The organism is Pseudomonas sp. HN11 (genome assembly GCF_021390155.1).
In the GTDB taxonomy this organism is placed as follows: Bacteria; Pseudomonadota; Gammaproteobacteria; order Pseudomonadales; family Pseudomonadaceae; genus Aquipseudomonas.
Genome location: NZ_CP089985.1, coordinates 2885224 through 2999757, shown reverse-complemented (window position 1 = coordinate 2999757; position 114534 = coordinate 2885224). Strand labels below are relative to the sequence as shown.

Genomic DNA, 114534 nt, shown 5'->3' with positions numbered 1-114534 from the left:
AACAAAAATGGCCGCCATTATGAGGTTTTTCGGCAGGAAGTTTCAGGCTTTTGACCAGTGGCTGGCGAATTGACCAATGTGGATTAACCTTTTCGCAGATGGCGCCGATGGACTGAGGGCAACCAGGGAGTAGTCGGAATGCGCAATAACCAGCCCGTAACACAGCGTGAGATTTCCCTCGCGCCTTCGCAAAAACTCATCTCCGCCACGGATGTCCGAGGTGTCATCACTTACTGCAACGACGCGTTTGTCGACATCAGCGGCTTTGAACGCGCTGACTTGATTGGCGCGCCGCAGAACATCGTCCGTCACCCCGATGTGCCCCCCGCCGTGTTTGCGCACATGTGGAGTGCACTCAAGCAAGGCCTGCCCTGGATGGGCATCGTCAAGAACCGCTCGAAAAACGGTGACCATTATTGGGTCAACGCCTATGTAACGCCCATATTCGATGGCAGCAAGGTGGTGGGGTTCGAGTCGGTCCGGGTCAAGCCCACCGCCGATGAAATCCGCCGTGCCCAGGCCCTGTACCGCCGCATCAGCCAGGGTAAATCGGGTGTTCCTCGCCAAGACGCCTGGCTTCCGGCCGCCCTGACTTGCGTGCCGTACGTGGCAACCGGGCTTGTCGGTAGTCTTGCCGGCATGTTCCTCAGTACGCCCGTCGCCATTGCCGTGGCCGTCGCGGTCGCGGTGCCGGTGGGCATACTCTGCTCACGCTGGCGCCAAGGCAGCACGTTGCGCCTGTTGCAAGGTGTGGAGCCTTCAACCTCGGATGCGTTGATCGCGCAGATGTACAGCGACGCACGAGGGCCACAGGCACGCCTCGAAACAGCGTTCCTCAGCCAGAACGCGCGCCTCAAGACCTGCCTCACGCGCTTGCAGGACAGTGCCGAGCAATTGAGCGCGCTGGCTGGACAATCCGATCAGTTGGCGACTGCCAGTTCCAAAGGTCTGGACCGTCAGCGCGTCGAAACCGAACAGGTCTCGGCCGCGGTCAACCAGATGGCCGCCACCACCCAGGAGGTCGCCAGCCACGTACAACGCACCGCCGACGCCACCCAGCAAGCCAATGTGCTGACCGGACGCGGCCGTGAAGTGGCACGGGACACCCGTGAGGCGATCGAGCGTTTGTCCGCCGTGGTCAGCGAAACCGGCGCCACCGTGGCGCAACTGGCCAAGGACAGCGACGAAATCGGCAGCGTGGTGGACGTGATCAAAGGCATTGCCGACCAGACCAACCTGCTGGCCCTCAACGCGGCCATCGAAGCGGCTCGTGCGGGCGAGCAAGGTCGTGGTTTTGCCGTGGTGGCCGACGAAGTGCGCCAATTGGCACAGCGCACGTCGCAGTCCACCACCCAGATCCACGGCTTGATCACCCAACTGCAAGCGTCCTCGAACAACGCGGTGCAAAGCATGGAGCACGGCCAGCGCCAGGCCCAGGAAGGCGTAGCCTGGGTACTCGAAGCCGACCAGGCGCTGGTGGGCATCAGCGAAGCGGTGTCCCATATCACCGACATGACCACCCAGATCGCCGCCGCCACCGAGGAACAGAGCGCGGTGGCCGAAGAGATCAGCCGCAACATCACCACCATTGCCGAACTGGCCGACCAGACGTCGATACAAGCCCATCAATCCACGGACCTGAGCAAGGAGCTGACGAACACCGCGTCCACCCAATATGCGTTGGTTGAGCGGTTCAATCGCTGAGCCTACGTTTACAGTGGCAAGCCCGCTTTCTGTAGGGAGCGGGCTTGTTGTGGTGAGCGCTGAATACTCGCTTAGCCCAGGCGCATTGAAAGTTCGATGTCATCGGTAAACGGCACCGACAAGTAACCGTTCTCCGGGGCGCGCACATAGGCCAGGTATTCAGGGCAATAATCGGTGTTGTCCGCGACTACCAGTGCGCCAGGACGCAGGTTGTTTTCCACCAGGTTCAGCACGTCGCCATACAGCGTCTTGGCGCCGTCCAGCAGCAACAGATCGACAACATCCGGCAAGTCGCTGGCCAGGGTCACCAGCGCGTCACCTTCGCGAATGTGGATCAGGTCGCTCACGCCGCCTTCGATGAAATGCTCGCGCGCCAGGGCGATCTTCGAGGCTTCAAATTCGCTGCCGATCAGCACACCGCCGCCGTTGTCACGTAGCGCGGCAGCCAGGAACAAGGTCGACAGCCCAAATGAAGTGCCAAACTCCACAATCGCCCGCGCCTTGTTGCTGCGCGCCAGCATGTAGAGCAGCTTGCCGGTGTCCTGCGACACGGGCAGCCACAGGTCCTTGAGCATCGAATACAGCGCCATGTATTCGGTTTTGCTGTGCATCAGCCGTTCGCGTTCTTCCTTGGATACCGAGTTCACCAACGGGCTGGTGGCCGCATTGGCCTGGGCATAAAGACGTTCGATAAGGGGCGCCAGAGGCGCGGTGGTCAGGCTCGACATAATTGATTTCCAGTGAGGTGGGACTAAGATGCGACTAATTCGTCGTATTAAAAGTATGCGAGTCATTCGCATCCTTCGCTATTCGCATTAGCCCTGCTTCAGGAGCCCCGTATGACCAGCCGCCAGACCCCACGTATTTCCACGCGCAAACAGCCGCAACAGGCCCGTTCCACCGAGTTGGTGGCGGCGATTCTGCAAGCGGCTATTCAGGTTTTGGCCAAGGAAGGCGCCACCCGTTTCACCACCGCACGGGTCGCGGAAAAGGCCGGCGTAAGCGTGGGGTCGGTGTACCAGTACTTCCCCAACAAAGCGGCAATTCTGTTCCGGTTGCAGAGTGATGAGTGGCAGCAGACCACCCAGATGCTGCGCGACATCCTGGAGAAACGCGACGAAACGCCACTGGATCGCCTGCGCACGTTGGTGCACGCCTTTATCCAATCGGAATGCGAAGAAGCGCAGATGCGCGGTGCGCTGAGTGACGCGGCGCCGCTCTATCGTGATGCGCCGGAGGCCCTGGAGGTGCGCGCGGCGGGACGGCAGGCGTTCAAGGGGTTCATGCTGGAGTTGTTGCCTGAGGTGTCGGTTGACACGCGTACGTTGGCCAGTGATTTGATCCTGACCACGCTCAGTTCAGTGGGGAAGGAGTTCTCCAACAGTCCGCGAACGGCTGAAGAGATCGCGGTTTATGCCGAGGGGATGGCTGAAATGTTTCGTGCGTATGTGAATGTGCTCAACCTCCAAAGGGCAACCGATACCTCATTTCTACCAGAGTGACACCTCCCCTCTGAAGATTACGTTCACTCCCCGCGTCCTCGACACAGCCCATCCTGCGATAAAACCGGATAGCCCTTTCATTTCGGCTCAAGACCCAAAGCGTCAAACCCTGAAACCCCTCCTCCCTCAGGAACTGCAGGCCCGCATTCCACAACGCCAGCCCAACGCCGGCTTGCCAATACCTGCCTAAAACATAAATGGCCATGACCTCACCGGTGTTTGCTCCGGCAGCTTCTTCGTCACGACTGGCACCGACCGATATCCAGCCAACAACGTGCCCGTCCAGCTCCGCGACCCACACGTCGGACTCGCCCGACTCAATCGAACGAACCCAAAAGGATTCGCGCCGAGCCAGCGTTGCATCCAGCCCATTCAAGAACTCGGCAGGCATCATGTCACGATAGGCTTCCTGCCAACTGCGGATATGCACCTGGGCGATGGCGTTGGCGTCGCCAGGTAACGCTTTGCGGATCATTGATCTATTCCTTATTCAGTCAATGTCCTTCAAGTAAACCCAACCTTCATGACCGTTTACCCTCGTGGTATGTTTCGAGCCCTGCCCGCAAAAGGAGGTGCCATGCAATCGTTAGCCATCAACGCCGCACTGCTGATCATCGACATGCAGCAAGGCATGAACCAGCCAAAGCTGGGGCGACGCAACAACGCCGACGCCGAAGTGCAGATACAGCGTCTGCTGACTGCCTGGCGTCAATCCGACCGCCCTGTCGTGCATATCCGGCACATCTCCCGCTCGCCCGACTCGGTGTTCTGGCCGGGCCAGCCGGGCTGCGAATTCCAGCCGGCGCTGCAACCGTTGGCGCATGAGCATGTGGTCGAAAAGAACGTTCCAGACGCCTTCACGGCCACGGGGCTGGAGCGCTGGCTGCATGCACGCGGGATCCGGCAACTGGTGATCGTCGGCGTGATCACCAACAACTCGGTCGAGGCCACGGCACGCTCAGGCGGTAATCTGGGTTTTGCGGTGACGGTGGTTTCGGATGCCTGCTACACCTTCGACCAAACCGATTTGTCCGGGCGCCTGTGGCCCGCTGAAGACGTGCATGCGCTGTCGCTGAGCAACCTGGCGATGGACTATGCCGCCGTGATGGAGACCTACGAAATCCTGGTTCATTGTTGACCACGACGTTCAGGTAGCGGGTTGAAACACGCCCTCTTTCACAAGCATATCGATCAGTGATTGCGGCCAGACCGTCTCTTCGGTAGAGCGCAGCGCATTGACAGACCACCAACGATGATCCGCCATGACCTGAGTCTCATGGGCGGTCCATTCCGCTTTTGACAGTGCCTCATCGGGTACGTGAACCACGTAATACTGCTCAATCGCTAACACCGTTTCCCCGCAAGGCAGCATCAAGGGGACCTTGCGGTCCGCGATGGGCGCCGCAACAGTGTCGACCTTGATTCCCGTTTCCTCCCGCAGTTCGCGTATTGCAGCCACCTCGAAGGTTTCACCGGCCTCTACACCACCGCCAGGCGTAGCCCAATAATTTTGCCCGGCCAATGGCCCGTCTTTATGGACGAACCTGAACAGAAGCACCTCCTGGGAGGGGTTGATCACCAGCAGGCGTGACGCCTTTCGTTCGCGCATTGAATCCATCCCATCCTTATGCCGATGTCGTCGCTTCCAATAATCGCGCAATCGTCTTGCGCATCTCCCCGTGGTCGACCTCCGCATACGGCTGTGCGTTTTTCCAGTCATAAAACCACGCCGGCATCGTGCGTTTGTCGTCCGGTTCCGAGGCATAGCGCGGGAAGAGATGGCAATGCAGCTCTGGCTCGGAATTGCCCAAAATTTCGTAGTTCATGCGCAACGCACCGGTAGCCTGCAACACCGCATCGCCAAGGCGGGCCATGTCCAGCAGGTAGGCAGTGCGGGCTTCGGTGTCCAGGTCGTTCAGGCTGGCAACGACCGGGTCAGGTAGCAGCAGGCAGTAACCAGGGAGAAACTGTACATCACCCATGACCGCCCAGCCTGAAGCCATGCGGCAAATGACTTTTTCGTTGGCGCCATTGCGGGCGAGCGCGACGCGCTCCTTGATAAGCGGCATACAGTGTCCTTGATCTGAGTGAGGTCCAGGCGGCATCTTAACGCGACTTCAGCAACTGGCGGGCTTGTTGTAGTGAGCGGGCTTGCCTCGCTCACCGCAGTAAGTCGGCTCGACGCAAGACCCTGCACACAGCATCAATCCAATGCCAATTCCACCACCCCAGCGTTCAACCGCACCGGCCAAACCCGCAGCCTCTGATCAGGCGCTTCCAGGCACTGCCCGTCCTCGAGCCGGTAATGCTGCTTGTAGATCGGCGCCGCCACCACCAGGTCACCCTTGATGCTGCCGATCAAGCCGCGTCCGATCACATTCGCGCCCGATTCCGGGTCATGGTTGTCGATGGCGAACAACGTCTGGTCCTGCGCACCCGGCAGGTAGAACAGCGCCACTTGCGCGCCGTCCAGCCACACCACCACGCCGGAATTGCTCACCAGGTCGGTCTCGCTGCACACACCTTTCCAGGTGGCCAGGTTGCGTTGCGGGTTGGCTTGGCTCATCAGGCAATCTCCTCGGTGATGGGAATCAGGTTGAGTTCAGCAGCCATGATTGGCCGGCGTTGGCCGCGTTCCTGGACGAAGTGGATGTCCGGGTCGGGGCGCTTGTCGTTGACGAAGGTGCGGAAGCGTTTGAGCTTTTCCGGGTCCGCGAGAGCGTTGGCCCATTCGCATTCGTAGCGGTCGACCACCAGTTGCATTTGCGCTTCAAGTTCGGCCCCCAGACCCAGGCTGTCGTGGAGGATCACGTCCTTGAGGAAATCCAGGCCGCCTTCAAGGCTTTCGCGCCACACCGAGGTGCGTTGCAGCTTGTCGGCGGTGCGGATGTAGAACATCAGGAAACGGTCGATGTAGCGGATCAGTGTCGCGTCATCGAGGTCAGTGGCAAACAGCTCCGCGTGGCGAGGACGCATGCCACCATTGCCAGCGATGTAGAGGTTCCAACCCTTCTCCGTGGCGATCACACCCACGTCTTTGCTTTGAGCTTCAGCGCACTCGCGGGTACATCCTGACACCGCGAACTTGAGCTTGTGCGGCGAGCGCAGGCCCTTGTAGCGGTCTTCGATCAGCAGCGCCATTTTTACGCTGTCCTGCACGCCGTAACGGCACCAGGTGCTGCCCACGCAAGACTTCACCGTGCGCGTGGATTTGCCATAGGCATGCCCGGTTTCAAACCCGGCGGCGATCAGTTCGCTCCAGATATCCGGCAGCTCGTGCAATTGCGCGCCGAACAGATCGATACGCTGGCCGCCGGTGATCTTGGTGTAGAGGTCGTATTTCTTCGCGACTTCGCCGATCACGATGAGTTTATCCGCCGTGATTTCGCCCCCTGGAATGCGCGGCACCACCGAGTAGGTGCCGTTTTTCTGCATGTTGGCCATGAAGGTGTCATTGGTGTCCTGCAGCGGCACCAGGGACGCGTCCATGATCGGCTGGTTCCAGCACGACGCCAGGATCGAACCCACCGCCGGCTTGCACACGTCGCAGCCGGTGTGACCACGGCCGTGTTTGGCCAGCAGCTCGTCAAAGCTGAGGATGCCTTCCACGCGCACCAGGGCGTACAGTTCCTGCCGGGTGAAGGCGAAGTGTTCGCACAGGCTTTTGTCGACGCTGACGCCACGGGCGATCAGCTCATGCTCGAACACCTGCTTGAGCAACCCGGCGCAGCCACCGCACCCGGTGCAGGCCTTGGTCTGGGATTTGAGCAGGCCAAGGTCGCTGCAGCCACCGTCGATGGCGGAGCAGATCGCGCCTTTGGTCACGTTGTGGCAAGAGCACACGGTGGCAGATTGCGGCAAGGCGCCGGGGCCGAGGGTCGGTGCGCCGCTTGAGGATGGCAGGATCAGGCTGGCCGGCTCGGACGGCAACGCGATGCTGTTCTGCATGTATTGCAGCAGGGTGTCGTAGTAGCTGTTGTCACCCACCAATACGGCGCCGATCACCTGCTTGCCCGAGGCATCCACCACCAGGCGGCGGTAGCTGGCGCTGGCTTCATCGATGAACTGGTAGCTGCGCGCGCCGGGTGTGTGGGCATGGGCGTCGCCGATGGAGCCCACGTCCACGCCGAGCAACTTGAGCTTGGTGGACATGTCGGCGCCCACAAACGGCTCGGCGGTTTGCGCGCACAGCAGCGCGGCAACGCCTCGGGCCATCTGGTAGCCCGGCGCGACCAGGCCGAACAGGCTGCCGTTCCAGGAGGCGCACTCGCCGATGGCGTAGATGTTCGGGTCGCAACTCAGGCATTCGTCATTGATCACCACGCCGCCGCGCGGGCCGATGTCCAAGCCGGCCTGGCGGGCCAGTGCATCCTGGGCGCGGATGCCGGCGGAGAATACGATCAGGTCGGTTTCGAGGAACTCGTCATTGGCAAAGTTCATGCGATAGCGGTACTCCGCGCCCGCGCTGATCGACTGGGTGGCACGTGATAAATGCACGCCCACGCCCAACCGCTCGATCTGCGCCTTGAGCGCAAGACCACCAAAATCGTCCAGTTGCACCGGCATCAAGCGCGGCGCGAACTCCACCACATGGGCTTCAAGGCCCAGGCTTTTCAGCGCGTTGGCGGCTTCCAGGCCCAGCAGGCCACCGCCTACCACCACGCCGCGTCGCGCATTGGCAGCCGCTTTGCGAATGGCATCGAGGTCTTCAAGGGTGCGATACACCAGCCGTGAATCGCCCTCGGCGCCTTCAATGGGCGGTACAAATGGATAGGAACCGGTCGCCAATACGAGCTTGTCATAGGCGACGCAGCCGTCGGCGGTGATCACCTCGCAGCGGGCACGGTCGATCTCCAATACCGGCACACCCAAGTGCAGCGTCACGCCCGGCGTCTGATACAGCGACGCTTCGGACAATGCCAGCGATTCCGCATCGCGGCCGGTGAAATACTCGGACAGATGCACCCGGTCATAGGCGCGCATCGGCTCCTCGCTGAACACATGCAAGCGGTAGTGATCCAGCGCGCCGCGCTCGATCAGTTGGGCCACGCAGTGGTGGCCGACCATGCCATTGCCGACGACGATCAAGGTTTTGAGATTGTTCATATAAAGCACCCGACAAAGCTCATCACGGTTTTAAAAAAGCAAAAAAAAACGCCTGAAACCTTGCGGCTCCAGGCGTCTTTGCCTGTTCTTATGCGGGTTCGGATCGGGCGACTGCGCCGGATTCTCCGCTATTGCCCCTGGTGTCGATCGTCGTTGACCGAAGTGGGTTGAAGGGGAGCTTGCAGGGTCTGTGCCAAGCGGATGCAAGGCCTGTGTTCACGGCTCAACAGGGGAGTCGGCGATGCCAAGCACCACCTCCAGCGCCTCCAACTGGTGCATCTCGCGTCATAAAAGTGCATGACTCGCCGTGAATGAATAGTTTTCTGTGGTGAGCGGGCTTGCCCCGCGCCGTCGGCGCCTCGGTATCAAGGGGCAGTTCAAAAACCTGGCGCGTGACTTGCTAGGAACACTGCAACCAAGCAGTCAACGCTGACTGCCCTCTCACGACAAAGGCGCCGTGTAATCCCCGTTCTCAACGGAGGGTTGCAAGGCGCCTTTTTTGTTTACGCAGGTTATAGATGGCCAACCAGAGCATACGCAGTGTGTGTCCTTATTGTGGCGTGGGCTGCGGCATCGTCATGCAGGTGCAAAACAATCAAGTGATCAAGGTGATCGGCGACAAGGCCCACCCCACCAACTTCGGTCGTCTGTGTACCAAGGGCACCACCTGCGGACAGGCCATTGCCGAGTCCGGCCGCATGGAAAACGCCTATGTACGTCAAGCCCGGGAGAATGATCCGGTGCGCATTGCCATGGATAAGGCCATCAGCGAAACCGCGCGCCGCCTGCGTCACACCCTCGACACGCACGGGCCGGACGCGTTGGCCTTCTACGTGTCGGGCCAGATGTCGCTGGAATCCCAGTACCTGATCAACAAATTGGCCAAGGGCTTTGTCGGCACCGCCAACATCGAGTCCAACTCGCGGCTGTGCATGGCCAGCGCCGGCAGTGGCTACAAACTGTCGCTTGGCTCTGACGGTCCGCCAGGGTCTTATGAGGATTTCGACCGCGCCGACCTGTTCTTCGTGATCGGCGCGAACATGGCTGACTGTCACCCGATCCTGTTCCTGCGCATGATGGACCGGGTCAAGGCCGGGGCGAAGCTGATCGTGGTCGACCCTCGGCGCAGCGCCACGGCGGACAAGGCCAACCTGTTCCTGCCCATCAAACCCGGCACCGACCTGGCCCTGCTCAATGGCCTGCTGTACCTGTTGGTGAAGAACGGCCACACCGACCCTGCGTTTATCGCCGCCTTCACTGAAGGCTGGGACGTGATGCCCCAATTCCTGGAAGATTATTCGCCAGAGCAAGTCGCCGCTATCACCGGCCTTGCCGAAGCCGATATCCGCCAAGCCGCCGACTGGATCGGCCAGGCCGCCGAATGGATGAGCTGCTGGACCATGGGCCTCAACCAAAGCACCCACGGCACCTGGAACACCAACGCCCTGTGCAACTTGCACCTGGCCACTGGCGCCATCTGCCGTCCGGGCAGCGGGCCGTTTTCCCTCACGGGGCAACCCAACGCCATGGGCGGGCGCGAAATGGGCTACATGGGCCCAGGCTTGCCAGGCCAGCGTTCGGTGCTGGTGGAGGCCGACCGCGCCTTTATCGAGGACCTGTGGCAAATCCCTCACGACAGCCTGCCGCGTCAGGCCGGCAGCGGCACCGTGGCGATGTTCGAACAGATGGCCGCCGGGCAGATCAAGGCCTGCTGGATCATCTGCACCAACCCGGTCGCCAGCGTGCCCAACCGTCAAACCGTGATCAACGGCCTGCAGACCGCCGAACTGGTAATCACCCAGGACGCCTTCCTCGACACCGAGACCAACCGCTACGCCGACATACTCTTGCCGGGCGCGTTGTGGGCCGAAGCCGAAGGGGTGATGATCAACTCCGAACGCAACCTGACCCTGATGCAAAAAGCCGTCGATGCCCCCGGTGAAACCCTGCCCGACTGGCAGATCATCGCGAGGGTCGCCTGTGAGATGGGTTTTGCCGAATCGTTCACCTACGCAACCGCCGCCGATGTGTTTGAAGAAATCAAACGCGCCTGGAACCCCAAGACCGGCTACGACCTTCGCGGTGCAAGTTACTCGCGCTTGCGTGAACAGCCGTTGCAATGGCCCTGCGCATCCCAGGCGTCAGCAGATCGCAACCCGATCCGTTACCGCAACAACGGCACCCTCACCTTCGCCACTGAAACCGGCAAGGCCCAGTTCTTCGCCCGCCCCCATATGCCGCCTGCCGAGATGCCCGATGACGCGTTTCCCTTCATGCTCAATACCGGCCGCGTGCAGCACCAATGGCACACCCTGACCAAGACCGGCAAGGTCGCCACCCTGAACAAACTCAACCCTGGCCCCTTCGTCCAAGTGCACCCCGACGATGCGGCCCGCCTGGGCATCAGGGACAAGGATCAGGTCGAAGTACGCTCCCAGCGCGGGCGCGCGGTACTGCCCGCCGTCATCACCGACCGAGTGCAGCGGGGCAACTGTTTTGCGCCGTTCCATTGGAACGATGTGTTCGGCGAAAACCTGGCGATCAACGCGGTGACCAATGACGCCGTGGACCCGATTTCCCTGCAGCCGGAATTCAAATGCTGCGCCGTCGCCCTGGCCCGTGTCGAGTTGATCGACCACCAATTCCTCGACCTCCCTTCTCCCGTAGCAGAGGACACCGCCATGTCGCGCCTCGACGCCTTCGCCGAAATAGCCGGCATCCGCCACCTGCCAGCGCCGCCACTGAGCGACAGTGAGCGCACCTACCTCGCCGGTTTCCTGAGTGGCCTGCAATCGAGCGCCGCGCGCCACGCTATCGGCGTACCGACGATGCCTGCGAGCGCGCCGCTGGCCGATGCGTCCAGGCTGTGGCTGGACGGTTTGCTCGGTGGTTTGTTCAGTCGTACCGAACCCCTCGCCGCGCCCTCCCCGGCAGTCACTCTGCTGTGGGCCTCGCAAACCGGCAACGCCCAAGCCCTGGCCGAGCGCTTTGCCAAGCGCCTGCGCGACGCGGGCATCACCGTGGAACTGAGCGCGATGTCGGACTTTCCGGCGAGCAAACTGGCAAGCACCCACACCCTGGCGCTGATCAGCAGCACCTTTGGCGACGGCGACCCACCGGACAATGGTGAAGGTTTCTGGCACAGCCTCAGTACCGCCGAAACGCGCCTGGACTCCTTGCGCTTTGCGGTGCTGGCCCTGGGCGATCCGAATTACGACCAGTTCTGCAACCACGGCAAAAAACTCGACCAGCGCCTGCTGGAACTGGGCGCCACCCGCCTGCTGGAACGCGTCGACTGTGACACCGAATTCGAAGAACGTGCCGATGCCTGGCTGGTGCGTTTGCAGCAAACCCTCAACCCGGCAAAGCCTGCAGTCACCGCCACACCTGCCGGCAAAACCAAGCTGTACGGATCACGACTCTTGCTCAACCGACACCTGAACCCGCAAAGCGCCCACAAGGAGACCCGCCAGTTCGCCCTGGACCTTGCCGACTCCGGGCTCACTTATGAGGCCGGTGATGCCCTGGGAGTGCGGCCACGCAACTGCCCTGAACTGGTCAACGAACTGCTCAACCTCACTCGCCTGAACGGCCATACCAGCGTGAACATCGACACCTTCGGCGATGTCCCCTTGCAACAGGCACTTACCCAGCATTTTGAAATCGCCCGGCCCAGCAGCGACACCTTGACCTTCATCGCGGAACGCAGTGCCAACCCAGGTCTCAAGCGCTTGCTCAACCCCGAGCACAAAACCGAACTGAATAACTGGCTGTGGGGCCGGCAACTGGCGGATGTACTGCATGCCTACCCCATCGACTGTTCGGCGGACGAACTGCTTGGCACTCTTAAACGCCTGCAACCGCGCCTGTATTCAATCGCTTCAAGTTCCAAGGCTTACCCGCAGCAAGTGCACCTCACCGTCGCCGCCGTGCGGTATGGCAAGCGCAAGGGCGTGTCCTCGACCTTCCTGGCCGACCGTGTCGGCGACGGCGAAGTGCCGCTGTTCGTGCAGCCCTCCAAACACTTTCGCACACCCACTGACGGCGACGTGCCGATGATCATGATCGGCCCCGGCACCGGTATCGCACCATTTCGCGCGTTCTTGCAGGAGCGTCGCGCGCTGGGTCATCAGGGGCGCAACTGGTTGTTCTTCGGTGAACAGCACGCGGCCAGCGATTTCTATTACCAGGACGAATTGCAAGGCATGCAGCGCGACGGCCTGCTCAGCCACTTGAGCCTGGCGTTCTCCCGCGACCAGGCGCAAAAGATCTACGTGCAGGACCGCATTCGCGAACAGGGCGCCGAATTGTGGAGCTGGTTGCAGGATGGCGCCAAGCTGTACATCTGCGGCGATGCCAGCCACATGGCCAAAGATGTCGACCAAGCGCTGCGCCAGGTCGCGCAAACCCATGGCGGGCTTGGCGTTGAGGGTGCCGTGGATTACTGGCGCCAGCTCAGTGAGCAGAAGCGCTACCTGCGTGATGTGTATTGATTGGATACAGAACAATAAGCAATTTGTATTGTGTACAAAAAACCCTAAAGATTTACCGGCGCCAGGCCGAAACAGCAGTGATAGCAAATCGCCGCAATCCTGACAGAGGTGCGCCGATTTGCGCCGCCCTTCACGCTGATGGTCGTCTCGATGAAAATAAAAAATAAGCTGGTACTTGCATTTGTTTCCGTTGCATTCATTCCGGTAAGCCTGGTGGCCGTGATTTCGGTCATGAATACGCGGACCCAGGCGGTGGACCAGTTCATCGACGGCAGCACTCGGGAAATCCGTCAGATCGATGGCAACATCCGCCAGTTCTTCGACGGCACGCTGCAAAACGTCGATCAAATGGCGACTGACCCTGTATACACCTCCGTGAACACACTGAAAAACTATCAACCCGCCGACGCGGCCAGCCAGCCGATGCCGACCGAGGCCCAAGCCGTGATCGATCGCTTCGCGCGTTTTGGCGCAACGCACCCGGCGGCGGCCATCCTGTCCATTGGCCTGGAGGACGGCACCTACGCCAAATGGCCGGATGACCCGCAACTGGCCAAATACGACCCGCGCACCCGGCCCTGGTACAAGGCGGCTATGGCCAGCCCCGGCAAGACCGTGCGTACGCCCGCGTATTACTACGACAAAGACGATGTCGCCCTGGTGGGCACTGCGCGTGCAATGCTGGAAAACGGCAAGGCCAAAGGCGTGTTCGTGGTCAGCGTCTCGCTGAAAAACCTCACGGAACTGGTCAAGAGCATCAAGCTGGGAGAAAGCGGCTACGTGATGCTGATCGAAGACGGCGTGGTGCTGGTGGACCCGCGCGACACCGCCCACAGTTTCAAGCCGCTCAAAGACCTGGGCGCTGCTTATGCGCACTTGGCCGAAACACCTCAGGGCTCCACCGAAGTGATGATCGACGGCGTGCGCTACATGGCCAACGTGTGGACGTCCCCCGGCCTCGGCTGGCGCTATATCGGGCTGATCGAACACCGCGAAGTGATGGCCGAAGCCACCCGCATGACCTACCTCACCGCCATCATCGTCGCCGTACTGGTATTGATCTTCGGACTGATAGCGGCAGCGTTCTCCAAGGTCATCGTCAAGCCTATCGGCCAGGTCAGTACCGGCTTGCAGTCCATCGCCCAGGGCGAAGGCGACTTGCGCCACGAACTGCACGTACAGGGTAAGGATGAAACCGCCGAACTGGCCGGTTGGTTCAACAAGTTTCTCGCCGCTATCCGTCAACTGATCCAGCACATCGGCGCGGCCTCGGCCAACTTGCAGAACGCGTCCAAGGTCAACAGCCAAGTGGCGCACAACATGAACGAGGCGGCCGGACGCCAGCGCGAGGCGGTCGAGCTTGTCTCTACTGCGTTCAACGAAATGGTCGCCACCGCCAACGAAGTCGCACGCTCCTGCAGCGGCGCGGCGCAATCCGCCGAGAACGGCCACCATCGCGTGGCCGAGGGTAAGCAGCAGATCGAAGTCACCACTGATAACGTCAACCGCCTGGGGCGCCGCCTGACGGAATCATCCCAGGCCATGGTCGAACTGGAAGCCGGCAGCCGCAGCATCAACCAGATCATTGGCACTATCCGTGCGATTGCCGAACAGACCAACCTGCTGGCGCTCAACGCGGCCATTGAGGCTGCCCGTGCCGGTGACCAGGGCCGCGGCTTTGCCGTGGTGGCTGACGAAGTGCGCGCACTGGCCAAGCGCACGTCCGACTCCACCGGCGAAATCGAGCAGTTGCTCGGCACCCTTGGCAGTAAAACCGAGGAAGTCACGCAGAAGATGGGCAGTTGCCTGGACCTGTCGCGGGCCAGTGTCGCTTCGATCGAAAGCGCGCGGGACAGCTTTGAAGGCATCCAGACGTCGGTCAATGAAATCCGCGACCAGAACCTGCAGATCTCCGCCGCCGCCGAGGAACAACACAGCGTGGCAGAAGAGATCAACCGGCATATCCAGCAGATCTACGACGAAGCACGGCTGGTGGAAAGCCTGGCCAACTCGGCGCAGGACGATTCGGGACGCTTGTCGAACCTGTCGGATGAGTTGAATGGACTGGTGGGACGGTTCAAGTCCTGAGGAAGCCGGCGATTAAAGTCACCGTTCACGGCCAAGGCAATGTCCAGGGACGGCCGAAACCGCTTATGGACGGTGCCTCTCAATCACCAGGCCTTCCGACTCGCTGGGCGCACAGAAGTGACGGGTGATCAGGTCAAACTCGGCATCGGTGGCGGCGAAGTCATGCTCGCCCTGTGCATTGCGCGCATGCAGTCGGGCCCGGCAGGTGGCGTCGTCCAGTTCAAGGTAATGCAGGCAGTGCCGGACTTTGGCGACCTGTGCCAACCCCAGCAGCCATTCGCGATTGGCCAAGGTGTTGGCAGGAAAATCCAGCACCACATTGACACCCGACTGCAGCAGATGGGTGACCAGCGGCCCTAACACACCGCGCATGCGCTGGGAGCGAGCAAGGTAATCAGAAATAGAGCTTATTTCACCGGGATAAAGCGTGGCGAGCCAATGGTCTTCACTGAACATGACGGCGCCGTGCCTGGCGGCCAGGGTCTTGGCGAGTGTGGACTTGCCAGAGGCGATCTTGCCGCAGAGCAGGTGCAGGGTCGGCATGGGTGAAGGCTCCTTCTTCTAGATTGAATGTCGCTTGAAGTGTTCATAAAAGGCCAACGCCGCCACGTTTTTGTCCTTGGCTTCCAGCATGATGTCGAAGCGGTCGAGAAACTGCAGCGCGTAGTCGTTGGTCCAGCGGTTCCACATCTGGGCGCTATGGGCGTACAGGTCGCGCTTGGAAACCACCTGTAACAGCGCATCCATTTCCAGTTTGTGCTCGGCGCCGAATCCCAGTTCCTGCAAGACTTCCTGCGGCTGGGAGTAATGCATGGTGGGGCGCACGCCACGCCAGCTTTCAATCACGCGGGCAACCCTCTCCGAGTCGGGGTCGATGTAGTCGTTTTCGTGGATCCAGCAGTGGTGAATGTCCAGCACCACCGGCGCCAGGTCGGCGACTTGCAGACAGTGGTCGAGCCCGTAGGTTTTTTCGTCGTTCTCGAAGGTGATGCAGTTGCGCGCTACTTCCGACAGGCGCGACCACACCGCACGGGTGCCTTCCACACCAAGACGCCCGGCAATGTGCACGTTGCACTTGAGGTCCTGGAAGTGCCGGCCATAGCCCATCATGCGGATCATGTCGGCGTGGTATTCGAATTCCGCCAGGCTGTTTTCCACCACGCCGGGGTTCTCAGAACCGAGTACGCAGTACTGGCCGGGGTGGAAGGACAGGCGGATATCCGAGGCGCGGGCCAACTCACCGATGGCGGCGAACCCCTCCACCAATTGGCGCTCGATCGCCGGGTCTTTGTACGCAGCGGCGACTTTCGGGTGGCTGTAGAACGGCAGCAGATCGCTGCTCAGGCGCAACATGCGCAAGGTCGGCGGCAGTTCGGCCACATAAGCCAACAAGCGCATCTGGGCAGCCAGGTTATGAGTGACCACTTCCACCAGTTTGTCGCATGCCACTTGCGGGGTGACGCTGTCCATCCAGCGCAACGTGGTGGTGCGAGGGTTGAAAGGGCCTTCGATCAACTTCAAGGCGCTGGCCGACAGCAGGCGTTCGGGATGCTTGTATTGGCATGCGAAGCCGATGCGAGGATGGGTCATGGAAAGGCCTGGTGGTGAGCGGTCATGGGGATTATAGGACCTTAGGCGAGCAACCCTGCCAGGGGTTCACTCGGAAAATTAAGTTGAATCCTGGTTTGGACCGGGGGTCACCTAAGAGGACGACAGCGCAACGGAGGTGGTTATGAACCTTGCAATGACACTCTTCAGCCTATTCGCCGGATGGATGGCGATTGTGATTTCGATGATGTGGGGCGTGCTGCGGGTACTGCGTTGGCACCATGATTAACACGCCGGATGGGCGCTACTTTGTGGTCAAGGGCCAACTCTGGCGCTGCACCAACCCTGCATTGGACGAAGATACTCGGCAGCGTTGGGTCCATGAATTGATGGAGGCCCGCCGTGCGGTCAAAGCAGCCAAGGCGTCCAACGACTCGCAAGCTTTGAAGCTCGCGCGGCGACAGGTACAGCGCGCCAAGGTGGCACTCGGTGAACGCGGCCCGGTGTGGTGGAGTGACGCAAGTCCGGACTTCAATCGGTGTCAAGTTGCCAATACGCCGTATGCCGAGTGGTACGAAAACATCTCGACATGAAACATCTGTGAACTTTCTGACAAACGTCGTGCTCCTTTCCTATGCAAAGCCTGCGTGCCCTGAATCCAGGAGCGCTGAACAATAAGGAGCCGCCACCCCTATGACTACCCTTCCCACCTACTACGCAACCAGACCAGGACCGCTGCATGCGATCTTGCTGGCCGGCAGCGTGCCGTTGTTTCTGGGCGCGTTGCTCAGCGACATTGCCTACGGCCAGACTTTCCAGATTCAGTGGGCTAACTTTGCGTCCTGGCTGATCGCCGGTGCATTGGCGTTCAGTGGATTGGCGCTGTTGTTCGCACTGGTCAATCTGCTTCGCGCCGAACGCAAGTCCGGACGGCCCGCCGCGTATTTTCTATCGTTGTTCGCCGCCTGGGTACTCGGCCTGATCAATGCCTTTCAACATGCCAAAGATGCCTACGCCATGATGCCTGCAGGCCTGTTCCTGTCGGTGATCGTTACACTACTGGCATTGGTGGCGGCGTGGATCGGCCTGACCAATCTGCGCTCGGGAGTTGCCCCATGAAAACGTCCAGCACACTGACCCTATTGAGCGCTGCCTTCTTGCTGACTGCCTGCGGGGGTGACGGCGACAAAACCCAGGCCCGCGGCCCTGACCCCAAGTTGCCGGAACAGCAGAGCAGCCTGCTACCGAGCATGAAGATTGCCGAGCCTGCGCCCTGGGGTGAGCACAAACCCAAGGTGCCAGAAGGTTACAGCGTCACCGCGATCGCCACCGACCTCGCCATCCCGCGCCAGACCCTGGTGCTGCCCAACGGCGACATCCTCGTCGCCGAAGGCCGTGGCGGCAGCGCAGCCAAGCTCAAGCCCAAGGATGTGATCGCCAGCCTGATCAAGGCCGAAGGCAACACCAAGGTCAAGAGTGGCAACCGCCTGACGTTGCTGCGTGACGCCGATGGTGACGGCACCTATGAACTCAAGACCGTGTTCGCGGAAAACCTCAACGCGCCTTACGGCCTGGCGTTTGCCAATGGCAAACTCTACGTGGCCAATCAGGATGCGCTGGTGAGTTTCGACTACGCCGACGGCCAGACCAAGGCCGCCGGCCCGCCCACCAAGGTCACCGACCTGCCGGCGCAGATCAACCACCACTGGACCAAGTCCCTGGCGGTGAGCGCCGACGGCAGCCAGCTTTACGTGGGTATCGGTTCCAACAGCAATGTCACCGAGCGCGGCATGGAGGTGGAGATCGACCGTGCGATGGTCTGGCAGATCGACGCCGCAACCGGCGCGCACAAGCCTTATGCAACAGGCCTGCGCAACCCGACGGCGCTGACCATCCAGCCGGAGACCGGGCAACTGTGGACCGTGGTCAACGAGCGCGATGAACTGGGTCCCGACCTGGTGCCGGACTACCTGACCTCGGTGCGTGAAGGCGCCTTCTATGGCTGGCCCTACAGCTACTGGGGCCAAAATGTCGACCCGCGTGCCCAGCCGCAGAACCCGGCCAAAGTCGCCGCCGCGATCAAACCGGACTACAGCTTGGGCTCCCATGTAGCGGCATTGGGCGTGGACTTCTCTATTCTGCAGATGGGTGAGAAATTCGCCGACGGTGTATTCGTAGGTGAGCACGGCAGCTGGAACCGTGACAATCCGGTGGGCTACAAGGTGATCTTTGTGCCGTTCAGCAATGGCAAACCGTCCGGTGAGCCCATCGATTTTGCCACCGGTTTTCGTGGTGATGACGGCAAAACTCGAGGTCGCCCTGTAGGTGTGACAGTGGACCCGAAAGGCGCGCTGATCATCGCCGACGACCTGGCCAATACCGTTTGGCGGGTGACGCTTAATAAATAGCCGTGCACGGCAGGGGCGACAGCGCCCCTGTCATCCCTCCTCCTGCAATTGCGCCGCAAGCCAGGCGAGCAGCGCCGCCACTTCATCCCGTTTGCCAGCCGTTTGATGCCGATAAACCGAAATCGCCTCGGGCAAGTGCACGCTCTCGGCGCACGGCCTCACCAGCGCGCCGCTTTCAATCAACCGGCCCGCGGTGCGACGCCAGCCCATGGCAATACCATGCCCCTCCACAGCCGCCTGCAACATCAGCGGGTAGCTATCGAACGTCGCACCGCGCGCGTCCACGGCCAACGTCTGACCAAACGCCTGCAGCCACTCATCCCACTCCATCAAATGAGGCGGCGGCGCGTTGTGGTGCAAGAACCTATGACGCTGCAATTCATTCAATGACAGCGGTTGCTCTACGGCCAGGTAGAGCGGACTGCATACCGGAAAGATTTCGTCCGAGGCCGTGAATATCAGCGAATGAGCCCCGCTCGCGCGCCGCGTGCTTTGCAGGGCGACGTCAAAGGGGTCGTTGAACTCAGTCAATGGTCGTGTGGTGGTCACCACCTGGATTTCGATATGCGGATATTGCTGGTGAAACGTCGATAAACGCGGCATCAGCCAATAAAAAGCTTCACACAGCTGGCAGAGCAGCACCACTCGGTTGCTGTGATGCACCGTGCGCAGGCGGGTGGCGCCGTCACCGATGCTGTGCAGCGCCTCGCTGACCACCCGCCCCAACTCACGCCCTGCCGGCGTGAGGAACACGGCACGATTGCGCCGCTGAAACAGCTTGATACCCAGGTTGTCCTCGAGCCCGCGGATCTGCCGGCTGATCGCGGCCTGAGTGATGTGCAACTCATCGGCTGCCTTGGAAAAACTCTCCAGGCGTGCCGCCGCTTCGAAGGGCAGTAAGCTGGCAAGGGGCGGTAAGGCTTTACCCAGTTCATTCATAATCTATGGTTATGTATTGAGGACCGAAAACTCGTTTGTAGCACGGCTGTGCGGCTAGGCACCATGCGTATCCATTACTTGATGGATAACCGGATGAATTCTGCACGTGCTTCAATACTTATCGGGCTGTTCCTTGCAGTGATTGCAACCCTCGGCTGGGCGCTGAACTTCGTCGCCCCCTACGTTACCGGCGACTACAGCCTTTACGATCTGATGCTCATGCGATTCCTGTTCGTCGGCGTGCTGGGCGCCGGCGGGATACTCCTGTGTCGCGCCCATTTGCACCTGATCACGCCCAGCCAACAGTTACTTGCAGGTGCGCTGGGCGCGTTGGGTTGCCTCGGTTATGGCGTATGCATTGCCGCCGGCGTGCACTTTACGGGGCCGGTGCTCACACCGGCGATGGTCGGGATGGTGCCGGTGTTGCTCGCGTTGCTGGGCAATGCCCGGCACAAGACGGTCGAATGGCGCAGGCTGATCCTTCCCTTGTCGTGTCTGATGGCAGGGCTGGCGTTGTCGAACCTGGGCAACCTTCATCAACCGTCATTGAGTGCCGATTCGTGGCTGGCGGGGCTGCTTTGTTCGCTGGGTGCCGTGGTTTTATGGCTGCTGTTCAGCGTGCTCAATCAACAACAGCTGGTGAAGTTGCCGGCTCAGACGACCGGGCTATGGACAGCGTTGATGCTGGCAGGCGCCGGCATCGCTGCGCTTTGCCTGTGGCCCTTTATGCAGGCCCTGGGGCTGCTGAGGCTGCCAGTCCTCGGCGCTGGGCTTGAACAGGCAGCGCCATTGTATGCCTGGGCGCTAGTCATCGCCGTGATGTCCAGCGTGGTCGGCGCCTGGGCCTGGAACGTCGCGACGCGTCGCTTGCCCATGGTATTAAGTGGCCAGTTGATTGCCCTTGAATCACTGTTCGCCACCTTGCTCGGCCTGGGTTTCGCACGCCGTGGCCCGACACTCATGGAAGCAGCAGGCCTGGCGGCAGTGCTGATCGGCGTGCTCATGGCGGTGCGCATCATCCTGACAGCCAGGCTGGACACCGCCTTGCCCGTGACAATTACAGGTCGGTGATTTCCTTGTGACGCGGCACCAGTGTCTTCATCACGCTCCAGGCCACCAAGTAGGCCAGCGCGCAGATGGCGAACATGATCATATAGCCGGTGTGGATATCGCCAACTGACTTGTAATAGTCGAACACCCATCCGCCGATCTTGGTCATCACCACACCGCCCAGACCGCCGGCCATGCCGCCGATGCCGACCACCGAAGCCACGGTTTTCTGCGGGAACATGTCCGACACGGTGGTGAAGATATTGCACGACCACGCCTGGTGCGCCGAGGCGCCCACACCGATCAGCAATACCGGCACCCAGAAGCTGATGTAGCCCAACGGCTGTGCCAGCAACACCACCAGTGGGAACAGCGCGATCACCAACATGGCTTTCATGCGGCCATCGTAGGGTGCATCGCCACGCGCCATGAAATAGCTGGGGAACCAGCCGCCGCCGATGCTGCCGACCATGGTCATGCTGTACAGCACCGCCAGCGGCATCACGATATCGGCGCCCTTCATGCCATATTGCGCCGACAGGTAGGTGGGCAGCCAGAACAGGAAGAACCACCACACGCCGTCAGTCATGAACTTGCCGAAGGCAAAGGCCCAGGTCTGGCGATAGGTGAGCAGCTTGAACCAGGAAACTTTCTTTTCCACGGCGCCGGCCGGTGCCGGAGTAAAGGGCTGAACCGTCTGGTCGCTGCGGATGTACGCCAGTTCTTCGGGCGACAAGCGCTTTTGCTCCTCCGGCTTTTGGTACAGCGCGATCCACACAGCAACCCACACGAAACCCAAGCCGCCAATCACGATAAACGCGGCTTCCCAGCCCCAGAGGCCTGCAATCAATGGCACGCAGATCGGCGCCAGGATTGCGCCCACGTTGGCACCGGAGTTGAAGATGCCGGTGGCCAGCGAGCGTTCTTTCTTGGGGAAGTACTCGGCAGTGGCCTTGATCGCAATCGGGAAGTTACCCGCTTCGCCAATTGCCAGCACCGCACGCGATAACATGAAGCCGGCAATCGATACCGGAATCACCGCCAGGCCAATCGCAGCGCTGATGGCCGCGATGCCTTCGCCCATCGGCACCGAGAACGCATGCATGATGGCGCCCGTGGACCAAATGCCTATCGCCACCACATAAGCCGCCTTGGTGCCGATCTTGTCGACAAAGCGCCCGGCGAACAGCATGGAAATCGCGTAGACGAATTGGAACACCGCAGCAATGTTGGCGTAGTCGGTGTTGCTCCAGCCAAATTGCGTGGACAGTTGCGGCGCCAGCAAGCTGAGCACCTGACGGTCGAGGTAGTTGACGGTGGTCGCGAAAAACAGCATCGCGCAGATGGTCCAGCGATAATTGCCTACAGCTTGGCCAACGCGGTGAGCGTTGATGGGCTCGTTCAAGTTCATGGCATCACTTTTTATTTTTGTTAGGTAGGACATATGTAACGTCATATGTCGTCGTACAACTTCGACTTTTATATCGGGACGACTGAACGCTGTCAATCTGAAAGATTGCCGTTTATCCAGGCATTTCGCGGGTGTATGAAATATCAGTTAAATGCAGTTGTAGGATGACAAATCCGAAATACCAGGCTTGGCGCCTTGCCCGCCACATCATCAAGCACATCGAAAGGTTGCATGCCGATCTTTTCCAGTACGCGGATGGAGGCCGTATGCTCTGGTCGCACCAATCCGAACACTTCGCGCAGCCCGAGCGTTTCGAATGCCAACGCCAACGCTTCACGCCCTAATTCGGTGGCATAGCCCTGGCCCCAGGCTTGCACCGCAAACCGGTAACCCAGGTTGATGCGTCTTGTGGTCAGGTAGTCCATCGGCGCGATTCCACCAAAACCGATGATGTCATCCGGCGCTTCGACGCGTGCAATCGCCCACCAACCGTAGCCTTGGGTAGCCCACTGTTCGAGCCAATGATCCAGCAGGCGTTGAGCTACCTCCAGGCTGGCCATGGGGCCGGAGGGGTTGAACAGATTGGTCTGCGGATCGCCGTAGATCGCGAACAATCGCTGCACGTCACTGGGTTGTGGTCGGCGGTAGGTCAGGCGTGGGGCGATGTCGGACATGCGGATTACTCACCTGCGAATCTGTAAAGTTCAAGCCATCTGCAAAAAAACGCAGATAGCGGTGAATTATTTCATGTCCGCTTGTATCTGAACTGACAGAGCGGTGCCATTGCAACGATGGCACCTCCCCTGTTCTGCTTTAGAGTGCCCCGCATGAAATTACGTAAGAAAAGCGTCAAGCCCATCGGATTGAAAGACATCACCATCGTCGACGACACCAAGGTGCGCAAGGCAATCACCGCTGCCGCCTTGGGTAACGCCATGGAATGGTTCGACTTTGGTGTCTACGGCTTTGTCGCCTACGTGCTCGGCAAGGTGTTTTTCCCCGACGCCTCGCCCAGCGTACAAATGATCGCTGCATTGGGCACCTTTTCCGTGCCTTTCCTGATCCGTCCGTTGGGCGGCCTGTTCTTCGGCGCACTGGGCGATAAATACGGACGGCAAAAGGTTCTCGCCGCGACCATCGTGATCATGTCCCTGAGCACCTTCGCCATCGGCCTGATCCCCTCCTATGCCTCTATCGGCATCTGGGCGCCGATTTTGCTGTTGCTGTGCAAAATGGCCCAGGGTTTCTCGGTAGGAGGTGAATACACCGGCGCGTCAATCTTCGTCGCCGAGTATGCCCCGGACCGCAAGCGCGGCTTTCTCGGCAGTTGGCTCGACTTCGGCTCCATCGCCGGTTTCGTGCTGGGCGCGGGCGTGGTGGTGCTGATATCCAGCATCTTGGGCGAAGCCGACTTCGAGTCGTGGGGCTGGCGCCTGCCGTTCTTCCTTGCCCTGCCCCTGGGCATCATCGGCCTGTACCTGCGTCATGCGCTGGAAGAAACCCCAGCGTTCCAGCAACACATGGACAAACTCGAACAAGGCGACCGCGAAGGCCTGACCCACGGCCCCAAAGTCTCGTTCAAGGAGGTCGCCACCAAGCATTGGCGCAGCCTGTTGACCTGCATCGGCATCGTGGCGGCGACCAATGTGACGTACTACATGTTGCTCACCTACATGCCGAGCTACCTGTCGCATAACCTGCACTACAAAGAAAACAGCGGCGTGTTGATCATCATCGCGATCATGGTTGGCATGCTGTTCGTGCAGCCGTTCATTGGTTTTGTCAGCGACAAGATCGGCCGCAAACCCTTCATCATCGGCGGCAGTATCGGCCTGTTGTTCCTGTCGATCCCGGCGTTTATGCTGATCATCAGCGGCAAGATCGGCCTGATCTTCGCGGGTTTGCTGATCCTTGCCGTGATCCTGAACTTCTTCATCGGCGTGATGGCTTCGACGTTGCCCGCGATGTTCCCCACCCATTTGCGCTACAGTGCATTGGCCAGTGCGTTCAATGTGTCGGTACTGATCGCCGGTCTCACACCGACCGCCGTGGCCTGGCTGGTGGAAAGCACCAACGACCTGTACATGCCCGCCTACTACTTGATGGTATTTGCCGTGGTCGGCCTGATCACCGGCCTGACCATGAAGGAAACCGCCAACAAGCCGCTGCGCGGTGCAGCACCGGCGGCGTCGGACATGGAAGAAGCCAAGGAGTTGCTGCAGGAACACCACGATAACATCGAGCAGAAGATAGAAGAGATCGATGCCGAGATAGCCGAACTCGAAGCCAAGCGCAAGAATTTGGTCGAGCAGCATCCCCGTATCAATTAAGCCCTGACCCAGCGCGGTGGCGTGATCCACCGCGCTTCTGGAGTGTTCACTAATGGTTCCAAGCGTTACCGCAGCATCGTTACTCAGCGCAGATGAACGCGCCGCCATCGCCGAAATCGAAGCGACCACCAGTATCCTGAACCTCGTCACCCGCCTCACCGGGATGCGCTTCGCCGGTATCGCCAAGTTCACCGACCTGGAATGGGTGGTGTGCTCGGTTCACGATACCGCCGACATGGGGATTCATGTTGACGACGTGCTCGATCTGGAAACGACCCTGTGCAGTGAGTTCTGCATCAATCCACATACTTTGTTCATTCCCCAAATCAGCGCAAATGGCCGCTTTGCCGCGCGTCCAGTGGTCAAGCAGTTTGCCATCGAGAGCTACGCCGGTGCGCCAATCTTCCTACCCGACGGCCGTCTGTTCGGTGCCCTGTGTGCCCTGGATTCACAGGCAATGCTGTTCGACGATCCCAACCTGCCGGAAACCCTGAGCCTGTTTGCACGGCTGATCGGTTGTATCTTCTATGCGAACTTGACGGCCGGTGACGCCTGAACGCTCAGTTTTTTCCCGCCGCAGCCGATAGCAACGAATATCCCTGACTTGCAGCGACGCCCTGCGGGAAACAATGCCGAACACTCTCGCTCCTATCGTCCGCTCGCTCTCTCACCGCACCAGCCTGTCGCTGGCACGCACGTCACTGCACAGGTTCATGGGCCTGCTGGCCGTGGTCTTCGCTGCCGCGGCCTGTTCGCTGATTTACCTGGCCCAGGAATTGGACCGCTCCGAGCAGGTTGAAAGTGCGTTCTATACCCGTAAAGCCGTGCAATCGCTGGAAAAGTCCCTGCGAGTGACGGTCAAGGACTACGCCTTCTGGAGCGACGCCTACACACATTTGCATATGACGGTAGACACCGATTGGGCCTTTGTCCGTGGCAACATCGGCGCGACGCTGTTCGATGATTTCGGCTTTCAAGGCCTGTTCGTGGTCGACGACGCCAACCGCACGGTGTATGCCGTCGTTGACGGCCAGTTGCAGGCAGTCGAACTCACCCAGTGGCTCGGCGGCCCCATCACCGAGATTCTCGAGCAGGCTCGCGCGGGCGCCGCCAATGAGACACCCGCCACGGCCTTTATCAACGTGCGCGGCAGCCCTGCCGTGGTGGCCGCCGCCGCCATCACCCCCGGCACCGACCCCACGGTGCTACCCGACGGTCGCACCGCGTCCGTGCTGATCTTTGTCGACATCCTCGACAGCGCCAAACTGACGGTGCTCGGCGATGAGTTCGGCGTGGACAAATTGCACATCGCCACCCCCGATGAGATCGGCAAGACCTTACTCTTTCCCCTCGGCAACAACGGTGCGGCCGGTAGCCTGCACTGGGAACCCGCCCGCCCGGGTTTGCGCCTGATGGGCGTAGGCCTGCCGCTGCTGAGCCTGGCAGCGTTGCTGGTGTGCGTGATGACCTGGGTCATTTCGCGCCGCGCCACCGCCGCCGCACTCGCCCTGGACGCCAGCCATTCATCGCTGCAAAACAGCCAGAATGCCCTGGCCACCAGCGAAGCCCGCTTTCGCGATGTGGTGGAAGCCAGTTCCGATTGGGTCTGGGAAATCGACGCCCGCTGGCGCTTTACCTACCTGTCGGAACGCTTTGAGGGCGTGACCGGGCTGGTGCGCAATGCCTGGATCGGCGCCACGATGAACGAGTTGCTGGAGACCGAAAGCGGCCTGCTGTCCCAGTGGCTCAGCGCACCTGGGCGGCGCCCGGATATCAGCGTGCAGTGTCGTTACGTCGATGCACTGGGGCTGGAACGTTGCACTCGGCTGTCCGCACGGCAGATGCCGTGTGGCGGGTTTCGTGGCACCGCCACCGATGTGACGGAGGAAGTCGAGGCCCGTCGACGAATCGAGTTCCTGTCCCAGCATGACGCCCTCACCGGACTGCCCAATCGCACGCGCCTGCAGGCGTTTTTGGAGGGCAAGTTCAAGGCCTTGTCCTCCTTGGAGCAGCCGTTGGTCATGCTCAGCCTGGACCTCGACCGGTTCAAGCCGGTCAACGACTTGCTTGGACACGCTGCCGGTGATCGGGTGCTCAACGAAGTGGCTTCCCGACTGGCCGACTGCGTGCGTCATGGCGACCTGGTCGCGCGCATCGGCGGTGATGAGTTTGTACTGATCCTGACCGATGCAGGCACGCAAGACGAAGTCGAAACCCTGTGCAAGCGCTTGATCGAATCCATCGAGCGCACGATCAGAATCGACGAGCAAGAGGTGTTTGTCAGTGCCAGCATTGGTATCGCCATCGCCCCCAACGATGCCCGCGAAGCCACGGAAATGTTGCGCTACGCCGACATTGCCTTGTACGAGGCAAAGGCTGCGGGGCGTAATACCTGGCGTTTCTACTCCGGCGACATGAACACGCGGATTATCGAACGTCGACGCCTGGAAAGCGACCTGCGCTATGGGATCAAACACGGCGAGCTGCGCCTGTATTTCCAACCCCGTTATCGCATCGCCGATGGGCAGATGGTCGGCGCCGAAGCGCTGGTTCGCTGGCAACATCCCGTGCGTGGGCTGATCGCGCCTGACACCTTCATCCCGATCGCCGAAGAATCCGGGCTGATTCTGGCGTTGAGCGACTGGGTCCTCGACACCGCATGCGCATGCGCAGCGCAGTGGCCGGAGCATCTTTTTGTCTCGGTGAACTTGTCGCCCACGGAATTCAAGCGCGGCAACCTGGTGGAGCGCGCACGACAGGCGCTGAACGCTTCTGGTATCGACCCGGCACGCGTGGAACTTGAAATCACCGAAAGCGTCATGCTCGAAGACGCCACCGGGGCGCTTGAGGTCATGCACACGCTCAAGCAGTTGGGCCTGCGCATCGCCATGGATGACTTCGGCACGGGCTACTCATCCCTGAGCTACCTGCGGGCGTTCCCGTTTGATGGTTTAAAGATCGACCGCAGCTTCCTGAGTCGGCTTGAGGAAAGCGAGGACGACAAGGCGATCATTCAGGCGATTGTCGGCCTGGGCCGGGCCCTGTCGCTGACCGTGACCGCCGAGGGCATCGAAACCGCCGAGCACCTGGCCATGCTCCAGGCGGTGGCCTGTGATGAAGGCCAGGGCTACTACTTGAGCCGACCGCTGGACATCGACACCTTCAACCGTCTGCTGGGGTGACCGCCCGGCGCGGTTCAGCCCTTGCTGTGTTCCGGTGAAGAGGGCCCCTTGGTCACGCCGCGTGGCCCGGCAATGGCCCAAATCACCAGCCCGACAAGGGGCAGCACGACGACCAATGCGGTCCACAGAGCCTTTACGCCGGAGGGGTGATCGCTGCGCCACACGCTGTTGAGCACCCACAAGTCCAGGAGCAGGAGAAGCGTGGTCACGCCGATCCAAAAGTAAGTCACTTCCATGATGCACCTCCCAAATGGCCGGAAATGTTCCGGCCCTGTTAATCTGTTCAAAAACCAAAGGCAGATGTTCAACTCATTAATAGACGAGCTGACCAGCGGCGGCTTTTAATTTAATGCAACCACGACTTATATAACTTGAACTTTCCCGCAACGACCACTGATCGACCCGACTCATAATAAAAACAATTAAAGCACTGTCGCGCTTCTCCCATATTAAGCACGCACTGATCGCCTTAGTTAATAAGTAGGTGCGCTCTTACCTGTGATGAGGAATAACCCATGTTTTTACATAATAAGCGTCTGCAATACACCGTGCACGTTGCCCAGCCCAATCCAGGGTTGGCCAACTTGCTGCTGGAACAATTCGGTGGCGCCAACGGCGAGCTGGCCGCTGCCGCGCGCTATTTCACTCAGGCGTTGGCGGAGGAAGATCCGGGCCGCAAGGACTTGCTCATGGACATCGCGACTGAAGAACTGAGCCACCTGGAAATTGTCGGCTCCATCATCGTCATGCTCAACCGAGGCGCCAAAGGCCAACTCGCCGAGGGCGTACAGGAAGAAGGCGAGCTGTACCGTGCCATCAACGGTGCGGGCAACGACTCACACATCACCAGCCTGTTATACGGCGCCGGTGCCCCCCTGGTAAACTCCGCCGGCGTGCCGTGGACCTCTGCCTATGTGGATTCGATCACCGAACCTACTGCGGACTTTCGCTCCAACATCGCCGCCGAAGCGCGCGCCAAGATCCTCTATGAGCGTCTGATCAACGTGACCGATGACCCCGGCGTCAAGGAGGCCCTCGGCTTTTTGATGACACGCGAAATCGCCCACCAGAAGTCGTTTGAAAAAGCTCTGCACTCCATACAACCCAATTTCCCTCAAGGCAAATTGCCCGGTATGCCTGAATTCGCACGCACGTATTTCAGCATGTCCAATGGCGAACCCAACTTGCGAGGTGCCTGGAACAATGACGAAGACTTTGACTATGTAGAAAATCCACACCCTGCCGTGGACGGTGGCGATGGCACGGCCAGCGTGACGCTGGACGCTGCCGACGAAACGGTACTGGAAGCCATGAAACTCAGGACCGCCTCGGATCCTGCTGCCGACCCTATCACCGGAGCCGACCTGGGATCGGGTTTAGAACAATTCAAAAAAACCCTGTAAGTAAGATGGAAGCGTGCAAACGCTTCCGTTTCAAGGAGGAGCAGTGTTATGTCTATCGATAAAACACATCTGTTTCATTCACGCATTAAACTTCGTACTTTAATAGGCGTGGCGATTTTCGTGGCGGGCTGCTGTGTTATCGCCATAAACTCGCTTAATCCACTTATCCCGCGCTAAATGCGGCTGCGCTACCTGAAAAAGTGACTCGGCGTCTTACCGAACTGTTTCTTGAACATGCTGGTAAAGGCACTCGGGCTTTCATAGCCCAGTTCCAGGGCGATATCGATTACCTTCTCACCCACCGCAATACGCTCCAGCGCCAACAGCAAGCGTGCCTGCTGGCGCCATTGGCCAAAGGTCATACCGGTTTCCTTGCGGAACAGGCGCTGGATGGTCTTCTGGTCCAGGCTCAGGCGCTCGCTCCAGTGCGCCACAGTGGAGGCGTCGCCCGGTTCGTCCTGCAACGCGAGGCAAATGCGTTGCAGGCGCGGGTCGGCGGGCTGCGGCAAGGACAACGGTAATGCCGGCAGGATGGCCAGTTCGTCGAGGATCAGGTGCATGATCCGCGCGTCCCGCGAGTCCTCGGCATACGGCGGCTTCAAGCTCACCGACGCTTTGATCAACTCGCTCAGCAGCGGCGAAATGCTCACGGTCTTCGGCTCCTCCGGCATGTTCGGGAAGCGATCCGGGCGCACAAACACGCTGCGCATTTTCAGGGTGCCTACGCACCGCAGCGAATGCACTTGCCCGGCGGGCATCCAGATGCCGCGATTGGGCGGCACCGTCCACTGGTTCAACGCCGAGTACACCACCATCACGCCTTCGATGGCGTAGAGCAGTTGATGCTTCTCATGGCTGTGGTCGGGGATCACCCAGTTTTCCGGGTAATCCGTGGCGGAACTGATGACCGCCCAGGCGCCTTCGTTGATTTCCTGGAGAAATTCATTCAGTGGCTTGATCATTTCGCCCTTTTTGCGATAGTTGTCGCCCGAATTACGCGAGACAGGCATTGCCGCCGAATCTAGCATGAACACCGAATCATTTTGTAATGGATGGCGACCTTAAGAAGTTGCCGCCTCTGATTAGCTGCCTTGTATGGAATGCCTGCATGTCGACCCTTACCGCGTCACCCGCCGCTGCAACCACGACACCCCAAGCCAGCCCGTTGGTCATGCGCATCCTGGGCGCCTGCGCCTTGGCGCATTTGATCAACGACCTGATCCAGGCCGTGCTGCCGTCGATCTACCCGATGCTCAAGGCCAACTACGGTCTGTCTTTCACCCAGGTGGGTCTGATCACGCTGACCTTCCAGCTGACCGCGTCCCTGCTGCAGCCATGGATCGGCTACCACACCGACCGCCACCCCAAGCCGTGGCTGCTTCCGGCGGGCATGGTCTGCACTCTGATCGGCATCCTGATGCTGGCGTTTGTCGGCAGCTTCCCGGCGATCCTGCTCGCGGCGGGCCTGGTGGGCGTCGGCTCGTCGACCTTCCACCCAGAAACTTCCCGCGTCGCGCGCCTGGCTTCCGGCGGTCGCTACGGTCTGGCGCAGTCGACGTTCCAGGTCGGCGGCAACACCGGCAGCGCCTTGGGCCCGTTGCTCGCGGCGGCGATCATCATTCCTTACGGCCAGGGCCATATCGCCTGGTTCGGGCTGTTTGCGGTATTCGCCATCCTGGTGCTCTACGGTTTGAGCCGTTGGTATCGCCATCACCTCAACCTGTTCAAGCTCAAGCAAGGCGGCCAAGCCACCCATGGCCTGTCCAAAGGCCGCGTGACCTTTGCCCTGGTGGTGCTGGCGGTGCTGGTGTTCTCCAAGTACTGGTACATGACCAGCCTGACCAGCTACTTCACCTTCTACCTGATCGAAAAATTCCAACTGTCGGTCGCAAGCTCCCAGATGTACTTGTTCCTGTTCCTCGGCGCCGTGGCCGTCGGTACCTTCGCGGGCGGCCCGATCGGCGACAAGATCGGACGCAAGAAGGTCATCTGGTTCTCCATCCTGGGGGCCGCGCCATTCACCCTGGCCCTGCCCTACGTCGACCTGTTCTGGACGGCGCTGTTGAGCGTGGTGATCGGGTTCATCATCGCCTCGGCCTTCTCGGCCATTGTGGTGTATGCCCAGGAACTGTTGCCCGGTAACGTCGGCATGATCGCCGGGATCTTCTTTGGCCTGATGTTCGGGTTCAGTGGGATAGGCGCGGCGTTGCTCGGTTTGCTCGCCGATACCCACGGTATCGAGTACGTCTACAAACTGTGCTCGTTCCTGCCGCTGGTGGGCATCCTGACGATATTGCTGCCCTCGACCAAGGGCGCCTGACTCCCCCTGTCAGCCGGACTGACGCAGGCAAGGAGGCCTGCGCGGTGCCAATCCGTGCTTAAATCCTTGTTTGGCAGCTTTGCGAACGTTCTGCTCGCCGCCACCCAAGGACCTCCCACATGCGCCTGCCAGACTTTATTCTCACGAACCTCGAGCCGATCCTTCAGGCCTGGGAAGACTTTGCCCGGACCATCCAGACGCCAGGCGCTGACCTCGACCGTGCGGGCCTTCGTGATCATGCCGAGCAGATGCTTCGCGCTATCGTGCTCGACCTGCGTACCACCCAGACGGTGCAGGAACGCATTGAAAAGGCTCAAGGGCTGGCACCGCAGAATGACAACGAAACCCCGGCTGAAACCCATGCGGTGACACGCTTGATGGCGGGGTTCTCCATCGACCAGATGGTGTCCGAATACCGCGCGTTGCGCACCAGCGTGCTCAGCCAGTGGCTCGATCAGATCAAACACGGTACGTCGCTGGAAGTCGATGACATGAACCGCTTTCATGAGGCTATCGACCAGGCACTCGCAGAATCTATCGCCAGTTATTCGCGCGCCGTAGAAGCGTCGCGCAATGTGTTCCTGGGCATCCTCGGTCACGACCTGCGCACGCCGCTGGGCGCGATTCTGCTGGGCGCCGATATGCTCAGGCGCTCGCCCACCGTGGACGAGCGCGGCAGCCGTGTCGCCACGCAGATCTACACCAGTGTCCAACGCGCCAGCCAGATCGTCGGCGATCTGCTGGATTTGACACGTTGTCAGATGGGGCCAGGCATTCCGGTCAAACGCACGGAGGTCGACCTTGCACCGATCTGCGAACGTATCGTCGACGAGATCCGCGCGTTTCATCCCGATTCAAACATCTTGTTCGAAGCGAACGCCCAAGCCATTGGTTCCTTCGATGGCCCACGCATGGAACAGGTGTTTTCCAACATCATCAGCAATGCCGTGCAACACGGCGATGCGCATACACCAATCAAAGTCGAATTGGCCGCGTCGGCAGACACCGTGGTATTCACTGTGCACAACCAAGGCAATCCCATCCCGGGCGATGTCTTGCCGTTTATCTTCAATCCCATGGGGCGCTTTTCCCAGCGGTCGGTGATTGAACACGGCCCCACGGAAGGCCTTGGGCTGGGCTTGTTCATCGCGTCTGAAATTGTGACGTCCCACCAGGGTGTGCTTGAAGTCGAGTCAGATCTGGCTATGGGTACGGTGTTTCGCGCGACCGTGCCCCTGCGGTAACTCGACAGCGTTGATAGCCGTTCGCCAGTAACGCCTCCGAAAAGGCCGCACGAAGGCTTACAATCGCGGTTTTCAACGCAACCCTGGCAGACCCGGCAGCACATGACGCTCGACCCTCCTACGATTTTGGCGCTCACCGTTGCCCTGGCAGCCGCCGCCGCCCTGTACCTGGCCGTTGAATGGCGCAGCGTGCGCGAACTTTCGCTGCTGTGCTGGAGCGCCGGTTTCGCCACGATCAGCATCGGTTCAACCCTCGCCCTGCTGCGCATCAATGGCTACCTGACGATCGGCATCTGGTTCGCCAACGGCCTGCTGGTGACCGCGCACTTCCTGTTTTTGCTCGGCGTGGCGCAGTTCACCCAAACGCGCTTGTCGTTATTGTGGCTGCTGATGCTGTTGGTCTGGCTGGGCATGCTGATGCTGTTGGTCTGGCTGGGCATGCTGATGCTGCCAGTCGACCCTTCATGGTCCAAAGCGATGCTGGCGGTGCAGTCGCTACTGGTGGCGTTGCCGACGCTGCGCGCCAGCTTCTTGCTGCGGCCCCATGGCAAATCGCTGAGCATCGGCGCGGTGCACCGCGCTGTATGAAACAAAGCGCGGCGGGCGCGACAGCATCCGGTTGGTGGATAGAACGGGAAGCACGCCCTATTGTTAAGTGGGAACCACCAGACATGCAAAAGCTCACTCATCCCGGCCTCCGTTCACCACCAGATAAAGCAACGGCCCCACGGACACAAACACCGCCGTCAGCACAAAATATGGCAGCAGTGAAACCACCGAGCGCCCGCGCCGCCGCGCATCCCGGTACATCCATGCGCACGCCAGCACCGCCATCAGGTACAGGTCGATCACCACCTGCGCGGTGTCCGGCCGCGACATCAATTCTCGGCCAAAGGCCAACAGCGACTGCTCGGCCGTCAGCATCGTCGCCAGGGTGTAGAGCGAAAATCCCAGCAAACCGGCCAGGGTGATATGGCGACTATTCATGATCTCTTCCTTGGCGTGATAGAGGCCCACCTTAGTGATAAGGTTTGGCCCCTCGCAATGACCTCGGAGGTCATGATTCCGCCATGGACAAACCTGCTACCGTCGGCGAACAACTGCGCCAATTGCGTCGGCGCGCCAAGTTGAGCCAACTCGACCTGGCCCTGATCACCGGCATTTCCCAGCGCCACCTCAGTTGCATCGAAACCGGACGGGCCAAGCCGAGCCCCGGCACGTTGCACAACCTGTTGACCACGCTGGAGGCACCGTTGGAGCAGTGCAACCGCGTATTCCTCGCTGCCGGATACGCCCCACGCTATGCCGCCACCCCACTCGCCTCACCCGCAATGGCGGCGATCCGCGAAGCCGTCGGCCATGTGCTGCACGCCAACAATCCGGCCCCTGCCATTTTGTTGGGCAGCCAGTGGGAAGTGCTGGCGGCAAATGCCAGTGCTGGCGTGCTGTTTGAGCTGGTGGGCATTCCGCCGGACGCGGCCAAGGGCTTGAACTTGCTGACCACGCTGCTGCAACCGGGGGGGCTGGGCGATCATCTGATCAATGCTGACGAGATCCGAACCCTGGCCTGGCAGCGCGCCAGCCGTGAAGCGCTGGGCAATCCCGAACTGGCTGCATTACTGGCGAGTTTGCCGACACCGACCAACACCGAACTGCCCGCGCACCTGCCCCCACTGGTGCTGACGCGCGTGCGCTCACGACAGGGCGAGCTGAGCTTTCTGTCGACCTTCACCACCTTCGGCATGCCCCAGGACATCACCCTCACCTCCCTGCGGATCGAACATCTGATTCCTGCGGACGAGACCACCTGGCAGGTGATGCGCGGCGCCTATGCGGATTATGCCGCGCTGGTTTTGTGAAATATCTGTACGTAGACTGCCGCCATACCCCCACGTGAAGGCGGCGAAAAAAACGTGATGCAAGTTACTGAAGTCTCCATTGCCCAATTGCGCGCTGCGCTTGAATCCGGCCAGACCACGGCCGTTGAACTGGTCAAGGCCTACTTGGCGCGGATCGATGCCTATGACGGTCCGCACACCGCCACCGCCTTGAACTCGGTGGTGGTGCGCAACCCCGACGCCTTGAAAGAAGCCGAGGCGTCCGATGCGCGCCGGGCCAAAGGCGAAACGTTGGGGCCATTGGATGGCATTCCTTACACCGCCAAAGACAGCTACCTGGTCAAGGGCCTGACTGCCGCCTCCGGTAGCCCGGCATTTGCCCATTTGGTCGCCCAGCGTGATGCATTCACCATTGAGCGCCTGCGCGGCGGCGGCGCCATCTGCCTGGGTAAGACCAATATGCCGCCGATGGCCAATGGCGGCATGCAGCGTGGCGTGTATGGCCGGGCGGAAAGCCCGTATAACGCCGGCTACCTGACGGCGCCGTTTGCCTCCGGCTCGTCCAACGGCGCCGGCACCGCGACGGCGGCAAGCTTTGCCGCCTTTGGCCTGGCTGAAGAAACCTGGTCCAGCGGACGTGGCCCGGCGTCCAACAATGGCCTGTGCGCCTACACGCCGTCGCGTGGCGTGATCTCGGTACGCGGCAACTGGCCGCTCACGCCAACCATGGACGTGGTGGTGCCTTACGCCCGCACCATGGCTGATCTGCTGGAAGTCCTCGATGTGGTGGTGGCCGAAGACCCGGACACCCGTGGCGACCTGTGGCGCCTGCAACCCTGGGTGCCGATCCCGAGCGTCGCCTCGGTGCGCCCGGCGTCCTACGCTGATCTGGCCGTGACTGCCGAATCCCTCGCGGGCAAACGCTTTGGCGTGCCGCGCATGTATATCAATGCCGACCCCGACGCCGGCACCAGTGAGAAACCTGGCATCGGTGGTCCGACCGGGCAGAAGATCAACACCCGCGCCAGTGTGATCGACCTGTGGAACGACGCACGCCAGGCGCTGGTGGCGGCCGGCGCCGAAGTCATCGACGTGGACTTCCCGCTGGTGTCCAACTGCGAAGGCGACCGCCCTGGCGCGCCCACCGTGTTTACCCGCGGGCTGGTGTCCAGAGAATTCCTCCACGACGAACTGTGGGAGCTGTCGGCCTGGGCCTTCGATGATTTCCTGCGCGCCAACAACGACCCCACCCTCAACCGCCTGGCGGATGTGGACGGGCCGAAGATCTTCCCCCACGACCCCGGCACCCTGCCCAACCGTGAGGATGATCTGGCGGCGGGCATGGACGAATACGTGCGCATGGCCGAACGCGGCATCACCCCGTGGAACGAAATCAGCACCGTCCCCGACGGCCTGCGCGGTCTGGAGCAGACCCGGCGGATCGACTTGGAAGACTGGATGGATAAGCTCGGCCTCGATGCGGTGTTGTTCCCGACCGTAGCCGACGTCGGCCCGGCGGATGCTGACGTAAACGAAACCTCTGCCGATATTGCCTGGAGCAACGGCGTCTGGGTGGCCAACGGCAACCTCGCTATCCGCCATCTGGGCGTGCCGACCGTCACCGTGCCAATGGGCGTGATGGCAGATATCGGCATGCCGGTGGGCCTGACCTTTGCCGGGCGGGCGTATGACGATTCGGCGTTGCTGCGGTTTGCGTCGGCGTATGAGGCGACCGGCAACAAACGCCTGGTTCCGCCGCGCACCCCGCCGTTGGCAGCAGGCTAAACGCAGGGATTGCGTGGGAGCCGGGCTTGCCCGCATGCAGGCGCCTCGGTCTCTCAGAGATACCGAGGTGAGGCTATCGCAGGCAAGCCAGCTCCCCCATTTTCAGCCGCATTTCACACGCGTAGGTCAGCATAAAATCCTCGCGCCTTAACAAGGTGTTGAGATGTCGTACAAATAAAAAACTGTCTTACGACGCCTTGAAACTTAATATTTTGAGGAGGTTTCGAAATTTCACTTTCCTTCCTCATCCGAAATATTGCATGGTTGTACGACGACTCAAGCTGTCGTGCCAACCCCCAACAACAATAAGGAAACACCATGCAAAACGTCAAAGTGCTGATCGGTTTTCTGTGCCTGTTCAGCGGTTATGTCGCGGCCGCGCCTGCCCCTGCCGAAAAGGAGGTGGCCCAAGCGGTCGACCAACTGACCCAAGCCATGCTGCACCTGGACCTCAAGCAGCTTCACGCGTTGACGGCCGACAAGCTCACCTACGGCCACTCCAGCGGTAAGGTGCAGAACAAAGACCAATTCATCGCTGACCTGGAAACCCACACCAGCGCCTTCAAAACCCTGGAAATGCAAAACCAGACCATCACCCTGCAAGGTGATACCGCGCTGGTACGCAACCATTTCCACGCCCTGGCCGTGAACAGCGGTGTTGAAGTGCCTACCGACATCGACAACTTCCAGGTCTGGCAGAAACAGAAAGGCAAATGGCTGCTGATCGGACGTCAGGCCTACAAGTACTGATGCCCAGCGGTGAGCCGTTGAAACCGGCTCACCACGCCACTACCTTGCGCACCTTGAACAACGCTTCGCGCAGTGCCGACATCGGCACCGACCCCAAGGCCAAACGCAACGCATGCGGGACATGCCCCGATACAGCAAACGGCTCGGCAGTGGACACGGAGATGTTGTCACGCTGCAAAATCATGGCGACCTGATCCGCCCGGGCGTCTTCCGCCAATGGCAGCCACAAGAAATACGACGAGGGATGGCTGATGGTGGTCAGCCCTTTGAACACCTGGGCGGCAAGGGCCTGGCGGGCCTGCGCATCCTCGCGCTTTTGCGCCTCAAGCTGCGTCACGGTGCCATCCTCCAGCCATGCCACCGCAATCGCGCTCATCACGCCGGGCACATTCCAGGTGGTAGCCATGATGGTGCGCTCCAGGGTTTTTACCCATTCAACCGGTGCCGCGATAAACCCTACGCGCAGACCCGTCGCGACGCTTTTCGACAGCCCGCCCACGTACACCGTGCGTTCCGGCCCCAGCGTCGCCACCGGTGGCGGTGCGTCTTCAGCCAGAAACGCGTAGGCCGCGTCTTCGATGATCATCAGATTGTGCTGACGGGCGATAGACACCAATTGCTCGCGCTGCGCCAGCTCCATCACCCAACCGAGGGGATTGTGCAGAGTCGGCATGCTGTACACGGCACGTACCGGGCGCTTGCGACACAGGTTCTGCAAGGCCTCCAAGTCCGGGCCGGTCGGCGTCACCGGAATCGCGAGCATTTCCAGGTGCAGGGTCTCGGCCAGCACCTTGAACCCCGAATAGGTCAACGCATCCACCGCGATCACATCCCCAGGTTTGAGCAATGCCATCATTATCACCGCCAGCCCATGCTGGGCGCCGCTGACCAGCAGCACCTGCTCAGCGTCCACACTGAGCCCTCGACTGAGCAAATGCCGCGCAAAGGCTGCGCGCTCATGCAGGCGCCCGGCGTGGGGCTGGTAACGTAACAGGGCTTCGAGGTCGCCGGACAACGCCAGCTGGCGCAACGCCATGCGCAACAGGTCCGCCTGGCCCGGCAACGAGGGGTAGTTGAAGTTGAGATCGAGCGCGCCCGCCGCCACCGTCATCTGCCCACTGCCCTGCCCCGGCGGCAAAGAGATCTCGCGCACGAAGGTGCCACGCCCGGCTTCGCCGCTGACCAAGCCCATGGCTTCAAGCTCGGTGTACACGCGGCTGGCAGTGGCCAGCGCCAGGCTATGGTTGGCAGCCAGTTGTCGATGCGTCGGCAGCCGTGTGCCCGGCGGCATATCCCCGCTGCGGATGGCTTCGGCAAAGGTATCGACCAGGGACTTGTAGCGGGCGCGCGGCATGGGGATGTATCCATGACAATTTTTTGATTGTCTTAATCCTCGCCCCTAGGATGGCTTGAACGCAACCCCTCTGGCTTCGGGCACTCCTCATGGAACGCACATCCCCTCTCAACACACTGGGCACCAGCACCCAAGGCTGGATCAACGGCTTTATCGGCGTGGTGATTTTCAGTGGTTCATTGCCCGCCACACGATTGGCCGTGATGGAATTCGACCCAGTGTTTCTCACCATGGTCCGTGCCGCGATCGCCGCCGTCCTCGGCGTGTCTTTGCTGTGGCTATTCAAGGAAAAACGCCCCGCGCGCAACCAATGGGTGCCGCTGGCGATTGTCGCCCTTGGCGTGGTGATTGGCTTCCCCTTGCTCACCGCTCTGGCGCTGCAATACGTGACCTCGGCCCACTCCATCGTGTTCATCGGCCTGCTGCCCCTGGCTACCGCCGTGTTTGGCGTGTTGCGCGGCGGTGAGCGCCCACGTCCGGTGTTCTGGATATTTTCGATCCTGGGCAGTGTGTTGGTGATGGGTCATGCCGTCGCCCAAGGCTTGAGCGCCGCACCCGCCGGCGATCTGCTGATGCTGCTGGCGGTGCTGGTGTGCGGCCTGGGTTACGCCGAAGGCGCCAAGCTGTCGCGCAGCCTGGGCGGTTGGCAGGTGATCTGCTGGGCGCTGGTGGTGTCGATGCCGGTGGTGGTGCCGTTGAGCCTGATGCTTGCGCCGTCGAGTTTCAGCGGCATCAGCCTGCCCGTCTGGTTGAGCCTGGGTTACGTGTCGCTGTTCAGCATGCTGATCGGCTTTGTGTTCTGGTACCGCGGCCTGGCCCAGGGTGGTATCGCCGCCGTCGGTCAGTTGCAGTTGCTGCAACCGTTCTTTGGCCTGGCGCTGGCGGCGGGCCTGCTGCACGAGCAGGTCAGCCTGGGCATGGTACTGGTGACGGTCGCGGTGATCGGCTGCGTGGCCGGCGCGAAGAAATTCGCCCGTTAACGCTGGGGCGCGACCATCTTGAACTTGATGTTGATGTCGTTGGACACCACGCTGTTGCCGGCCCATTCGCCCTCGCCGATCTTGAAGTCGCCGCGCTTGAGGACGAACTCGCCGTCGAACACACCAATGCCGCTTTGCTCCTTGAGCACCACGTCGACGTCTACCGGGCGCGTGGTGCCCTTGATGGTCAGGTTGCCGCTGATCGTGTAGCGGTTGTCCCCCAAGGCTTTGACGCCGGTGGATTCGTACACGCCCACCGGAAACGTGGCGGTATCAAACCAGGACGCGCGTTGCAGCTCGTCGTTCGCGTCCGGGCTGCCCGCATCGATGCTGGCGAGCTGGATCTTGAGCAAGGCATGCCCGGCTTCCGGCTGTTGCGTATCGAAGGTCAAGGTACCTTCAAACTCGCTGAACGTGCCGTACACCCGCTGCCCCAATTGCTTGTAGGTGAAGCTGATCTGGCTGGCGGTGCGGTTGACGTCCTTGTACTCCACCGCCTGGGCGCTGGAACCATAAGCAAGCATCAGGGCCAGTACCGTGACCGGGGACATAAGACGTTTCATGCAACGCTCCGCTGAGGAAAGGACACAAGGTACTGACCTAACACGCCACACCATGGATTTATTCCCTTCAGGCGTTTGTCCTGCTAAACAGAGTAGTCGCCCCAACCATAATAAGGACGCTGCATGCACGCCCCTTCACTCCAGGACATCACCGCGCCGGAAGGCATCTGCTACGGCTGCGGCGCCAGCAACCCCCATGGCCTGCACATCAAGAGCCGTTGGGACGCAGACGGCATCCACCTGGTCGCCGAACACCTACCCGACGCCCAATACAGTGGCTGGCCCGACCTGGTTTACGGCGGCCTGATCGCCATGCTGGTGGACTGCCACTCCAACTGGACCGCCATGGCCTACCACTACCACGCCGAAGGGCGCGAACCCAGCAGCCTGCCGCGCATCGACTGCGTCACTGGTAACCTGGGGATCAAATTCATCAAGCCGACGCCCATGGGCATCACCCTCACCCTGCGTGCGCGTGTCGACGGCGAGGTGGGTCGCAAAACCCGCGTAATCTGCGAGGTGTACGCCGGGGACGTGCTGACCGCCATCGGCGATTCCATTTTCGTGCGCGTCGACACCGGCCTATTGGCCGCCGCCGCCCATGGTCGCGAGGACTGATCCTGAGCTACATTGACCGCCACCGCTAATCGAGGATGCACCGATGACTCGTCTCACCGCGAAAGACTTTGCCCCCGAACTGCTGGAACTCTATGACGGCTACGCCCACGGCAAGATCAACCGCCGCGAATTTCTCGACCGCGCCGCACTCTTCACCTTCGGCGGCCTGACCGCCTCGGCGCTGCTCGCGGCCCTGAGCCCCAACTACGCCCTGGCCGAACAGGTGAAATTCACCGACCCGGACATCCTCGCCGACTACATCACCTATCCGTCACCCAAAGGCAACGGCACCGTGCGCGGCTACCTGGTGCGCCCGGCCAAGGCCACGGGCAAGCTGCCGGCGGTGGTGGTGGTCCACGAAAACCGCGGCCTCAACCCCTACATCGAAGACGTCGCCCGCCGCCTGGCCAAAGCCGGCTTCATCGCCCTGGCCCCGGATGGCCTGACCTCGGTGGGCGGTTACCCCGGCAACGATGAAAAAGGCGTGGCCCTGCAACAGACCGTCGACCCGACCAAGCTGATGAACGACTTCTTCGCCGCCATCGAATGGCTGATGCACCACGACAGCAGCACCGGCAAGGTCGGGATTACCGGCTTCTGTTATGGCGGCGGCGTGACCAATGCGGCGGCGGTGGCTTATCCGGAACTGGGCGCGGCTGTGTCGTTTTACGGGCGCCAGCCGGAGGCCAAGGACGTGCCACGGATCAAGGCGCCGATCATGCTGCATTTCGGTGAGCTGGACACGCGGATCAACGAGGGTTGGCCGGCGTATGAGCAGGCGCTCAAGGCCGCCGGCACCCGGTATGAGGCGTATATCTACAAGGGCGCCAATCACGGTTTTCATAACGATTCGACGCCACGCTATGACGAGGCGGCGGCGAATCTGGCGTGGGAACGCACTCTAGGCTGGTTCAACAAATACCTGGCCTGACGGAGGTCTGAATGTAGGGGGCTTGCTATGGTGAGCGGGCTTGCCGCCGGGCTGCGCAGCTGCAGCATGAGATCTACAGTGAACCCATAGGGGGCCAAGTCCCCGCACACTCGTCAACCATTTGTCCGGTCCATACACCCAGATTAGAAATGTCGCCAACTTTCGGTTCATAGTTCCAGTACCTAGCTCCGACAATGTGCGTATGGACGAGTTGCCAGCATTCCTGCGCACGTTGCGTCAGTACGGCGGGCGTTCGGCCACCCGGTCGGGTTTATACCTGTTGCTGTTGACCGGTGTGCGAACAGGCGAACTGCACTCGGCAGTACCGGAGCAATTTGACATGGAACGCGGGCTTTGGATCATTCCGCCAGTGCAGGTCAAGCAACTTCAGGTTCACCTGCGCAAGGAGAAAAGATCATCCCGCCGTACATAGTGCTCCTGTCCCGACAGGCGGTGGTGATTGTCCGCCAGGTCAACAGGAGCTCGGATGCCAAAAAAGTCGTATTTGGTATTTGGCTGCCATCCGTCGCCATTACGATGGCTCCAGTCCCATCCAAAACCAGACGACTCTCTCCCCATCCACGGTCGGCATCGGAACGCCATGCTCGATGACTTGCTTACTCCCCGGCTTATATTCACACACCCAGGCACCCGGATATGGACAGGGTTGCCCGCTGTTCGCACGCATGCCGCTAACGGTCCAGTGCCAGCGCACGACCCGGCCTTCGTGGGCGGGTAGCGGTTCGTTCAACTGAACATCGTGTGCGATGAAGCGGTCGCTTTCAACTTCCCAGCGTCCTGCGCGAGGAGCCGGATCATGGGTATTGGCATAGCGGGCAGGCTCTGGTGGTGTCTGATCAAGGTCACGCTGCCATGTCACCAAATCGTCTGTGGGCGCCGCATTGAGGCCTGGCATGATCTCGCCCTGTTTGAAGGCTCGCCGGGTTTCCGCCTGCCCTGGAACCAGCCACCATCCGGCTTGAATGCAAGCTGTGCCCGCTACCATACGAAGAGGTATTGGCGTAGAGGCTTGGACGGAAGGTATGGGCGATGGAGCAATGAAGCGCATTGTTGGCGTAGGCCAATCGCTGTCAGCGTCAAAGCGGGCCATCCAGCGACGGCTGTCAGCGTCAGTGAAACGCTCGTTGGGATCGCCGTCCCATTGGCCGAAGCCCAGCAATCCCAACTCATCGCAGCGGATAGGCTTGAGCATTTTGTTCAAGAGCATGGGCAGTTCGGGTACACCCTGTTCCACCGGATACAATTCTGGTTGTTCGCCCAGTTCGATCCATTGGCCGCTCTGTAATTCGGTGATGCTGATGCGTGGGTGAGACAGCGCCGTACGTACTTGCTCGCGGGTCAGGTCAAGTTTCTCGCGCCAGTGGTCGGCGAGCAGGAAGGCCCAAGTGGGGGGGCGGATGCCGTCGAGCAGTTCGCCGCGCATGCTAAATGCGTAGTCGATATCCAGACCGTAGAAGTTGGGGGCTAGTGCTCGCTCCCAAGTGGTGACGGCTGATCGCGTACCAAATTCGAGTGGGTTGGCCATGGCGAAGCCACTGTAGACCTGATGCGCCTTGAGCAGGTCAATGGTCTTGAGCACAAAGCGGCGCCACGCTTCGCGGTTGTCCCGCCACCATTGCCAGCGGTAATAGAACGTGATTGAGGAGTACGCGGTGTCTCTTCCTTCGTGTCTTTTGAACCATGTGCGCCAGAAATATCCTGCTGTCGTCGGTGACGAAGCATGATTTTTTTCGTCGGTAAAATTAAAAACAAAGGATTCGTCGTCGAGACTTTTCCTGGCCTGTTCACGTAGGTCCGGCAGGCGTGCCGAGCCGTATGGGTGTGGGCGTTCCGAGACTGGGTGGGTGCCAACGGTGTAAGGCTTGCCAAGAAGTTGTTCGAAGGCTTCGTGGATATCCACCATCAGCAGAGCTGCCTCTTTGTGGTTGTCCGGGCCAGGGGGGAAATAGAAATTGATGAACGGGCTGACGCTGTGTCGGGCATCGTCTGTCCCCCAATCAGTGTTTGGCCACTCCTTGAGCTCTGCAATGAATTCATCACGCTCATCTTCATCAAACAAATTATGGGTTGTACTCACGTTCACCTCCTGTTTTTTGTGCCTTTGGATGTAGGGGTCTGTTTGTTATCCGTTTCAAAGCCAGTGCAATCCTCCGGCACCCGTAGTAAGGCCACTTTCTCCCGCCCAATCTTTTTTCGATTGGCTCCAGTTCTCGGCTGCATAAGCTCCGCGTATTGGTCTATTTGTGTTTGTTTTACCCAATCCCTTGGAAACTTGATCTCGACCGCCGCAAATACATTTTCGATCTCAAACGGTTCCTGGCGGTATTCCACGACCACCAGATCCGGTGCCAGAGAACGCGGGCGGGGCCAGAATGGCTGTATCGCGCTGCCAAACCGTTTGGGGCGAGTTGCTGGATCGCCAAGCAACGCTTTTTGGCTGCTTTGGTTGTAGTTTGGCTCGGCCTTGAGTGGACTTCGCCATTCCAGCGCCTCGTCCACGGACTCAAAGAACAGCGAGGCCGTGAACTGCTTGAGTGCAACCTCAATCGTGGTTTCCACTCTGTCGCCAGCGATCTTCTTACGAATGCGGCGTGGCACCTTGATCGGCATCTGTAGGGCAACTGTGCACACTTGGCTAATGGCTGGGCGAAAAGGCACTTTACGTTCGATGTATTCCTTGAAATTCAAGTTCTCCTTGCCTCTGCGAGAAGCCGTGCTATTGCCGCCCCGGTCCACTGCGGCAAATGTGGAGCTTTTAATATCGATTTCACGCGTCATTGCTTCGATAGTGTCTTGAAGCATGTTTTTGATCTGCTTTCTTCGCTCGTTAATCTCTACTGCGAGTTGGGCCAGCTCGGTGGCAGTCTTGGCGTTTTCATAAGCCTGGTTCGCTCGATAAGCTCGATAGGCTCTGTCGATAACGTGAGCGAGAGTTCGGGCAATGGGGACTACTGGCATCAGTCGAGGTCTCCACTGTATTGAGCAAGAAAGTCATCAGGAAAAATGGCCTCGGCCTCTACGGGTGGGGCTTCATCATCGAAAGCCATCAGATAGGGCTGCCAGGTTTCGGTGATTCGTTGATCGTCGCGCATGATTGCCTTATGGGCCTGCACGGATTTGGATGACTCGGTAACAGTCCAGTCAGTTCCCCCTTGGGGGCAGGTCAGGCCTTCGGTGAGTAGGGTGGCGCCATCGGTGATGCGATATCGATAGCCCGCGAAAGCACGTTGATCGTTCTTCAGCAACGTGTAACGTCCCAGGAATGCTCCAAGCGGTGCGGGAGGCGATTGTGGACTGCCAAGCGGATTGCCCGTACCGATTGCATCCGTGGTGACGGGGCCTTTGATCTTGATGGTCAGCCCATCAAGGGTAATGCCATCGCTATCAATCGTGATGCTGCCACCGGGGGCTCTCAGAACAATGCGTTCGCCCGATGTGACATCGAACACTGTCGTTTTTTGCTCAATGCGTTGCCCAGCGGACAGGCAGTAGTGGTTCCGGACTGATTGCTCAGCACTGCCGCCGATCTGGATGTTATGGTCAGCGGCAATTTTATCATGCCGGTTGTTGGCAATTTCCTCGACTCGGTCCCCGCCGACGCTGGTGTGATGATTGCGCCCCAGCATTTGAATTCGATCACGGCCCACCTCCAGATGCTGGTCCTGAACAATAGCTATGCGCTCATCGTTACCTACTCGCTCGCTGCGGTTACGACCAATTTCAACCTGCTCGTCGTGTTCGACCTTCTCGCTTCGGTCGTTACCCACGTAGGTGGTGTTGTTGTGCTTGATGTGGACGTTCTTGTCTTTTTCGGCATGGATATAAACTTCTTCCTTCCCCAGCTCATCCTCAAAGCGCAGCTCATTGAAACCTTCGCCTTTATGGGTTCGGCTCTTGATGGTCATTCGAGTCTTGTGTTTGGGCAGCGCGTAAGGCGGCAGGTTGGTCTGCCTGTACGCGGTTCCAGTGGCGATCGGCTGATCAGGATCTCCATCCAGGTGGCTGATCACTAACTCCTGACCCACACGTGGGATGGCCATCGAGCCCCAAGTCGCCCCGGCCCAGCCTTGGGTCACTCGAATCCAGCACGAGCTGTGGTCGTTGTTTTTGTCCGAGCGATCCCACGGAAACTGCACCTTGACCCGGCCCCATTCATCGCAATAGATCTCCTCACCCGGTGGGCCGACTACCGTGGCGATCTGTGGGCCGTCGATGCAGGGTTTGTCGCATAGCGGCGCCTTCCAGTCGGAGGTCCAGCGGATGGCGCTGGCCCTCAACGTGTAAGACGTACCGAGGCCGCTACCAAACGATTCTTCCTGCAAGCTGGTGTGTTGCGTGCCTTCGTGCTCGATGGCGATGGTGCGCCAGCGATCATTGAAGTCCTCACGCGGATGGTCGTTGAGGTCGAACGCCAACCCCGGTTGCAGGCGTTCATCGTCGCCCTCCAAATGAGCCAGCTTGGCGTCGTTGCGCAGGGCGGTCAGGCGGGTCTTGGTAAAGGGCTTGCCAGCGATGTCGCGTTTGTAGCGCCCGGGATAGTCGTAGCGTTCGTAGTCCTTGTGCTGGTTGTTTAGGTCCTGGTCGCCGGTGGCGGTGTGTTGCTGGTTGTAGCGTGGGTGGGTGAAGGTGTAGTCGCGCTGCACCTGGCGCGCAGTACGCACTTGTTCGGTGTAGTGGAAGCGGGTCAATGCCGGTTCCAGGGCGTCGCCGCCGCTCATGGGCTGGTAGATCACCGGGCAATTGGTGTGCGTGCCGATGGTGCCCAGGCCGCCGACGCGGTCGGTGAGGACGAGGGTATGGCCGTCGGCGCGGTGTTCGAAGGTGTAGAGCAGGCCTTCTTCGGCTGCGAGGCGGGTGATGAAATCGAGGTCGGTTTCGCCTGCCTGTACGCAGTATTCGCGGGGATGAACTCCAGCACATGCTGGTACCTGGCCGCTTCGGGGATCATGTTGTTCATAACGGTAAAGAATTTTTCGCCGCCCCATGTCTCCTCATGAAACTGACTGAGCAGTGAGCGTGCACTCCAAGTGGAGGACTTGCCCCAGGTAGTGCTCATGACTACCTCATCCAACAACAGGCACAGGCTGTAGGAGTAGGCCTTGAGCATGCCGGCGTCGTAGTCGAGCTGGTTGACTTCTTCCATGATTGTGGTGATCTGGTTGCTGACGCTTTGGTACAGCGCGGGCACATCGTCGTGCTGGTCCAGACGGCGCAGGCGGATGACCAGTCCGATCAGGGGCGTGGCGGCGTCGCATAGCGGGTTCCAGGCCAGGCCACGCATATCGAATTCGGGATCTGCGAGCAGAGGTTCAGGTTTGGTGCCAGTAGACGTCGGCTCAAGGGTATTTTCGGGCGAGGTGGCAGGTGTTGGTTCTGTGTGGGTGGCTCTGTTCGAAATGGCGTCACTCATCGCGTGCACTCTTTTATCTATCTAGTTGGTTGCGGAGCTGCAACGCCAGTCCTACATGGATCGCTGCTGGCGCTACTCTAGGCGGGCAAGATTTGGAGCTTCAATAGGGCGTGGACGATCAAGAGCCGTCCTACAATTAGCGATGTAATAGGCTGTCAGTTTTGACTGTCTTCGGTGGGCACATTTCATCGGCAGATGTGGCTAAACAACCCTGTAGAGGCGAGCAAGCTCGCTACTATAGATATCCGCCTTGGCCTGGGACGGACGCGGCGGCGCTTGGTCGGGTTTGTCCTTTAACGCCTGTTCGTACCCCGCCATCATTTCTTCGAGCATGCGTGCGGTGTGGGCAGAGCGCAGCCTCTTCTGGTTGTGCAATTGGGTCAGGTGGGCATGCGAGCTGACGGGCGCGGTGTGTCCATGAGATGACTCAGTGCATGTGTCGCGGTAGGGCGCCGAATCCTGGCAAATAATTCGTTATGTTTCAAAAAAAAGATTTTCAGCCCTGCTTTACCATTTCCCGCAACCAGCCCTTGAAGGCCAGCATCGCTGGCGTTTCAGCCCGCGACTGCAAACGCGTCAACCAATAGCTGCCCGTGCTGATGCCGACGTTGAAGGGCTGGCGGATCACGTCGCTCTCCAGTTGCCGTGAAAACATCATCGCCGGCGCCAGTGCCACTCCGATGCCTTGCAAGGCGGCTTCCATCATCGCCAACGAAGAATCGAACACGATGCTGCGCGGCACCAGGGTATCGGCGGGCAAACCGGCGGCCTGGAACCACAGGTTCCATTCATCGGTGCGATAGGAGCGCAGCAAGGTGTGTTTGAGCAAGTCTTCCGGTGCGTGCAGTTGCTCGGCCAATAGCGGCACGCAGAGTACGGTGAGAGGCGCTGCCAGTAGCTCACAGGCGTCGGTGCCGTGCCAGGCACCCGCGCCGAAGCGGATCGCATAATCCAGGCCTTCGGCCGCCACGTCGACGCGGTTGTTGTGGGTGGACAGGCGCAGGTCGATAAACGGGTAACGCGCCAGGAACTCGGGCAGCCGTGGCAGCAACCAGCCCACAGCAAAGGTGCCGACCGCGCCCACCGTGAGCACTTCACGGTAATGCCCGCCTTCGAATTGGCTCAAGGTCTGGGCGATGCGGTCAAACGAATCTCGCACCACCGGCAATAGGGTTTCGCCTTCGCTGGTGAGCATCAGGCCACGGGGCAGGCGCTTGAACAAGGTCACGTTCAACTGCGTTTCCAGGCTTTTGACTTGATGGCTGACCGCCGCCTGGGTCACGCATAACTCGATGGCGGCGCGGGTAAAACTCAAATGCCGGGCCGATGCTTCAAAGGCACGCAGGGCATTGAGGGGAAGATGGGAGCGCAGCATGCTTGACCCCAATTAATCTAATGGCAGGTACGAGATATCATCGTTTGCCCAACGCCCGCGAACTGCCTACATTGGCCACGCCCGCGCAGGCTCTTCATTCAATCGATCACTCTCATGGAAGCGATATCATGCCTCAACTCTCCCTGTCCGGAGTGCGTAACTTGGGCGCCCTGGCGTTATTTCTCGCCACCGGCCACTGCCTGGCCGCCGACGACCTGCGCGCCGTGGTGGACGCCAGCGTCAAGCCGCTGATGCAGCAACAGTCTATTCCAGGTCTCGTTGTCGGTGTCGTCAAGGACGGCAAGGCGCAATACTTTAACTACGGCGTTGCCAGTAAAGACGCCAAACAGCCTGTCAGTGAGAACACCCTGTTTGAAATCGGCTCGGTCAGCAAGACCTTCACCGCCACCCTCGCCGGCTATGCCGTGGCGAGCGGCAAACTGACCCTCACCGGTCCGGCCAGCCAGTACCTGCCTGCGTTGCGCGATGGTAAGTTCGACCACATCAGCCTACTCAACCTGGGTACCTACACCGCCGGCGGCCTGCCCCTGCAATTTCCCCGCGCGGCGGACAACACCCAGCACATGATCGGCTACTTCCAGCAGTGGAAACCCGACTTCGCCCCGGGTACCCACCGCCTGTATTCCAACCCGAGCCTGGGCCTGTTCGGCTACCTGGCGGCGCAGAGCCTGAAGCAGCCGTTTGATCAAGTGATGGAGAAAACCCTGCTGCCGAAACTCGGGCTCAAGCACACCTTCGTCACTGTTCCCAAGAGCCAGATGGACCTGTACGCCCAAGGCTATGGCAAGGATGGAAAACCTGTGCGAGTGGGCCCCGGCGCGATGGACAGCGAGGCCTATGGCATCAAGACCAGTGCTTCGGACCTGTTGCATTACGTCGAGGTCAATATGCACCCGGCGAAACTGGACCCAGTGCTGCAACAAGCCATCACCACTACGCACACCGGCTACTACACCGTCGAGGGCATGACCCAGGGGTTGGGCTGGGAGATGTACCCGTACCCGATCAAGCGGGATGCTCTGGTGGAAGGTAACTCGACAAAAATGGCGGTGGAGCCGCATCCGGTGAAATGGCTGACCCCACCTCAGGCGCCGCATGCCGACACGCTGGTGAACAAAACCGGCTCGACCAATGGCTTTGGTGCTTATGTGGCCTATGTTCCAAGCAAAGGAATGGGGGTGGTGATTCTGGCGAACAAGAACTACCCGAATGCTGAGCGCGTGAAAGTGGCCCATGCGATCTTGAGTGCGCTGGACCATTGAGGCCCGATACAAAACTAAACTGTGGGAGCGAGCAAGCCCGCTCCCACATTTTTTGACCCTGTTACATCCCCAGCCAATGCGGCAACGCCAGTGAAATGAATGGCAAGTACGTGACCATGATCAGGAACACCAACAAGATCATCAGCCACGGCAACGCCGCCCGGATAGTCTGCCCCAGGGTCAACCCCGTCACCGCCGAGGTCACAAACAGGTTCAACCCCACCGGCGGATGAACCAGGCCAATCTCCATATTCACCACCATCACGATGCCCAGGTGAATCGGGTCAATGCCCAGCTTCATGGCAATCGGGAAGAAGATCGGCGCCAGGATCAGCACGATGGCTGACGGCTCCATGAAGCTGCCGGCGATCAGCAACACTACGTTGACCATGATCAAGAAACCAATGGGCGTCAGGCCTTCGGACAGCACCCACGCGGTGATTTCCTGGGGGATCTGCTCGGTGGTCAGCACATGGGCAAAGAGCATGGCGTTGGCGATGATGAACATCAGCATGATCGCCAGGCGCCCGGATTCCAGCAACACCCTGGGGCACTCGCGCAGCTTCATGTCCTTGTAGACGAACAGCGCGACAAACGCCGAGTACACCGCCGCCACCGCTGCCGCTTCGGTCGGGGTGAACATGCCGCTGTAGATACCACCCAGGATGATCACCAGCAGCAACAGGCCCCAGAACGCGCGGCGTGCGCAGGTCAGCCACTCGCGGAAGGTCGCACGTGGCTGCGCCGGCAGCTTCTTGATGCGCGCGACGATGTAGATCGCGATCATCAGCATCAGGCCCAGCAGCAATCCCGGAATCACGCCGGCCATGAACAACTTGCCGACCGAGGTTTCAGTGGCCGCCGAATACACCACCATCACGATCGACGGCGGGATGAGGATGCCCAAGGTCCCGGCGTTACAGATGATCCCCGCACCGAACTCTTTCGGGTATCCGGAACGCACCATCCCCGCCACGGCAATCGAACCCACCGCTGCCACTGTGGCCGGGGACGAACCCGACAGCGCCGCAAACAGCATGCACGCCAGCACCGACGAAATCGCCAGGCCGCCACGGATATGGCCGACACAGGCGTTGGCAAAATCGATCAGGCGCTGCGCCACGCCGCCGGTGGTCATGAACGCACCGGAGAGCAGGAAGAATGGAATCGCCAGGAAGGTATAGGCGTCAGAGGTCTCGAACAGCTTGATCGCCAGGGAACTCACCGAGTCCTGGCTGAACATCAGGATCGACACCGCCCCGGACAGACCCAGGGAAATCGCGATCGGCACGCCAAGAAACATGAACACGAACAACAGTAGAAACAGACAGAGCACGGCCATCAGTGACGCTCCTCATGGCTGCCGGCCAACTTGCTGGCCTCACCGGCCTCATCGGCCAGCCCCAACCCGACCTGGCGGTGGGTAAAGATACGGTAGAAAATTTCCAGGTAGCGGATAAACACCATGGCAAAACCGATGGGCACGATGATCACGATATCGCCCACATCGATGCCGTACTGGTCGAGGTCCTCGGCGCCGATATGCGCGCCCATCACCGCACTCACCCACTTGTAGCTGGCGATCATGAACAACCCGGCGTAGGCCAGGCAGCACAGGCAGGCGAGCATGCCGAGCACTCGCTGCACCGGGCGCTTGGTCAGTTTGACCAGCGCGTCCACGCCGAGGTGGCCGGCGGTGCGTACGCCATAGGAAATACCGAAGAAGATCAGCCAACCGAACATGGCCTTGGTCAGCGCCACGCTCCAGGTCATGTCCTGCGCCCAGGTCATGGTGTGGTCGCCCAAGGCGCCGAAGAAGTGACTGCTCCACGCCCACTTGTCGGCCAGGGCAAAGAACAGCGTGTAGATGTTGTTGAGCATGACGTAGACGAACGTCACCAGGGTCATGGCGGCCAGCAGGAAGGCAATAAAGCCTTCCTCCAGGTGCTCCCAGACGCGCCTTAGCGTTTGCATGGCAAACCTCGCGAAAAAATGAGATGGGTTATGCAAGGCTCAGGATGGAACCGGCTCGAAATGTGGGAGCGGGCTTGCTCGCGAATGCCGTCTGCCAGTTGATAACCCTGCTGACTGACCCACCGCTTTCGCGAGCAAGCACGCTTCCACATTGGCGCTCGGTACCACCCGCGATTACTGGTTGGAGGCGTCTGCCGCCTTGATCAGGTCAGCGCCAATTTCCCCCTCGAACTTCTGCCACACCGGGCGCATGGCTTCGCGCCACAGCTGGCGTTGCGCCGGGGTCAGTTCGATGATTTCGCTGGTCTTGGCATCGATGATCTTCTGCTTGGCCGACTGGTTCAGCGCTTCGGCCTGCTTGTTCACCTCGACGGTGACCTCGCCCATGATCTGCTCCAAAGTGCTGCGGATGTCTGGTGGCAGGCCCTTCCAGAACGTGGCGTTGGTGATCACCATGTAGTCGATCAGGCCATGGTTGGACTCAGTGAAGTATTTCTGCACCTCGTTGACCTTCTGGCTTTCATAGTTCGACCAAGTGTTCTCGGTGCCATTGACTGTGCCGGTCTGTAGGCCTTGGTACACCTCGGCAAAACTCATCTTGCGCGGGTTGGCGCGGATCGCCTTGAACTGTTCTTCCAACACGCTCGAAGCCTGCACGCGGAACTTCAGGCCACGGGCATCCTTGGGCTCATGCAGCGCCTTGTTCGACGAAAGTTGCTTGAGGCCGTTGTGCCAATAGGCCAGGCCGAGGATGTTCTTGCCCTGCATGGACGTGAGCAGTTCCTTGCCCTGGGCGGCTTGGAAACGGTCGACGGCGGCCAGGTCATTGAACAGGAACGGCAGGTCGTAGATCTGCACCTGCTTGGTATATTGCTCGAACTTGGCCAGGGACGGTGCCAGCATCTGCACGTCGCCCAGCAGCAGCGCTTCCATTTCCTTGCCGTCGCCGAACAGCGACGAGTTCGGGTACACCTCGACCTTGACCCTGCCCGGCAGGCGTTCTTCGGCGAGTTTCTTGAACAGCAGCACGCCCTGGCCTTTGGGGGTGTTTTCGGCGACCACGTGGGCGAACTTGATGACAATCGGGTCTGCCGCCTGGGCCAGGCCCGCGGCAAACAAGGTGGCGGCGCACAGCAGCGCCCGAGAAAGCTTGAGCATGGGAAATCACCTTCTTATTGTTGTGTTGTAAGGCAAAGTGCCTGATGTCACGCGTGTAGTGAATTTCGATTTTTTGATACCTGCGTTCGGCGTGGGCGAACGCTAGAGCTGAGCCGCCAACAGCCGTTGCGCCCTCAGCAACACCGGCGCGTCCACCATCTGCCCATCGATCTGATAGGCCCCTGCCCCATGGGCACCGGCATCCACTACCCGCCGGGCCCAGGCCAAGTCTTCGGCGCTCGGCGCCAACGCCTGGTGAATCACTGCCACCTGCTTGGGGTGGATACACAACGCGCCGGCAAACCCCATTTCATAGGCATGCCGGATCGAGCGGCGCAGGCCTTCAGGGTCATCGATGGCCGGGTGCACGCCGTCCAGCGGTGCAACCAGTCCCGCCGCGCGGGAATGCACGATCAGCGCCAGGCGCGCCTGGTCCAGGGCGAACTGGGCGGCCGGGGAATTGCTGCTCAAGTTGAGGTCCAGCGCCAGGTCCAGGCCGCCGAATGACAGGCGTTCCACCTGCGCTGCATGGGCGATCTCGGCCACCGCCAGCAAACCGCGCGCGCTCTCGATGATCGGCCAGATGACTTTGCCGGTTGCCGCCACTACCGCAACCTGCGCCGCGCTTTCGACCTTCGGCAACAGGACGCCGGCCACATTGGGATGAGCCTTGCAGAACGCCACATCCTCAAAATGCTCGGCATGTTCCGGTGCGTTGATACGCACCCACACCTGGTCGGCGGGGTTGGCCGTCAAAAACGCCCCAAGGTTATCCCGCGCCTGGCGCTTGAGCGGTTCTTCCACCGCATCCTCGAAATCCACGATTACCGCGTCGGCACCACTGGCCAAGGCTTTGGAGAATCGCTCCGGTCGGCTACCGGGCACAAACAACGCCGAACGTACCAATGGCTTGGGCATCTGTTGAATTCCTTATTGTTAGATAACGCCGCGCGCGCGCAGGCCGTCGATGGCGTCCGCCGAGTAACCGAGCCTGTCGAGAATGCCCTGGCTGTGTTGCCCCAAGCCTGGAACAGCGTCCATGCGCGGGGTGAAGGCAGCATTGCGTGCCGGCGGCAGCAACGACGGCAACGGACCGGCCGGGCTGTCAACCTCGCGCCAGCTGTCTCGCGCCTTGAGTTGCGGGTGTTCCCATACGCCTTGCATATCGTTAACGCGGGCGCTGGCAATCTGCGCGTCTTCCAGGCGCCGGATCACCGCCTCGGCATCCAACTGAGCGAAGCTGTCGACAATGATCCGGCGCAGCATTTCGCGGTTCGCCGAGCGCTTGAAATTGGCGGAGAAACGCTCGTCGGTCGCCAACGCCGGGGTGAGCAGTACCTTGTCGCAGAACGCCGCCCATTCGCGTTCGTTCTGCAGGCCGAGCATCACTGTGCCGCCGTCACCAGTGGGAAACGGCCCGTAGGGGTAGATCGTCGAATGCGCCGCCCCGGCTCGCGGTGGCTGGGGTGCACCATCGAACGCGTAGTACATCGGGTAACCCATCCATTCCACCAGACTTTCAAGCATGCTCACGTCGATGCGGCTGCCCTTCCCGGTCTTGCCACGCAGCAGCAGCGCCGAGAGGATGCCGCTGTAGGCATACATGCCCGCCGAAATGTCGGCGATGGAACAACCGGCCTTGGCCATCTGGTCTTCGCCAGGGCCGCCGGTGACGGAGAGAAACCCACCCTCGCTCTGGATCAGCAGGTCGTAGGCCTTCTTCTTCTCGTAGGGCCCGCCTTCGCCATAGCCGGAAATATCGCAGACGATCAGGCGTGGGAAGCGCTCATGCAGCGTCTCGAACGACAGGCCCATGCGCGCGGCGGCGCCAGGCGCCAGGTTCTGCACCAGCACATCGGCATCGGCCAGCAACGTCTCGAGAATAGTACCGGCCTCGTCCTGCTTGAGGTCCAGGGTCAGGCTTTCCTTGGAGCGGTTGGTCCACACGAAATGCGAGGCCAGGCCGCGCACACGCTCATCGTAGCCACGGGCAAAGTCGCCGGCACCGGGGCGCTCGACCTTGATCACCCGGGCGCCCAGGTCGGCCAATTGACGGGTGCAGAATGGCGCGGCAATCGCGTGTTCCAGGCTGACAACGGTGATGCCGTCCAGCGGTCTAGGGTTAGTCATGACGGTTCCTCAAAGCCAGTCGGCCATGGATGCGGCGTTGCGCAGGTCCCAGACCTTGTCGATCAGGGCATTGGCCTGGGCCGATGTGCGGGCGTTGCTGAACTGGGTGAGGCGCAGGAATTTGTCGGCCAGCTCCGCACGGTTCAGGGTGTTGCCCGGATCGCCCTTGGGTTCGTCGATGGCGCCGTGCAATGTGCGGCCATCCAGTGTGGTGACGGTGACTCGGCCCAGCCAGCGTTGGGGATACGCGCCATCGACTTCGGGGTCGAGGGTCATGCTGACTTTGTCACGGAAGGTGGCGACGGCCAGGTCGGTCAACGCCAGCTCATGGAACTCTGTGAGCCCGGCCTTGCCATGCACGGCGATCAGGCCCAGCACGGTGCCCATGGAAAACTTGGCCTGATGCACAGAGGCGGGCACGTTGACGCGCCCGAGCACATCGATGGCGCCTTGATGCACGCGGGTTTCCACGCGGGCGATCTGTTCGGCATGCAGGCCTTCGCGTTGCATCAGGTCTAACAACGCGTCGGCGGCAGGATGGGTATGGCGGCACGACGCGTGAAACTTGAACGAGGTTTCCAGCAACGCCCAGCGGCTGCCAAGGTCGGCAGACAACTTGGCAGGTTCGGCGTCACTGGACATGCCCGCCGCCAGCCCTTGATCGCCCTCTAGAATATTGCGCGCACCGCTCAGCCCCTCCGCCGTCAGGTACGCGGCGAGCAAGCCGTCCGCCGCCGCTTTCGCCGTGTGCAGTTGCTTGGAATCGGCGGCATCGCGCAGGAACTCCCACAACCCGGCAGCCTGGGTGCCCGCGCTGCCCAACAGGTTGATGAATTGTTCTTCGTTGAAACCCAGCAATTTGCCTACAGCCACCGCTGCAGCCAGAGTGCCGACGGTGGCCGTGGTGTGGAAGATGCGATAGTGGGAACGGCCCATGAATTCGCCGATGCGGATACCGGCTTCATAACCGGCGACCGACGCCAGCAACACGTCGCGGCCGGATTTGCCAAGGTCCTGAGCGGCCGCCAGCGCAGCGGGAAACACCACGGTCGCCGGGTGCAGGACAGAACTGTTGTGCAGGTCGTCCTGCTCCACCAGATGAGATGAAGCCGCGTTGACCAGCGCGGCGAAATACGCGCTGCTGCTGCCGCCATTGACGATCACCTGCGCCGGGCCACTGCTCGGGCCCATTTTCTGCGCATAACGCTCGAACAACGGAATCGGGTGTGCGCCTTTGCTGGCCAGGGCCGAGGCCAGCCAGTCCAGATACAACTCTTCGGTGCGTGCCAGCACGTCCTCGGGCAATTGCGCGTAATCCAGTTCGGCCAGGAACCGACACAAGGCTTGGGTATGGCTCATGGTCAGGCCCTCAGAAGCTGCGTGGCAGTTCGAGCAGATGCTCGGCCACGTAGGACAGGATCAGGTTGGTGGAGATCGGCGCCACCTGGTACAGGCGCGTTTCGCGGAATTTGCGCTCCACGTCGTACTCGCAGGCAAAGCCGAAACCGCCGTGGGTTTGCAGGCAGGCGTTGGCCGCCTCCCAGGACGCCTTGGCCGCCAGGTACTTGGCCATGTTCGCGCTCGCGCCAGCATTGGCGCCGCTGTCGTATTCCTCGCAGGCACGCCAGCGCATCAGGTCCGCGGCTTCGATCTCGATATGCGCTTCGGCAATCGGGAACTGCACGCCCTGGTTCTGCCCGATGGGCCGGCCGAACACCACGCGGTCGCGGGCATAGGCACTCGCCTTTTCGATAAACCAGCGACCATCACCGATGCATTCGGCGGCGATCAAGGTGCGCTCGGCGTTCAGGCCATCGAGGATGTATTTGAAGCCCTTGCCCTCCTCGCCGATCAGGCTGTCCAGGGGCAATTCCAGGTTGTCGAAGAACAACTCGTTGGTTTCGTGGTTGACCATATTGGCAATGGGCTGCACGGTCAGGCCGTGGCCGATGGCTTCGCGCAGGTCCACCAGAAAGATCGACATGCCTTCGGACTTTTTCTTCACCTCGGCCAATGGCGTGGTGCGCGCCAGCAGGATCATCAGATCGGAATGCTGGATCCGCGAGATCCACACCTTCTGGCCGTTAATCACATATTTGTCGCCACGCTTGATCGCCGTGGTCTTGATCTTGGTGGTGTCGGTGCCGGTGGTGGGCTCGGTCACGCCCATCGATTGCAGACGCAATTCGCCGCTGGCGAGCTTGGGCAGGTAGAAGCGTTTCTGCGTTTCGCTACCATGCCGCAGCAGGGTGAACATGTTGTACATCTGTCCGTGCACGGTGCCGGAGTTGCCGCCACAGCGGTTCACCTCTTCAAGGATCACCGAGGCTTCAGCCAGACCTAGACCAGAGCCGCCGTATTTTTCAGGGATCATCGCCGACAGCCAGCCGGCGTCGGTCAGCGCCTTGACAAAGGCTTCGGGGAAGGCCTTTTCCTCGTCGATCCTGCGCCAGTAAGCGGCATCGAATTCGGCACACAAGGCGCGCACGCCTTCGCGGATGGCATTGAGTTCTTCGTTGTCATTGGGGTTCATTAACGGCTCTCCGCCTGTTGTTATTGGATTATTCGAAAAAGACTTCAGCTTTTTGCGCCAGGCCATCGGCGTTACCGGCCCAAAGTTGTGCCACACCGGTTTCGCTCACGCGCCCGCCCACTTCAAATGGCTGCGGTGCAATCAGCGGGCGCACGCCGCGATAGGCAAAACGGCGCAGGGTTTTATCTGGATGGGCACGGCAGAATGCGCGCAGGTTCAGGGTGGCGATCAAGGGCCCATGCACCACCAGGCCTGAGTAGCCTTCGGTGCCAGTGACGTAGGGGTAGTCGTAATGAATGCGGTGACCGTTGAAGGTCACGGCGCTGTAGCGAAACAACAGGGTTGGCGTGGGGTCGACGGCTTCAGACCAGTCACCCTGCTCAAGCGCTTCTCCACTGCCAGATTTGGGTGGCGTGGGCTCGCGATAGACGATGTCCTGTTCCTCGCGGATCGCAACGCGGCCATCCTGGGAATAGTCGTGGCGCACAGTGACAAACAACAGCGAGCCGGTGCGACCGGTTTTTTCTTCCACCTGAGTGATGGTCGATACGCGCGTCGCGGCCTCACCAGCACGCAGTGCATGCCGGAACTCGATGCGCCCACCGGCCCACATGCGATTGCGGTTGTCGGCCGGCGGCAGGAAGCCGCCACGGGCCGGGTGGCCGTCGGTGCCCAACGCGGTTTCCGGCAACGGGTTCTGGAAGAAACACCACTGCCACAACGGCGGGATGTCTGCGCCATCCTCGGGCACGGCCTCGCCGAAGGTGGCGGCAATTCGCTTGAGCAGGTTTTGGCTGAGGTGGTCGTGGGCGGTTTCGCTTCGGCCGATCCAATCGGTGGCGCTCATCGGGTGCAGGTCCTCGGGCAGTGAGTGTCTGCCCCGGATCATGCAAGTGTGCATCCGTTCTGAGAATTTGCATTTCAATAAACCAGCGTTCGGTTATGCTGAACGCCGCCATCCTGTCCCGGGAGCCTTGCATGCATTTCGATCTGGCCGACCTGCGCCTGTTCATCCATATCGCCGAATCCCCCAGCCTGACTCAGGGCGCCAAGCGAGCGTTCCTTTCGCCGGCCGCCGCCAGCGCCCGGATCAAAGCCCTCGAAGGCCAACTCGACACCCGCCTGCTGTACCGCGACAGCCGTGGCGTGGAGATCACTCCCGCCGGTGAGCGCTTGCTGCACCATGCACGGTTGATCATGCGCCAGGTGGACTATCTCAAGAGCGAATTCACCCAATACGGCGTCGATTCAGCGGGGCACATCCGCATCTTCGCCAATACCACGGCGGTCACCGAGTTTCTGCCGGAAATACTGGCAGGCTTCCTGTCCCAACGGCCGGGCGTGACCGTCGACCTCCAGGAACGCCTGTCCCGCGATATCGTGCGTGGCGTGCTCGACGGCACCAGCGACATGGGGATTATCGCCGGTCCGGTGGAAGCGGCGGGTTTGCAGGTGCTGCATTTCAGCACGGATGAGCTGGTATTGATGGTGCCGGTCGACCATCCACTGGCGGAGCAACCGTCAGTCACACTGGAACAGACCCTCGCCTACCAGCATATCGGCCTGCATGAAGGCAGCACCTTACTGAGTTTTTTGCGCGAACACGTCGAACGGCTGGGCAAACACTTGTCGCTGCGTATCCAGGTGTCGAGTTTCGAAGCAATCTGCCGAATGGTCGAAGCCGGTGTGGGGATTGGTATCATTCCGGAGTCGGCCGCCGTGCGTCATAGCCGCACCATGCAGCTGGTGACGGTGAAGCTGGACGAACCCTGGGCGATTCGCGAGCGCAGCATCCTGGTGCGGGAGTTGGAGGCGTTGCCCGGCACCATTCGCGCCTTGATCGCCACGTTGATGCCACAAAGCGCCTAAGCTGAACAGTCATCTCACCCAAGGAGTCAGCCCATGCAGCTCGAAGGATCCTGCCACTGCGGCATCGTCACGTTCAGCCTCTCCAGTGACCACCCCTACCCCTACCAACGCTGCTATTGCTCGATCTGTCGCAAAACCCAGGGCGGTGGCGGCTATGCGATCAACCTGGCCGGTGACACCAACAGCTTGAAGGTACGCGGGCGCAAGTTCATTTCGATCTACCACGCCAAGCTCAAGCCCGAAGGCGCCAGCCGTGCCCATGCGAGTACCGCCGAACGGCATTTCTGTTCGCAGTGCGGCAGCGCCTTATGGTTGTTCAGCCCGCAATGGCCGGAGTTGATCCATCCGTTTGCCTCGGCCATCGACACGCCTTTGCCGGTGCCACCGGCACATACGCACTTGATGCTCGGCTCCAAGGCGCCATGGGTGGAAGTCACCCTGCGCAAGGGTGACCTGCAGTTCGATGAATACCCTGAGGAATCCATCGCCCAATGGCATGAGCGACACGGCATTACCCGTTAACAGTCTTTGACAGTTTCTCGACAAAGCTGCCAAAGACCTCGGGGCGCAGCGCCCCTAGCATTCGAGCATCCAAACCACCTCTTGGGTGCTCTTCATGCTTCGCACATTGCGCGGTCTTCCATTGCTCGGTTGCCTGTTGGGCAGTATCGGCTGCCATGGGCAACCCCCTGCCCCACCGCCAATCGCCAAGGGCGACTACAGCGCAATCATTCGCTACCTGCAGGCCCGGATCCCCGGGGACATGGCCCAAGCCAATGTCCCCGGCCTGTCCATTGCGCTGGTCAATGGCCAGGAGTTGATCTGGGCCCGCGGGTTCGGTATGGCCGACAAAGCCAGGGGGCTGCCGGTGACCCCAAACACCGCATTCCGTGCCGGCGCGATCTCCAAACTGCTCACCGCCAGCGCTGCTCTGCAACTGGTTGAACAGCAGCGACTGGCACTGGACGCCCCCATCCAGCAGACCTTGCGCGAGTTCTATGTGCGTTCGCGGTTCCACGCCGATCAACAGGCAGCCGACCACGCCATCACCTTGCGGCGCCTGCTGAGTCATCAATCCGGCCTGCCCAGTGAGCACCTGCGTGACCTGCGCAGCAGCTATGCAATGGGGCAGATGCCGATGCGTGTGTCCGGCGTGTGGTTGAGTACACCGCCCGGCACGCAAGTCGCCTACTCCAACCTGGGTTATGCCCTGGTGGGCGCCGCCATCGAGCGCAGCAGCGGCAAGGACTTTGAAGCCCAATTGCAACACAGCTTGCTCAAGCCGCTGGCGATGGACCGCGCGAGCTTTGTCGGGACCGCTGCGCAAATCGGCTATCGCGCCCAGGGCTATGAAGCCGGTGTCGCCAGCCCCGACGCCCAGGTCCGTGACCTTGCCGCCAGCGGCTTGTGGGCCAGCCCCAAGGACCTCAGCCATTACGTGCAGATGCTGTTCGCCCAGGGCCTCTACAAGGGCAATCGGGTGATGGCCAGCCATTCCATCGATGACATGTTCACCCAGCAGAACACCGGCAACGCCTTGGACTTCGATTGCCAGATCGGCCTGGCGTGGTTTCTCGCGCCGTGCGGTGATGAGCCGATCGGCCCTGGGGTGCGCACCTTCCAGCACAGCGGCGGTGGCGATGATTTTGCCGCGCAACTGACTTTGCTGCCGGACCATCAATTGGCGGTGATCATCATGGCCAATGACAGCAACGCCGAAGACCTGATTGCGGCGCTGACCACCGACACCCTGCGCCTGATGCTTGAGGCGCAAACCGGCAAACCGGTGTGCAGCGACGACTGCCAGGCCCCCCGCCACGGGCTCAAGCTGCGCCAAGTGCCCGCCGCCATCGACCGCAAACGCCTGGCCGGGTTTTATGCGACTGCCTGGGGCGTGTTTCGGATCAAGGATGACGCCAATCGGCTGCACGGCGAACTGGCCGGCTACAACTTTGAATTGCTCCGCGACGATCACGGCTGGCTGCGCGCGCAGAAGAAGGTCCTCGGTTTCTGGCTCAAAGACCTCGGCGAACTGGGCCGCGTGCAACTCGATGTGATCACCGTGCAAGGCCGGCAGATGCTTACCGCGCGCAGCCACGGCCAGCGCATTGCCATCGGCGAACGCATCGACCCGCCGCCGCTGCCTATGGCGTGGGCCGAGACCGTCGGCACCTATCAAGTGCTTAACACCCATGAGCCCGATGCGCCGTTGAGCGGCATTAGCGTGCGCCTGGAAGACGGCTTCCTGGTGATTCGCGGCCAACTGCATGACGAGCCGCTGACCGACTACATCCTGCTGCCCGTCGACAACGCCCACGCCGTACTGGCCGGCAACGGCTATGGCCTGGGCGACACCGTCAGCCGCCAGATCAACGGCCTGAGCGCCTCAGGCTACTCCTTCAAACGCACCCATCCACCCTTGAGTTTCTGACACCCATGAAAACCCTGATGCCTTCCAAAAACTTCTGCCTGGCCCTCACCTCTCTGTGCCTGCTCACAGCAGCCGATAACGTGCTGGCCGAAGACTGGGCCTATAGCCTCAAGGCCGGCGTGGCCAACCTGCCCCGCTACAGCGGCAGCGACGAGCGCATGACCGCCCCCGTCATCGGCGGTGCCATCGTCAGCCCGTGGGGGATTTTTCTCGACACCGAAAAAGGCCTGGGCTGGGGTTACGACGGCAACGCCTTGAGTTTCAGTGCCTACGTCGGTGCCAGTGCTTCGCGCAAGGACAAAAACGAGTCCATGCGCCTTGGTTCCAAGCGCCTCAAAGGCATGGGCGAAATCAAGGCACGCCCGCAAGTGGGCGTGAGTGCCAGCTATAACCTGGGCGGCATGATTGTTGGCGCCACCCTGGAACATGCACTCAAGGAAGACGACCACAAGGACAGCGGCAAGGCATTCACACACTTGGAGCTGAGCCTGGGCACCCAGCTGTACGAAGGTCGTTTCGGCTCCGTCGACGCCAGCCTCAGCAGCCATTTCGGTGACCGTGACTACTTGCAGACCTGGTACGGCGTGACCACCGGCCAGGCCGCGCGCAGCCGCTTCAAAGCCTATAAAGCAGGTGCGGGCAATATCAGTAATGGCATGAACCTGGTGTGGAGCCTGCCGATCAGCGAGCACACCCAGTTCTCGACCTTGCTGGATGTGCAGTACCTGGCGGATGAAGCGGGCAAGAGCCCGATTGTTGAGCGGCGGCTGCAAACGTCGGTGATGGGCGTATTGGAGTACACCTTCTAACCGGCTTTACTCGGCATACGCCCAGGTCATTCGGAATGAGGCCCCACCCCATTCCGAATCCAGCACCTGCACCTGGCCGCCATGCCACTGCGACACCCGCTGCACCAACGCCAAGCCCAGCCCAAAACCACCCGTGCGGCGGTCGCGGCTGGCGTCCAGGCGCATGAAGGGCTGGAAAATCTTCGAGCGACCGTCCTCCGGCACACCGGGCCCGTCGTCACACACCCGCACTTCATAACCGTTGCCGAACTTGACCAGCGACACTTCCACACGGCGCTCGGCGTAACGGATCGCATTGCGCAACAGGTTGATCACCGCACGCGCCATGAAGCGCGGTTCGATCTGGACAAAGTCCACCTCGCAGGTGCGCAACGACAGCTGGATGCCCGCCGCTTCAGCCTCCAGGGCCACGCTGCCGATCACACTGTCGAGCCAGCTGTGGGCCTCGATGCGCTCACGGGTGACCTGGGTGGCACCACGTTCCAGGCTGGCATAGGTGAGCAGTTCGGAAACCATTTCTTCCAGCTCGCCAAGGTCCGCGTACATGTCCGCGATCAATTCGCCGCGCTGGCGCGGATCGCCCTGTTGCTTGAGCTGATCGAGTTCGAACGACAGGCGCGCAATCGGCGTGCGCAGTTCGTGGGACACGGCGTTGGTGAGTTCGCGCTGATTGGCGATCAGGCTTTCGATGCGCTCGGCCATCTGGTTGAAGTGCCCGGCCAGCTCGCGCACGGTGGAGCGGCGCGGCAGCAGAATGCGCGAACGAAGGTCATTGTCCCCGAACCGTTGCGCGGCCAGGCGGATATGCTCCAGGTCACGCCAGTGCGGGCGCACCCAGAAATACAGCACGATTGCCAGGCACAATCCCAGCAGGCTATAGGCCCACACATACAGCCACCTCGGTTCATCAGGCAGCTTGATATTGAGCAGTTGCGGGCCTCCATCAATATTGGCGATAAATTCCATGAAGTCGCCACGTACCACCAACTGTCCCGCGGCGAGCAATTGTTGTTCGCGTTGGCTCAACGCCTGGTCATCGCGCTGAACCAATTCCAGTTGTAGGCCATAGTGGGTTTGCAGCTCGCTGAGGCGCGCCTCGCGGGCATCGCCAAGCAAAGGGCGCAATTGCTCCACCAGGCTATAGGCGGGGCCGCGCATCGCTTCACGATTATAGGTTTCGTTGGCTTCGGGCAGCAGTTCGTCGTAGGTGTAGTTGACCAGCCAGATCGCCCCCGCCAGGCCCAGCGCCAGGATGATGTACAGGCGGATATAGAGCCGCAGCATCTAGGCCTCCCACGCGAACGGATTGAACAGATAGCCCTTGCCCCAGATGGTCTTGATGCACACCGGTTCGCGGGGGTTGTCGTTGAGCTTACTGCGCAGTTTGCTGATATACACATCGACACTGCGGTTGAGGCCGTCGAACGCAATGCCGCGCATACGGTTGAGGATGTCATCACGGGACAGGATCGTCCCCGAGTTGCTGGCCAGCAACCACAACAGCTCGAACTCCATGGTGGTGAGGTCGATCTTGTCATCCCCCAGGCTGACCACCCGGCAACTGCGATCAATGGCCAGCCGCCCAAAGGCCAGCGCCCCGCGTACCGCAGGTTCCGGTGCCTGGCGTCGTTGCAGCGCGCGCAGGCGGGCCAGCAGAACCGGCGGCTTAATCGGTTTGATCACGTAATCGTCGGCACCGGACTCAAGGCCCAGGATATGGTCCAGGTCGTCTTCCTTGGCCGTGAGGATCACGATAGGCGTGTCGGACACCGCGCGAATCCCACGGCACACATGCAGGCCGCTCTGGCCGGGCAGCATCAGGTCGAGCACAACGATCTTCGGCTTGAAGTCGAGGAACGCCGCCAGGGCCTCGTCGCCCCGGTGCTCTACGCGCACTTCAAAGCCATGCTGCGACAGAAAATGCGCGATCAACCCCGCGAGCTTTTCGTCGTCCTCAACGAGCAACACCTTGCCCAACCCCAGGTTTTCCATAAGTTCTCAGTGTGCAGAAGCCGATTGAAGAGCAGGCATTATAGGTGGCAAGCTGGGCAACTAAATCAGCTGGCCAGCATTGGCCGACGAAGCTTCATGCTTTTAAGAGTTTTTAACAAATAACCTGCATTCTTTAACGCCATCCACAGGGAGTTGTATGCGCAAGGATTATCTGGCGTTCTTTGTCTCATTGTTTCTGTCGCGGCTGGCCGACCAGATTCTGCTGTTTATCGTGCCCTTGATCGTGTTCCAGACCACTCAGAGCGTAGCCTGGGCCGGGCTGGCGTTCTTTATCGAGTCGCTGCCGCGTTATCTCGCGTTCCCGGTATGCGGCGCATTGTGCGACAAGTTCGCGCCGGTGCGCATCCTGCATATCAGCCAGGTGTACCGGGCGTTGGCTTGCATGATGGCCGTGGTTTTGTACGGGGTATTCGACACAATCGTCTGGATCGTGCTGCTCTCGGCGCTCTGCGGCGTGCTGACTACCCAGGGCATCATGGCGCGGGAAGTGCTGATGCCCCATGTGTTCCCACAGTACAGCTACGCCAAGACGCTCTCCTATTCGCAGATTGCCGACCAGAGCGGGCTGGTGCTAGGGCCCTTGGTGGCGGCGCTGATGCTGGAAGTGTGGGCCTGGCACTGGGTCGTACTCGGGGTGGCCGGGCTGTTCTTATTGGCTGACCTGGCAATGCGGGTGTGGCAACGCTCCAGCACCGTCAGCCTGGAGACCTTCGAGCAACACCGGGATATCTGGCTGCAACCGCTGAAGATTGCCTTCGGGCATATCCGCAGCCTGCCGGAACTGAAGCGGATCATCACGCTGGCCGTGGGCGTGAACCTGATCATTGGCGTCACGCTGGCCACGTCTGCGGCCATGGTGACCGGCCAATTTGCACAGGATAAGGACACCTATGCCCTGCTGCAGGCGGCTGGCGCCCTGGTGACCATCGGGATTTTATTTTACCTGGCGCGGGCCGGGCTGCCGCTGAAAGTGCTGGGCGGGTTGTCGTATTCGATGATTGCGCTGGGCGCCGTGATCATGGCGGCCAGCCCCGGCATCTGGCTGTATGCCGTGGGCTTCCTACTGGTCACCGGCTTCGACAAGATGTTCAACGTCTACCTGCGCAGCACCCGTCAGCGGGTGATTCCCGTGCAGGATTTTGGCAAGACCGTGGGAGTGATCACCCTGCTCAATAACCTGCCGCAGCCCTTGGCGGGCCTGGCGATTGCGCTGCTGGCAGCCCCGTTGGGCACGCAGACGGTGATCCTGTTGCTGGCCGGGATTACTGCACTGATTGGCCTGGCGGTCGCCTCAGGCTGGCACGCCACTGTGAAAGCGGAACTCGATATCGGGTGACTCGATCAGTTCCTGCTCGGCGCCCCTTACCCGCTCAATCACCTGGGCAACATCCTTGGCGTCACCGTACTGATAGGCCAGCTTCAGGTAACCCTGAAAGTGCCGCGCCTCGCTCTTCAGCAGACCGAAGTAGAACTTGCCGAGTTCTTCGTCCAAATGCGGCACCAGTGCTTCGAAACGCTCACAACTGCGGGCTTCGATAAACGCGCCAACTACCAGGGTGTCTACCAGTTTGACGGGCTCGTGTGTGCGCACGACTTTGCGCAAACCCGAGGCGTAACGCCCGGCATTCAGTTGGCGCAACTCGACTTTGCGCTTTTTCATCAGGCGCATGACCTGTTCGTGGTGCACCAGCTCTTCGCGGACCAGGCGCGACATCATGTTGATCAGGTCGACATGGCTGTAGTACTTGGCAATCAGGCTCAGGGCCGTGCTGGCAGCCTTGAATTCGCTAATATCTGCATTACCGCTACGAACCTGTGCATGCCACCCGACACAAAAGCAGCCCCTTATATTTTCAGCCAATGTTTATCCTGTGATATTCGCATGTTATAAATTATTCATCTGAACGAAAAGCCCCGCCAGTGCAGCATACCTAGCACCAGAACATCGGCGGCACCCAAACTTAATTAATATAACGAAGGTCAATAATGCCCTATGCGGTAGGTTATGCTCGTTTTTCGAGTACAAAACAAGGAAAAGGCACTAGTTTAGCTAGACAACAAGAACTAATAGCCGAATGGATTGAAAACAATCCAAGCTACAAGTTATACCCAAAAAAGTTCGAAGACCTAGGGCGATCAGCATCCAAAGGTGACCATCTAAAACATGGTTTCGGACAACTACTGGAAGCCATAAACCAAGGCGAAATAAAAGAAGGTGATGTAATACTCGTGGAAGCAATCGACCGCATTGGTAGATTGCAAGAAATGGAAATGATCTCCTTAATCAATCAGATCGTCAGCGCAAAGGTACAAATAATAACATTACAAGACAACTGTACATATGGCCCAATCATAAAATCCGAGCAGATATGGTCTTTAGTCGGAAAGGTACAGCAGGCATATATGTACAGCGCCTCACTGTCAGAACGAATCAAGAAAAGTTACAGGGCACGTGAAAAGCTTGCCGCAAATGGCATCATCCCAAAACGTAGGACACCAATCTGGCTTGATTCAAATGGAATAATAAAAGATGAAATCGCCCTGGCGATGAAAGGAGCCTTTGAGGATGCACTAGCCGGAATCGGGGAAAGAAGAATCCTGAAACGGTTAATTAGCATGCATATAACGTTTGCAAAAATCAACCCAAGCACAATTAGACGTTGGCTTACCAACAGAATAGCAATCGGGTACTGGAAGGAATGGAAAATCTACCCTCCCATTGTTTCAGAAGAACTATTCTACCAAGTGCAGCAGCGATTTTCAGACGAGTACAAGCCTGCAACAGCAGCACGCACACACTTCCTATCCGGGCTTATCAAATGTGGTGAATGCGGCGCAAACATGCAGGTAAAAATCAACAAACATAGCCCATTCACTATGCGCTGTACAACTCGTTGTGCTTACGGCGACTTAAGGTGCCAGAACAACAAATCTTTTCCAGTGCCTATTTTGCTACACATCTGCAACGACACTGCAACACTGGCTGTTGAAACGGCCATGAAAAACCTGGAGCTTTCTACAAGCAGGAAAAAACTTATCGTCATTGAAGGGCAGTTACGCAATATCAGTGAAAAGATACAAACCCTTGTGACATCCCTGATGAAGTACGGGCAGGTCCCAGAGATAGATGTGCAAATTGCCGCACTGACAAAGGAAAGAAAAAACCTGGAACGCGATAAGATTTTCATTATAGATGACAGCACAGAAAAAAACTCCACATACAACATGGCATGGGATTACCAATACGAACTGATTGCAGACCACCCGATGAGACTAAATGCTTTACTTCAATCCGCTGCGTTCAATATAAAGTGCTACACCAATGGTCGCATTGAGGCAAGCACCAAGGGCAACGAGTTTAGCAAATGCACGTACGAAGGATATGACAGAAAAAAACAAGCATATCGAATTTCGACTGCCGCCCAAATTCATCACATAACAAACCGAGAAGGGACATTAACAAAAGAGCGCTTGGAGCTTTTCAAAAATATGCTTGCTATACAACGCTCACAAGGCATTAACACGTTAGCACCAGTTGAAACCTCCCCCAAAGAACAAGCGATGTATGATTTTTATACATCCATCAGCAACTGACCGCACAGAGCACCACCCGATCAGAAAATTGATGACTTACAAACACACATTTCGCCTAAAACCAGCGGCGGGCTTGGCCCAGCGCGATATCGAAACACAGGATATTTAATTCTCTATTGTCAAACCAACAACCATCAAAGGAATCAGCTACGCCATACGCCTAAGCTAGAAAACATGACCACTTCACCGAAGCAACGGTACATCCAAGACAATTACATGGGAGTACCAATCAAATGCAATGCTGGATACCCATCATTTGAAAACATAATTCAAGCACTTTACGTACTGGTATATGGTGCGACAGAAACGCTACGACACCCCAGAGGCTATCACGTCAGAACACGATTCACAGACAAAATGTCCCCAGCCGAATACAGCGCCAACATCAACAACTACTACAGGAAAAAATCCAACTATTTACCATTGAGGGTTACCGTTACTGAAAATGATGAAACTGGGGTACATCATCATCACGCTGTCATTCTCAATGACAAAAAAGATAAAAAAGCAAGCCTTCAACATATACATGCCAAACTCAAACACGAAGGAAAACTAGCGGACTATTCCATAATCGGTCCGGATCATGACGCATACGGCCACCACTTACAAAGTCTGGAAGACTTAGACAGCTTTTTCAAGTGGATGACATATCTAGCCAAGATCAAATCGAAACCAAATAGGCACCAACTGTGGAGTGGAAGTAGAAAGGTCACGTCATTACTGAAACAATGGCGCAAGAATGGCAAACCAAACTTACGCCTTGCCAAACAACACACGCTTACAGAAAACCCCCTGGAAGGCGATCTAGGAGCTTTTGTCGGCCTCTAGCTGGACAGCTAGCGACAGGAAACTAAAGCAACCCAAAGAGGCCCACAGGCCGCCAGAAGCCGCATCAAGACCAAGGCGCACAGTTAATCAAAGTGTCAAATCAGCTGGCTTTAATTTCATAGTGAATAACCTATAACGATTGACGTCAGATGGTTTCATTTCTTGCATCTCTGTCAAGCGACCAATATTTTTCAATGCGGCTACGGCAGACTTGTCAAACAATGTGTCACCACTGCTCTTAGTCACAACAACCGAATCAACCACACCGTCCATTTTCAGCGCGATTTGCAATTCAACCTCTAACCCGCTCTGTAACGATGGTGGCCTAGACCAGCCTTCAGAGGCTCTTGCCTTGATCATATCCTCAAAAGCTGCGCCAATATCTATTTCATTAATTAATTCAGGAGCAAACTTTGTTGCCGCGACGACAGGCGGAAAAACCAAGCAGTTTCTCAAGTATATTCCCAGACCAAATTCGACGCGCCGACATTGGAAAAACAACTCTTGTCCCGCATCAAAATTCGCGGCAAATTCAATGAAAGGTTGAATTCCTAAAATTTCTGATTTGCTTCCAGACGTTTTCCATGGCCAAGCCTGATAACCAGCCAAATGCACAGTAGCGGCGGCACTCTTCCCTTGATCAATAACCAAGAAGGCCCCTTGGTCATCCATCATGACCTTACTGACCCTTCCACGGTATATACCAGGTTTACTGAATTTAATCTGGGCTCTTGCTTGGTTAGATTGATATTCCTTTGCAATTTGCTTCGTATCCATCGCCTGATCAAAATGCCACCCAGTGGTGTCCAACATTTCATGCATACGCGTATTGAATTGCCCCCATGCAGTAGGATCAGTTGTGGCGGCATATGTTACAGACGCCATAGTTGACAAAAACATGAACAACGCAAACCTCATAAAAGTACCTTTTTAGTGCTAGAAGTTGTTTCGTGCTTTCAACAAGCACATATCAATCATCATGATAAAATTAGCAAACATCCAAACCAGCAGTAAGTGCTCCCATGGGCTACGTATGAAGATTGCGACAACTAGCGCGCCACCGAGAATACCCGCGACCCAACGTTCCATGTACAAATAGCCAGCCCCTGGAAGCAATGTATTCAGCGCGATTGCCGCCAACAGGCTTTTCGATCTTACTTTGACCACAGTAGATTCATGACTGGCTGATATTTTTCGCATTACGGCCCCTTTCTGAATCAGTTGCTGGCGCTTCGCTGAACACGTAGGCGCCGCAGTGTCGATGGGATACCGCAAATGAACAGGATGACCGAAAGGATAAGCGTCACAGCCGCAACGACTACCCCCACGCCAAGGGCCTGCCGGATGCTGGAGACGTATCCAAACTCCAGCGAACAGATACCGATCAGGCTTGCCAAGGGCATGCTGATTGCTGCGATGAAAATAGATGCGTATAGCTTCATACCGACCTCAGTTACTGTGAATTTGAACTCAATATTCACAGTATACTGTGAGGACGTACGAACAGCCATCACCGACAGTGACCCGTCTTTGAGATGGGGCTGCAAACGTGGATATCGGCTTAGCTTTCGGAAAGGTACTGCGGCAAAAACGCAAGGAAGCTGGACTGACCCAGGAACAGCTTGCACATGATGCTGATATACAGCGTAACTACGTCAGTCTGATAGAACGGGGGATTCACTACCCTACGATTGCGATACTGTTTAAGCTAGCAAACGCCTTGAAGTGCTCCCCCTCTGTATTGATATCCGATTTGGAAAACATGCTTGACGAGCACCCTTAGTCCATATCGCTGCTCACAATCGACTGCTTGCACTACTAACTCGATCAATATCACTACCCCATCACGATGGCCGCAGTAACGCCTGAAAGTCGCTTTCACCCAAGATGCGAATTTTTTGCCCCTTTGAAATTAGTTGTTCGGCTTTGAGGTGTTTTGAGCTCTTATTTTTCCCGGCCAATCGGGTGATGTCTTGATCACCAACTACCAGTAGCGTGGTTTGCTTCGTAACTCCCAGGCCGATCTCGCAACCACCTTCTGCGGCCATGGCAGACGCGTCTTGGCGCGGGATGGACAGTGCTCCAGTAAACACTACGACGTTCCCTGCTAAGACACCGTCTTGATTGACCGATAGCCCTTCTACTGCATTCAGTGCAGACAGCGGCATGTTGACGAGCGAGCACCACTCCGAAGCCGTGGACCCGGTATGAGCGATTGCACGAAGCAATATCTCCCCCGCAGCACGCGCATCTTCTAGGGCATCATGATGCTCGAAAGGAATTTCAAAAAAGGACGCAAGATTCTTCAATCCGTAGCCCGACCGGGAGAACTCGGACCATGCTCGGCGGGCAACCTTCGCGGTGTCAAGCCAAGAACAATCAAAATGGGGCAAGTCCGCATTTTGACACGCTCGCAGTGTCGCTGTGCGATCAAACGGCATATGGCTAGCCACGATTTGCCCCGTCACAAAAGGCAAAATCTGATCATAAACGTCGGACCAAGATGGAGCTGACGAGACCATCGATTCGTCAATTCCATGCACAGAAACGTTCATCGGGTGAAAGTAATCGTTCGGATTAACAAACGAACTCCATGTTTCGTGCAATTGACCTGCTCGAAATACGGCAATTCCCACCTGACAGATGCTGGCAAGATTGGGGTTTGCGGTCTCAACGTCGATGACTGTGAAATCCATTTGCTACCTCGTAACGTCGATTATCAACTCCATTTACTTCGACCAGGCTAAGCGGCAGACCAGAGCGAAATACCTTCATAAACCTATCAACTGGATGAAGTGATTGCAAATTGATGGCTCGCACAGGGCCTGTGAATCGGTTTTGCAGAATATTCATCGGCCTTATTCCCAAGGGCTCGTCAACCGATGCGGCACCCCAAGAGCCAGACGGACTCTTTCCAGTAGAAATATGCAGCCCAATCGGCACCGTATGTCATCCAGTGCAGCTCAGGGTGAACGCAGATAGAAAGACCACTGAAAGATAGCTTCCTACGTATTATTCCATTTCGACTCGATACCAGCCGTTATGAAAATACCAGCAGCAACGAGAACTCCGATAACCCAAGGCCGACTATCAAATAGGTCTACTTATCTGGTAGTCCGATTACCTCACGCTTGACACTACCAAAAACCTATTGCAGATAGCTATATGATAGAATTATCATTTATCTATCAAAACAACGACCAAAGGATAATCAAAATTGAAGTCACACCTATATCTCAGAGCCAGCACTAAAGACCAAGACGCACTACGTGCCAAGGCAAGCCTTGAATCATTCGCAAGCGAGAAGGGCCTCACCATTGCTGGCATCTACTCCGAACACATCAGTGGTACTACGCTAGATCGTCCACAGTTGATGCGATTGCTGGATGCAGCACAATCCGGTGAATGCATTGTCTGTGAAAGTGTTGACCGTTTAAGCCGCCTATCCCAAACGGATTGGGAAACACTGAAAGCCAAGATCAAAGCAAAAGGTCTACGTCTCGTCATTGCAGACCTGCCTACAAGCCACATGGTAATTGAAGACAAGGGAATTACCGGCCAGATAATGGAAGTCATCAACAGTATGCTGTTAGACCTAATGGCGACGATGGCGCGTCTTGATCAAGAAAAACGTGTTGAACGGATCAAGCAAGGATTGGAAAACAAACGCCTTGCAGACCCGAACTGGACGCCTACAGGGAAAGGCAAGAACGTAGAGAAGTGGGCAAAGGTACAGTCATTGATGGCTAAACATCCAACAATGTCGGCTGATGACATCGCCAAACTCGCGGACGTAGGGATTGCGACCGTATACCGGATCAAACGCGTTACACCGAGCTCGCATTAAAATCCATGAACATTATGACCAAGCACTGTACAAGCACCTTGCCACAGCAAAGGCTTGTACAGATTGATCTAATCAGGCTCGTGAATAGCGAAATTGTTTCTTCACATTCTGAGCAAGAAATTGGCCTCTGGATGGTGCAGCCCGCATCGCTTCAAAAACATGCTGGGGCACATCAAAATAATGATACGTCCCCGTTGTTTTGAACTCGATAATTAGGATCAGTGATTCATCATCAAAACCAACTCTTGCTATCGTTGATGACTCTGGACTTTCAAAAAAATCAATCATCTGTAGGTTCCACTCCTTCATTCCCTTGGGGAGCCACTACAATTGCTGGCTCATGTTCGTAACGAGAAGACTGTTTTCGCCACTGTTTCACTAGTATAGAGTAATCAGATACACCCACTTCTTGGGCCCAACCTCCAGGCCCTTCAAAAAGCTGACTGCCCTGATCATTAACTTGCCTAACTACTACCTTCGGGTCGACGCTGTCGGGTCTCTGCCCAATCGGTGGCGGCGTAATCAATGCTCGGATTGGCAGGCTTACAGCTTCACCGACCACAATTGCTTCCCCCGTACGTAGCACGGGCAACATCTCGAACAAGCCTTTCAGGTTATCCGCTGCGGCACTGGCTATATGTCCACGATCACTATCATTCGCCAGTCGGAGCGCGAACAACGTTCCACATTGAGAGAGAATAGTCGTATCGATCTCTGCTGGACGCTGGCTAACTAGCATCATACCGACGCCATACTTTCGACCCTCTTTTGCAATGCGCCTTACAACTGCTGAAGCAGAACCTTCATTTTCGCGTGATAGGTACGCATGGGCCTCTTCCAGCACGAGCAATAGTGGACGTTCTCGCCCACCTTCCGGTAAGTTTCGAGCCCAAAAGATTGCGTCATATAATACCCTAAGCATTGCGCCAATCAGATCACTTAGAATGTTCGACGGAATTCCCGATAGGTCAAGAATTGAAACCGGTCGATCAGAGCCGATCCAGTCGCGTAATAATTCATCGACGTCCTTGACCACATGACCATCTAGTGCGGGAGCCCAATCACCGGGCCGAAACAAAAATGCCAATCTGGGATCACGCAGCTTGGATGCTAAAGAAGCAAGTTGGGCACGTATCCCAATTGTTCCCGAGCCTAGTTGGACACGTTCATCAGCGGCCCCTGTAGTTTTAACAGTTCTGTAGAGCGGCGGACGCACGCTCATCGCGTCACCCAACTCCTGCGGGTGCCCAGTATTGTCTAGAACGTATGCATGCTCGACCTCGCCTGCCGCCGCGCCCGGCCTTGGAATAAGCGTGTGGTGTTCACGGCGATGAAGTTCAAACCATAATTTATGAATGCAGAACGGGACCGGAGTGTCGGCTGTAACATCCTCAAGTTCTACTCCAGTACGAGGATAATTCAACAATGCTTCACGCTTCAGCTCGACGATTGCGTCTGTTACAGCAGAAGCTTGGGCATCATTTAACCGCCCAAATGCGAACGGTACTAGCTCATCAAAACTCAATGCCCAAAACGGGATATTCAACGCTGTCTCATTTTGTGCTGAATCAGCAGAGACCCTAAAAACGGTAGACCTATTTGAAAGCGCTTTCGCGTATTCCCCATGTATATCCAAGACTAAAATTCGTGCAGCAGGATATCTCGACGGGTCTGAAAGCGCATTTAATAGCCCGGCGACTGTTGTTGATTTGCCTGACCCTGTTGTGCCCACCACTGCACTATGCCTAGTTATCAGGCGATTGATATTCACTAAAGCCGGAATTGCTTCTGCACTAGCAAGGTGTCCTATCGGAACGTAGTCTTGCGGATCGACAGCCCCGTAGATGGCTGCCAAGTCTGCGTGAGTTACCACGTGGACACGGTCATCAACTGTTGGATGTTGTGAGATACCACGTTCAAATCGACCACCACGCTGTCCCTCACCAACCATCTGAACCTTGATCCAACGGTTTCCGTAAGCCCGCTTATCATCGCCTGAATCGGGTGCTGCTCCTGCACCTACTTGAGAAACGACGCCGTAGAGGTCAACAAACCCCAAAGGAATCCGCACAAAACTACCGACTTGACCAATTCGATACCCTTCACCACCGACAAAACCTAGCCCTGTGGCTGTATCATCATTCAGTTCAACTGTTACTGAAGACCCAAATACATCTTGGACAATACCTATGAAGGTAGGATCACGCTTCATGATTGGTGCCCACATCGGAACTCTGATTGAGTTGATGGGCGAGAAACTGCCCTAGCTTTTTGAAATCACCTAACCCGAACTTGCATTGCTCTATGTCGTTTTCAGTTACGCTGCTGACAGCTACGCCATGTAATGAATGGCTATCCTGTGACGTGGCATTCCAGTTCCGGTTCAACGTTCCCAGGACCGCGCCATCTTCGGCAAGAATACTTAGGTTAGGTTGCCGCGTCGCGCACAGGATTGCTTCAGAATATTGACTACGGGCCCCATAAAGTAAACCGAAGCACATGGCTGTAGGGTTACTACGTAAGCCATTCATGATCACCTCATTGAGATGCTGGTCCGCGAACGAGTATCCACAACAAACTAATATCGCCTGTCCTCGCCCCAGGAAGTCCCGTAATCGATCAAGCATTGCCAAGTAAGGAAGACGACGACTCTGGTCATATTTCAAATGTGACGGATAGATCATCTGGCGATCCGCACCATCACCATTATTCTTGCGAATAACGTCATTTTCAGGTGTGCGCCACCAATTTATCGACCCATGTAACTTCCACACCCGAGCCCAACGCGCAGGCAAGATATCTGTTTCCATTGAAGAAAGATCGAAAAATGCTTCACGCGCGCCTACAAAACCATCGAAATACGGAACTTTATGCGACTCTAATGCCTGCTCCATTAGCAAGTCATAGTTTGGGGTAAAAACCTCAACAGCATGCGCCCTAGCAATACCACTCATCCATGCAGCAAGCTTGTGATAGGGCGTTCCTTCACCTGGAAGTGGGACGCCCACCACACCTGCGGTAAGTTCGCAGATTCGCTTATCCAAGGCCTGTAGCTTCGGCTTGGTCAATCCATTGATATCACCGTCCCTAACAACATCAATGAGCGCTCGCAAATGGCTGAGAATCTCTTCAATATTCGGGGATGCCCCAACACCGAAACGTCCAATTAGTGCTGTGTAATCAGCGCTAAGCTCCGCATCAGCCGTAAGGGTGGTTGCTACCAAGGAGGTCAAACCTGCAATGTCGGGAATCAGGGGAGCGGTGTTTCCATTACCAGCATCAACGCGAATAGACATTGGGCAGCCAGCCCCCAACAAAAATGCAATACGCATTTTATTTGGTGCAAGGGCTTGCTGTAGAAGGGACGACTGTCGATAGGGGCAGTGAGCAAAGCCTGACATGAACGCTCATCCTTGATCTTCAAAATGAAGTCAACTGGGCTTCGGCTTTTGGCTCCGAACTCAGCAGTGATAGCCATACGCTACCGCTCAAAGACACACACTGTCCACTACCCGCAATATCTCACGCGTTAGCAACTGTTTCAGAGGACGAGCCAGTGCCCGAACCACGGCACTAGATGGTAGGAACCCCGCTATGGAAGCGAAACTCAGTATCCGCAGATTGGATCAAGTTTTGCTCTACATCTCTAACCTTCTCGATGACTCTGTCTACATCGGCAGCGTCACCGTACTGGTATGCAAGCTTCAGATAGCCCTGAAAATGCCGTGCCTCGCTTTTCAGCAACCCGTAATAGAACCGCCCCAACTCTTCGTCCAAATGCGGCACGAGCGCTTCAAACCGCTCACAGCTACGCGCCTCGATGATCGCACCCACCACCAACGTATCAACCAGCTTCACCGGTTCATGGCTTCTTACCACCGCACGTAGTCCCGATGCATAACGACTAGCCGATAACGGTCGCCATTCGATTTTACGCTTCTTCATCAACCGCAAAACCTGCTCATGATGCACAAGTTCTTCACGAGCGAGCCGGGACATCATGATGACCAAATCAGAATACGCACCGTACTTGGCAATCATGCTAAGCGCAGTGCTTGCGGCTTTGAATTCACAGTTTTTGTGATCAATCAGCATCACGTCTTGCTCGCGCAGAGCCGCCTCAACCCAGGCATCAGGGGTCCGGCATCCTAGGAATTCATGGACTTCAGGCAGCATCGAGATTTCTCACATTTCGTAGTTGTATTGCCGCCTTTTTCTCGCAGTTCTTATGGTCGATCAGCAAGGTGTCCTGATCGGCCAGCGCAGCCTGGACCCAGGCGTCAGGCGTGCGGCAACCGAGGAATTCGTGGATTTCGGGCAGGTTCATCGGGCTCACGGGCAAAATGATCACAAAAGGCCGGCGATTATACCGACCCCGCCGCGGACCACCAGCCACCGGCCTTGATGTGCATCAACATGACGTGCGCCGCGCAGCAACTATAGTTGTTCAAGCCCCGCCTTTTTTGGAGATCCCGATCATGCAAGCCATCCGCAGCATCCTGGTGGTCGTCGAGCCCGAGCATTCAGAAAGCCTGGCCCTCAAGCGTGCCAAGCTGATCGCCGGGGTCACCGGCGCGCACCTGCATTTGCTGGTGTGCGACAAGAAGCATGAGCACTCGGCGTTGTTGGCCCTGCTCAAGTCGGGTTTGCAGGAAGACGGCTACAGCGTCAGCACCGAGCAGGCCTGGAATGCCAGCCTGCATGAAACCATTATCGACGTGCAGCAGGCCGAAGGCTGCGGGCTGGTGATCAAGCAACACTTCCCCGACAGTCCATTGAAAAAGGCGCTGCTGACGCCTGCCGACTGGAAGTTGCTGCGCTATTGCCCCACGGCAGTGTTGCTGGTCAAGACGGCTACGCCGTGGACCGGCGGTGTGATCCTGGCGGCCATCGATGTCGGCAATACCGATGGCGAGCACCGCTCATTGCACAATTCGATCATCGACCATGGCTTTGATATCGCCCACCTGGCCAAGGCGCAATTGCATGTGATCAGCGCCCATCCGTCGCCGATGCTGTCGGCGGCGGACCCGACGTTCCAGCTCAAGGAAACCATCGAAGCGCGCTATCGCGAGCAATGCAGGGCGTTTCAGGCGGAGTTCGATGTGGATGACAAACATCTGCATATCGAGGAAGGACCGGCGGACGTATTGATACCGCATCTCGCCCATAAGCTGCGGGCGGCGGTCACTATCATCGGCACCGTGGGGCGAACCGGCATTTCCGGGGCATTGATCGGCAACACCGCAGAGGTCGTGCTGGATACGCTGGAAAGCGACGTGCTGGTACTCAAGCCTGAAGAAGTGATGGATCGCCTGGTGGAACAGGCCACCAAAGCCTGACACCTAGGCGCCAAACGCGTCCTTGAGGAACCCCGGCGCGATGTAGCGCTGGTAATGAGCTTCGGACAGGATAAAGAACTCCCGGTCGATGGCATCGCGCAGGTCCGGCAGGGGCCAGTCGCGGAATTCGGGCAAGAGCACCATGCCATAGGCCTCCAGGTTATTGATCACTCGCGCCCCACGCGCAATCAACTGGTAGGCCCAGCAGTATTCGGACTGGTGCGGCACGAAGCGGATCTTGCGCTGCTCCAGCTGCCCGCGCAGGGTCTTGGGGTCGAAAACCTCCACCTTGCCGGCCATCACCTGTACCAACAGCTGCTCCAAGCGTAGCCAGACCGCGCGCTTTTCCTCTTCGCCATAGCCATTCCACTGAATCACTTCGTGATGGAAACGCTTGCAGCCACGGCACACGAGATCGCCGTAGACCGTGGAACACAGGCCGACGCAGGGGGTCTTGATGGTTTGGTTGGACATGGGCAACGACACGCAAATCAGCGAAACAATGCGCCATGTTAGCCCTTTGTCTAACCTTCATCACCCTGCAAACTTGGCGAGGCAACTTACCTTTAGAATTTTTTTGCCGTAGAATCATCCGGCCTTGTAAGGCGCCAATAATCCGCTGGAAGCTGTTTTCAAAGCGTCACGAGCACAGTCGTTCCTTCAGAACGGTGTTGGCGCGGGTCATGACTCGGTAGGTCAGCGCCCTCGCCAACCCTCATCAGCTCCGTTCTGCAGGCGTAAAACTTTGAAAGCAGCTTCTGTGAGAGATGCCGGCAGCGCTGGCTTTGCGGCCCAAAAAGCCCCCGAGCGCATGCGTGCCGTTCATTTCTGGATGAGCGTCCCGTGGGACCACTGATGAGGGTAATAACTGTGCTTGAAGCCTACCGCAAACATATCGAAGAGCGTGCAGCCCTGGGTATCGTTCCCCAGCCGCTTAACGCCGAACAAACCGCAGGCCTGGTCGAGCTGCTGAAAAATCCTCCGGCTGGCGAAGAAGAATTCCTCGTTGACCTGATCACCAACCGCATTCCACCAGGCGTTGACGAAGCTGCCTACGTCAAGGCCGGTTTCCTGTCTGCCCTGGCCAAGGGCGAAGCCACTTCCCCCCTGATCGACAAGAAACGCGCCGTTGAACTGCTTGGCACCATGCAAGGCGGCTACAACATCGTGACCCTGGTCGAGCTGCTGGACGACGCCACACTGGCACCGGTCGCCGCCGCCCAACTCAAGCACACCCTGCTGATGTTCGACGCGTTCCACGACGTGGCTGAAAAAGCCCGTAACGGCAACGAACACGCCAAAGCCGTGATCCAGTCCTGGGCCGACGGCGAATGGTTCCGCAACCGCCCTACCCTGGCCGACAAGATCAGTCTGCGTGTGTTCAAGGTCACCGGCGAAACCAATACCGACGACCTGTCCCCGGCTCCCGATGCCTGGTCCCGTCCCGACATCCCACTGCACGCCCTGGCCATGCTGAAAATGGCCCGTGAAGGCATCGTGCCGGACGAGCAAGGCAAGACCGGCCCGATGAAGCAGATCGAAGAGATGCGCGGCCAAGGCTTCCCGATCGCCTACGTCGGCGACGTGGTCGGTACTGGCTCCTCGCGTAAATCCGCGACCAACTCCGTACTGTGGTTCTTCGGCGACGACGTGCCTTACGTGCCGAACAAGCGCGCCGGCGGCTTCTGCTTCGGCAGCAAGATCGCTCCAATCTTCTACAACACCATGGAAGATGCGGGCGCACTGCCAATCGAGTTCGACGTCAGCAACATGAACATGGGCGACGTGATCGACCTGTACCCGCATGCTGGCAAGGTCTGCAAACACGGCACCGACGAAGTCATCACTACCTTCGAAATGAAGACCCCGGTGCTGTTGGACGAAGTCCGCGCCGGCGGCCGTATCCCGCTGATCATCGGCCGTGGCCTGACCGACAAGGCGCGTGCCGAGCTGGGCCTGGGCCCAACCGATCTGTTCAAGCTGCCAGAAGCGCCTGTCGATACCGGCAAAGGCTTCACCCTGGCACAGAAAATGGTCGGCAAGGCGTGCGGCCTGCCAGAAGGCAAAGGCGTTCGTCCTGGCACCTACTGCGAACCGAAGATGACCACCGTGGGTTCCCAGGACACCACCGGTCCTATGACCCGTGATGAACTGAAAGACCTGGCGTGCCTGGGCTTCTCGACCGATCTGGTGATGCAGTCGTTCTGCCACACCGCGGCCTATCCAAAGCCGATCGACGTGACCACCCACCACACCCTGCCAGACTTCATCATGACCCGTGGCGGTGTATCGCTGCGTCCAGGCGACGGCATCATCCACAGCTGGTTGAACCGCATGCTGCTGCCGGACACCGTCGGCACCGGTGGTGACTCCCACACCCGTTTCCCGATGGGCATTTCGTTCCCGGCCGGTTCCGGTCTGGTCGCATTCGCCGCAGCCACTGGCGTCATGCCACTGGACATGCCGGAATCGATCCTGGTGCGCTTCAAAGGCAAAATGAAACCTGGCATTACCCTGCGCGACCTGGTTCATGCCATTCCTTACTACGCGATCCAATCGGGTCTCCTGACTGTAGAGAAGAAAGGCAAAAAGAACGCCTTCTCCGGCCGCATCCTGGAAATCGAAGGCCTGAATGACCTGACGCTGGAGCAGGCTTTCGAGCTGTCCGACGCCTCGGCTGAACGTTCGGCTGCCGGTTGCACCATCAAGCTGTCGAAAGAGTCGATCACCGAGTACCTGAACTCCAACATCACCCTGCTGCGCTGGATGATCGGTGAAGGCTACGGTGACCCACGCACCCTGGAACGTCGCGCCCAAGCGATGGAAGCCTGGGTCAAGAACCCTGAGCTGATGGAAGCCGATGCCGACGCGGAATACGCTGAAATCATCGAGATCGACCTGGCCGAGATCAACGAGCCGATCCTCTGCGCACCGAATGACCCGGACGATGCCCGTCTACTGTCGAGCGTTGCCGGCGAGAAGATCGACGAAGTGTTCATCGGTTCGTGCATGACCAACATCGGCCACTTCCGCGCTGCCGGTAAGCTGCTGGAGCAGGTCAAGGGCCAGCTGCCAACCCGTCTGTGGCTGTCGCCGCCGACCAAGATGGACGCTCACCAACTGACCGAAGAAGGCTACTACGGCATCTACGGCAAGGCTGGCGCGCGCATGGAAATGCCCGGCTGCTCGTTGTGCATGGGTAACCAGGCACGTGTAGAGCCGAACTCGACCGTTGTGTCGACATCGACCCGTAACTTCCCGAACCGTCTGGGTGACGGCGCTAACGTCTACCTGGCTTCGGCCGAGCTGGCGGCAGTGGCTTCTACCCTGGGTCGCCTGCCGACCGTCGAAGAGTACATGGGCTACGCGGCGAAACTGGACACCATGGCCAGTGACGTTTACCGCTACCTGAACTTCGACCAGATTGCTGAGTTTCGTAAGATCGCAGCTAGCGCCAACATCCCGGTGATTCAGGCCTAAGGTGTTGATGTGAAGAGGCGCCGCGTATCGTGAGGTACGCGGCGTTTTTTTATGTCTGGGATTTGGGTGGGACCGGGTACATATCCGTTATTTGGGTAACGGCTGCTTATGGTTCCGCCCTTACGGCGGCTCACTTTGGAAAAGCCCCAAAGTAAGCAAAGGGCTCTTGCCCCAACACTCGGCACCTCGCTTAGGCTCGGTGTGCCCGTAATCCGACAGGTATTTGGGGGGCCGCCGCCACGCGCCATCCATGGCGCGGGGCGGCTAAACCGGCATCCCTGCCGGTTTACCCCCCAAATCCCTGTCGAATTCCGGCCAGCGTGTTTGACGGGGCGCCTAAGATCAAAATCAAAAACAGAGCCAGAGCCAGAGCCAGAGCCGTTTGATATCTGCCTGATGTAGGAGATCTAAATTGTGGGAGCGAGACCAGCTTCCAGAAGCCGGTTACCAGGCCGCCGCGCTTGTGCTTTTGATCTTCGGCGCCCCGTCAAACACGCTGGCCGAACGCAGGCTTTGGAGCGTGGGTAACCCGGCAGGACGCCGGGTTAGCCGCGCTGGGCCAAGGATGGCCCATCGCGGCGGCCCACGGTCCAAAGCCGGAGTGAGGGCACACCGAGCCTAAGCGAGGTGCCGAGTGTTGGGGCGAAGCGTTTTTGGTTACTTTTGGCGCTCTTCCAAAAGTGACCCGCTGTAAGAGCGGAACCAATTTTAGCCGTTACCGCAGCAACGGATATGTACACCAACAGACCGCTATCGCAAGTAAGGTGCAGTCAGACAGACCACACCAGCCTCAAGCAAAAAACGAATAAACCACCGCAGTGATCGCCACCAACCCCACCGCCGTGACAAACACATTGGACGCCTGCCCACGGTACTTGGCCATGGCCGGCACCTTGCGGATGGCATACATCGGCATCAGGAACAGGATCGACGCAATGATCGGACCGCCCAGCGCCTCAATCATGCCGAGAATGCTTGGGTTCAACGTCGCAACGATCCAGCACACCACCAGCATGAACGCGGCCGTCATGCGGTCCAGACGCTTGGCGCTCGGACGACGACCGGTCTTCAGCACCAGGCCCTTGAGGCCTTCGCTCGCACCGATGTAATGCCCCAGGAACGACTTGGCAATCGCCACGAACGCGATCAAGGGTGCCGCGAACTCGATGGTCGGGTTATTGAAGTGGTTGGCCAGGTACGACAGGATCGACAGGTTCTGCGCCTTCGCCTCGGCCAATTGCGCCGGCGACAGGGTCAGCACACAACTGAACACGAAGAACAGCACCATCCCCACCATCAACAGGTGCGCGCGCGACAGAATCTGCGAGCTGCGCTCATCGGCGTGGGCGCCGTACTGACGCCTCTGGTCCACCGCGAAGGCCGAGATGATCGGCGAATGGTTGAACGAAAACACCATCACCGGAATCGCCAGCCACAGGGTATTGAGCAGTGCGGACGGCGCCGGGACCTGGCTTGCGGTGCTGAGGATGCCGCCATTCCAGTGGGGGACCAGGTACACCGCCAGGAACAGCAAGGCGACGATAAACGGATACACCATCAGACTCATGGCCTTGACGATCACCTGCTCACCGCACCGCACTACGCCCAATAGGCCAAGGATCAGCACGAACGACAGGATCGCCCGTGGCGGCGGCATGATATGCAGTTGGTGCTCCATGAAGCTGCCGACCGTGTTGGTCAACGCCACGCTGTAGATCAGCAGGATCGGAAAGATTGCGAAGAAATACAACAAGGTGATCAGCGCGCCGGCCTTGATGCCGAAGTGTTCTTCCACGACGTGGGTAATGTCGGAGCCTTCACGGCCGGACAGCACGAAACGGGTCAGGCCACGGTGGGCGAAGAAGGTCATCGGAAACGCCAGCAGCGCGAGGATCACCAGGGGCCAGAAGCCTCCCAGGCCCGCGTTGATCGGCAAGAACAGCGTACCGGCGCCAATGGCGGTGCCGAACAGGCCAAGCATCCAGGTGGTGTCCTGGCGGCTCCAGCTTGTGAGGGTTGCAGGTGTCGTCTCATAGCGTTCGTCGACGCTATTGGCCTGATCATTCATCCGGTCGGATCTCCGCATTGACACGGTCGGGACGAGTCAGAAAAACCTGACAGGCAGCGCCCCGACCATAGAAGGGGCCGGATTGTCCGGGATTCTCGTGAATAAGCAAAGACTTAGCTGAGGAACGGTGGTGCGGTGCAGGCAGGCAGTGGCGGCTGTAAACGGCGGTTTTCGGGACGTGCGGCTGGATGTGGATTATACATTCCCATAAAAATCTATTTTAGAATCGGCTGCGTTCCTGTAGTTTTCACACAGCGCCCGCCGTTTATCCAGAGAGCCCCCGCCATGCCTCGTGTTTCCCGCAAACAAGCCGAACTCAACCGCGAAATCATCGTCGAGGCCGCCACGCACCTGTTTCGCGAGCGTGGACTGCACGGTATCAGCCTGTCCGATGTCATGGCCGCTGCCGGCCTGACCCACGGCGGTTTCTACGGGCACTTCGCCTCCAAGGAAGCGTTGGCGACGGAAGCCTGCCAGCAGGCATTCGAGAAAGCAAACCTGGGTTGGCAGGACAAAATCAACCGCAGTAAAGACATGCCGACCGCACGCGAAGCGATCTTGCGACCCTACCTGTCAGCGGCCCACCGTGACAATCCGGGAGAGGGCTGCCCGATATCTGCATTCACCCCGGATATGTGCCGTGAGCCTGCGGACACGGCCTTGCAACACGCCTTTATTGAGGGTGTCGAGCAGTCGATAGAGGTATTTGCGCAACTCCAGGAGGAAGACCGTCAAGCCGCGCTGGCCAAGTACGCCATGATAATTGGTGCAGTGACACTGGCGCGTGCGACACGTGGCAGTGACTTGTCAGATGAATTTCTTGAGGCCGTACGAAAAGCCCTTCTTCCCATTGACAGTTCTCCGTCCGTCCCAGCATGATCGGGCCATGAATCTTATCCAGCAGCACTTCGCCCGCACCACCACCACGACCGCCTTCGGCGGGTCGCGCGGTGGCTGCGGGTGTTTGAACTAGACACTTCACAGATTCAACCCAAGGCCCCGCCAGCAATGGACGGGGCCTTTTTATTGCTCCGCCCATCCGGCACTCACAAGGAGCAACACCATGGCTGACGCCCTGCTGATTATCGATATGCAAACCGGCTTATACGATGGTCCGGCAAAACCCTTCGCGCGCGAACGCGTGCTCGCCACCATCAACCAACTGATTGAGCGCGCCCGCCATGCCGATGCCCCAATCTTCGTGGCCCGCCATACCGGCCCGGCAGGTTCACCGATTGAAGCCGGCAGCCCGCTCTGGCAACTGTGGCATGAGCTGAAGGTAGACGAGTCCCGTGATCACCTATTCAACAAGACCCGCCCAAGCTGTTTCCTGGGTACGAATCTTGAACAGCAACTGAAAGCAGCCCAAGTCAAAGGAATAGTGATCGCCGGCATGAAAACCCAGTTCTGCATCGACACCACTTGCCGAGTAGCTGTGGAACTGGGGTTTTCGGTGGTGCTGCCGCAAGACGGTCATACCTGCATGGACACACCACTCCTTAAGGCCGAGGCGATTATCGAGCACCACAATGCAACTCTGGCCGGGGTATTTGTGAAGCGCGCACGCGCGGCCGAGATCAGCTTCTGATCGCACAAATACGGCATACTCACCCCCTCAAACCCTTCAGGAAGAGCTTTCCGATGACCGCTACTGTTCTGGTCCTGGTTGAAACCATCAACGAATACCTGCCCATCATCGAGAGCAACGACTTTCATGTGATCCTGGCGCCTACACCCGCCGAACGCGCCGAAGCCATCAAGGCTCATGGCAGCCAGATCAAGGCCGTGCTCACCCGTGGCCCGCTGGGCTTGTATGCCGAAGAAATCGCCGCCCTGCCCCTGCTGGAGATCATCTGTGTGATCGGCGCCGGCTACGAACACGTAGACCTGCAAGCCGCCAGCAATCGCGGGATCGTCGTGACCAATGGCGCGGGGGTGAATGCACCGTCGGTGGCCGATCACGCCATGGCATTGCTGCTCTCGCTGGTGCGCGGCATCCCGCAGACCGACGCCGCCGTGCGCCGCAGCGAATGGCCGAAGGTGATGCGCCCGTCATTGGGCGGCAAGCAACTGGGCATCCTAGGCCTGGGTGCCGTGGGCCTGGAAATCGCCAAGCGGGCATCCCTGGGCTTCGGCATGGAGGTGAGCTATCACAACCGTCAGCCACGCGATGACGTGGATTACACCTACTGCGCAACCGCCGTGGAACTGGCGCGCGCCTCGGACTTCCTGATCCTGGCCACGCCCGGCGGCGCCAGCACCCGCCATCTGATCGATCGGCACGCCCTGGATGCCCTGGGACCGAATGGCTACCTGGTCAACATCGGCCGTGGCAGCGTGGTGGTCACCGCCGACCTGGTCGCCGCCCTGGAGCAACGACGCATCGGCGGTGCCGCACTGGACGTGTTCGACGACGAGCCCAAGGTGCCCGACGCGCTCAAGAGACTCAGCAATACCGTGCTCACCTCCCACGTGGCGGGCCTGTCACCGGAAGCGGCCCATGACACCGTGCAGCGCGTGGCGGACAATCTGGTGGAATACTTCGCCGGCCGCCCCGTGCTCACGCCGGTCGCCCTGCCCCCGCCCACTAAATGACCGATCAGGCACGCTGATCATCATCCAACACGCTAACCTATTAAGCCGCCCCGACCTTGTCGCTGGGCGGTTGTGCGCATTAGATTAGGAAATAGTCAAAGGCCTTTAGAATAAGCAGAAGGGATAAGCATGGCGCTGCACGACCAATCGACCCAGATTCGCCCAGGCGAAGAACTTGATGCGAGCCTGATCGATCCCTACCTCAAGGCCCATATCCCGGGCCTGAGCGGTACACCCACGATCAGCCAGTTTCCCGGTGGCGCGTCCAATTTGACCTACCTGCTGGAATACCCAGGCCAGGAATTCGTGCTGCGCCGCCCGCCCTTTGGCCACAAGGCCAAGTCCGCCCACGACATGGGCCGCGAATACCGCATTCTCAACCAGCTCAAGGATGGCTTCCCCTATTGCCCCAAGGCCTATGTGCATTGCACGGACGAATCGGTGATCGGTGCCGAGTTCTATGTGATGGAGCGCGTCAACGGCATCATCCTGCGCTCCGACCTACCGTCTGAACTGGGCCTGGACGCTGCCAACACTGAAGCACTGTGCAAAAGCTTCATCGACAAGTTCGTTGAGCTGCACCAAGTGGACTACAACGCCTGCGGCCTGGCCGACCTGGGCAAGCCCGAAGGCTATGTGGAGCGCCAGATCCGTGGCTGGAGCGATCGCTACGAAAAAGCCCTGACTCCCGACGCCCCGCGCTGGGAAGCGGTACGCGCCTGGCTCAACGACAAGATGCCGGCCGACCACCCGACCTCAAGCATCGTGCACAACGACTACCGCTTCGATAACGTGATCCTCGACCCGCACAACCCGATGCAAATCATCGGCGTGCTGGACTGGGAGCTGACCACCCTCGGCGACCCGTTGATGGACCTGGGCAACACCCTCGCCTACTGGATCGAAGCGACCGACCCGGCGCCCGTGCAACTGATGCGCCGCCAGCCAAGCAACGCGCCCGGCATGCTCACTCGCCGTGAATTCGTCGACTATTACGCCGAGCGCTCGGGGATCCAGATCGACAATTTCGACTTCTACTATACCTACGGCCTGTTCCGCCTGGCCGGCATCGTGCAGCAGATCTACTACCGCTTCTTCCATGGCCAGACCCAGGACAAACGCTTTGCGCAGTTCATTCACATGAACACGCTGCTGGAGCAGATGAGCCTGAACGTCATCAGCAAATCGTCCCTTTAAGGAACCGCTATGTCCAAGACCCACCTGTTCGACCTCGACGGCAAGATCGCATTCGTTTCCGGCGCCAGCCGTGGCATCGGCGAGGCCATCGCCAAGTTGCTGGCCCAGCAAGGCGCCCACGTGATCGTCTCCAGCCGCAAGCTGGAAGGCTGCCAGCACGTGGCCGATGCGATCATCGCCGATGGCGGCAAAGCCACGGCCGTGGCCTGCCATATCGGTGAAATGGAACAGATCACCCACGTGTTCGCCGGTATCCGCGAGCAGTTCGGTCGCCTGGATATTCTGGTCAACAATGCCGCGACCAACCCGCAGTTCTGCAACGTGCTGGACACCGATCTGGGGGCGTTCCAGAAGACCGTTGACGTGAACATCCGTGGCTACTTCTTCATGTCCGTGGAAGCCGGCAAGCTGATGCGCGAAAACGGCGGCGGCAGCATTATCAACGTGGCGTCGATCAACGGGATTTCCCCCGGGGTGTTCCAGGGCATCTACTCGGTCACCAAGGCCGCCGTGATCAACATGACCAAGGTGTTCGCCAAGGAATGCGCCGCCTTTGGCATCCGTTGCAACGCCCTGCTGCCGGGCCTCACCGACACCAAGTTCGCCTCGGCGCTGGTGAAGAACGACGCGATCTTGAAAATGGCCCTGGCACAGATTCCGCTCAAGCGTGTAGCGGATCCCAGCGAGATGGCCGGCGCCGTGCTGTTCCTGGCCAGCGATGCATCGAGCTACACCACCGGCGTGTCGCTGAATGTGGACGGAGGTTTCCTGTCCTGATCAGGCATTCGGCGGCTGCTGCCGAAAACTGACCGCCAAGCGGTTCCAGCCACTGATGCTGGACACCGCCATGGTCAGGTCCACCAACTCCTGCTCGCTGAACTCCAGCCGCACGGCGGCGAACAGTTCATCCGACACTGTCGAGCTCGGCAGCGTCGCGACCGATTCGCTCCACGCCAATGCGGCCTTTTCCCGCGCCGTGAAGAACGGCGAATCGCGCCATACGCACAACGCGAACAAACGTCGCTCGGTCTCGCCGTGCTGACGTGCCGCCATCGAGTGCATATCCGTACAGAACCCACAATGGTTGAGCTGCGAGACACGAATCTTGATCAGCTCCAGCAAAGGCTTTTCGATGGACAAGCCGAAGGTTGTCGCCTCCAGCATCAGCATGCCCTTGAGCGCTTGCGGCGAGGCGGTGTAGTAATCCAGGCGGGGTTCCATGGGGATGGTTCTCTGGCGGTGGGTGCAATCACAGTCCAGCCTAGAGCCCACAAGGCATAAGCCCTATAGCCAATCGGCCGGTTTATGCGCAGACCATTTTGCGCCTGCCACGCACCCGCGTAATCTTGGCGCAGACTGAATGCCTGGGAAAAGACATGGAACTGCACGTTGTGATCAACGGCCGCAAGGATCTGGCCGAACAGCTCTACCAACAGCTACGTGAGGCCATTGGCTCCGGGCGTCTGGCCGCCGGCGCGCAACTGCCGCCCAGTCGCTTGCTCGCCGAGCAGTTGGGCGTTTCGCGCAAGACCGTGTCCGACACCTATGCCACTCTGACCTATGAAGGCCTGCTGATCGGCAAGACGGGCCGTGGCACCTTCGTCAACGCCCGAGCACCGCAAAGCGAACGCCTGCAAAGCGCTACCGACCTGGCCTGCGCTGCCAGCCTGACGAAATGGCAGTCGCTGCCCTCGCCCATGCGTCATCCCACTCGCGACAGCACCCTGCGTTATGAATTTATCGGCGGCGCCACCAGCCGCAACCAGTTCCCCCAGGATGAATGGCGGCGCTGCACACAGGATGCATTGCGGCGCATTGCCCAGAATAGCGGCTTCTATAGCCAGCCCGAAGGCTTGCCCGCGCTGCGCAGTGCCATCGCGGGGCATATCGCGTTCTCGCGTGGGGTCAACTGCCGCGACAGCGACATCGTGGTCACCAACGGCGCACAGCAGGCGCTGGACCTGATCGCCCGCGTGGTGCTGGAACCGGGCAGCATCGTCGCCATGGAAGACCCCGGCTACAGCCCCGCGCGCCAGTTGTTCATGGCGATGGGGGCCAGCGTCGCCAGCGTGCCGGTGGACGACCAGGGTATCCAGGTCGACCGGATTCCCGATGGCACGCGACTGATCTACGTGACGCCGTCCCACCAGTTCCCGCTCGGCATGCCCATGAGCCTGCCGCGCCGTGAAGCCTTGCTGGCGCGAGCGTTCGCACTGGGCGCCATTGTTATTGAAGACGACTACGACAGCGAATTCCGCTACGAAGGCCGGCCTACCGATTCGCTGCAAAGCATGGACGCACGTGGGGTGGTGACCTATGTCGGCACCTTTTCCAAAACCTTGCTGCCTGAATTGCGGCTGGGCTATGCGGTGCTGCCGCCAGCCATTTACGGCGCGGTACTCAAGGCCAAGCAATTGACCGACCAGCACAGTTCGACGCTGCCGCAATGGGCCTTGGCCAAGTTCATCAGTGAAGGCTACCTGCTCAAGCACATCCGCCGCTGCCATACGGTATACGCCGGGCGACGTGAGCGCATCCTGCAGCGTTTGGCAGGGGATCTGTCGCCGTGGTTCGAAACCGTGCCCACCGTGGCGGGGTTTCACATGGCGGCGTTGTGCAAGGTGCCAGTGAACCTCCCATTGCTGATAGAACTGGCGCGCCGGGTAGAAGTAGGTTTGTACCCGCTGGATGTGTTCTTCCACGATGCGCCGGTACGTCCCGGCCTGATCATCGGCTTTGGCGCCATCGAGACCCTGGACATCGACCTGGCGCTGGACAAGGTCCGCGATATCCTCCAGCAGATTGGCTAGTGAATTTTCCGCCGGATTGGTCATTGGTCCTGGCGCTGTCAGGCTCTAGCCTGTGCACTGACACCCGACCTCGGAGACCATCGCCATGCCAGCCTGTGCCTTCAACACTGTCCATGTCCGCGCGGCGGCCGGGCGTTCAGCGGAACTGGGCGAACGGCTGCGGCAGATCGCTGAAGCCGTGCGCACCGCCCCAGGCTGCCTGGACTATACGGTGCGCCGCGACCCGGTGGACCCCGACCTGTGGACCGTCAGCGGCCACTGGGCCTGTGCTGCACAGCTCACTGAACACTTCGCCCTGCCGGCCCTGCAAGGGTTTATCGAACTGACCAGCCAGCACCTGGCGCGCCGCCTGGATTTCGACCACTGAGGCATTGGTCTCCTGGTCTTCGCCGAGATTGGTCGTTTGTGCCCCCGTTACGGCGGCGTAGGGTAAAGAGGTCTCGAACTACTCGGAAACCTCACCATGAAACGACTGCTCGCTGCCTCCCTGATGCTCGCCTCGCTCAGCGCCTTTGCCCACGAACCGGTATACAACCAAGAGTCGGTCAAGGTGCTTCAAGAGCATGCTTTGGCCAACGTGCCCGGCAAGAAAACCATCATGCTCACCGTCGATTACGCGCCCGGCCAGGCCACCGTGCCGCATAGCCATACCGGCACCGCCGTGGCCTACGTACTGGAAGGCGCGGTCACTTCGCGGGTGAATGACGAGAAGGCGAAAACCTATAAGGTGGGTGAATCGTTCTACGAACCGGCGGGTTCGCGGCACTTCGAATCGAGCAATGCCAGCCAGACCAAACCGGCCAAGCTGCTGGTGGTGATGGTGCTGGATGATAAGGCTGAAGTGCTGACGCCTCTCAAGCAGTAAGCCCTAAGGTCGCTGGAACCGCCGGCGCAGGTCTTCGATCTGTGGCCGGCACACACAGCCTTCCAGGTGATCGTTGACCATCCCCATTGCCTGCATCAACGCATACATCGTGGTCGGGCCCACATAAGTCCAACCGCGCTTCTTCAAGGCTTTCGACAAACGCACCGACGCCGGTGACGTGGGGTTGCCCGTCCAATAAGCCATGTCCACCACCTCAGGGCGCTCGTCTTCACTGGGCTCAAACGCCCACAGCCAGCGCGCCAACGAACCCGTCTCATCCACCAGCTCACAGGCCCGACGCGCGTTGTTGATGGTGGAAACGATCTTCGCCCGATTGCGCACGATGCCCGGGTCCTGCATCAACCGCTCGATATCCGCCTCGCCGTATTGCGCCACCCGTCTAAAGTCAAAGCCCTCGAACGCCGCCCGAAACTGCTCGCGCTTGCGCAAAATGGTGATCCACGCCATGCCCGCCTGGAAGCCTTCCAGGCAGATCTTCTCGTACAGCTGGATATCATCCGCCACCGGTACGCCCCACTCCTGGTCGTGGTAACGCGGGTATTCCGGCGCGGCCGTGCGCCAGGTGCAGTAGGTGTGCCCGGTTTCGTCGGTGGTCAGTCCTGGTGTATCCATTCATCACCTCATGTGCCGAGCGGCGGATGATAAGCGAAAAAATTTCCACCCCGCCAACCGCTCAAACATCACTCTTACCGACCAGCTGGTCAAACCGGGACCTGTCAACCGTCAAATAATTGCTTGTGATTTCAAAAATACCGGGCGTAGACTGGCCCCGCACTGGACTTACCGGTAAGACCACAACAATTAAGCCCTGGAACCACCAGGGCACCGAATAGAGATCCCTCCCATGCTCAGATGGTGCTCGCGTTCGATTTTCCTGCAAGTCGTGATTGGCCTGATGCTCGGCATAATCTGCGGCCTGGCCCTTCCCGAATTCTCCTCGCAACTCAAACCCCTGGGTGACGGCTTTATCAAGCTGATCAAAATGCTGATCGGCCTGATCGTATTCTGCGTGGTGGTCAGCGGCATTTCCGGTGCGGGCGACCTGAAGAAAGTCGGGCGCATCGGCCTCAAGTCGGTGATCTACTTTGAAGTCCTGACCACCGTTGCACTGGTGATCGGCCTGGTGATGGCCTTCAGCACCGGTATCGGCACCGGCGCCAATATTCATCTGGAACAACTGTCGTCCGCCGGCCTCAATGAACTGGCCGACAAGGGCCAGCACATCCGCGGCACCAGCCAGTTCCTCATGGACCTGATCCCCAACTCGGTGATCGGCGCCTTTGCTGACAACAACGTGCTGCAAGTGCTGCTGTTCTCGGTGTTGTTCGGCAGCGCGCTGAACCTGGTGGGCGAAGCCGCCTCGGGCATCTCGCGCCTGATCAACGAACTGAGCCACATCATCTTCCGCATCATGGGCATGATCGTGCGCCTGGCGCCGATCGGCGTATTCGGCGCGATCGCCTTCACCACCAGCACCTACGGGCTGGACTCCCTGCAACACCTGGGCAGCCTGGTGGGCCTGTTCTACCTGACGTGCTTTGCCTTTGTCGGGCTGATCCTTGGCCTGGTGATGCGCCTGTCAGGCCTGCGCATGTTGCCCCTGCTCAAATACCTGCGCGAAGAACTGCTGATCGTGATGGGCACCGCCTCCTCCGACGCTGTGCTGCCACAGATCATGCGTAAACTCGAGCACCTGGGCATTGGCAGCTCCACCGTGGGCCTGGTGATTCCGACGGGGTACTCGTTCAACCTCGACGGTTTCTCGATCTACCTGACCCTGGCCATCGTGTTTATTGCCAACGCCACCGGCACGCCGCTGTCGATGACCGACCTGCTGACCATCCTGCTGGTGTCACTGATTACCTCCAAGGGCGCCCATGGGATTCCAGGTTCGGCGCTGGTGATCCTGGCGGCAACACTTACGGCGATTCCGGCGATCCCGGTGGTGGGCCTGGTGCTGGTGCTGGCGGTGGATTGGTTCATGGGCATCGGGCGGGCCTTGACTAACCTGATCGGCAACTGCGTCGCCACCGTAGCCATCGCCCGCTGGGAAAAAGACATCGATATCCAGCGCGCCAACAAGGTGCTCGACGGCCAGCAAGGGTATGCCTTCCAGGCCAAGAAGCCGGTGTTGCCAGCGCATCAAGAGTTCTGACCGATTTCATGAGCGACTCTGTTGAGAGTCGCTATGCTCGCTAACGTATTCGCCACATCAAGGAGAGGTAGACGTGATCAGCACCTCAACCGTCGTCAATTCAGTGGTAGAAAAATTGCGCGCCGCCTTGGCGCGTGGCCAGTGGCGCCGTGGCGAAATGCTGCCCGGCCAGCGTGAACTGGCCGAACAGATGGGCATCAGCCGCCCCAGCCTGCGTGAAGCGGTCATCGTGCTGGAAACCCTTGGCCTGGTGCGTTCCATGCCCGGTAAAGGCGTGGTGGTGCTGGAAACCAGCGTCAGCGAACCCCAATCGACGGACGCCGTGGCTGACGCCAGCCTGGAAGACATCCTGCAACTGCGCTACACCCTCGAGCCCTTCATTGTCGGTTTGGTGGCCCAGTCCATCAGCAGCAAAGAGGTCGGCCAACTGCGCCTTACCTTGATGGACATGCGTGAAGCCCTTGAAGCAGAAGACGCTGAAGCCGGCATGAACGCCTACATCGGCTTTCACGAAGAACTGTTCGCCCTCACCTCCAACCCGATCTTCCAGAACGTGGTGCAACAGACCAGCAACGCCCTCAAGCAAAGCGCCCAGGTGCTGCGCAACTCGCCGGAACATCTGGCCGAACGTCTGCAGGAAAACGAAGCCGTGGTGCGCGCCATCCGCAACAAGAACAGCGCCCTGGCCAGCGCCGAGATGCGTCGGCACATCCTTCAAGAAGGCCTGCGCATGGGCATTCGCTTGAACATCCCGGACGACCACCTGGGCAGCTGATTTTTTGGAGACAGGCCATGAACGCCCACGCCTTGCACTGCCCACCGACCCTGCCGACCCTGCGCCTGGTCGCCGGTAAAAAGCCTACGGTGGACGACATCTATCCGCGCCTGTTCGACGCCATCCTCGAACAACACATCGCCCCGGCCAGCCGTTTTACCGAAGAAGGCCTGGGTGAGCTTTTCGGCGTGAGCCGCAGTGTGATTCGCCGAGTACTGGCAAAGCTGTCTCGTCAACAAGTGATCGTCCTGCGCCCTAACCAGCGCGCTCAGGTTGCGGCGCCGGATGCGCTGCAAATCCGGGAGATTCTAGAGGCCCGACGCCTGACGGAAATCACGGTGGTACAGTTGGCCTGCACCCAGGCTACACCGATGCGGATACGCCTGTTGCGCGAGCTGATTGCCCGAGAGCGTGAATACAGTGAACGCGATCAACGCGCAACCGCGATTCGATTGTCCGGCGAGTTCCACCTGCAGTTAGCAGCAATAGCGGATAACGCACCGCTCGCCCAGTTCCTCAACAGCTTGGTGCCATTGACATCGCTGGCCATTGCTCAATACGACGCGCACGCCTGCACCCGTGACTCATGGCAAGCACATACGTTGCTTGTCGACGCGATGGAGCATAGGGACACCAACGCGGCGGCTCAGCGGATGACTCAGTACTTTGATCGCCTGGAGTCAACGCTGCTGACACGAGCCAGAGAGGCCCGAGCCCCCACGCCATAGCTATGTAACGCCGAAGCGTCCGTGCTTTCGCACACGCTGTATTCGCACATTTGGAGTGCGTACTACAGGTATCGAACATGAATTTGGATTCAAACGTATTGCCCGCATTGTTCAACGTGCTTGCTCACTTGAACGCACAGCACAAACCGCTGGCGCAGCCCATGCAGGCTGCTCTGGACACATTGAACAGCACAGCGGTCGAGGCGGGAACAAGAATGTTCAACCTCGGCAATCTTGAAAAAGCCGAATCCTATCTGACCATAGGTGCAGGAGCAGGCGACGTCTGGTGTCAGTTCGCCTTGGCTACTTGCGGCACTTACCGGGACGGCATCTGGCATCGCGAGCGGGGAGATGTGATCTCTCATGCCGGCGACGAAACGAAGAAGTGGCTCAGGCTCGCAGCAGATCAAAATCACATTCCCGCGCTCATCCAACTGGGTGACAGTGCGTCGATGGAGAAAGCGCAGGGTCTGATCAACGACGCGCCCGCTTACGATCAACCACGGGGTATGTATTACATGTACCTCATTACCGAAGATGCCAGCTGGCTGGAGAAGTCCGCGGCTGCAGGCTGGGAAGAAGCCCAGTACAGACTTGCCGAGTTCTACCAGCGACATCCGGAACGAATCACCAATAGCGCTTTACGCGCAGCACGAATCGAAGAGCTTTTTCAAGAGTCCGCTGACGGTGGCTTTCCGTTAGCCGTGCACGCTCGAATTTTTTCTGATGACTCAACCGCCAGCCTGACGGAAAAGCAGGCTCGCCTTGATCAGTTGGCTCGGATGGGTCAAGTCGACGCGATGTTGGAATACGGCTATGCCCTGGCTAACATGCCACGATTCGAGCACCGTGCGCCGGACACTTACGAGTTGCGAACTACGCCGCGTACCTACGGTTTGGCTCAGGACCTGGGCCTGGCTTACGCGATGTTGAAATTCGTACTCAAACAAACAGCCGGTGCCATTGAATTTCCGAGACTCGCAGCCGACCTTCATGGGCTTGAAATGAGGCTGAGGCCAAAGGATGTTGAAATGGCCGATGCAACCCTGCTCAAGTTCCATGATAACGGTGTGAGAGCATTCCGACGCCTGTATGAAGTGATCATTCCGCGCACTGCGGTGTGATTGGCCCAGGCTCCAATCCGGGGTAAAAAAAATCCCCGAATCGTAAGATTCGGGGATTATTTCAGACGCTTGGGACGGCTTTACAACACCGACTGACCGCTCAATGCCAAGTCCAGCAACTCACGGTTGGCCACCGCGTACATGGCGTAGTCCGTACCCACAGCGGCGCGGATTTCCACCATCATCGCCACCCAACGCTCCGCCATGTCCTTGTGCTGCTCAAGCCACAGGGCCACGCGGGCTTCCATGTCTTGTGGCGCATCGGCCATTTGCAGGACGGAGATGGTGATCGCGCGTTGCTGCCAATCCACATCGTCGCGGAAGGCTTCGCGGGCCTGGGCCTGCCAGTTGTTGGCCACCGGCAGATCGCTGATCTGTTGCAGGTACCACGGCAGGTCCAAGGCGCTGCCGACGGCGAAGTAGGCCTTGGCCACTTCGGCGGCGTCATGCCCTGTCACGTCAGCGGCTTCGATGATCGGCAACAAGGTGTACAGGTGAGTGGTGCCTGCAACCATGCGCGCCAACAGTTCTGGAACGCCAGCTTCGGTGTAGGCCTGGTAGCGGGTCTGCCAGCCTTCGCGGGTCGGGCCTTCCAGCAGTTCGTCGAGCTTGAGGCCCAACGCGGCCAGGTGCGGACCGAAGTGCGCGGTGTCACGGCCAGCGTCCTGCTCGTTGCGACGGCTGCGCAGGAACCAGCGCGTAGCACGGCGGCCCAGGCGCATCAGCTCATCCATCAGTTCCAGTTGCACATCAGCGGAAACCTGATGGTCCAGGGCTTCGATCTGACGGAACCAGTGCGGGAGGTGGAATATGTCCCGCACGATCACATAAGCGCCCGCCACGTTCGCCGGGCTCATGCCGGTCGACTCTTTGAGTCGTTGAACGAAGGTGATGCCCATGTGGTTGACCAGGTCGTTGGCGATCTGGGTGCTGACAATCTCGCGCTTCAGACGGTGGCGACGCATGGCCTCGGAGAACTTGGCGACCAGGCTCGGCGGGAACGCGGTTTCCATGTCACGGGTCAGGTAGTCGTCATCCGGCACCAGCGATTTGAGCAATGCTTCCTTGAGGTCGATCTTGCTGTAGGAGATCAGTACCGACAGCTCCGGACGGGTCAGGCCCTTGCCATTCGCGGCGCGCTCGGTGAGCTGCTCCTCGGTCGGCAGGTACTCGATGGCACGGTCCAGCTTGCCACGGCCTTCCAGGTCGCTCATCAGGCGCTTGTACTCGGCGGCACGCTCGTAGGCACGGCGGGCAGCCAGGGACAAGGCTTGGGTTTGCTTGTAGTTGTTGCCCAACACCAGGTGGCCGACCTCGTCGGTCATGCTCGCCAGCAACTGGTTGCGTTGCTTGTCGGTCATGTCACCGGCCTGCACCACTTCGTTGAGCAGGATCTTGATATTCACTTCGTGGTCGGAGCAGTCCACGCCACCGGCGTTGTCGATGAAGTCGGTGTTGGAGCCGCCGCCATTGAGGCCGAATTCCACACGACCCAGCTGGGTCATGCCGAGGTTACCGCCCTCGCCTACCACCTTGCAGCGCAGCTCGTTACCATTGACGCGCAATGCGTCGTTGGCCTTGTCGCCCACGTCCGCATGGCTTTCAGTGCTGGCCTTTACGTAGGTACCGATGCCGCCGTTCCACAACAGGTCCACCGGAGCCTTGAGCAAGGCGTTCAGCAGTTCGGTCGGGGTCAGCTTGTCGGCGGAGATGTCGAAGCGTTCTTTCATCTGTGGCGAGATGGCAATGCTCTTCGCACTGCGCGAGAAGATACCGCCGCCTTCAGACATGATGCTGGTGTCGTAGTCGGTCCAGGCCGAACGCGGCAGCTCGAACAAACGCTTGCGCTCGACGAAACTGATCGCCGGGTTCGGGTTTGGATCGATGAAGATATGCAGATGGTTGAAGGCTGCAACCAATTGCAACTTGTCGGACATCAACAAGCCGTTACCGAACACGTCACCGGCCATGTCGCCGACGCCCACCACGGTAATGCTGTCTTCCTGAACATTGATGCCGCGCTCGCGGAAGTGGCGCTGCACGCCGACCCACGCGCCTTTGGCGGTAATGCCCATTTTCTTGTGGTCGTAACCGGCGGAACCACCGGACGCGAACGCGTCACCCAGCCAGAAGCCGTAGTCGATGGCGATACCGTTGGCGATGTCGGAGAAGGTTGCAGTGCCCTTGTCCGCTGCGACTACCAGGTAGGGATCATCGTCGTCATGACGCACAACGTTGGCCGGTGGCACCAAGGCGCCGTCCTTCAGGTTGTCGGTGATGTCCAACAGGCCCGAAATGAAGATGCGGTAGCAGGCGATGCCCTCGGCCGCAATCTCGTCCCGGCTGCCGCCCAATGGCAGGCGACGCGGCAGGAAGCCGCCCTTCGCACCCACCGGCACGATGACCGAGTTCTTCACTTGCTGGGCTTTTACCAGGCCAAGCACTTCGGTACGGAAGTCTTCTTCACGGTCGGACCAGCGCAGGCCGCCGCGCGCGACGTTGCCGAAGCGCAGGTGCACACCTTCCACCCGTGGTGAGTACACGAAGATTTCAAACTTCGGCACTGGCTTGGGCAGCTCAGGAATCGCATGCGGGTTGAACTTGAAGCTGAAGTACGACTTGTTCTGGCCGTTCGCGTCGGTCTGGTAGAAGTTGGTACGCAGGGTGGCCTTGATCAGGTCCAGATAGCGACGCAGGATGCGGTCTTCGTTGAGCACCTGAACGTCGTCCAGGGCGGTGAGGATCGCTTGCTCCAGGCGTTGCTGCTTGTCTTCCAGGTCGTCGGCGGTGAGTTTGCGCGCCAGGTAGAAGCGGGTCTTGAACAACCGGGTCAACTCGCGGGCGATGTCGGTGTGGTTGTTCAGGGTGCTGGCGATGTAACCCAGGTCGAAGCCCAGGCGGATCTGCTTCAGGTAACGGGCGTAGGCACGCAGCAGCGCCACGTCGCGCCAAGGCAGGCCGGCGGTCAGCACCAGGCGGTTGAACGCATCGTTCTCGGCATCGCCATGCACGATGTGTACGAAGGCGTCCTGCAGGGTGTCGTTGAGCTGCTGGATGTCCAGGTTCACGCCTTCGGCGGCGATAAACGCGAAGTCGTGGATCCAGAACTCACGGCCATTGGCATGGCGCAGACGGTACGGGAACTCGCCCAGCACACGCAGGCCGAGGTTTTCCAGGATCGGCAGCACGTCGGACAGCGCCAGCGGGGTGTCGGCGTGGTACAGCTTGCAATGCAGCTCGCGTTGGCCGGAGACCTGGCCAAGCGGCTGATAGAAGCTCATCACCAGTGGGTTGGCTTCGGTGAGGCTGAGCAGGTGCTGCATGTCGACCACGGCCGAATGCGCCGCGAAACGCTCGCGGTAGCCGGCCGGGAAACCTTTCGGGAAGTCCGCCAGCACGTTGGTGCCGTGGGCTTCGCCGAAGCTTTCCACCACCAGGCTTGCGTAGTCGTCCTGCCAGCTGCGGCAGGCCTGTACCACTTCTTTTTCCAGTTGCAGCGGGTCGATGTCCAGGCGGTTCTTCGGGTCAACTCGTAGAATCAGCTGCACACGGGCCAACACGGACTCGGAGAAGAAGGTCCAGAATTCGCAATCCGAAGCCTTCAAGCGATCCATCAGCACTTGCTGGATCTTCTGGCGCACTTCGGTGGAGTAGATGTCGCGCGGCACGTAGGCCAGGCAGTAGCAGAAACGACCGTACGGGTCTTTGCGCAGGAATACGCGGATCTTGTTGCGTTCCTGGATCTGTACGATCGACATCACAGTGCTGAACAGCTCGTCGACCGGGGTCTGGAACAGGTCGTCGCGTGGCAGCACTTCAACGACTTGAGCCAGCTCCTTGCCCAGGTGAGCCTTGGGCTGGAAGCCGGAACGGCGTTCGATTTCCGCGACCTTGCGACGAATGTAAGGAATCACCCGCACGCTTTCGCCATACACCGAAGAGGTGTAGAGGCCCATGAAACGGTGTTCCTTGATCACTTTGCCGTCGGCGCTGATCTCGCGGATCGACACGTAGTCCGGATACGCCGGGCGGTGTACGCGACTCGGGTGCGCGGCCTTGGCGAACGACAGCACGGTCGGCTCACGCAGGTAGGCCACGGCGTAGTCTTCGATGCGCAGGTCATCGGCGGTGAGGCCGGCGCGCAGCAGCTTGGTCAGGCCGAGGAAAGAGCTGGCGTCATATTCGATATGACCGCCATCCGCCTCGTCACGTACCACGAACTCTTCATAGCCGAGGAAGGTGAAGTGGTTGCCCACCAGCCATTCCAGGAAGTTCTTGATCTCGGCTTTTTCTTCGCCGTCGATGCTGAACGGGCTGGCGTCGATACCGGCCAGCAGGTCCTGGACCTTGGCTTTCATCGGTTCGAAATCGGCCACGGCCACGCGCACTTCGCCCAACACCTGCTCAAGCTCTCTGCTCAGCACGTTCAATTCGGCGGCGTTGGCGCAACGGTCGATTTCCAGGTACATCAGCGACTCTTGCTGGATACCTTCGCCCTGGGTGCCTTTTGGCAGGATTTCCAGCAGCTCGCCCTTGGCGCCACGGCGTACGCTGAGCACGGTGGTCTGCAGGGTGTGGATGCTGTAGCCACGGCGGTTCAGCTCGGTACGCACCGAGTCCACCAAAAATGGCAGGTCATGGTGCAGCACTTCGACCGCGGTGTGGGTCGACTGCCAGCCATGACGTTCGTAATCGGGGTTGTAGACCCGCACTTGCGGTTGGGTGTGGTCAAAGCGCTCAAGCAGGCGCCACGCAGAAAGAGTGCAACCGGCCAGGTCGGAAAGGCGACGCTGGGTCAGTTCGTCCAGGGAAATGATGCCGAAGAATTGTTCAGCGAACAGCGCCACTTGTGGCAGTGCCTGTTCACTGATGTGCTGCGCCAGTGCCGCTTGCAGTTGATGCTGGAAATCGGCCTTGCTGGCTGCGGTGAAGAACGCCATCTGTGGTACTCCGCTTGGGCTTGTTATTGATGGAAGCGTCGCGTGTTATCCCCTTGCGGGGAGACCGTCAGCGCTGTTCGCTGGTGACGAGTTAAGCACCATAAACGAATCAGGGTGACAGGTGGGTGAAGCTGGACAAGACAATGAGGTCACATACAACGTCCATAAGATGCGCACCTTGCCGGGTGACGGAACGACGGGCAGGTCAGGCGCCAGGCTCATGCACATCCGTTGCGCAGCTTAACGAGTGTAGGAAGCCAGCTGCTTGCTGCACTGCGACATATTCGGTCAACAGCACGCAAGCGTGGGTTGCACGAGGAGCAACCAAGCTCGAAAGACTTGAGTAGATGCCAGTTCTACTGCGTGTTCGAAATCCGATATCTCACACGCGCAATGGAACTATTATTTAGGGTCCGCCCACCGAATAGGGCGTCAATAAGGGTTTCAGTTACTTCAAGAAAGATCTCTATTCGTTCCCGAGACGTCTATATGTACATTGCATCGTCAGCCTCTAACCCGCCGCAGACTCCAGCCCTCCCAACTGCCACCCAAGCAAAGGCAAGCGATGATGCAAAAACTCAGAATACGCTCCATAGCGGGGTGAACGACCTGCCCCCTCAGGCGCAAACAAAGGCTGTTCTCTCCCCAGAAGGAACCTCTAAAACCTGCTTTCAAGAACCGGTAAAACGCAATAAAGGGCTAGACAATCTCGCCAGAAACTATACGCCGATGAAAACAGATAATGAGATCACCTCAGAACAGGTAAAAGCCCATATCGAGGAAACATTCGGAATTACCAACATTGATCCCGACAAGACCTTTTTGGTAACTATCGTTTTCAACCACAAGAGTGATAAGGAACCCAACAAAGGCGTCATCACTCAAAAAATATCGTTAACCGAAGCGGCCCGGCTCAATATCCAGGACATTAAACTGCCCTATTTCAGCGGCCCGGACTCCAGGAGCGAATACCGTGACGGCCCCCCTCCGATCAAGATAGACGAAAAGTCGAGGCATACCGGCCCCCCAAACGCTGACGGAAGCTACACAACCCCAGAAAATATCACCTATAACAAATGGACCCACGGCATTTACATCGAGCCTTATCCAGGGGCGCCCGACATCTATGATCTCAGCAACCATGTTCCGATAGACCCGAAAGCATTCAAAGAAATGGTTTGGGACAACGCCTATAAAAAACCGTACGACAGTTATTTGAACCAGTATTGGAACGCTAATACACGCGCTGACTTTACGTCCACGGCGACAGTCGCGTACTTGACGGGCGCGCATATACAACACCACAACCAATCCTTGACCGAAAACGACAGAAAAATTGCCATGGCCGTAGCAGGCCTGCCCGCGGATAAAACTTATCTGAGTGCAACACCCGACGACTTGAAACAACCTTATAAAGCCGACCCGAATCTGGAAACCAAATTTCTCACGTTCAATGGCTTTAAATCGAGAATGTTCTACACACGCGACAAAATAACTCAACGGACCCTTTTATATATTCCCGGCCACATGCCCCCACTGCAGGGTTTTGACTCGGTTGAAGCCATGAATCGATGGCTGGGGGAACAATTGAAGGCCCCTGACAAAGCCGAAGCACTCAAAATTCAGTTCCGGCCCGAGGATCGTCCCTCTACCGGCCCCGTTGCAGGATGGCTTGGGGGCGTGACCCTTGGCGCTGATGCGCGGATTGACTTTATGACCAAGCAACTGAATCAGTATGTATCGGAAGAGACCCAGGAGAAGCTTGGCTTTTGGAACGAGGGCGGCGTGTTTGGCGGAGAAAAGATCAAGGGTAATCCCTTTGAAGAACTTCAACAGCGCACAGAGAAGGCAGCCAAAGCAGCGACAGCTCAGCGATTCGTACTCAATAGCGACCACAAAAAAAACGCAGCGGTAAATTGGTTGAAGATTGCCTCTTACGGTTTATTGGTTCTCGCCCCCCTTGGCCTGGCCTACCCTCCAGTCGGTGCAATACTCACGGCAGCGAGCATTGGTATCGGTGCGACGGAAGTCGGTATCGGCATCGATGATAAGATCAACAAACGGCCGGGCGCCACCGAGCGTATTTTCAGCGGGGCATTCAATACCGCCAAGCCTATATTCAGCGAGGGTTTCGGCAGAGCCTTCACGCCTGTTTCGGGAGCCATCAAGAGCTTTGTATTCAAGGCCTGAGCCATTGGCCAGGGACGGCCACTCACGCGAACGTCAGTTGAAGCGGCAAAAAAGCATGAGCAATGGCAGAATTGCGCCCCCCCACCCGTAGACAGGACCGCCCATGCAACTCACCACTGCCCACTTGATCGTCAACCCGTGCGATGAAGAAGAAGACAACATGGCCATGCTCTGCTGCCACGGCAAGAACGGCGAGATGTTCATGCTCACCCGTTACCCGGATGAGGACGAAGTGGAGCTGACCTGGGATTACGAGCCGTCAACCCTGGATGGGCTAAAGGTCACGCTGAGTGACACCACCCTGCGGGTCGAGCTGGCAGCGGGTGATGCGGATGCACTGGGCGGCAAGGATCACCTTGAGATCACCCACACCACGGCCGCGTCGGATATGGCCGAGGTTGAGCAAACCCTGCAAAACATCCTCAAAGGCACTGGCACCTACGTCCGCGCTTGATGCCCCCCACACAAAATTCCTACAAGTTTTGCCAAAAATACCCGTTACGCGGTTAGTCGCCACCCCCTTCGATGCATTAAAGTAAGCCTCCCAAGCCCGGCGTTTTTTTCTCGACCACCGGGCTCATCTCTCCAGGAACCGTCATCGATGGAACATCGTGAAGCGCTGCTTGCGCTGCGAACCTTTCTTTCTACGCAGATTCTCGGCCAGGAAAAACTCATCGATCGCCTGTTGATCGCCTTGCTCGCCGACGGCCATATGCTGGTGGAAGGCGCGCCGGGCCTGGCCAAGACCAAGGCCATCAAAGAGTTGGCCGAAGGCATCGAGGCGCAGTTCCATCGTATCCAGTTCACCCCCGACCTGTTGCCCGCCGACATCACCGGTACCGAGATCTATCGCCCGGAAACCGGCAGCTTCGTGTTCCAACAGGGGCCGATCTTCCACAACCTGGTGCTGGCGGACGAAATCAACCGCGCCCCGGCCAAGGTGCAGTCGGCGCTGCTGGAGGCCATGGCCGAGCGCCAGGTCAGCGTCGGACGCAGCACCTATGACCTGTCGCCACTGTTCCTGGTGATGGCCACGCAAAACCCTATCGAGCAGGAAGGCACCTACCCGCTGCCCGAAGCCCAGCTCGACCGTTTCTTGATGCATGTGAAAATCGGCTTCCCGGACGCCGCCGTCGAGCGACGCATCCTGCAACAGGCGCGTGGCGAAGCGCTCAACGGCGAAACCAAGCCGGAGCGCCGCGTCAGCCAGCAGGCGATCTTCGCCGCACGCAAGGAAATCCTCGGCCTGTACATGGCCGACGCGGTGGAGGAATACCTGGTGCAACTGGTGATGGCCACGCGCACCCCGGCCAAATTTGACCCGGAAATGGCCGAGTGGATCGCCTACGGCGCCAGTCCTCGCGGCTCCATCGCCCTCGACCGCTGCGCCCGCGCCCATGCCTGGCTGGCCGGTCGCGACTTCGTCAGCCCGGAAGACATCCAGGCGGTGCTGTTCGACGTGCTGCGCCATCGCATCATTCTGTCGTTCGAGGCCGAAGCCGCCGGCATTGATCAGGACCGTGTGGTGCAACGCATTCTCGACGTCGTTGCCGTCGCTTGAAACCCATGAACGCCAGCGCAGGAATCCGCGTCACGCTCAGCGAATTGATCGAGATGCGCCATCGCGTGCGCGAAGTGCAGCTGTTTTCCACGCCAAGCCAACGCAGCCCGTTGATCGGCTTGCATCACTCCAAGTTGCGCGGGCGTGGTGTGGATTTCGATCAGGTGCGCGTGTACCAGGCCGGGGACGACGTGCGCACCATCGACTGGCGTGTGACGGCACGCACCCAGGAGCCGCACACCAAACTGTTCCATGAAGAACGCGAACGGCCGATCTTCATCATGGTGGAACAAAGTTGCCGGCTGTTTTTCGGCTCGGGGCAGATGTTCAAGTCGGTGCTGGCCGCACAGGCCGCCAGCCTGATCGGCTGGGCCGCGCTCGGGCACAACGACCGCGTGGGCGGTCTGGTGTTCGGCGACAGCGAGCACTACGAAATCAAGCCGCGCCGCAGCAAGCAAAGCCTGCTGCAATTGCTCAACCGCCTGGTGCGCGTCAACCAGAGCCTGAGCACCGAAAGCCGCCCCGAAGCTGACGCCCTCGGCATGGCCCTGCGCCGTGGCCGCGAAGTGCTGCGCCCCGGCAGCCTGGTGATTGTGATCTGCGATGAACGTGCGCTGACTGAGAGCGCCGAGCAACAGCTGAGCTTACTCTCGCGACATTGCGATTTGTTGCTGCTACCGATTTCCGATCCGCTCGACCACGCCCTGCCCGCCGCCGGGCTGTTGCGCTTCGCCGAACGCGGCGCCCAGCTGGAGCTGGACACGCTGAATTTCGATCTGCGCCAGGCCTACAAGGCCCAGGCCGAAACGCGCATTGCCCGCTGGGAACTGCTCGCCCAGAAACTGCGTGTGCTGTTGATGCCCCTGAGCACCCAGAGCGAAATGGTCGAGCAACTGCGCGAATACCTCAACCCGCAACGCCCGGTTAAAAAACAATGAGCAGCCTTGACCAACTGCAACCGCTGATCGCGCCGCCCGCCATCGGCTTCTGGCCGCCTGCGCCGGGCTGGTGGCTGTTGCTGCTGATGATTCCACTGCTCGGCTGGGGCCTGTGGTCACTGCGCCGTTTTCTGCCGACCCGCCGCCCCATCGCCCGCGCCGAACAACCGCTGGATCCGCTGCGCATCGCTGCCCTGGCAGAGCTGGCATTGATGCCCAAGCCTTACGATGGCGCGCCCGCCGGTGCCTGGCTGCAACAGCTCAATGGCCTGCTCAAGCGCCTGTGCCGCAACGACTACCCCTACAGCCAGAGCCACACCCTCAATGGCCGCAAATGGCTGGCGTTCCTCGACAACCGCTGCCCCGCTGCCGGCCTCACGCGTTGGATGGTATTGGTAGAAGGCGCCTACAAACCCGAATGCAAGCTCGACGACAAGGCCATCGCCGGTCTGACCCAGGCCGTCGACACCTGGATTCGCAAACATGTTTGAGTTCGCCTGGCCGTGGATCTTCGCCCTGTTGCCCTTGCCGTGGTTGATGCGCCTTGTGCTACCGGCCGCCGACAGCGGTGAGCCCGCGTTGAAAGTCAGCTACCTCAACGACCTCGAAGGCCTGGCCCGTCGCCGCGCCCGCGTCAACCTGCCCGGCTGGCGCCAACAAGCGCCATTCGTGGTGCTGTGGTTGCTGCTGCTGACTGCTGCGGCACGGCCGGAATGGCTCGCAGAACCACTGCCCATCGCCGCCAGCGGCCGCGACCTGCTGGTAGCGGTTGACGTGTCGGGGTCGATGGATTTCCCCGACATGAACTGGCAGGACGAAGATGTTAGCCGCTTGAGCCTGGTCAAGCACCTGCTCGGCGATTTTCTGGAGGGGCGCGAAGGTGATCGCGTGGGCCTGATCCTGTTCGGCAGCCAGGCCTACCTGCAAGCGCCGCTGACTTTTGATCGCCGCACCGTGCGCACCTGGCTGGATGAAGCGCGCATCGGCATTGCCGGCAAGAACACCGCGATTGGCGACGCCATCGGCCTGGCCCTGAAACGCCTGCGCCAGCGCCCCGCACAGAGCCGCGTGCTGGTTCTGGTCACTGACGGTGCCAATAATGCCGGGCAGATCGACCCGTTGACCGCCGCGCGTCTGGCTGCTGAAGAAGGTGTGAAGATCTACCCGATCGGCATCGGCGCCGATCCGGAACAAACCGGTTCACTGGGCATCCTGGGCGTAAACCCGAGCCTGGACCTCGACGAACCAGCGCTCAAGGCCATCGCCGAGGCCACCAACGGCCAGTACTTCCGGGCCCGCGATGGCGATGAGCTGCAAGCGATCAAAGAGACCCTCGATAAACTCGAGCCGGTTGAACAGCAACCGACGCAAGCGCGTCCCGCCCTGGCGTTGTACAGCGCCCCGCTGGCCCTCGCTTTGGTGCTGAGCATGTTGCTGGTGATTCAAGAACGCTGGCCGAACAACGCGCTGCAACGGCTGTTCAACAAATTGTCGAGCAAGAGGATTTTCCTGCAACAGCACCCGGAATGGCGCCAGCGCCTCAAACGCCTGCGTTTGCGGAGGCGTCGATGATCGACCTGTGGCCACACTGGTTCCGTCCCTGGTGGTTGTTGCTGCTGCCGTTGCTCGGCTGGTTGCTGTGGCACCTGTGGCATCGGCAAAAGCGTGCCGGGCGCTGGCAGATGATCCTGCCGCCGGCCTTTCACGCCGTGCTGCTCAGTGGTGGCAACGGCCGTGAGAGTAAATCGCCGTGGGTAGTGCTGGGCATTGCCTGGCTATTGGCCGTGCTGGCGTTACTCGGTCCCAGTTGGCAGCGGGTTGAACAATCCAGCCAGAAGCCCTCCGATCCTTTGGTGGTGCTGCTGGAACTGACCCCGGAAATGCTCGCCACCGACAGCCCGCCCAACCGTCTGGAGCAGGCACGGCGCAAACTGTACGACTTGTTGCAGGCGCGCACCGATGCGCAAACCGCCATCGTCGTGTATGCCGGCAGCGCCCACACCCTGGTGCCGCTGTCGGACGACCTGGCCACCAGCCGCAACCTGCTGGACGCCCTGCGCCCGTCGATCATGCCCGAGGCCGGTCACCGCGCCGACCTGGCCGTCGAGAAAGCCCTCGGCCTGCTCAAGCAAAGCGGCCTCGGCCAGGGTCGCCTGCTGCTGATGGGTTCCTCGCTGTCCAAACAGGAACGCCAGGGCATTCGCTTGCTACTGCAAAACGCACAATCGCCCACCCTGTCGATCCTCGGCATCGGCAGCCGCGAAGGTACGCCAGTCACTCAGGAAAGCGGCGAGTTCCTCAAGGATGAACAAGGCGCGATTCTGGTGCCGCGCCTCGACAGCCCGACACTCAAGGCCTTCGCCAGTGAGATGGGCGGCCGCTACCGTGCCGCGCGCCTGGACGACAAGGACTTGCGCCAACTCGGCGTGCTCGACCCGCCGCAAACCTTGCGCAATGACGGCCAATTGCTGCACCTCGACACTTGGGCCGACCAGGGTTACTGGCTGCTCTTGCCCCTGTTGCTGCTCGCAGCTTGTGCGGCGCGGCGCGGCTGGTTGTTCTGCCTGCCGTTGCTGTTATTGAGCGCGCCGCAGCCCAGCTACGCGTTCGACCTGCAGGATTTGTGGCTGCGTCCCGACCAGCAAGGCCAGTACCTGCTGAAGAAAAAACGCCCCGCCGAAGCCGCCGAACACTTCGAAGACCCGCAGTGGAAAGGCGTGGCTTTGTACGAAGCGGGCAACTATGCAGAGGCCATCAAGCTGTTTGCCGAAGGCAATGACGCCTACGCTCACTACAATCGGGGTAATGCCCTGGCCAAATCCGGCGAGCTGGAAGCCGCCATCGATGCCTACGAACAGGCCCTCGAAGCCCAGCCCGACCTGCAACCGGCCCTGAAAAACAAGGCGATAGTGGAAACCCTGATGCAGGAACAGTCACAACCGGAACCAACCGGGCCTGCAAAAAACGAAGATGACGAAACCACCCAACCCGGCCAAACTGCGCAACCGGGCGCCAGCGGGCAAAATGCTACGGGGGGCGAGCCATCGTCCCAGGGCCAGGGAGCCGGTACTGACGACACCCAACCCGGCAAGACACCGCAAACCGCAGGCAACGAAGTACCGGGCAGCGAACTGGGCGACGAACAAACCACCACCCCGCCGCTGCGCCCCAATGACGCCAGCCTCGACGGTGAACACCGCCAGGCCCTGGAGCAATGGCTGCAGGAGATCCCGGATAATCCCGGCGAGCTGCTGCGCCGCAAATTCTGGTACGAACAGCAACAACATCAGGACAAGACTCGATGAGCCGCCGCACCACCCTTTTGCTCCTGCTCGCCCTCTCGGCAGGCGACGCCCAGGCGGCGACCCTGACCGCCAGCGTCGACCGCAGCCGCGTCAACTCCGGGGAAACGGTGGAACTGACGGTGGAATCCAGCGATGTCACGCAGTTCGGCAAGCCGGACCTGTCGCCGCTGGATGAGCAATTCGAAGTCAGCGGCACGCGCCAGATCAACCAGCTCACCACCCTGGGCGGCGACAACCACGCCACCACGCGCTGGATCATCACCTTATTGCCCAAGGAAAACGGCACAGTGGTCATCCCGCCCCTGCAGGTGGGCGACTACAAGACCCAACCGATCAGCCTGCAAGTGGTGGAGACCGCCAGCCAGAACATCGCCGCCGAGCTGGCGCCGGTGTTTGTCGAGGCCAATCTCGACCAGGCCAGCGTCTACGTCCAGGCCCAGGCGCTGTTGACCGTGCGCGTCTATCACTCGGTGTCGCTGTATGACGACAGCAGCCTCACGCCCCTGCAGATCGCCGATGCGCGTGTGGAGCAGTTGGGTGAGTCACGCACCTACGAAAAGGTCATCAACAGCATCCGCCATGGCGTGATCGAGACCCGCTACGCGATCTATCCGCAGCACAGCGGCACCCTGGCGATTCCGGCGCAGACCTTCAGCGCGACACTGGTAGAATCGCGCCCGCCCCAGGAAAACACCCTGCAAGGCACCAAGCCCGGTAAGTTGATCCACGTGAGTTCCGCAGAGCTGCCACTGGTGGTCAAACCCAAACCGACGCTGTATCCCGCCGATACGCCGTGGCTGCCGGCACGCAGCCTGACCCTGAGCGAAAACTGGAACCCGGAACCGGAACATGTGCAGGTCGGCGACTCCCTGACCCGCAGCCTCACGGTCAAGGCCGAAGGCCTGTCCAGCGCCCAACTGCCGGCCCTGCCCAGCACCGACATCAACGGACTGCGTCGCTACCCGGACCAGCCGGTGCTCGGCAACCAGACCAACGACCGTGGCCTGATCGGTAGCCGCGAAGACCGCGAAGCCCTGGTGCCCACCCGCGCCGGCAGCCTGGAGCTGCCCGCCGTGGAGGTAGTGTGGTGGAACACCCACGAGGATCACCTGGAGCGCACCAGCTTGCCCGCGCGCACCGTGCAGGTCGCCATCAACCCCAGCCTGGCAGTCGACACCCCCGCCACGCCCACCGTGATCACCGCCCCTGACGACAACCACCTGTGGTTGTGGCAGCTCAGCACGCTGTTGCTCGCCTGCACCACCCTGCTGGGTTTTGGCTTGTGGTGGCGCGCACGTCGGCAACCGGCCGTGTTGCGTGCCGCGCAAACCGGCCCGAGCCCGCGCACGTTGCTCGACGACCTCAAACGCGCCACCCAGGCCAACGACCCGCAAGCCACCCGCCAGGCCCTCGACGCCTGGGCGCGGCAGCAGCCGGAAACGCTCGCGGATATGGCGGCGCGGTTTGTGCCGTTGTCGGATGCGCTTGATGGGTTGAATGGCGCGCTGTATAGCGAGAGTGGGCATTTCTGGCTGGGTGAAGACCTGTGGCGTGCGGTAAAAGCCATTCCGGTGGCAGATCGCGAGCAAGATCCGGCGGCGGATACCACCAGCTTGCCGCCGCTCTATCCCAAGTAACGCGGATCCAACCAACACCACAAAACCCTGTGGGGCTGGCTTGGCTGGTCCCACAGGGGATCAGCGTTTGATCGATAAGCTACCGATCCTCTCGGGTATGCCACAGGCGCAACAGATAGACAGTGGAACCCACTATCTCGTAACGCATTTCGTAATGACCGATCTGAATCCTGCGCACATCCCTGGGCTCGAACTCTTCCAAGCGTTCGCCGATACGAGGGTTAGCGAGCAGCGTCATGGGCGCAGCGGTAAGTTGCTGCACCGTTCGTGCAGCGGCGGGTTGATTGACCAATGCTAGAAACTCATACAGTCGGGCGAGGTCGGAAAGCGCTTTGGCCGTCCACTTCAACTCCATCAGCGCGGCACCGGCAATGGCGCATCGCCGCTGAGGCTATCAGCCCAGGCCTGGACTGCCTGGTGGTCAATCACGCGGCCAGCGTCAACATCGGCCAAGGCCTCGCGGGTCAGACGACTACGCTCTTCTTCCTGGTCAATCCAGGCAGACAGCGCCTGCTTGACGATCCAGTTTCTGGAGCGTTCCAGACGCTCTGCCATCAAATCGACCTTTTGGGCCAGTTGCTCGGGCACGTGCGCGGTGACAGATCTGGTTTTAGAGGGGGTGGCCATGTGGGATGACTCCTGACGGGTACAGTGCAGCAATTTTAATCAAAATTAATCATAACAACTAACTGTACAACATCAATCGCCCTTGTCGAGCCTGGTCACTACCTCAATCATTTCCTGCTAGACAAGGGTTGTTAAAGGCCAGCAATCCATATCGCTTTAATTTGCAGGAAGTTTCCTAGACAATCCCACGGCCTTGCGCCTGCTCACTTCACTGGCTAGCCTTCGCTCCGTCGCTGCATAACAGCGATCAGGGGTGAGATCCTGTGAACAGGAAGCCAAGCGCCACAACCGCGAGCAACATGCTTTATGGCGGCTGTGTGCGGGCGGACTTCGGTCCGACCGGTTGCTCCTGCCCGGTAATCTCACCCCGCACATAGCTGCCACCTTTTGTCGAGTGAGATCGCCAAAAGAATGGCTCCCAACTTTGTCAGGAGATCCATTCATGAACAAAATCGTCCCCGACCCACCGCCCACCTTCACAGTGCACCACGACCTCAGCTTCGAAGACGCGCTTGCCCAGATCTGCGACCTGCTGCGCTGCGCCGCCGCAACCGCCGCTGGCACCACCCAAACGCTAAGCAGTGATCAGCGCCACATGGCCGGCGCCACCGAGCACTTGATCAACAGCGCCAAAACCCTCGCCGACCGAGCGCTGGACTGCCTGCATACCGCCTGACCGGTGTGGGAGGGAGCTTGTCCCCTCCCACAGGTTTACAGGGTAAACTCCCCTCCTTTTCATCTCTTCAACGGAGTTCGCCTTGCGTCTGTTTCATACCTCCGACTGGCACCTGGGCCAAAACCTTCACGGCCAGGAACGCGACTTCGAACACGCCTGTTTCCTCGAATGGCTGCTGGGTCAACTCAAAACCCATAGCCCGGATGCACTGCTCATCGCCGGCGATATCTTTGACACCGTCAACCCGCCGCTCAAAGCCCAGGAGCGGCTGTATGACTTCATCATCAGCGCCCACGAACAAAACCCGAAACTGACGATTGTGATGATCGCCGGCAACCACGACTCCGGCTCGCGTATCGAACTGCCCGCGCCGTTGATGCGCCGCCTGCGTACCCATGCGCTGGGCCGGGTGCTGTGGCTGGATGACGGCCAACTCGACGCCGAACGCCTGCTGATTCCCCTACCGGATGCCAAAGGCAAGATTGCCGCCTGGTGCCTGGCGCTGCCGTTCCTGCGTCCGGCGGAAGTCACCGGTGCACACCTGGGTGACGACTACCTGCGCGGCATCGGCCAGGTGCATGAATGGCTGATTGCCGCCGCCAACGCCAAGCGCAAAAAAGGCCAGGCGCTGATTGCCATCAGCCATGCGCACATGGCCGGTGGATCGGTGTCGGAAGACTCCGAGCGCAGCCTGATCATCGGCAATGCCGAGGCGCTGCCGGCCAGCCTGTTTGATCGGAGTGTCGCTTACGTTGCCCTCGGTCATTTGCACAAGCCGCAAAAGGTCAATGGCGAAGAACGCATTCGCTACAGCGGTTCGCCGATTCCGCTGTCGTTTTCCGAAATCGGCTACAAGCATCAAATCCTCGACGTGACATTTCAGGGCCAATGCCTGGTGAATGTCGAGCCGCTGCTGATTCCGCGCTCGGTCGATCTGCAACGCCTGGAGGCGGCGCCCCTGGCCGATATCCTCAAGGCCTTGGGCGAGTTGCCGGACGTCGACCTGCTGGCCGAAACCCAGCGTCATCCCTGGTTGGAAGTACGCGTACGCCTCGACGAGCCGCAACCCGATCTGCGCCAGCAGATCGAAAGCGCCCTTCAAGGCAAGGCGGTGCGCCTGGTGCGCATCGCTGCTGAATACGCGGGTAAAGGCAACCGCGAGGACGAAGACGACGACCGCCTGGTCGAACTCGACCAACTCACACCCCAGGAGCTGTTCAGCCGCGCCTGGCAGGACAGTTATGGCAGTGAAGTGGATGAACAGACCTTGAAGGACTTCGCCGTGCTGCTCCAGGAAGTGCAACAGGAGGGCGAGCAGCCATGAAGATCCTCGCCATCCGCCTGAAAAACCTGGCTTCACTGGCCGGCCCGTTCGAGATCGACTTCACCGCAGAGCCGCTGGCCAGTGCCGGGCTGTTTGCGATCACCGGGCCGACCGGCGCCGGTAAAAGTACCCTGCTCGATGCCTTGTGCCTGGCGTTGTTCGGCGCCGTGCCGCGCCTGGGCGACACCGGCCAGGCGAAGATGCCGGATGCCGACAGCGACATTTCCATCGCAGACCCGCGCACCCTGCTGCGACGTGGGACCGGTGGCGGTTATGCCGAAGTGGACTTCGTCGGCGTCAGTGGACGTCGCTATCGCGCGCGCTGGGAAGCCAATCGCGCCCGCGACAAGGCCAGCGGCAAGTTGCAGAACAGCCGCCAGAGTCTGATCGACCTGGACAGCGACCAACTGCTGGCCAGCCAGAAAACCGAATACAAAACCCAGCTGGAGCTGGCCCTTGGTCTGAACTTCGAACAGTTCACCCGCGCCGTGTTGCTCGCGCAAAGTGAGTTCAGCGCCTTCCTCAAGGCTAACGATAACGAGCGCAGCGAACTGCTGGAAAAGCTCACCGACACGGCCTTGTACACTCAGCTCGGCCGACGTGCCTTCGACAAGGCCAAAGAGGCCAGGGATGCGCACAAGCAGTTGCAGGACCAGGCCACTGGCGTGGTGCCACTGGCCCCAGAAGCCCGTGCTGAGCTGGACCAGCAATTCGACGCGGCACAACAACAACTCAAGACTCAGCAAGCCCAGCTCAAACAGCTTGAGCTTCAGCACACTTGGCTCAAGGAACTGCGCGAATGGCAAGAACGCCAACTGGCCGCGACCGAACAGCTAAAGCAGGCGCAGGCCGAATGGAATAACCAGGACGCGCAACGCCAGGACCTGAACCGCCTGGAACAGTTGGCGCCGCAGCGTCATCTGTTCGTGCGCCAGGCGGAAATCGGCACACTGCTGGCCCCGTTGGCTGCGCAGATCCAGTCGCATACCCGGCAACAAACCGAGTTGCATGTCCGCCAGGATCAGGCCCAGCAACAACAAACCAACGCGCAAACCGCGTTGGCTGAAGCCCTGCAAAACCAGGCCGATGCCGTACCTTTGCTGCGCCAGGCGTTCGAAGAACAAAGCACCCTCGCCCACTTGACCAAGGAGTTGGCCAAGCGCACCGAGGACAAACAGCAGCACGAAAGCGCCTGCATCGAAGGCCAAGCGCTGCTCAATGGTCTGCTGGAAAAACAAAGCCACGTCGCTGAGCGCCTCCAACGCCTTGCGACCGAGCTTGAGCGCAGCGCGGCGCTGGCACCGTTGAGCGATGCCTGGACCGCCTACCGCGACCGCCTGCAACAGCTGACGCT

100 protein-coding genes and 6 pseudogenes (1 of these 106 only partly in view) are annotated in these 114534 nt (G+C 59.4%); 60 read left to right on the top strand and 46 right to left on the bottom strand.

The window, feature by feature from the left end:
- Positions 1-138: 138 nt before the first annotated feature.
- Together LVW35_RS29160 and LVW35_RS13560 are read left to right on the top strand one after the other, a co-directional pair.
- Positions 139-411, top strand: a pseudogene (locus LVW35_RS29160) (PAS domain-containing protein); the annotation flags it as partial.
- A gap of 228 nt (positions 412-639) precedes the next feature.
- A complete protein-coding gene (locus LVW35_RS13560) occupies positions 640-1704 on the top strand; it encodes a methyl-accepting chemotaxis protein (RefSeq protein WP_442799678.1) in 1065 nt (354 codons plus the stop codon).
- A gap of 71 nt (positions 1705-1775) precedes the next feature.
- Here the strand turns inward: LVW35_RS13560 and LVW35_RS13555 are convergent, their stop codons facing one another.
- Positions 1776-2432 carry an O-methyltransferase gene (locus LVW35_RS13555; protein WP_068932864.1) on the bottom strand — a complete coding sequence of 219 codons (657 nt, stop codon included), beginning with the start codon at positions 2430-2432 and terminating at the stop codon, positions 1776-1778.
- A gap of 111 nt (positions 2433-2543) precedes the next feature.
- Here LVW35_RS13555 and LVW35_RS13550 point away from each other — a divergent pair, with 111 nt between their 5' ends.
- Positions 2544-3206 (top strand): TetR family transcriptional regulator, encoded by a 663-nt coding sequence (locus tag LVW35_RS13550; RefSeq protein ID WP_233896185.1) that lies wholly within the window; start codon positions 2544-2546, stop codon positions 3204-3206.
- Here the strand turns inward: LVW35_RS13550 and LVW35_RS13545 are convergent.
- Positions 3163-3681 carry a GNAT family N-acetyltransferase gene (locus tag LVW35_RS13545; protein ID WP_233896184.1) on the bottom strand — a complete coding sequence of 173 codons (519 nt, stop codon included), beginning with the start codon at positions 3679-3681 and terminating at the stop codon, positions 3163-3165. The two genes, LVW35_RS13550 and LVW35_RS13545, sit on opposite strands and share 44 nt — an antisense overlap.
- Positions 3682-3783: 102 nt before the next feature.
- On the opposite strand from LVW35_RS13545, the gene LVW35_RS13540 reads away from it, so the two are divergent.
- Positions 3784-4344, top strand: coding sequence for a cysteine hydrolase family protein (locus LVW35_RS13540; protein WP_233896183.1), 561 nt, complete (start codon positions 3784-3786; stop codon positions 4342-4344).
- Between the two features lie 9 nt (positions 4345-4353).
- On the opposite strand, the gene LVW35_RS13535 is transcribed toward LVW35_RS13540, so the two are convergent.
- The 4 genes from LVW35_RS13535 to nirB all read right to left on the bottom strand — a co-directional run bounded on the left by LVW35_RS13535 (position 4354) and on the right by nirB (position 8312).
- Entirely contained in the window at positions 4354-4815 is a 462-nt protein-coding gene (locus LVW35_RS13535; protein ID WP_233896182.1) for an NUDIX hydrolase, read from the bottom strand.
- 16 nt (positions 4816-4831) lie between these two features.
- Complete coding sequence (locus LVW35_RS13530; protein ID WP_233896180.1) at positions 4832-5275, bottom strand: HIT family protein; 444 nt, start codon at positions 5273-5275, stop codon at positions 4832-4834.
- Between the two features lie 134 nt (positions 5276-5409).
- On the bottom strand, positions 5410-5772 hold the full coding sequence (gene nirD / locus LVW35_RS13525) for a nitrite reductase small subunit NirD (protein WP_122727345.1): 363 nt from the start codon (positions 5770-5772) through the stop codon (positions 5410-5412).
- A complete protein-coding gene (nirB, locus tag LVW35_RS13520; protein WP_233896178.1) occupies positions 5772-8312 on the bottom strand; it encodes a nitrite reductase large subunit NirB in 2541 nt (846 codons plus the stop codon). Before nirB ends, nirD begins: the two co-directional genes overlap by 1 nt.
- A 518-nt stretch (positions 8313-8830) precedes the next feature.
- Here nirB and LVW35_RS13515 point away from each other — a divergent pair.
- From LVW35_RS13515 to LVW35_RS29150, 3 genes and pseudogenes are all read left to right on the top strand, one after another.
- Positions 8831-12805, top strand: a complete 3975-nt coding sequence (locus tag LVW35_RS13515; protein WP_233896176.1) for a bifunctional nitrate reductase/sulfite reductase flavoprotein subunit alpha — start codon at positions 8831-8833, stop codon at positions 12803-12805.
- Between the two features lie 138 nt (positions 12806-12943).
- Positions 12944-14038: pseudogene (locus LVW35_RS29155) on the top strand (cache domain-containing protein); the annotation flags it as partial.
- Between the two features lie 87 nt (positions 14039-14125).
- Positions 14126-14893, top strand: a complete 768-nt coding sequence (locus tag LVW35_RS29150; protein WP_442799677.1) for a methyl-accepting chemotaxis protein — start codon at positions 14126-14128, stop codon at positions 14891-14893.
- 63 nt (positions 14894-14956) lie between these two features.
- Here LVW35_RS29150 and LVW35_RS13505 read toward each other — a convergent pair whose 3' ends face one another.
- Positions 14957-15436 carry an AAA family ATPase gene (locus LVW35_RS13505; protein ID WP_233896172.1) on the bottom strand — a complete coding sequence of 160 codons (480 nt, stop codon included), beginning with the start codon at positions 15434-15436 and terminating at the stop codon, positions 14957-14959.
- Between the two features lie 18 nt (positions 15437-15454).
- Positions 15455-16483: a UV damage endonuclease UvsE gene (locus tag LVW35_RS13500; RefSeq protein ID WP_233896170.1), complete on the bottom strand. Its 1029-nt coding sequence runs from the start codon at positions 16481-16483 to the stop codon at positions 15455-15457.
- 239 nt (positions 16484-16722) lie between these two features.
- On the opposite strand from LVW35_RS13500, the gene LVW35_RS13495 reads away from it, so the two are divergent.
- The 3 genes from LVW35_RS13495 (at position 16723) to LVW35_RS13485 (ending at position 18849) form a co-directional block, all read left to right on the top strand.
- Entirely contained in the window at positions 16723-17034 is a 312-nt protein-coding gene (locus tag LVW35_RS13495; RefSeq protein WP_233896168.1) for a hypothetical protein, read from the top strand.
- Positions 17035-17134: 100 nt separating this feature from the next.
- On the top strand, positions 17135-17560 hold the full coding sequence (locus tag LVW35_RS13490) for a DUF2231 domain-containing protein (protein ID WP_233896166.1): 426 nt from the start codon (positions 17135-17137) through the stop codon (positions 17558-17560).
- Positions 17557-18849, top strand: coding sequence for a PQQ-dependent sugar dehydrogenase (locus LVW35_RS13485; protein ID WP_233896165.1), 1293 nt, complete (start codon positions 17557-17559; stop codon positions 18847-18849). The genes LVW35_RS13490 and LVW35_RS13485 overlap by 4 nt, the downstream gene beginning before the upstream one ends.
- A gap of 30 nt (positions 18850-18879) precedes the next feature.
- Here LVW35_RS13485 and LVW35_RS13480 read toward each other — a convergent pair whose 3' ends face one another.
- Entirely contained in the window at positions 18880-19788 is a 909-nt protein-coding gene (locus tag LVW35_RS13480; RefSeq protein WP_233896162.1) for a LysR substrate-binding domain-containing protein, read from the bottom strand.
- A 93-nt stretch (positions 19789-19881) separates the two neighbouring features.
- Here LVW35_RS13480 and LVW35_RS13475 point away from each other — a divergent pair, with 93 nt between their 5' ends.
- The gene (locus tag LVW35_RS13475; protein WP_233896160.1) at positions 19882-20859 is read left to right on the top strand and encodes a DMT family transporter; all 978 of its coding nucleotides are present in this window, start codon (positions 19882-19884) and stop codon (positions 20857-20859) included.
- Here the strand turns inward: LVW35_RS13475 and LVW35_RS13470 are convergent.
- Together LVW35_RS13470 and LVW35_RS13465 are read right to left on the bottom strand one after the other, a co-directional pair.
- The gene (locus tag LVW35_RS13470) at positions 20846-22249 is read right to left on the bottom strand and encodes an MFS transporter (RefSeq protein ID WP_233896159.1); all 1404 of its coding nucleotides are present in this window, start codon (positions 22247-22249) and stop codon (positions 20846-20848) included. The genes LVW35_RS13475 and LVW35_RS13470 overlap by 14 nt on opposite strands.
- A gap of 143 nt (positions 22250-22392) precedes the next feature.
- Complete coding sequence (locus LVW35_RS13465) at positions 22393-22923, bottom strand: GNAT family N-acetyltransferase (RefSeq protein WP_233896157.1); 531 nt, start codon at positions 22921-22923, stop codon at positions 22393-22395.
- 153 nt (positions 22924-23076) lie between these two features.
- Between LVW35_RS13465 and proP the strand changes: the two genes are divergently transcribed.
- The 3 genes from proP (at position 23077) to LVW35_RS13450 (ending at position 27761) form a co-directional block, all read left to right on the top strand.
- Entirely contained in the window at positions 23077-24579 is a 1503-nt protein-coding gene (proP, locus tag LVW35_RS13460; RefSeq protein ID WP_233896156.1) for a glycine betaine/L-proline transporter ProP, read from the top strand.
- 52 nt (positions 24580-24631) lie between these two features.
- Positions 24632-25135: a GAF domain-containing protein gene (locus LVW35_RS13455; RefSeq protein ID WP_233896154.1), complete on the top strand. Its 504-nt coding sequence runs from the start codon at positions 24632-24634 to the stop codon at positions 25133-25135.
- 73 nt (positions 25136-25208) lie between these two features.
- Positions 25209-27761: a bifunctional diguanylate cyclase/phosphodiesterase gene (locus LVW35_RS13450; RefSeq protein WP_233896153.1), complete on the top strand. Its 2553-nt coding sequence runs from the start codon at positions 25209-25211 to the stop codon at positions 27759-27761.
- 14 nt (positions 27762-27775) lie between these two features.
- Here LVW35_RS13450 and LVW35_RS13445 read toward each other — a convergent pair whose 3' ends face one another.
- On the bottom strand, positions 27776-27997 hold the full coding sequence (locus LVW35_RS13445) for a PLDc N-terminal domain-containing protein (protein ID WP_233896152.1): 222 nt from the start codon (positions 27995-27997) through the stop codon (positions 27776-27778).
- Between the two features lie 279 nt (positions 27998-28276).
- Here LVW35_RS13445 and LVW35_RS13440 point away from each other — a divergent pair, with 279 nt between their 5' ends.
- Positions 28277-29164 carry a manganese catalase family protein gene (locus LVW35_RS13440; protein WP_233896151.1) on the top strand — a complete coding sequence of 296 codons (888 nt, stop codon included), beginning with the start codon at positions 28277-28279 and terminating at the stop codon, positions 29162-29164.
- A gap of 188 nt (positions 29165-29352) precedes the next feature.
- Here the strand turns inward: LVW35_RS13440 and LVW35_RS13435 are convergent, their stop codons facing one another.
- Positions 29353-30174 carry an AraC family transcriptional regulator gene (locus LVW35_RS13435; RefSeq protein ID WP_233896467.1) on the bottom strand — a complete coding sequence of 274 codons (822 nt, stop codon included), beginning with the start codon at positions 30172-30174 and terminating at the stop codon, positions 29353-29355.
- Positions 30175-30272: 98 nt separating this feature from the next.
- On the opposite strand from LVW35_RS13435, the gene LVW35_RS13430 reads away from it, so the two are divergent.
- The 3 genes and pseudogenes from LVW35_RS13430 to LVW35_RS13420 form a co-directional block, all read left to right on the top strand.
- Positions 30273-31484, top strand: a complete 1212-nt coding sequence (locus LVW35_RS13430; protein WP_233896150.1) for an MFS transporter — start codon at positions 30273-30275, stop codon at positions 31482-31484.
- A gap of 119 nt (positions 31485-31603) precedes the next feature.
- Positions 31604-32728, top strand: coding sequence for a sensor histidine kinase (locus tag LVW35_RS13425; RefSeq protein ID WP_233896149.1), 1125 nt, complete (start codon positions 31604-31606; stop codon positions 32726-32728).
- 102 nt (positions 32729-32830) lie between these two features.
- Positions 32831-33301, top strand: a pseudogene (locus LVW35_RS13420) (GGDEF domain-containing protein); the annotation flags it as partial.
- A 108-nt stretch (positions 33302-33409) separates the two neighbouring features.
- On the opposite strand, the gene LVW35_RS13415 reads toward LVW35_RS13420, so the two are convergent.
- The gene (locus tag LVW35_RS13415) at positions 33410-33715 is read right to left on the bottom strand and encodes a DUF2834 domain-containing protein (protein WP_233896148.1); all 306 of its coding nucleotides are present in this window, start codon (positions 33713-33715) and stop codon (positions 33410-33412) included.
- A gap of 83 nt (positions 33716-33798) precedes the next feature.
- Here LVW35_RS13415 and LVW35_RS13410 point away from each other — a divergent pair, with 83 nt between their 5' ends.
- From LVW35_RS13410 to LVW35_RS13400, 3 genes are all read left to right on the top strand, one after another.
- Positions 33799-34587, top strand: a complete 789-nt coding sequence (locus tag LVW35_RS13410; protein WP_233896147.1) for a helix-turn-helix domain-containing protein — start codon at positions 33799-33801, stop codon at positions 34585-34587.
- A gap of 54 nt (positions 34588-34641) precedes the next feature.
- A complete protein-coding gene (locus LVW35_RS13405) occupies positions 34642-36351 on the top strand; it encodes an amidase (protein ID WP_233896146.1) in 1710 nt (569 codons plus the stop codon).
- A 318-nt stretch (positions 36352-36669) separates the two neighbouring features.
- Positions 36670-37101, top strand: a complete 432-nt coding sequence (locus tag LVW35_RS13400; protein WP_233896144.1) for a nuclear transport factor 2 family protein — start codon at positions 36670-36672, stop codon at positions 37099-37101.
- A gap of 28 nt (positions 37102-37129) precedes the next feature.
- Here LVW35_RS13400 and LVW35_RS13395 read toward each other — a convergent pair whose 3' ends face one another.
- A complete protein-coding gene (locus LVW35_RS13395; protein WP_233896142.1) occupies positions 37130-38455 on the bottom strand; it encodes an aminotransferase-like domain-containing protein in 1326 nt (441 codons plus the stop codon).
- An 89-nt stretch (positions 38456-38544) separates the two neighbouring features.
- Between LVW35_RS13395 and LVW35_RS13390 the strand changes: the two genes are divergently transcribed.
- The gene (locus tag LVW35_RS13390) at positions 38545-39435 is read left to right on the top strand and encodes a DMT family transporter (RefSeq protein ID WP_233896140.1); all 891 of its coding nucleotides are present in this window, start codon (positions 38545-38547) and stop codon (positions 39433-39435) included.
- Here LVW35_RS13390 and LVW35_RS13385 read toward each other — a convergent pair.
- Positions 39432-39986: a YceI family protein gene (locus LVW35_RS13385; RefSeq protein WP_442799676.1), complete on the bottom strand. Its 555-nt coding sequence runs from the start codon at positions 39984-39986 to the stop codon at positions 39432-39434. The genes LVW35_RS13390 and LVW35_RS13385 overlap by 4 nt on opposite strands.
- A gap of 135 nt (positions 39987-40121) precedes the next feature.
- On the opposite strand from LVW35_RS13385, the gene LVW35_RS13380 reads away from it, so the two are divergent.
- The 3 genes and pseudogenes from LVW35_RS13380 to LVW35_RS28970 all read left to right on the top strand — a co-directional run.
- Positions 40122-40616, top strand: a complete 495-nt coding sequence (locus LVW35_RS13380; protein WP_233896136.1) for a PaaI family thioesterase — start codon at positions 40122-40124, stop codon at positions 40614-40616.
- A gap of 43 nt (positions 40617-40659) precedes the next feature.
- On the top strand, positions 40660-41547 hold the full coding sequence (yghX, locus tag LVW35_RS13375; protein WP_233896134.1) for a YghX family hydrolase: 888 nt from the start codon (positions 40660-40662) through the stop codon (positions 41545-41547).
- Positions 41548-41722: 175 nt separating this feature from the next.
- Positions 41723-42015 (top strand): annotated as a pseudogene (locus LVW35_RS28970) (integrase); the annotation flags it as partial.
- Between the two features lie 64 nt (positions 42016-42079).
- On the opposite strand, the gene LVW35_RS13370 reads toward LVW35_RS28970, so the two are convergent.
- From LVW35_RS13370 to LVW35_RS13350, 5 genes and pseudogenes are all read right to left on the bottom strand, one after another.
- Positions 42080-43645 carry a type VI immunity family protein gene (locus tag LVW35_RS13370; RefSeq protein WP_233896133.1) on the bottom strand — a complete coding sequence of 522 codons (1566 nt, stop codon included), beginning with the start codon at positions 43643-43645 and terminating at the stop codon, positions 42080-42082.
- A 2-nt stretch (positions 43646-43647) separates the two neighbouring features.
- Positions 43648-44526, bottom strand: coding sequence for a VRR-NUC domain-containing protein (locus tag LVW35_RS13365; RefSeq protein WP_233896130.1), 879 nt, complete (start codon positions 44524-44526; stop codon positions 43648-43650).
- Positions 44526-46553, bottom strand: coding sequence for a type VI secretion system Vgr family protein (locus tag LVW35_RS13360; protein WP_233896127.1), 2028 nt, complete (start codon positions 46551-46553; stop codon positions 44526-44528). The genes LVW35_RS13365 and LVW35_RS13360 overlap by 1 nt, the downstream gene beginning before the upstream one ends.
- Positions 46532-46849: pseudogene (gene icmH, locus LVW35_RS13355) on the bottom strand (type IVB secretion system protein IcmH/DotU); the annotation flags it as partial. The gene LVW35_RS13360 and the pseudogene icmH, both read right to left, overlap by 22 nt.
- 625 nt (positions 46850-47474) lie before the next feature.
- Positions 47475-48353 carry a LysR family transcriptional regulator gene (locus LVW35_RS13350; RefSeq protein ID WP_233896125.1) on the bottom strand — a complete coding sequence of 293 codons (879 nt, stop codon included), beginning with the start codon at positions 48351-48353 and terminating at the stop codon, positions 47475-47477.
- 128 nt (positions 48354-48481) lie between these two features.
- On the opposite strand from LVW35_RS13350, the gene ampC reads away from it, so the two are divergent.
- A complete protein-coding gene (gene ampC, locus LVW35_RS13345; protein ID WP_233896123.1) occupies positions 48482-49636 on the top strand; it encodes a class C beta-lactamase in 1155 nt (384 codons plus the stop codon).
- 61 nt (positions 49637-49697) lie between these two features.
- On the opposite strand, the gene dctM is transcribed toward ampC, so the two are convergent.
- The 8 genes from dctM to LVW35_RS13305 all read right to left on the bottom strand — a co-directional run bounded on the left by dctM (position 49698) and on the right by LVW35_RS13305 (position 58278).
- Positions 49698-50978, bottom strand: a complete 1281-nt coding sequence (gene dctM / locus LVW35_RS13340) for a C4-dicarboxylate TRAP transporter large permease protein DctM (protein ID WP_233896121.1) — start codon at positions 50976-50978, stop codon at positions 49698-49700.
- Positions 50978-51610 (bottom strand): TRAP transporter small permease, encoded by a 633-nt coding sequence (locus tag LVW35_RS13335; RefSeq protein ID WP_233896120.1) that lies wholly within the window; start codon positions 51608-51610, stop codon positions 50978-50980. The genes dctM and LVW35_RS13335 overlap by 1 nt, the downstream gene beginning before the upstream one ends.
- A gap of 174 nt (positions 51611-51784) precedes the next feature.
- Positions 51785-52768: a TRAP transporter substrate-binding protein gene (locus LVW35_RS13330; RefSeq protein WP_233896118.1), complete on the bottom strand. Its 984-nt coding sequence runs from the start codon at positions 52766-52768 to the stop codon at positions 51785-51787.
- A 102-nt stretch (positions 52769-52870) separates the two neighbouring features.
- Entirely contained in the window at positions 52871-53686 is an 816-nt protein-coding gene (locus LVW35_RS13325; protein WP_233896117.1) for an HpcH/HpaI aldolase/citrate lyase family protein, read from the bottom strand.
- 18 nt (positions 53687-53704) lie between these two features.
- Positions 53705-54898: a CaiB/BaiF CoA transferase family protein gene (locus tag LVW35_RS13320; protein WP_233896115.1), complete on the bottom strand. Its 1194-nt coding sequence runs from the start codon at positions 54896-54898 to the stop codon at positions 53705-53707.
- A gap of 9 nt (positions 54899-54907) precedes the next feature.
- Complete coding sequence (locus LVW35_RS13315; RefSeq protein WP_233896114.1) at positions 54908-56257, bottom strand: MmgE/PrpD family protein; 1350 nt, start codon at positions 56255-56257, stop codon at positions 54908-54910.
- Between the two features lie 10 nt (positions 56258-56267).
- Positions 56268-57431, bottom strand: coding sequence for an acyl-CoA dehydrogenase family protein (locus LVW35_RS13310; protein ID WP_233896112.1), 1164 nt, complete (start codon positions 57429-57431; stop codon positions 56268-56270).
- A 28-nt stretch (positions 57432-57459) separates the two neighbouring features.
- Positions 57460-58278, bottom strand: a complete 819-nt coding sequence (locus tag LVW35_RS13305) for an FAS1-like dehydratase domain-containing protein (RefSeq protein ID WP_233896110.1) — start codon at positions 58276-58278, stop codon at positions 57460-57462.
- Positions 58279-58409: 131 nt separating this feature from the next.
- Here LVW35_RS13305 and LVW35_RS13300 point away from each other — a divergent pair, with 131 nt between their 5' ends.
- The 4 genes from LVW35_RS13300 to LVW35_RS13285 all read left to right on the top strand — a co-directional run bounded on the left by LVW35_RS13300 (position 58410) and on the right by LVW35_RS13285 (position 62540).
- On the top strand, positions 58410-59300 hold the full coding sequence (locus LVW35_RS13300; protein ID WP_233896108.1) for a LysR family transcriptional regulator: 891 nt from the start codon (positions 58410-58412) through the stop codon (positions 59298-59300).
- Positions 59301-59333: 33 nt separating this feature from the next.
- Entirely contained in the window at positions 59334-59822 is a 489-nt protein-coding gene (locus tag LVW35_RS13295) for a GFA family protein (RefSeq protein WP_233896106.1), read from the top strand.
- A gap of 94 nt (positions 59823-59916) precedes the next feature.
- Positions 59917-61731 (top strand): serine hydrolase domain-containing protein, encoded by a 1815-nt coding sequence (locus LVW35_RS13290; RefSeq protein WP_233896104.1) that lies wholly within the window; start codon positions 59917-59919, stop codon positions 61729-61731.
- A gap of 17 nt (positions 61732-61748) precedes the next feature.
- Positions 61749-62540: a MipA/OmpV family protein gene (locus LVW35_RS13285; RefSeq protein ID WP_233896102.1), complete on the top strand. Its 792-nt coding sequence runs from the start codon at positions 61749-61751 to the stop codon at positions 62538-62540.
- Between the two features lie 6 nt (positions 62541-62546).
- On the opposite strand, the gene LVW35_RS13280 is transcribed toward LVW35_RS13285, so the two are convergent.
- Together LVW35_RS13280 and LVW35_RS13275 are read right to left on the bottom strand one after the other, a co-directional pair.
- Positions 62547-63824 (bottom strand): ATP-binding protein, encoded by a 1278-nt coding sequence (locus LVW35_RS13280; protein ID WP_233896100.1) that lies wholly within the window; start codon positions 63822-63824, stop codon positions 62547-62549.
- Positions 63825-64532 (bottom strand): winged helix-turn-helix domain-containing protein, encoded by a 708-nt coding sequence (locus LVW35_RS13275; RefSeq protein WP_233896098.1) that lies wholly within the window; start codon positions 64530-64532, stop codon positions 63825-63827.
- Between the two features lie 157 nt (positions 64533-64689).
- Here LVW35_RS13275 and LVW35_RS13270 point away from each other — a divergent pair, with 157 nt between their 5' ends.
- Positions 64690-65889, top strand: coding sequence for an MFS transporter (locus tag LVW35_RS13270; protein ID WP_233896096.1), 1200 nt, complete (start codon positions 64690-64692; stop codon positions 65887-65889).
- Here LVW35_RS13270 and LVW35_RS13265 read toward each other — a convergent pair.
- Positions 65845-66339, bottom strand: a pseudogene (locus LVW35_RS13265) (tRNA-(ms[2]io[6]A)-hydroxylase); the annotation flags it as partial. The gene LVW35_RS13270 and the pseudogene LVW35_RS13265 sit on opposite strands and share 45 nt — an antisense overlap.
- 200 nt (positions 66340-66539) lie before the next feature.
- Between LVW35_RS13265 and LVW35_RS13260 the strand changes: the two are divergent.
- Both LVW35_RS13260 and LVW35_RS13255 read left to right on the top strand, forming a co-directional pair.
- Positions 66540-68147: a recombinase family protein gene (locus LVW35_RS13260; RefSeq protein ID WP_233896095.1), complete on the top strand. Its 1608-nt coding sequence runs from the start codon at positions 66540-66542 to the stop codon at positions 68145-68147.
- 216 nt (positions 68148-68363) lie between these two features.
- A complete protein-coding gene (locus LVW35_RS13255) occupies positions 68364-68975 on the top strand; it encodes a hypothetical protein (protein WP_233896094.1) in 612 nt (203 codons plus the stop codon).
- Between the two features lie 87 nt (positions 68976-69062).
- Here the strand turns inward: LVW35_RS13255 and LVW35_RS29145 are convergent, their stop codons facing one another.
- Entirely contained in the window at positions 69063-69893 is an 831-nt protein-coding gene (locus LVW35_RS29145; protein ID WP_233896093.1) for a TonB family protein, read from the bottom strand.
- 631 nt (positions 69894-70524) lie between these two features.
- Between LVW35_RS29145 and LVW35_RS13245 the strand changes: the two genes are divergently transcribed.
- Complete coding sequence (locus tag LVW35_RS13245; protein WP_048399769.1) at positions 70525-70758, top strand: helix-turn-helix domain-containing protein; 234 nt, start codon at positions 70525-70527, stop codon at positions 70756-70758.
- A gap of 61 nt (positions 70759-70819) precedes the next feature.
- Here LVW35_RS13245 and LVW35_RS13240 read toward each other — a convergent pair whose 3' ends face one another.
- On the bottom strand, positions 70820-71671 hold the full coding sequence (locus LVW35_RS13240; RefSeq protein WP_048399771.1) for an exonuclease domain-containing protein: 852 nt from the start codon (positions 71669-71671) through the stop codon (positions 70820-70822).
- Between the two features lie 521 nt (positions 71672-72192).
- Here LVW35_RS13240 and LVW35_RS13235 point away from each other — a divergent pair.
- Positions 72193-72822: a recombinase family protein gene (locus LVW35_RS13235; RefSeq protein ID WP_233896092.1), complete on the top strand. Its 630-nt coding sequence runs from the start codon at positions 72193-72195 to the stop codon at positions 72820-72822.
- 72 nt (positions 72823-72894) lie between these two features.
- On the opposite strand, the gene LVW35_RS13230 is transcribed toward LVW35_RS13235, so the two are convergent.
- The 5 genes from LVW35_RS13230 to miaE all read right to left on the bottom strand — a co-directional run bounded on the left by LVW35_RS13230 (position 72895) and on the right by miaE (position 77149).
- Positions 72895-73110, bottom strand: coding sequence for a KTSC domain-containing protein (locus LVW35_RS13230; RefSeq protein WP_048399774.1), 216 nt, complete (start codon positions 73108-73110; stop codon positions 72895-72897).
- Positions 73103-75034, bottom strand: a complete 1932-nt coding sequence (locus tag LVW35_RS13225; RefSeq protein ID WP_233896091.1) for an ATP-binding protein — start codon at positions 75032-75034, stop codon at positions 73103-73105. Before LVW35_RS13225 ends, LVW35_RS13230 begins: the two co-directional genes overlap by 8 nt.
- On the bottom strand, positions 75024-76223 hold the full coding sequence (locus LVW35_RS13220; RefSeq protein ID WP_048399778.1) for an SIR2 family protein: 1200 nt from the start codon (positions 76221-76223) through the stop codon (positions 75024-75026). The genes LVW35_RS13225 and LVW35_RS13220 overlap by 11 nt, the downstream gene beginning before the upstream one ends.
- 172 nt (positions 76224-76395) lie before the next feature.
- Positions 76396-76998, bottom strand: a complete 603-nt coding sequence (locus LVW35_RS13215) for a tRNA-(ms[2]io[6]A)-hydroxylase (protein ID WP_048399780.1) — start codon at positions 76996-76998, stop codon at positions 76396-76398.
- Positions 76988-77149 carry a tRNA isopentenyl-2-thiomethyl-A-37 hydroxylase MiaE gene (miaE, locus tag LVW35_RS13210; protein ID WP_414887131.1) on the bottom strand — a complete coding sequence of 54 codons (162 nt, stop codon included), beginning with the start codon at positions 77147-77149 and terminating at the stop codon, positions 76988-76990. The genes LVW35_RS13215 and miaE overlap by 11 nt, the downstream gene beginning before the upstream one ends.
- 151 nt (positions 77150-77300) lie before the next feature.
- Here miaE and LVW35_RS13205 point away from each other — a divergent pair, with 151 nt between their 5' ends.
- Entirely contained in the window at positions 77301-78164 is an 864-nt protein-coding gene (locus LVW35_RS13205; RefSeq protein ID WP_233896090.1) for a universal stress protein, read from the top strand.
- Positions 78165-78167: 3 nt separating this feature from the next.
- Here the strand turns inward: LVW35_RS13205 and LVW35_RS13200 are convergent, their stop codons facing one another.
- Positions 78168-78638 (bottom strand): DUF1289 domain-containing protein, encoded by a 471-nt coding sequence (locus LVW35_RS13200; RefSeq protein ID WP_233896082.1) that lies wholly within the window; start codon positions 78636-78638, stop codon positions 78168-78170.
- 396 nt (positions 78639-79034) lie between these two features.
- On the opposite strand from LVW35_RS13200, the gene acnB reads away from it, so the two are divergent.
- Positions 79035-81644 (top strand): bifunctional aconitate hydratase 2/2-methylisocitrate dehydratase, encoded by a 2610-nt coding sequence (gene acnB, locus LVW35_RS13195; protein WP_078048735.1) that lies wholly within the window; start codon positions 79035-79037, stop codon positions 81642-81644.
- A gap of 790 nt (positions 81645-82434) precedes the next feature.
- On the opposite strand, the gene LVW35_RS13190 is transcribed toward acnB, so the two are convergent.
- A complete protein-coding gene (locus LVW35_RS13190; RefSeq protein ID WP_233896080.1) occupies positions 82435-83712 on the bottom strand; it encodes a serine/threonine transporter in 1278 nt (425 codons plus the stop codon).
- Positions 83713-83997: 285 nt separating this feature from the next.
- Here LVW35_RS13190 and LVW35_RS13185 point away from each other — a divergent pair, with 285 nt between their 5' ends.
- The 5 genes from LVW35_RS13185 (at position 83998) to LVW35_RS13165 (ending at position 88281) form a co-directional block, all read left to right on the top strand.
- Positions 83998-84591 (top strand): TetR/AcrR family transcriptional regulator, encoded by a 594-nt coding sequence (locus LVW35_RS13185; RefSeq protein WP_233896078.1) that lies wholly within the window; start codon positions 83998-84000, stop codon positions 84589-84591.
- Positions 84592-84775: 184 nt separating this feature from the next.
- On the top strand, positions 84776-85300 hold the full coding sequence (locus LVW35_RS13180) for a cysteine hydrolase family protein (RefSeq protein ID WP_233896076.1): 525 nt from the start codon (positions 84776-84778) through the stop codon (positions 85298-85300).
- Positions 85301-85353: 53 nt separating this feature from the next.
- Positions 85354-86307: a 2-hydroxyacid dehydrogenase gene (locus tag LVW35_RS13175; protein ID WP_233896074.1), complete on the top strand. Its 954-nt coding sequence runs from the start codon at positions 85354-85356 to the stop codon at positions 86305-86307.
- Positions 86308-86436: 129 nt separating this feature from the next.
- Complete coding sequence (locus tag LVW35_RS13170; RefSeq protein ID WP_233896072.1) at positions 86437-87504, top strand: phosphotransferase family protein; 1068 nt, start codon at positions 86437-86439, stop codon at positions 87502-87504.
- Positions 87505-87513: 9 nt separating this feature from the next.
- On the top strand, positions 87514-88281 hold the full coding sequence (locus LVW35_RS13165; protein WP_233896071.1) for an SDR family oxidoreductase: 768 nt from the start codon (positions 87514-87516) through the stop codon (positions 88279-88281).
- On the opposite strand, the gene LVW35_RS13160 is transcribed toward LVW35_RS13165, so the two are convergent.
- Positions 88282-88725, bottom strand: a complete 444-nt coding sequence (locus LVW35_RS13160) for a carboxymuconolactone decarboxylase family protein (RefSeq protein ID WP_233896070.1) — start codon at positions 88723-88725, stop codon at positions 88282-88284.
- Between the two features lie 155 nt (positions 88726-88880).
- On the opposite strand from LVW35_RS13160, the gene pdxR reads away from it, so the two are divergent.
- The 3 genes from pdxR (at position 88881) to LVW35_RS13145 (ending at position 91179) form a co-directional block, all read left to right on the top strand.
- Positions 88881-90314: a MocR-like pyridoxine biosynthesis transcription factor PdxR gene (gene pdxR, locus LVW35_RS13155; protein WP_233896069.1), complete on the top strand. Its 1434-nt coding sequence runs from the start codon at positions 88881-88883 to the stop codon at positions 90312-90314.
- Positions 90315-90399: 85 nt separating this feature from the next.
- On the top strand, positions 90400-90681 hold the full coding sequence (locus LVW35_RS13150; protein WP_233896068.1) for a putative quinol monooxygenase: 282 nt from the start codon (positions 90400-90402) through the stop codon (positions 90679-90681).
- Between the two features lie 96 nt (positions 90682-90777).
- Entirely contained in the window at positions 90778-91179 is a 402-nt protein-coding gene (locus LVW35_RS13145) for a cupin domain-containing protein (RefSeq protein WP_233896067.1), read from the top strand.
- Positions 91180-91182: 3 nt separating this feature from the next.
- Here LVW35_RS13145 and LVW35_RS13140 read toward each other — a convergent pair whose 3' ends face one another.
- Positions 91183-91812: a DNA-3-methyladenine glycosylase I gene (locus LVW35_RS13140; protein ID WP_233896066.1), complete on the bottom strand. Its 630-nt coding sequence runs from the start codon at positions 91810-91812 to the stop codon at positions 91183-91185.
- A gap of 217 nt (positions 91813-92029) precedes the next feature.
- Between LVW35_RS13140 and LVW35_RS13135 the strand changes: the two genes are divergently transcribed.
- The 4 genes from LVW35_RS13135 to LVW35_RS13120 all read left to right on the top strand — a co-directional run bounded on the left by LVW35_RS13135 (position 92030) and on the right by LVW35_RS13120 (position 95982).
- A complete protein-coding gene (locus LVW35_RS13135; protein WP_233896466.1) occupies positions 92030-93355 on the top strand; it encodes a C4-dicarboxylate transporter DctA in 1326 nt (441 codons plus the stop codon).
- A gap of 73 nt (positions 93356-93428) precedes the next feature.
- Positions 93429-94130, top strand: a complete 702-nt coding sequence (locus tag LVW35_RS13130; RefSeq protein WP_233896065.1) for a FadR/GntR family transcriptional regulator — start codon at positions 93429-93431, stop codon at positions 94128-94130.
- A 17-nt stretch (positions 94131-94147) separates the two neighbouring features.
- Complete coding sequence (locus tag LVW35_RS13125; RefSeq protein WP_233896063.1) at positions 94148-94858, top strand: GntR family transcriptional regulator; 711 nt, start codon at positions 94148-94150, stop codon at positions 94856-94858.
- 77 nt (positions 94859-94935) lie between these two features.
- Complete coding sequence (locus LVW35_RS13120; RefSeq protein ID WP_233896062.1) at positions 94936-95982, top strand: hypothetical protein; 1047 nt, start codon at positions 94936-94938, stop codon at positions 95980-95982.
- A gap of 80 nt (positions 95983-96062) precedes the next feature.
- Here LVW35_RS13120 and LVW35_RS13115 read toward each other — a convergent pair whose 3' ends face one another.
- A complete protein-coding gene (locus tag LVW35_RS13115) occupies positions 96063-100922 on the bottom strand; it encodes an NAD-glutamate dehydrogenase (protein WP_233896060.1) in 4860 nt (1619 codons plus the stop codon).
- A 489-nt stretch (positions 100923-101411) separates the two neighbouring features.
- Here LVW35_RS13115 and LVW35_RS13110 point away from each other — a divergent pair, with 489 nt between their 5' ends.
- From LVW35_RS13110 to LVW35_RS13075, 8 genes are all read left to right on the top strand, one after another.
- A complete protein-coding gene (locus LVW35_RS13110; protein ID WP_233896058.1) occupies positions 101412-103112 on the top strand; it encodes a dermonecrotic toxin domain-containing protein in 1701 nt (566 codons plus the stop codon).
- Between the two features lie 103 nt (positions 103113-103215).
- The gene (locus LVW35_RS13105) at positions 103216-103566 is read left to right on the top strand and encodes a hypothetical protein (RefSeq protein WP_233896056.1); all 351 of its coding nucleotides are present in this window, start codon (positions 103216-103218) and stop codon (positions 103564-103566) included.
- Between the two features lie 147 nt (positions 103567-103713).
- On the top strand, positions 103714-104673 hold the full coding sequence (locus LVW35_RS13100) for an AAA family ATPase (RefSeq protein ID WP_003174327.1): 960 nt from the start codon (positions 103714-103716) through the stop codon (positions 104671-104673).
- Positions 104674-104678: 5 nt separating this feature from the next.
- The gene (locus LVW35_RS13095; RefSeq protein ID WP_233896054.1) at positions 104679-105611 is read left to right on the top strand and encodes a DUF58 domain-containing protein; all 933 of its coding nucleotides are present in this window, start codon (positions 104679-104681) and stop codon (positions 105609-105611) included.
- Complete coding sequence (locus tag LVW35_RS13090; RefSeq protein WP_233896052.1) at positions 105608-106102, top strand: DUF4381 domain-containing protein; 495 nt, start codon at positions 105608-105610, stop codon at positions 106100-106102. Before LVW35_RS13095 ends, LVW35_RS13090 begins: the two co-directional genes overlap by 4 nt.
- Positions 106095-107183, top strand: a complete 1089-nt coding sequence (locus LVW35_RS13085) for a vWA domain-containing protein (protein WP_233896050.1) — start codon at positions 106095-106097, stop codon at positions 107181-107183. Before LVW35_RS13090 ends, LVW35_RS13085 begins: the two co-directional genes overlap by 8 nt.
- The gene (locus tag LVW35_RS13080; RefSeq protein WP_233896047.1) at positions 107180-108916 is read left to right on the top strand and encodes a tetratricopeptide repeat protein; all 1737 of its coding nucleotides are present in this window, start codon (positions 107180-107182) and stop codon (positions 108914-108916) included. Before LVW35_RS13085 ends, LVW35_RS13080 begins: the two co-directional genes overlap by 4 nt.
- Positions 108913-110553, top strand: a complete 1641-nt coding sequence (locus LVW35_RS13075) for a BatD family protein (protein WP_233896045.1) — start codon at positions 108913-108915, stop codon at positions 110551-110553. The genes LVW35_RS13080 and LVW35_RS13075 overlap by 4 nt, the downstream gene beginning before the upstream one ends.
- A 79-nt stretch (positions 110554-110632) precedes the next feature.
- Here LVW35_RS13075 and LVW35_RS13070 read toward each other — a convergent pair whose 3' ends face one another.
- A complete protein-coding gene (locus LVW35_RS13070; protein WP_122728229.1) occupies positions 110633-110908 on the bottom strand; it encodes a type II toxin-antitoxin system RelE/ParE family toxin in 276 nt (91 codons plus the stop codon).
- Positions 110908-111180, bottom strand: a complete 273-nt coding sequence (locus tag LVW35_RS13065) for a CopG family ribbon-helix-helix protein (RefSeq protein WP_122728231.1) — start codon at positions 111178-111180, stop codon at positions 110908-110910. The genes LVW35_RS13070 and LVW35_RS13065 overlap by 1 nt, the downstream gene beginning before the upstream one ends.
- Positions 111181-111622: 442 nt before the next feature.
- Here LVW35_RS13065 and LVW35_RS13060 point away from each other — a divergent pair, with 442 nt between their 5' ends.
- The 3 genes from LVW35_RS13060 to LVW35_RS13050 all read left to right on the top strand — a co-directional run.
- A complete protein-coding gene (locus LVW35_RS13060; protein WP_233896044.1) occupies positions 111623-111856 on the top strand; it encodes a DUF6124 family protein in 234 nt (77 codons plus the stop codon).
- A gap of 82 nt (positions 111857-111938) precedes the next feature.
- Positions 111939-113180: an exonuclease SbcCD subunit D C-terminal domain-containing protein gene (locus tag LVW35_RS13055; protein WP_233896043.1), complete on the top strand. Its 1242-nt coding sequence runs from the start codon at positions 111939-111941 to the stop codon at positions 113178-113180.
- Positions 113177-114534 carry the 5' end (the start) of an AAA family ATPase gene (locus tag LVW35_RS13050; protein ID WP_233896042.1) on the top strand. It continues 2281 nt past the right edge of the window, so 1358 of the gene's 3639 nt are visible here — the first part of the coding sequence; the start codon lies at positions 113177-113179; its stop codon lies beyond the right edge, outside the window. The genes LVW35_RS13055 and LVW35_RS13050 overlap by 4 nt, the downstream gene beginning before the upstream one ends.

What these genes read in the sequence shown, in the direction of transcription:
- LVW35_RS13560 (WP_442799678.1), top strand. Translation starts at nt 640, where the DNA reads ATGTTCCTCAGTACGCCCGTCGCCATTGCCGTGGCCGTCGCGGTCGCG.
- LVW35_RS13555 (WP_068932864.1), bottom strand. Translation starts at nt 2,432, where the DNA reads ATGTCGAGCCTGACCACCGCGCCTCTGGCGCCCCTTATCGAACGTCTT.
- LVW35_RS13550 (WP_233896185.1), top strand. Translation starts at nt 2,544, where the DNA reads ATGACCAGCCGCCAGACCCCACGTATTTCCACGCGCAAACAGCCGCAA.
- LVW35_RS13545 (WP_233896184.1), bottom strand. Translation starts at nt 3,681, where the DNA reads ATGATCCGCAAAGCGTTACCTGGCGACGCCAACGCCATCGCCCAGGTG.
- LVW35_RS13540 (WP_233896183.1), top strand. Translation starts at nt 3,784, where the DNA reads ATGCAATCGTTAGCCATCAACGCCGCACTGCTGATCATCGACATGCAG.
- LVW35_RS13535 (WP_233896182.1), bottom strand. Translation starts at nt 4,815, where the DNA reads ATGCGCGAACGAAAGGCGTCACGCCTGCTGGTGATCAACCCCTCCCAG.
- LVW35_RS13530 (WP_233896180.1), bottom strand. Translation starts at nt 5,275, where the DNA reads ATGCCGCTTATCAAGGAGCGCGTCGCGCTCGCCCGCAATGGCGCCAAC.
- nirD (WP_122727345.1), bottom strand. Translation starts at nt 5,772, where the DNA reads ATGAGCCAAGCCAACCCGCAACGCAACCTGGCCACCTGGAAAGGTGTG.
- nirB (WP_233896178.1), bottom strand. Translation starts at nt 8,312, where the DNA reads ATGAACAATCTCAAAACCTTGATCGTCGTCGGCAATGGCATGGTCGGC.
- LVW35_RS13515 (WP_233896176.1), top strand. Translation starts at nt 8,831, where the DNA reads ATGGCCAACCAGAGCATACGCAGTGTGTGTCCTTATTGTGGCGTGGGC.
- LVW35_RS29150 (WP_442799677.1), top strand. Translation starts at nt 14,126, where the DNA reads ATGAACGAGGCGGCCGGACGCCAGCGCGAGGCGGTCGAGCTTGTCTCT.
- LVW35_RS13505 (WP_233896172.1), bottom strand. Translation starts at nt 15,436, where the DNA reads ATGCCGACCCTGCACCTGCTCTGCGGCAAGATCGCCTCTGGCAAGTCC.
- LVW35_RS13500 (WP_233896170.1), bottom strand. Translation starts at nt 16,483, where the DNA reads ATGACCCATCCTCGCATCGGCTTCGCATGCCAATACAAGCATCCCGAA.
- LVW35_RS13495 (WP_233896168.1), top strand. Translation starts at nt 16,723, where the DNA reads ATGATTAACACGCCGGATGGGCGCTACTTTGTGGTCAAGGGCCAACTC.
- LVW35_RS13490 (WP_233896166.1), top strand. Translation starts at nt 17,135, where the DNA reads ATGACTACCCTTCCCACCTACTACGCAACCAGACCAGGACCGCTGCAT.
- LVW35_RS13485 (WP_233896165.1), top strand. Translation starts at nt 17,557, where the DNA reads ATGAAAACGTCCAGCACACTGACCCTATTGAGCGCTGCCTTCTTGCTG.
- LVW35_RS13480 (WP_233896162.1), bottom strand. Translation starts at nt 19,788, where the DNA reads ATGAATGAACTGGGTAAAGCCTTACCGCCCCTTGCCAGCTTACTGCCC.
- LVW35_RS13475 (WP_233896160.1), top strand. Translation starts at nt 19,882, where the DNA reads ATGAATTCTGCACGTGCTTCAATACTTATCGGGCTGTTCCTTGCAGTG.
- LVW35_RS13470 (WP_233896159.1), bottom strand. Translation starts at nt 22,249, where the DNA reads ATGAACTTGAACGAGCCCATCAACGCTCACCGCGTTGGCCAAGCTGTA.
- LVW35_RS13465 (WP_233896157.1), bottom strand. Translation starts at nt 22,923, where the DNA reads ATGTCCGACATCGCCCCACGCCTGACCTACCGCCGACCACAACCCAGT.
- proP (WP_233896156.1), top strand. Translation starts at nt 23,077, where the DNA reads ATGAAATTACGTAAGAAAAGCGTCAAGCCCATCGGATTGAAAGACATC.
- LVW35_RS13455 (WP_233896154.1), top strand. Translation starts at nt 24,632, where the DNA reads ATGGTTCCAAGCGTTACCGCAGCATCGTTACTCAGCGCAGATGAACGC.
- LVW35_RS13450 (WP_233896153.1), top strand. Translation starts at nt 25,209, where the DNA reads ATGCCGAACACTCTCGCTCCTATCGTCCGCTCGCTCTCTCACCGCACC.
- LVW35_RS13445 (WP_233896152.1), bottom strand. Translation starts at nt 27,997, where the DNA reads ATGGAAGTGACTTACTTTTGGATCGGCGTGACCACGCTTCTCCTGCTC.
- LVW35_RS13440 (WP_233896151.1), top strand. Translation starts at nt 28,277, where the DNA reads ATGTTTTTACATAATAAGCGTCTGCAATACACCGTGCACGTTGCCCAG.
- LVW35_RS13435 (WP_233896467.1), bottom strand. Translation starts at nt 30,174, where the DNA reads ATGCCTGTCTCGCGTAATTCGGGCGACAACTATCGCAAAAAGGGCGAA.
- LVW35_RS13430 (WP_233896150.1), top strand. Translation starts at nt 30,273, where the DNA reads ATGTCGACCCTTACCGCGTCACCCGCCGCTGCAACCACGACACCCCAA.
- LVW35_RS13425 (WP_233896149.1), top strand. Translation starts at nt 31,604, where the DNA reads ATGCGCCTGCCAGACTTTATTCTCACGAACCTCGAGCCGATCCTTCAG.
- LVW35_RS13415 (WP_233896148.1), bottom strand. Translation starts at nt 33,715, where the DNA reads ATGAATAGTCGCCATATCACCCTGGCCGGTTTGCTGGGATTTTCGCTC.
- LVW35_RS13410 (WP_233896147.1), top strand. Translation starts at nt 33,799, where the DNA reads ATGGACAAACCTGCTACCGTCGGCGAACAACTGCGCCAATTGCGTCGG.
- LVW35_RS13400 (WP_233896144.1), top strand. Translation starts at nt 36,670, where the DNA reads ATGCAAAACGTCAAAGTGCTGATCGGTTTTCTGTGCCTGTTCAGCGGT.
- LVW35_RS13395 (WP_233896142.1), bottom strand. Translation starts at nt 38,455, where the DNA reads ATGCCGCGCGCCCGCTACAAGTCCCTGGTCGATACCTTTGCCGAAGCC.
- LVW35_RS13390 (WP_233896140.1), top strand. Translation starts at nt 38,545, where the DNA reads ATGGAACGCACATCCCCTCTCAACACACTGGGCACCAGCACCCAAGGC.
- LVW35_RS13385 (WP_442799676.1), bottom strand. Translation starts at nt 39,986, where the DNA reads ATGTCCCCGGTCACGGTACTGGCCCTGATGCTTGCTTATGGTTCCAGC.
- LVW35_RS13380 (WP_233896136.1), top strand. Translation starts at nt 40,122, where the DNA reads ATGCACGCCCCTTCACTCCAGGACATCACCGCGCCGGAAGGCATCTGC.
- yghX (WP_233896134.1), top strand. Translation starts at nt 40,660, where the DNA reads ATGACTCGTCTCACCGCGAAAGACTTTGCCCCCGAACTGCTGGAACTC.
- LVW35_RS13365 (WP_233896130.1), bottom strand. Translation starts at nt 44,526, where the DNA reads ATGCCAGTAGTCCCCATTGCCCGAACTCTCGCTCACGTTATCGACAGA.
- LVW35_RS13360 (WP_233896127.1), bottom strand. Translation starts at nt 46,553, where the DNA reads ATGGGGCGGCGAAAAATTCTTTACCGTTATGAACAACATGATCCCCGA.
- LVW35_RS13350 (WP_233896125.1), bottom strand. Translation starts at nt 48,353, where the DNA reads ATGCTGCGCTCCCATCTTCCCCTCAATGCCCTGCGTGCCTTTGAAGCA.
- ampC (WP_233896123.1), top strand. Translation starts at nt 48,482, where the DNA reads ATGCCTCAACTCTCCCTGTCCGGAGTGCGTAACTTGGGCGCCCTGGCG.
- dctM (WP_233896121.1), bottom strand. Translation starts at nt 50,978, where the DNA reads ATGGCCGTGCTCTGTCTGTTTCTACTGTTGTTCGTGTTCATGTTTCTT.
- LVW35_RS13335 (WP_233896120.1), bottom strand. Translation starts at nt 51,610, where the DNA reads ATGCAAACGCTAAGGCGCGTCTGGGAGCACCTGGAGGAAGGCTTTATT.
- LVW35_RS13330 (WP_233896118.1), bottom strand. Translation starts at nt 52,768, where the DNA reads ATGCTCAAGCTTTCTCGGGCGCTGCTGTGCGCCGCCACCTTGTTTGCC.
- LVW35_RS13325 (WP_233896117.1), bottom strand. Translation starts at nt 53,686, where the DNA reads ATGCCCAAGCCATTGGTACGTTCGGCGTTGTTTGTGCCCGGTAGCCGA.
- LVW35_RS13320 (WP_233896115.1), bottom strand. Translation starts at nt 54,898, where the DNA reads ATGACTAACCCTAGACCGCTGGACGGCATCACCGTTGTCAGCCTGGAA.
- LVW35_RS13315 (WP_233896114.1), bottom strand. Translation starts at nt 56,257, where the DNA reads ATGAGCCATACCCAAGCCTTGTGTCGGTTCCTGGCCGAACTGGATTAC.
- LVW35_RS13310 (WP_233896112.1), bottom strand. Translation starts at nt 57,431, where the DNA reads ATGAACCCCAATGACAACGAAGAACTCAATGCCATCCGCGAAGGCGTG.
- LVW35_RS13305 (WP_233896110.1), bottom strand. Translation starts at nt 58,278, where the DNA reads ATGAGCGCCACCGATTGGATCGGCCGAAGCGAAACCGCCCACGACCAC.
- LVW35_RS13300 (WP_233896108.1), top strand. Translation starts at nt 58,410, where the DNA reads ATGCATTTCGATCTGGCCGACCTGCGCCTGTTCATCCATATCGCCGAA.
- LVW35_RS13295 (WP_233896106.1), top strand. Translation starts at nt 59,334, where the DNA reads ATGCAGCTCGAAGGATCCTGCCACTGCGGCATCGTCACGTTCAGCCTC.
- LVW35_RS13290 (WP_233896104.1), top strand. Translation starts at nt 59,917, where the DNA reads ATGCTTCGCACATTGCGCGGTCTTCCATTGCTCGGTTGCCTGTTGGGC.
- LVW35_RS13285 (WP_233896102.1), top strand. Translation starts at nt 61,749, where the DNA reads ATGCCTTCCAAAAACTTCTGCCTGGCCCTCACCTCTCTGTGCCTGCTC.
- LVW35_RS13280 (WP_233896100.1), bottom strand. Translation starts at nt 63,824, where the DNA reads ATGCTGCGGCTCTATATCCGCCTGTACATCATCCTGGCGCTGGGCCTG.
- LVW35_RS13275 (WP_233896098.1), bottom strand. Translation starts at nt 64,532, where the DNA reads ATGGAAAACCTGGGGTTGGGCAAGGTGTTGCTCGTTGAGGACGACGAA.
- LVW35_RS13270 (WP_233896096.1), top strand. Translation starts at nt 64,690, where the DNA reads ATGCGCAAGGATTATCTGGCGTTCTTTGTCTCATTGTTTCTGTCGCGG.
- LVW35_RS13260 (WP_233896095.1), top strand. Translation starts at nt 66,540, where the DNA reads ATGCCCTATGCGGTAGGTTATGCTCGTTTTTCGAGTACAAAACAAGGA.
- LVW35_RS13255 (WP_233896094.1), top strand. Translation starts at nt 68,364, where the DNA reads ATGGGAGTACCAATCAAATGCAATGCTGGATACCCATCATTTGAAAAC.
- LVW35_RS29145 (WP_233896093.1), bottom strand. Translation starts at nt 69,893, where the DNA reads ATGAGGTTTGCGTTGTTCATGTTTTTGTCAACTATGGCGTCTGTAACA.
- LVW35_RS13240 (WP_048399771.1), bottom strand. Translation starts at nt 71,671, where the DNA reads ATGGATTTCACAGTCATCGACGTTGAGACCGCAAACCCCAATCTTGCC.
- LVW35_RS13230 (WP_048399774.1), bottom strand. Translation starts at nt 73,110, where the DNA reads ATGATTGATTTTTTTGAAAGTCCAGAGTCATCAACGATAGCAAGAGTT.
- LVW35_RS13225 (WP_233896091.1), bottom strand. Translation starts at nt 75,034, where the DNA reads ATGAAGCGTGATCCTACCTTCATAGGTATTGTCCAAGATGTATTTGGG.
- LVW35_RS13220 (WP_048399778.1), bottom strand. Translation starts at nt 76,223, where the DNA reads ATGTCAGGCTTTGCTCACTGCCCCTATCGACAGTCGTCCCTTCTACAG.
- LVW35_RS13215 (WP_048399780.1), bottom strand. Translation starts at nt 76,998, where the DNA reads ATGCTGCCTGAAGTCCATGAATTCCTAGGATGCCGGACCCCTGATGCC.
- miaE (WP_414887131.1), bottom strand. Translation starts at nt 77,149, where the DNA reads ATGAACCTGCCCGAAATCCACGAATTCCTCGGTTGCCGCACGCCTGAC.
- LVW35_RS13205 (WP_233896090.1), top strand. Translation starts at nt 77,301, where the DNA reads ATGCAAGCCATCCGCAGCATCCTGGTGGTCGTCGAGCCCGAGCATTCA.
- LVW35_RS13200 (WP_233896082.1), bottom strand. Translation starts at nt 78,638, where the DNA reads ATGTCCAACCAAACCATCAAGACCCCCTGCGTCGGCCTGTGTTCCACG.
- LVW35_RS13190 (WP_233896080.1), bottom strand. Translation starts at nt 83,712, where the DNA reads ATGAATGATCAGGCCAATAGCGTCGACGAACGCTATGAGACGACACCT.
- LVW35_RS13185 (WP_233896078.1), top strand. Translation starts at nt 83,998, where the DNA reads ATGCCTCGTGTTTCCCGCAAACAAGCCGAACTCAACCGCGAAATCATC.
- LVW35_RS13180 (WP_233896076.1), top strand. Translation starts at nt 84,776, where the DNA reads ATGGCTGACGCCCTGCTGATTATCGATATGCAAACCGGCTTATACGAT.
- LVW35_RS13175 (WP_233896074.1), top strand. Translation starts at nt 85,354, where the DNA reads ATGACCGCTACTGTTCTGGTCCTGGTTGAAACCATCAACGAATACCTG.
- LVW35_RS13170 (WP_233896072.1), top strand. Translation starts at nt 86,437, where the DNA reads ATGGCGCTGCACGACCAATCGACCCAGATTCGCCCAGGCGAAGAACTT.
- LVW35_RS13165 (WP_233896071.1), top strand. Translation starts at nt 87,514, where the DNA reads ATGTCCAAGACCCACCTGTTCGACCTCGACGGCAAGATCGCATTCGTT.
- LVW35_RS13160 (WP_233896070.1), bottom strand. Translation starts at nt 88,725, where the DNA reads ATGGAACCCCGCCTGGATTACTACACCGCCTCGCCGCAAGCGCTCAAG.
- pdxR (WP_233896069.1), top strand. Translation starts at nt 88,881, where the DNA reads ATGGAACTGCACGTTGTGATCAACGGCCGCAAGGATCTGGCCGAACAG.
- LVW35_RS13150 (WP_233896068.1), top strand. Translation starts at nt 90,400, where the DNA reads ATGCCAGCCTGTGCCTTCAACACTGTCCATGTCCGCGCGGCGGCCGGG.
- LVW35_RS13145 (WP_233896067.1), top strand. Translation starts at nt 90,778, where the DNA reads ATGAAACGACTGCTCGCTGCCTCCCTGATGCTCGCCTCGCTCAGCGCC.
- LVW35_RS13140 (WP_233896066.1), bottom strand. Translation starts at nt 91,812, where the DNA reads ATGGATACACCAGGACTGACCACCGACGAAACCGGGCACACCTACTGC.
- LVW35_RS13125 (WP_233896063.1), top strand. Translation starts at nt 94,148, where the DNA reads ATGAACGCCCACGCCTTGCACTGCCCACCGACCCTGCCGACCCTGCGC.
- LVW35_RS13120 (WP_233896062.1), top strand. Translation starts at nt 94,936, where the DNA reads ATGAATTTGGATTCAAACGTATTGCCCGCATTGTTCAACGTGCTTGCT.
- LVW35_RS13115 (WP_233896060.1), bottom strand. Translation starts at nt 100,922, where the DNA reads ATGGCGTTCTTCACCGCAGCCAGCAAGGCCGATTTCCAGCATCAACTG.
- LVW35_RS13110 (WP_233896058.1), top strand. Translation starts at nt 101,412, where the DNA reads ATGTACATTGCATCGTCAGCCTCTAACCCGCCGCAGACTCCAGCCCTC.
- LVW35_RS13105 (WP_233896056.1), top strand. Translation starts at nt 103,216, where the DNA reads ATGCAACTCACCACTGCCCACTTGATCGTCAACCCGTGCGATGAAGAA.
- LVW35_RS13100 (WP_003174327.1), top strand. Translation starts at nt 103,714, where the DNA reads ATGGAACATCGTGAAGCGCTGCTTGCGCTGCGAACCTTTCTTTCTACG.
- LVW35_RS13095 (WP_233896054.1), top strand. Translation starts at nt 104,679, where the DNA reads ATGAACGCCAGCGCAGGAATCCGCGTCACGCTCAGCGAATTGATCGAG.
- LVW35_RS13090 (WP_233896052.1), top strand. Translation starts at nt 105,608, where the DNA reads ATGAGCAGCCTTGACCAACTGCAACCGCTGATCGCGCCGCCCGCCATC.
- LVW35_RS13085 (WP_233896050.1), top strand. Translation starts at nt 106,095, where the DNA reads ATGTTTGAGTTCGCCTGGCCGTGGATCTTCGCCCTGTTGCCCTTGCCG.
- LVW35_RS13080 (WP_233896047.1), top strand. Translation starts at nt 107,180, where the DNA reads ATGATCGACCTGTGGCCACACTGGTTCCGTCCCTGGTGGTTGTTGCTG.
- LVW35_RS13075 (WP_233896045.1), top strand. Translation starts at nt 108,913, where the DNA reads ATGAGCCGCCGCACCACCCTTTTGCTCCTGCTCGCCCTCTCGGCAGGC.
- LVW35_RS13070 (WP_122728229.1), bottom strand. Translation starts at nt 110,908, where the DNA reads ATGGAGTTGAAGTGGACGGCCAAAGCGCTTTCCGACCTCGCCCGACTG.
- LVW35_RS13065 (WP_122728231.1), bottom strand. Translation starts at nt 111,180, where the DNA reads ATGGCCACCCCCTCTAAAACCAGATCTGTCACCGCGCACGTGCCCGAG.
- LVW35_RS13060 (WP_233896044.1), top strand. Translation starts at nt 111,623, where the DNA reads ATGAACAAAATCGTCCCCGACCCACCGCCCACCTTCACAGTGCACCAC.